Origin of the sequence: Actinomycetospora straminea (assembly GCF_028737255.1) — a bacterium.
Taxonomy (GTDB): Bacteria; Actinomycetota; Actinomycetes; order Mycobacteriales; family Pseudonocardiaceae; genus Actinomycetospora; species Actinomycetospora straminea.
The window spans coordinates 115,343-219,929 of sequence record NZ_JAQZAN010000009.1 but is presented as its reverse complement, the minus strand read 5'-3'; the positions used below and the strand labels follow the sequence as shown (position 1 = coordinate 219,929).

Here is a 104,587-nt window from a genome sequence, read left to right as displayed (position 1 = left end):
GGGATGCGCACCGCACCCGAGCGGGTCCGGCTGATCAAGGGTCTATCAGTGACCGCGAGCCTCGACGGCCCGCTCGGCGCCCTTCGGGCGGTGGAGGCGGCAAGCGCCTCCGCCCACCGCCCCGGGGCCCACCAGCCCCGACTTCTCCCGGTCGGAGGCCGCCATGACCGATCAGCCCACCGAGGACCCGCGTACTGACGCCGAGCTGCTCGCGTATTACGTCGTCGGGGACGGCGACGCGCTCGCGGTTCTGGTGCACCGTCACCAGCGGCTGCTGCTGTGGATCGTGCGGAACCTGCCGTGGTTCGAGCCGGAGCCAGAGGTCGTGGTCCAGGAGGTGTGGCTTCGGGTCATGCGTGGTGCCGCGACGTTCTCCGGGCGCTCGAAGGTGCTGACCTGGCTGCACCGCATCACGGTCAACGAGGCCATCAGCGCGTCACGGCGTCGCCGAGCGAGCCACTCCACCCCGGCGGGCGAGATCTACGAGACCGAGCAGTGGGCCGACCCGGACGACGGCGTGACGAGGGTGGACGACCGAGAGCACGCGGCCGCCGCGCTGCCCGAGCTGCTCGCCCTGCTCCCGCGGGAGCAGCGACTGGCGCTCGAGGTCCTCCACCTTGACGGGCTGAGCATTACCGAGGCGGCCGAGCTGCTCGGGGTAGCCGAGGGCACGATCAAGTCCCGCGTGCACCGTGCGCAGACCACCATCCGACAGCACCTCGCGGCCCGCGACGGACGTCAGGAGTTCCTGGCGGCATGGCCTACGGCTCGACCGTGAGGTGTCGGAGCCGTTTCCGCCGCGATCCGGGGGGAACGGCTCCGCCGCGGGCTGCGTCAGACCACCGTGACGACAAAACATGCCGCCGACCGGCCAGACGACGAATCGAGAGTCAGCCTCGATGCGGTCGACCGGAACGAGGTCGCCCGCCTGTTCACCGCCGCCCTCGACGGAGATCACCGGGCCGAAGCGGCCTTGGTTCTGCTCGGCGGCTTCGACGCCGCTGCCCACCGCGCGTCAGTCGCCCTCGCGACAGCCGGCCACGACGTCAAGGAGCCGACCCCACCCGACGTCCTCGCCAGCGTAGAGCGCACCTTGGCGGCCCTCCGTGACCGCCACCGCTCATCCTGAGCCCTTAGAGCGCGGACGGAGCATGACCCTGTAGGTCGCGGCGTTGCGAGTCTTCCAACGCGACGGAGCAGGCGAGCACTTGAGCGTGAAGAGCGCTGCTCCTGCGGCTACGGGTTCAGCGGCCTCCCGACCTGCATGATCACTGTCTGACAGCGTCCGTCGTTGTCTGCCACTGCGTTGGGCGTCTTGTACCCAGCCTGTTCCCGGAGTCCATCGGGCCACATTTGCGGTGGGGTGAGACTGCTAGCCGGCGCCCAGCCACTCCTCAACCCGCCGCTGAAGATCACGAACCTCCGGACACCGATTTGTCACCCGCGCGTAGTTGCGGGCGGCCTCCCGGCCCAGCTCCCGTCGGCCGCCACCGAGCCGGGTCGCAGTGCCGGCAGACTTTGCATGAGGATGAAAGTAGTTCTCCTTCACGTGTGCTTCGGCACGCACGTCCGTCCAGGTCCAGCCGCGCGGAAGCGGGTTCAGTGCTGCGAGTCCCCAAGTTTCGATCTCTTGCCAGGCTTCCTGGGCGAGGAGGCATGTGCCGGGACGCAGATGCTCGATGAGCTCCGCTTCCCGGGCGTCGAGTGCTGCACGGCGATTGGCATTGCCGTCTCGGTCGACGAGTAAGAGGAATAGGTCAACGAGGGGGTTGCGATCCACGATCTCAATGAGACGGTCAAGACGTAGCGCTTGATCTATTCCACCAAGAAGCGGGTCGGTTAGTTCGCGAACCTTTGCCTGAGGTCGGCCGGCTTCTCTCATGAGTGCGTTGATCAATGGGACCGTGATATGCCGATCATGTCGGAAATCTTCAAGAATAACGAGAACATTGCAGCTCACTACGAGACCGCAGATTTCGAGGAGTTCTCTAGTCCGAGCTCCGCAAAGTCGACCGTGTCTTCGAACCATCCAGAGGCCATGAGGCGGGCTGGGTCGTGCTCGGTCAGGACCTTCTGGGCGCCGGGAAGCTCCATGATCGGAACAATCGAAGAGTCTCCTTCTGAGTTGCGGAAACAAAGCAGGGCTTGCTGGCGTTGCATTACGCTCATCTGTGGAAGCAGATAAGGCGAATGGGTGGTAGCCGCCACTTGCGTACCTGCCGACGCGACGCTGCGTTCCATCAATTCAAGTAGCAGATGAAGCCGGCTGGGGTGGATGCCATTCTCAATCTCCTCGAAGAAAGAGAAGCGGGCAGGCTCCGGTCCGAGTAGAGCGGAAATTGTAGCAAGGAATCGGACTGTGCCGTCAGAAGCGGTAGTTAGTGGAGTTCGTCGCCCATTCGCTTCGACGAGGATAGCCAGAACTCGGCCACTTGAGTCTGACTCGAACTCGAAGTCACGCGCGTCTAGCGGAGTTAGCTCGCCAACCCAGGCGGCCAACTCCTCCTTCATCCCCTCATTGCTCGTGATGGCCTGAAGGACTGATGATAGATTCTCGCCGCGATCTCCTAGAGTGGTCAGGCCAGCTAGGGAAGGCTGTCGTGCGGCATCGGGTGACAGATCTAGGAATCGCATGCTCCCAAGTACTGTCATCGCTGCTGTCGCGTTCCTTCCGGCCCATTCAAGAACCGCTGGGTTGTTCGGGAGCTGGGAGAGAATCGGTTGTGTATTAAGGAATTGGATCGAGCGAGGTGCGCCTTGACTCTTCCGTCGGACGCGCGCCGATATGTGTAGTTGGTCCGAGCCGAGCCCATATCCGTCGGGATGGCTGTCGAAGACGTACTGATCGGGGCCCTTCAGAATTAGACGCTCAAGAGTCACCTTTGGGATTCGATCGCCAGGGTCGATATCGACTTCGATCGAGTATCGAGCATCCTTAGATCGGTTGCCGTCGAGATAGGTGAATTCGAGGGTTAGTCGGAAGCTTCTTGCCCCTTCGCGGACGATTTGTCGGGAACCCCCTCGGACGCCTCTCCACTGAAGAACGCCCCCCTCAATCCATTTCTCGCCAATGACCTCAGCGAGCGAGTAACCACGAGACACCCCGTGGAGGAAGCGCAGTGCGTCTCGAGCGTTACTTTTTCCCGACGCGTTTACACCAAGCAGGGCAGTGAAATCGCCGAACTTCATTGTCGCCGATTCAAAGCTCTTGAAGCGCGACATGTGAAGTTGCTTGAGCATGGGTTGATGCTACTCCTGTTGGTGGGCATGCAGCGACTACCTATGTGGGGACGCTTCGGGTCGGCGAATTCGCTGGCCGAGGCTAAGCCATCCCGTCGACCTGGCGTAGCCCGATCACGCCGCCGGTGGGCGGCAACCCTCGAATCTCTCGCAACAGCCACTTGCCCGGCTCGCCGCCCGCCGGCGGCGTGATAGCCCTTCCGGGAGGTCGTCGGGAGGGCGCCTGGCAACCACCCACGCACCGGCCCCGCACTTCCGCTCGTCCCCGCCATCCCGGAGACCTGGCCGTCCGGCGAGGACATCTCTTGGTCTGTCCGGTTACTTCGGGTGGGCGGGCGTGCCTGCGCGGCGCCCGCCGGGCCGGAGGCAGGAGGCGGGGCGCCAGCGCGAGGCCGCCCGTCGCGGCCCGTCAGGTCCGCACTTGATCCTGTAGCGATAGATTTCACTGCCCGCCGATGCCTCATCACGTGGACCTCGCGCCGGAAGCACTTCGAACCACTGCTCGTCTACCACGCGACACGCTCACCAGACCGTCTGCCTTGAGTGAGGCGAGGGCGCGGTGGGCGGTGCCGACGGCGACGGTGTTGGCGACGGCGATCTCGGCGACCGTGGGGAGCTCGGCTCCGGGCTGAAGGGCACCGCAGCGGATCTGCTCCCGCAGCGCTTCAGCGATGTCCTCGTATGGGCTGCGTCGTACTGATGCCTGCGGGACTGGACGGGGCAGGACGGTGGCCATGGTGGTGGCTGCTCGCCGATCCGCTTCGTCCACCCAGGCGGCGTAGACCTTGAGGGTGGTTGCTCCGCCGCTTCCGTGGCCGAGGCGGCCCGCGACGGTGCGGATGTCGACGCCGGCCGCGACGAGCTCGGTGGCCGAGTAGTGGCGGAGCGAGTGCAGGCGCGTGCTGCGCAGCTTCAGCCGAAGCGCGAGGCGGCGGTAGCGCTGGCTGATGGCCCGCGGGAGGTAGGGCGCCGCGCCGTCGGGGACGGGGGAGAAGACGAAGGCGTCGAGGCTCAACGGCACCCCGAGCTGCTCGCAGCGCTCGCGCCAACGTTCACGGTGCGCCCGCAAGAGCTCGATGGTGTGCTCATCCAGGGCGACCTTGCGGCGCTGGTTCGTCTTGGTGCTCTTCTCCTTGAGCCCGGCCTTCGTCTGCGCGTTGGCCTGGTGCACCCAGAGCAGCCCGCGCTCGAAGTCGATGTGGCGCCAGCGCAGCGCTGAGACCTCGCCACGACGCGGACCGGTGAGCATCGTCAGCCACAGCAGCAGGCCCCACTCCGGGTCGCTCCACGCGGCGTTGAGCAGCCGGGCCGCCTCGTCGGCGCTGGGTGGGTCCGGCTCGGTGCGCCGCGGAGCCGGCGCCTCGGCCATCGCTGCCTTGTTCACCCCGAGGTGCCGCCAGCGCACGGCACGGTCGAGCGCACCGCGGATGATGTAGTGCACCTTCCGCGTGGTGCTCGTGCTCAGCGGGCGGCAGACGTGGCCGCCACGCGCCTTGCCGTTGCACGAGAGGACGCGGCAACGGTGGAGGCGCGCGTAGAAGCGCTCGAGGAGTTCGGCGTCCAACCGTCCTGCCGAAAGGTCGCCGAAGGTCGGCAGCACGTAGAGGCGGATGAGGTCGTCGTAACGCTCGCGGGTGGTGTCCTCGAGTTCGACGACCTCGAGCCACTGCTCCACGGCACGGCGCACCGTGATCTCGGATTTGGGGTGCTGGTCCTCGTCCACCTGGCGCTGCAGCCGCGTCAGGGCCTTCTCGGCCTCGGCGTAGGTGCCCACCGTCTCGCGCAGCCGCCGCGGGCGGCCCGTGAGCGGGTCGGTGCCGGCGTAGACCCACGCGCGGTGCGAGCCGCTCGGCAGCTGCTCGATCCAGCCGCGGCGACGGCGTGTGCGAGGTGGCATGGGGCGAGAGTAGGAAGCGTTCGTCCCACGACTCGTCCCACGCGGACTCGGACCGATAACGGCCCGACGACGTTTCCGCTGGTCAGCGGGTGGTGCCCCCGGCAGGATTCGAACCTGCGCTCCCGCCTCCGGAGGGCGGTGCTCTATCCCCTGAGCTACGGGGGCGAACCGTGGATCAGCCTAGCGCACGGGCGGAGGAGCACCCACGCTCGGGTGATGGCACACGCAGAGATCCACCAGGACCGCACCGTCGACGCCGCGGACCTCGCCGCGCTGTCCGGACGCACGATCGCCGTGCTCGGGTTCGGCAACCAGGGGGCGGCGCAGGCGGCGAACCTGCGCGACTCGGGGCACACGCCGCTGGTCGGCAACCGGGAGGACTCCTACGTCGCGGGCGCGCGCGAGGAGGGCTTCGACGTGCGCTCGATCGCCGACGCGGCCGCGGCGGCGGACATCGCGCTGCTGCTCGTGCCCGACGAGGTGCAGCCGGGCCTCGTGCGCGACGAGGTGGCGCCGGGGCTGCGGGCGGGGGACACGCTCGTCGTGGCCAGCGGCTACAACTGGCACTTCGGGCTGCTGGAGGTGCCCGACGGCGTCGACGTCGTCATGGTCGCGCCGCGGATGATCGGCGCGGCGGTGCGCGACCGCTACGTGGACCGGCACGGCTTCCCGTGCTTCGTGTCGGTGGAGCGCGACGCGACGGGGCACGCCTGGGACACGACGCTCGCGGTGGCGCGGGCGATCGGCGGGACGCTGGGCGGGGCGATCGTCTCCAGCGCGCGGGAGGAGGCGGCGCTCGACCTGTTCAGCGAGCAGGCGGTGTGGCCGGCGATCCTCGACGTCGTGCGCACCGCCCACCGCGTCGCCGTCGAGGCCGGGTTCAGCGAGGAGGCCGTGCTCAACGAGCTCTACCTGTCCGCCGAGCCCGCCGAGGTGTTCGCGCACGTCGCCCGCGAGGGGCTCTTCGGGCAGCTCGGGCTGCACTCGCGGACGTCGCAGTACGGGCAGCTGCGCTCGCTCGCGGCGCTCGACGAGCAGGGCGAGCTGGCGGCGCGCTTCGCCCGCGTGATGCACGACGACATCCTGTCCGGGGCGTTCGCACGCGACTGGAGCCGACCGGAGGCCGGCGAGCGGCTCGAGGCCCTGCACCGCGAGGCCGCCGCCAGCCCGATCGCGACCGCCGAGGCGGAGGTGCGGGCGCGGCTGGGGTCCTGACGCCGAGATCAGGAGGCGGAAATGCACCTCCGAGCACCCCGCGGAGGTGCGTTTCGCACTCCTGATCTCGGTCCGCAGATCGAGGCGCGGGCTCGGCGTGGCGAGCCGGTGGCTTTTCTGACGTCCAGTGACAGCGTGAACGCCACGCTGACACGGGCGCGGGTCGTTCAGCCGCCGCCGTGCATCCCGTGCATGCCGGCGTGGGGGTCGGTGGGCGCGGGGAGGGGGGCGGCGCCGCGCTCGGCGAGCATCTGCGTCATCGTCGCCGACTCGGCGGTCTGGGACGCGACCATGCTCTGCGCGAGCGCCCGGACCGCGGGCACCGAGGCGTCGGCCGCCCCGGCCTGCATCATCGGCAGCCCGCCCTGGTGGTGGCGCAGCATGAGCTGCAGGAACACGACGTCGAGCTCGCGCCCGGTCGCGGCGCGGAGCCGCGCGAGGTCCTCCGGCGAGGCCATCCCCGGCATCGACGCGGTCGGCATCCCCATCCACGCCATGTACTGCCCGGGCGGCGGGGACAGCGCCTGGCCCCAGAGCGTCAGCCACCCCTCCATGCGCCCGACCTGCGCGGTCTGCGTCGACTCGATGTCGAAGGCGAGCTGGCGCACCTGCGGGTCGGCGGTGTTGGTGCGCGCCCACACGGCCATCTCGACCGCCTGGCCGTGGTGCACCGTCATGTCCTGCAGGAACCCGACGTCGATCGAGCCCTCGGCGGGCCCGTACGACTCGGCGGTCGAACGGCCCAGCGCGATCCCGCCGATGACGCCGACGAGCACGAGCAGCAGCGCGAGGCCGCCGGCCACGACGGCCTTGGCCCACGTCGGGCTCGCCGACCACCACCCGCCGCCGGAGCCGCCGTCGTCGTCCCCGTCGTCGTCCACGGGCGGCGGCGGGTCGGTGCGGTCGGTGTCGCTCACCGGGCTGTCGGCGGGCGCACTCATCCGCCGTTGCCCGCCGCGGCGCCGCGACCGTCCATCGTCACCGCGTCCGGCGGGGGCGGGGAGGCGTCGAAGGGCGGCGGGTTGCCCGGGTCGAAGTAGCCCGGCCCGAGGGCGTCGCAGCTGGCCCCGACCTCGGGGAACGTGTACTGGTTCTGGCGCAGCGACGAGATGAACTGGTCGATCCGCGGGTCGTTCGCGTCGGCGAGCTTGAGCTCGTGACCCCACGACTGCAGCGAGATCGGCTGGTCGAGCCCCGGGTAGGGCGACATCATCGTGTAGTCCTGGCCCTGCACCTTCGCCGCGAGCGTCTGCAGCGCCGGCCCGCTGACCTGGTCGGGGTTGTAGGCGATCCACACCGCGCCGTGCTCGAGCGAGTGCACCATGTTCTCGGTGCGCACCGGGGTCGGGTAGACGACGCCGTTGCACGCGGCCCAGTAGGCGTCGTGCGGGCCGCCGAAGGGCGGCGAGCGGTCGTAGGCGACGCGCTGCTCGGCGGTGACGTGCTGCTGACCGGCGTACTGACCGGTGATGACGCCCGGGATCGCGAGCGAGGGGTCGCGGTTGTCGTCGCTCGGGCGCCAGGCGCTGACCTCGCTCTCGCGGGACAGCGCGAAGCCGATGACGACCGCGGCGAGCGCGACCACCACCGCGACGGCGCCGATCACGAGCCACGGCACCTGCCGGCGGGTGCCGGGCGCCGGCCGCTTGCCGCGGGTGACCGGGTTCGGGCCGCGCTTCTGCCCGGGGCGCTGGGCCGTGCGCTGACCGCTGCCCTGACCGCTGCCCTGACCGCCGCCCCGCTGCCCCCCGGACCGCTGCCCGGTGCCCGGCCGCTGGCCGCCCTGCGACCGTCCGTCACGCCCGGAGCGCGAGGGTCCCGACGACCCCGAGCTCGACCCGGTCCGCCGGCCGGACCCACCACTCGCCATGACCCCGATGCTACGGAGGACGTCGTGGCGCCCCGGTGACGGGTGCGGCACCCCCCGTGGTCGACGCCGGGTGGGTGACGCCGGAGCGAGGTCACCCCGGGTGCGGTCCCTAGAATCCACGGGGTGACCCCCGCTGCCCTGGCCGACCTCCTGCACGCCGTCGCCGTGGACGTGCTCACCGAGCGCGGCCTCGACACGACGGTGCTGCCCGAGACGGTCACGGTGGAGCGCCCGCGCAACCCCGAGCACGGCGACTACGCGACCAACATCGCGCTGCGCTCGGCGAAGAAGGCGGGCGTCGCGCCGGCGGAGCTCGCGGGCTGGCTCGCCAGCCGACTCGAGAGCACCGACGGCATCCGGACCGCCGAGGTCGCGGGCCCCGGCTTCCTCAACCTGCGCCTCGCCGCGGACGCCCAGGCCGGCATCGTCGCCGCCGTGCTCGCGGCGGGCGAGGGCTACGGGCACGCGGACACGCTGACCGGGCAGGCGATCAACCTCGAGTTCGTCTCCGCGAACCCCACCGGCCCGATCCACCTCGGCGGCGCCCGCTGGGCCGCGGTCGGCGACGCGCTGGGCCGCGTGCTCGCCGCGCAGGGCGCCGCCGTCACCCGCGAGTACTACGTCAACGACGCGGGCGCGCAGATCGACCGGTTCGCCGAGTCGCTCATCGCCGCCGCCGAGGGCCGCCCGGTGCCGGAGAACGGCTACGGCGGGGCCTACGTCGCCGAGGTGGCGGCGAAGGTCGTCGAGACCGAGCAGGGCGTGCTCGACCAGCCCGACGACCAGAAGCTGGCCGCGTTCAAGCGTCTCGGCGTCGAGGTGATGCTCGACGAGATGCGCGCGAGCCTCGAGGCGTTCGGCACGCACTTCGACGTCTGGTCCTCCGAGCTCGCCCTGCACACCTCGGGCGCGGTGGAGAAGGCCGTCCAGGACCTCAAGGACGGCGACGCCCTCTACTTCGCCGACGGCGCGTGGTGGATGCGCTCCACCGACCAGGGCGACGACAAGGACCGGGTCGTCATCAAGTCCGACGGCCAGCCCGCCTACATCGCCGGCGACATCGCCTACTACCGCGACAAGCGGGCCCGCGGCGCCGAGCTGGCCATCTACATGCTCGGCGCGGACCACCACGGCTACATCCACCGGCTCAAGGCGGTGGCGGCGGCGTTCGGCGACGACCCGGCGCGGGTCGAGGTGCTCATCGGGCAGCTGGTCAACCTGGTGCGCGGCGGCGAGCCGGTGAAGATGTCCAAGCGCGCGGGCACGATCATCACGCTGGAGGACCTCGTCGACGCGGTCGGCGTGGACGCCGCGCGCTACTCGCTCGCGCGCAGCTCGGTCGACCAGGTGCTCGAGATCGACCTGGACCTCATCTCCAGCCGCACCAACGAGAACCCCGTGTTCTACGTGCAGTACGCCCACGCGCGGCTCTCCTCGCTGGCCCGCAACGCCGCGGACCTCGGGGTGAGCGCCGAGGACCCCGACCTCGCGCTGCTCGTGCACCCGCGCGAGGGCGACCTCATCCGCACGCTCGGGGAGTTCCCGCGCGTGCTGGCGTCGGCCGCGGGCCTGCGCGAGCCGCACCGGGTGGCCCGCTACCTCGAGGAGCTCGCGGGCGCCTACCACCGCTTCTACGACACCTGCCGCGTCCTGCCGCAGGGCGACGAGGAGCCCGCGGGAATCCACACGGCGCGCCTCGCGCTGTGCACCGCGGCCCGCCAGGTGCTCGCCAACGGCCTGGGCCTGCTCGGCGTGAGCGCGCCCGAGCGCATGTGACCCCTCAGGAGAACCCTGCATGACCCGCGCCCACCCCGCCGGGCCCCGTCACGCCGACGTCATCCCGCAGCACGAGGACGGCGCCGGCCCGCCGGACGCCGCGGCCCTCGACGTCCTGCCCGCCGCGGTCTGGCCCCGCCACGCGACCCGGGGTGAGGACGGCGTCGTCCGCCTCGCCGGCGTCGACGTCACCACCCTCGCCCGCGAGCACGGGACCCCGCTGTTCGTCGTCGACGAGGCCGACTTCCGCGCCCGCTGCGCCGAGCACGCCGCCGCGTACGGCGACCCCGCGCTCGTGCACTACGCGGCCAAGGCGTTCCTGTGCACCGAGGTCGCCCGGTGGGTCGCCGACGAGGGCCTGGGCCTCGACGTCTGCACCGAGGGCGAGCTCGCGATCGCGCTGCGCGCCGGCTTCCCGGCCGAGCGGATCACCGTGCACGGAAACAACAAGAGCCGCCGGGAGCTCGCCGCGGCGCTCGAGGCAGGGGTCGGGGCGATCGTGCTCGACTCCTACGTCGAGATCGCCCGGCTCGACGAGATCGCCCGCGAGCGCGACGTCCGCGCGCAGGTCATGGTGCGCGTGACCGTCGGGGTCGAGGCGCACACCCACGAGTTCATCGCCACCGCTCACGAGGACCAGAAGTTCGGGTTCTCGCTGGCCGCGGGCGACGCCGCCGAGGCGGTCCGCCGCGTGCTGAAGTCGCCGGGCCTGCACCTCGTCGGCCTGCACAGCCACATCGGCTCCCAGATCTTCGACGCCGACGGCTTCGAGCTCGCCGCCCGCCGGGTGATCGGCCTGCTCGCCGAGCTGCGCGACGAGCACTCCGACGCCGTCGCCGACGCCCTCGGGACCGTCGACCTCGGGGGCGGCATGGGCATCGCCTACACCGTCGCCGACCACCCCCGCTCGCCCGCGTGGATGGCCGGCGAGCTGCGCGCGATCGTCGAGCGCGAGTCCGCGCGGGTGGGTCTCGCGGCGCCGCGGATCGCCGTCGAGCCGGGCCGCGCCATCGCCGGACCGGGCACGGTGACGCTCTACGAGGTCGGCACGGTCAAGGACGTCGAGCTCGGCGGGGGCGCGCGGCGCCGCTACGTCAGCGTCGACGGCGGCATGAGCGACAACATCCGCACCGCGCTCTACGACGCCCACTACGACTGCCGGCTGGTGTCGCGGTCCGCGTCCGGCGCGCCGCCGGTGCGCTGCCGCGTCGTCGGCAAGCACTGCGAGTCCGGCGACGTCGTCGTCCGCGACTGCTGGCTGCCCGCGGACCTGGCCCCGGGTGATCTCGTGGCGGTCGCCGCGACGGGGGCCTACTGCTACGCGATGGCGAGCGCGTACAACAAGGTCCCGCGCCCCGCGGTCGTCGCCGTGGCGGACGGCACGTCGCGCCCGCTGCTCCGGCGCGAGACCCTCGACGACCTGGCACGGCTGGAGGTGGGGTAGGGCATGACCGGGAACGGCGGGCGCGAGATCTCGGTCGCGCTCCTCGGGTGCGGTGTCGTCGGCTCCCAGGTGGTGCGGCTGCTCACCGAGCAGGCCGACGAGCTGGCCGCGCGGATCGGGGCGCGGCTGCGGCTCGCCGGCGTGGCGGTGCGTCGCCCGCAGCGGCACCCGGACGTGCCCGGCGACCTGCTGACCACCGACGCCGCCGGGCTGGTGACGCGCGACGACGTCGACGTCGTCGTCGAGCTCGTCGGCGGCATCGAGCCGGTCCGCGGGCTGCTGCTGACGGCGCTGAAGAACGGCAAGTCGGTGGTGTCGGCGAACAAGGCGCTGCTCGCCGAGGACGGCGCGGCGCTCGCCGCGGCCGCCGACGAGTCCGGCGCCGACCTCTACTACGAGGCCTCGGTCGCCGGCGCGATCCCGCTGCTGCGCCCCATCCAGCAGTCGCTCGCGGGCGACCGCATCGTGCGCGTCGCCGGCATCGTCAACGGCACCACGAACTTCATCCTCTCGGCCATGGCGTCCTCCGGGGCCAACTACGCCGAGGCGCTTGAGGAGGCCGGCCGGCTGGGCTACGCCGAGGCCGACCCCACCGCCGACGTCGACGGCTACGACGCCGCCTCGAAGGCCGCGATCCTCGCGAGCCTCGCCTTCCACACCCGCGTCACCGCCGACGACGTGTACCGCGAGGGCATCCGCGACGTCACCGCCGCCGACATCGCCGCGGCGAAGGCCCTGGGCTGCACGGTGAAGCTGCTGGCGATCTGCGAGCAGACCGACGGCGCGGTCAGCGCCCGCGTGCACCCGGCGATGATCCCGCGCTCGCACCCGCTCGCCTCGGTGTCGGGCGCATACAACGCGGTGTTCATCGAGGCGGCCGCGGCCGGACAGCTGATGTTCTACGGCCAGGGCGCCGGCGGGCCGCAGACGGCGAGCGCGGTGCTCGGCGACCTCGTCGCCGCCGCCCGCAACCGCGTCATCGGCGGCCGCGGCCCCCGCGACACCGCGCACGCGGCGCTGCCGGTGCTGGCGATGGGGGAGACCCTCACCCGCTACCACGTCGCCCTCGACGTCACCGACCGCGCGGGCGTGCTCGCGCAGGTCGCGGGGGTGTTCGCCGAGCACGGGGTCAGCATCGCGACGGTGCGCCAGGAGGGACGGGGTGAGGCCGGGCGTGACGCGGACGATGGCGCGCCGGGCCCCAAGGACGCCACACTGGTGATCGTGACGCACTCCGCCTCCGACGCCGCGCTCGCGGCCACGGTGGAGGCGCTCACCGGGCTCGACGCCGTCCAGGGCGTTGCCGGGGTGCTGCGCGTCGAGGGCCTGGGCCGTCCCGTGACCGAGCTCGGAGGGACGTCGTGACCGGTGTGGTCCCCGGGGCGCGCGTGGAGTGGCCCGGCATCATCAACGCCTACCGCGACCGCATGCCGCGCGTGCAGCCCGGCTGGGAGGTCGTGACCCTGCGCGAGGGCGGCACCCCGCTGCTGTCCGCGCCGCACCTGTCGGAGCTGACCGGCTGCGAGGTCCACCTCAAGATCGAGGGCGCGAACCCCACCGGCTCGTTCAAGGACCGGGGCATGACCGTGGCGATGACCGAGGCGCTCGCGGGCGGCGCGCAGGCGGTCATCTGCGCGTCCACCGGCAACACCTCGGCCTCCGCGGCGGCCTACGCGACGCGCGCCGGCATGACCTGCGCGGTCCTCGTGCCCCAGGGCAAGATCGCGCTCGGGAAGCTCGCGCAGGCCACGGTGCACGGCGCGCGCATCCTGCAGCTCGAGGGCAACTTCGACGCCTGCCTCGAGCTCGCCCGCCGGGCCGCCGAGCAGTACCCGATCGCGCTGGTCAATTCGGTGAACCCGGCGCGCATCGAGGGCCAGAAGACGGCGTCGTTCGAGATCTGCGACCAGCTCGGCCGCGCGCCCGACGTCCACGCCCTGCCCGTCGGCAACGCCGGCAACATCACGGCCTACTGGCGCGGCTACACCGAGTACGCCGGCGACGGCGTCGTGGCCGGCACGCCGCGCATGCTCGGGGTACAGGCCGCGGGCGCCGCGCCGCTCGTGCACGGGGCGCCGGTGAGCGACCCGGAGACCCTCGCGACCGCCATCCGCATCGGGTCACCGGCGTCCTGGGACGGGGCGATCACCGCCCGCGACGAGTCCGCCGGCGAGATCACCGCGGTGGACGACGACGCGATCCTCGAGGCCTACCGGCTGCTCGCCGCCCGCGAGGGCGTGTTCGTCGAGCCGGCGTCGGCGGCGTCGGTAGCCGGGCTGCTCGCGAAGGCGCGCGCCGGCCGCTTGGACACCGGGCAGCTGATCGTCTGCACCGTCACCGGCCACGGGCTCAAGGACCCGGCCACGGCGCTCGCGGACGCGCCCGACCCCGTCGTGCTCCCGCCGCACGTCGACGCCGTCGCCGACGCCCTGGGCCTGCGCTGAGCGCCGGGGCGGAGGTGGCGTCGGAGGTGTCCCCTCCGGCGGGCACCGTGGTCCGCGTCCGCGTGCCGGCCACCTCGGCGAACCTCGGGCCGGGGTTCGACACCCTCGGCCTGGCGCTGGGGATGTGGGACGAGGTCGAGCTCTCGGTCGGCGACGGCGGTCGCTGCGTCGTCGACGTCGAGGGGGAGGGCGCCGGCCGGGTCCCGCGCGACGAGCGCCATCTGGTCCTGCGCGCCGCCCACGCGACGTTCGCCCGGGCCGGGGCGCCGCGGGTCCCGCTGCGGCTGCGGTGCCGCAACGTCATCCCGCACAGCCGGGGCCTCGGGTCGTCGGCGGCGGCCGCGGTCGCCGGCATCGTCGCCGCGCGGGCGCTGATCGCGTCGACCCACCCGCTCGACGAGGACGCGGTGCTGGACCTCGCGGCGGGCTTCGACGGGCACGCCGACAACGTCGCGGCCTGCCTCTACGGCGGGCTGGTCGTCAGCTGGGGGCACGAAGGGGCATGGCACGCCGCGCACCTCACGCCGCACCCGGCACTGCGCCCGATCGCGCTGATCGCGGACCGGTCGAGCTCCACCGAGGCCACCCGCGGGCTGCTCCCCGACCGCGTCCCGCATGCGGACGCCGCCTACAACGCGGCTCGCTCGGCGCTGCTCGTGCACGCCCTGACCAGCGAGCCCGAGCTGCTGCTCGCGGCCACCGAGGACCGCCTGCACCAGCCCTACCGCCGCCCCGCCTACCCCGAGACCGCGGCCGCCGTCGACCACCTGCGCGGCGCCGGCGTGCCCGCGGTCGTCTCCGGCGCCGGCCCGACGGTGCTGGCGCTGACCCTCGACGGCCACCTGCCCCACGGGCTCGACACCACGGGCTTCACCGTCGCCCCGCTCGCCGTCGACACCGACGGCGCGCGCGTCGAGGTCGTCTGACCAGGTCCCGCTGCGGCACGCGGGGGGTGGTTGTTGCCGCTGACAGGGGCGAGGTCTACCCTCGTCACCACAGCGACCACGCGTGTGGCGCGTCGGTGCCCTGGCCCCGCTTCGCCCGGGTCCACCCTCTTCCCCAGCCGCCGGGTCGTCCCGGCGGACGGACACTCATGATCGCTGTACGAGAATTCCGCGGGCCCTCCCACCCGGATTCGACGGCTGTCGACCCCCCGGGCCGGAGCGGTCCCGCGATCAGCCCCGCCGTGTGCGGGGCGGACACATCCGCTGGTCCGGGTGGTCCCCGGGCCGGTCAGGAAGGACCTGCGTGACCGAAACCGACGTCATCTCCACCGACGGCGCCGACGGCGCCGCGACCCCCGCGTCGGGCGGCTCCGCGCCCGAGCGGCGCCGGCGGGGAGGTGTCTCCGGCATGGTGCTCGCCGAGCTCCGCGACCTCGCGACGTCGCTCGGCGTCTCCGACACCACGGGGATGCGGCGCAACGACCTCATCGCCGAGATCAAGAAGCGTCAGTCCGGGGGCGGTGACCAGCTCCCGCTCGCCGACGACGCCGGCACCGCCGCCCCGAGCGCGCCCGCCGAGTCGTCCGTCGCGGCGCCCGGCGACGCCCCGGCCGAGCCGGCCGACGGGGCCCCGTCCCGCCGCCGCGGCGGCCGTCGCCGCGCCACCGCGGCCTCCGGCCCGCCGCCCGAGGCGGGCGAGCCGACCGCGTCCGCCGCCGCCCCGGCCGAGGCGCCCGGCGGCGTGACCAGCGACGACGCTCCCGCCGCCGCCGAGGCGAGCGCGGTCACCGCCGCGTCCGACGCCGTCCCCGGCGCCGACGCCGCGGCCGCGAGCGCCACCGAGGCACCCGCGAGCAGCGAGACCCCCACCTCGTCGCGCCGCGGTCGTCGTGGCGCCCGGCGCGACGCCGGCCCGGGCGTCGAGAGCCCGTCCGACACCGCCGGCCCCGGCGGCGACACCACCAGCAACGGCGCCGCCGCGCCGGCCCCCGCCGCGGCCGCCGAGGCGGAGGGCGCGACCGGCACCACCGACGCCGCGCCCACCACCGAGCGCCCCGACACCCGCCCAGAGACCCGCCCAGAGACCCGCCCCGACACCCGCCCCGACACCGAGGGCGACGGTGACGGCGACGGCGGTCAGGGCCGGTCCCGCCGCCAGCGCGAGCGCGACCGCCAGCAGGGCGACCGCCAGCAGGGCGACCGTCAGCAGGGCGGCCGGCCGGACCAGAACGGGCAGGGCGGCCGCCAGCAGGACCGCCAGCAGGACCGTCAGCAGCAGGACCGTCAGCAGCAGGACCGTCAGCAGCAGGACCGTCAGCAGCAGGGCGGCCAGCAGCAGACCAACCAGCGCGACGACGAGGACGACGACGAGGACGGCGGCGGCCGGCGCCGCGGTCGGCGCTTCCGCGACCGTCGCCGCAACCGCAACGAGCGCGGGGAGCGCAGCGAGCGCGGCGAGCGCCAGGGCGGCGGTGAGCCGGAGGTCCGCGACGACGACGTGCTCATCCCGGTCGCCGGCATCCTCGACGTCCTCGACAACTACGCGTTCGTGCGCACCTCGGGCTACGCCTCGGGGCCGAACGACGTCTACGTCTCGATGTCGCTGGTCCGCAAGCACGGCCTGCGCCGCGGCGACGCGGTCACCGGCCAGGTGCGCCAGCAGCGCGAGGGCGAGCAGAACCGCCAGAAGTTCAACCCGCTCGTCCGCATCGACTCGATCAACGGGCTCGACCCGGAGGCCGCGAAGCGCCGCCCGGAGTTCACCAAGCTCACGCCGCTCTACCCCAACGAGCGGCTGCGCCTCGAGACCGAGCCGCACCTGCTGACCACGCGCGTCATCGACCTGGTCATGCCGGTCGGCAAGGGCCAGCGCGCGCTGATCGTCTCGCCGCCGAAGGCCGGCAAGACGATGGTGCTGCAGGCGATCGCCAACGCGATCACCACGAACAACCCCGAGGTCCACCTCATGGTCGTGCTCGTCGACGAGCGGCCGGAGGAGGTCACCGACATGCAGCGCTCGGTGAAGGGCGAGGTCATCGCCTCGACCTTCGACCGGCCGCCGTCGGACCACACCTCGCTCTCGGAGCTGGCCATCGAGCGGGCGAAGCGCCTGGTCGAGATGGGTCACGACGTCGTGGTGCTGCTCGACTCGATCACCCGCCTCGGCCGCGCCTACAACCTGGCGGCCCCGGCGTCCGGGCGCATCCTGTCCGGTGGTGTCGACTCCACCGCTCTCTACCCGCCGAAGCGCTTCCTCGGCGCCGCGCGGAACATCGAGGACGGCGGCTCGCTCACCATCTTCGCGACGGCCCTGGTCGAGACCGGGTCGACGATGGACACGGTGATCTTCGAGGAGTTCAAGGGCACCGGCAACGCCGAGCTCAAGCTCGACCGCAAGCTCGCCGACAAGCGCATCTTCCCCGCGATCGACCCCGACCCGTCGGGCACGCGCAAGGAGGAGCTGCTGCTCTCGCCGGACGAGATGGCGGTGACCCACCGCCTGCGCCGCGTGCTGGCCGCGCTGGACTCGCAGCAGGCCATCGAGCTCGTCCTCGACCGCCTCCGCAAGAGCCGGACGAACATCGAGTTCCTCATGCAGGTCGCGAAGACGACGCCCGGCAAGGACGACGACTAGGACCTCGCGCGCGCCTGGAGGCAACGAACGCGCTGTTCGCTGCCTCTAGGCGCGCGAAGTCCCCGTTCGTGCGGACCGTGCGACGGCGCGGCGTCGAGCGAACGCGCCGTTCCTGCGCCTAGAAGCACCGAACAGCGCGTTCGCTGCGACCGGGGTTGAGTAGTTCCACGCCTGCCCGCGCGCGGGGGCGCGCACGAGGCTCGGGGGCATGACAGCCCCGCTCGGCGCCCCCGACCTCCCCCGCCCGTGGTCGGCGATCCTGGACGAGGCGCGCCGCTACCCCTCGCCGCACAACTCCCAGCCGATCACCGTGCGGGTGCACGACGACCGGCGTGCGGACCTCTGCTACGACCTCGACCGCGGCCTGCCCGCCGAGAGCTTCGGCATCCCGTTCGCGCACGTCTGCGCCGGGGTGTTCCTCGAGTCCCTGGCGACGGTGGCCGCGGCGCACGGCTGGGCGGTCCGCGAGGACCTGCACCTGGCCCCGATGGACTTCGCGGCCGAGGAGCGCCAGCACCTGCTCGGGCACCTGGAGCTCACGCCGGTCCCGGTCACGGCGGCGGCGCGCGAGCAGTGGGCGGCGTTCCGCCGGCGCCGGACCTCGCGCCGCCCCTACGACCGCCGGCCCGTCGACCCCCGGATCACCGAGGAGGTCGCGGCGATCGCCGTCGGGATGGGCCAGGAGTTCGGGCGCACCGGGGAGCAGGACCTCGTCGACGACCTCATCCGCATCAACCAGGAGACGCTCTTCGACGACCTGCGCGACGACGCGGTCCACGCCGAGATCCTCGCCTGGCTCCGCACGTCAAAGCGGCAGGCGGCCGCCACGCGCGACGGCCTGTCGGCCGAGACCATGCTGATCCCCGGCCCGCTGCTGCGGATCGCGATGCGCCACCGGTGGCTGTGGGACCTGCCCGTCGTCGGGGGCCTCTTCCGGCGCGTGTACCTGAACACGATGCGCGGGGTGCGCGAGCTCGGCTGGCTCACCGGCCCGTTCGTCGGCCCGGCCGACCACGTCGAGGCGGGCCGCTGCTTCCTGCGCGTCTGGCTGGCGTTCACCCGCCACGGCGTGCACCTGCACCCGTTCGGCACGGTGATCACCAACCCGCGCTCGCACGCCGCCTTCGTCGAGCGCACCGGCATCGAGGAGTCGGGCGGCCGGATGGCGTGGATGCTCTTCCGCTACGGCACCGGCGAGGCGCCGCCGCGGTCCTGGCGGCGCGGCCTCGAAGCGATGCTGCTGGACCGGGACGCGACGGCGGTGGCCCGGTGAGGATCCTCTGGTGGCTCCAGGAGCTCCTGGTCGACCTGCTCGGGCGCTCCCCGCGCACCCACGCCCTGCTGCTCGCCCCCGGGTTCGAGCGGCTGCGCTGGTGGCTCGGCCGCCGGCGGGCCCAGCGCACCGTCGCCCGCACCGTGCGCCGCGTCCCCGCCTACCGGTCCTTCCTGGCCGAGCAGGGGGTGTCGACGACGGCGTTCGCCGACCTGCCCGAGACCGACAAGCGCTCCTACATCGCCCGCTGGCCGATCCCGGAGCGGTGCGTGGGCGGGCGGCTGCCGCGCCGCGGGGTCGTCGTCGACGAGTCGTCGGGCTCGACCGGCACCCCGACCAGCTGGGTCCGCGGACCCGTCGAGCGGCGCGCCTCCCGCGAGGTGCTGCGCGTCGGCTTCCTGCGGCACGCGACGCCGGACCGCCCGGTGTTCGTCATCAACGCCTTCTCGCTCGGCGCGTGGGCCACCGGCATGAACGTCACCGCGGCGCTCACCCGGGTCTCGACGATCAAGTCCACCGGCCCGGACCGCGACAAGATCATCAACACGATGCGCGAGTTCGGCCCCGGCTACACCTACGTGATCACGAGCTACCCGCCGTTCCTCAAGGGGCTGCTCGAGGACGACCGGCTGGACTGGGCGGCCTACGACGTGGTCTGCGCCTTCGGCGGCGAGGGGATCAGCGAGGGGATGCGCGACCACGTCCTGCGCCGCGCGCGGAAGGTCATCGGCGCGTACGGGGCCAGCGACCTCGAGATCAGCATCGCCGTCGAGACCGAGTTCACCATCGCCCTGCGCCGCGCGATCGCCGCCGACCCGGCCCTCGCGCGGGCCCTGACCAGGCAGGACCAGTACGGCGTGCTGCCCGACATCTTCCAGTTCAACCCCTACGCCTACCTCATCGAGGAGAACGACGACGGCGAGCTGGTCGTCACCATCACGCGCCCGCAGAACGTCGACCCCCGCATCCGCTACAACATCCACGACCGCGGGCACGTGCTGCGGATGCGCGACGTGCTGCCCGTCCTGCGCCGCTCCGGCCTGCAGACCGTGCTCGACGAGCGGGTCCTCGACCTGCCCCTGCTGCTCCAGTACGGGCGCAGCGACCACGCCGTCGACCACAACGGCGCGGTGGTCCCGCCCGACGGGGTCCGCGACGCCGTCGCCGCCGACCCGGAGCTGGTGGCCGCCGTCGAGAACCACCGGCTCGTCTCGTACGAGGACCGCGCGGGCGACCGGCAGCTGCACCTGGCCCTGCAGCTCGCCGAGGGGCGCACGCTCGCCGACCCCGCCGCGGCCGCCCACCGGCTGCTCGCCGCGATGCGCCGGGCCAACCGCGACCTCGACCACGCCATCGCCACCGGCGCGCCGGGCACCGCACCGACGGTCGGCGTCTACCCCTTCCGCACCGGCGTCTTCGCCGACGACGGCGGCCGGCTCAAGAACGAGTACGTGTGGATCCTCGACGCCGACGGGGCGGAGGCGGCCGGCCTGGACCCGCAGGTCGTCGCGCCCCGGCCCTGCGTGGCCTGACGCCCGGGAACAACGACGACCCGGAGGCGGTTGTGCACCACAGCGGGCGGTCCTGGAAGAATGGCCCGCACATCCGGTTCCGGTTCACCCCAGCCACGACGGCGAGACGCCGAGGGGACCCGGCGACCACGACGCGAGAGGACCACGATCCGTGAAGAGCGGCATCCACCCCGAGTACCACGAGACCCAGGTGCTGTGCGGCTGCGGCAACTCGTTCACCACCCGGAGCACCAAGCCGGGCGGCAACATCACCGTCGAGATCTGCTCCGCCTGCCACCCGTTCTACACGGGCAAGCAGCGGATCATGGACACCGGCGGTCGCGTGGCCCGCTTCGAGGCCCGCTACGGGAAGCGCACCCCCACCAAGAAGTAGTTCCCGCGACGCCCGTCGCCCCTGCGCCTCGCGCGCGGGGCGGCGGGCGTTCTGCGTGTCGGGGCAGGTCAGGAGAGGGTCCGGGGAGGAAGGGAGGCCGACCGTGGCCCAGGACAGCATGACGTCGTCGCCCGGCGTCACCGCGCTGCTCGAGGAGCACGCGGGCCTGGAGGCGCGCCTCGCCGATCCCGACGTGCACGCCGACGCCGCCCTCGCCCGCTCGCTGGGACGGCGCTACGCGGCGCTGTCGCCGACCGTGGCCACGGTCGGCGAGCTCAGCGCCGCCGAGGCCGACCTCGCCGACGCCCGCGAGCTCGCCCGCGAGGACCCGGCGTTCGCCGCCGAGGCCGGCGAGATCGAGGGTCGCGTCGAGACGCTGCGTGCGCGCCTGGCCGAGCAGCTCGTGCCCCGCGACCCCGCGGACGCGAACGACGTCGTCGTCGAGGTGAAGTCGGGGGAGGGCGGCGAGGAGTCGGCGCTGTTCGCCGGTGACCTCCTGCGCATGTACTCCCGCTACGCCGAGCGGCGCGGCTGGAAGGTCGAGGTCCTGTCGGCGACGGAGTCCGACCTCGGCGGCTACAAGGACGTCACCGTGACGATCACCGCGCCCGGCAACGACCCCGAGGGCGTCTGGGCCTGGTTCAAGTACGAGGGCGGGGTCCACCGCGTCCAGCGCGTGCCGGTCACCGAGTCGCAGGGCCGCATCCACACCTCGGCGGCCGGGGTCCTCGTCTACCCCGAGGCCGAGGAGGCCGCGGCGATCGAGATCGACGAGAAGGACCTGCGGGTCGACGTCTTCCGCTCCTCCGGTAAGGGCGGGCAGGGCGTCAACACCACCGACTCCGCGGTCCGGATCACCCACCTGCCGACCGGTGTGGTCGTGAGCTGCCAGAACGAGCGCTCCCAGCTGCAGAACAAGGCGCGCGCCCTCGAGGTGCTGCGCAGCCGTCTGCAGGCGATGGCCGACGAGGCCGAGCAGGCGCAGGCGTCGGCGGACCGGCGCAGCCAGGTCCGCACGGTCGACCGCTCCGAGCGCGTGCGCACCTACAACTTCCCGGAGAACCGGATCTCCGACCACCGCATCGGTTACAAGTCGCACGACCTCGACCGGGTCCTCGACGGCGACCTCGACGGCGTGCTCGAGGCCCTGCGCGCCGCCGACCGCCGCGAGCGGATGGCCCGCGCCGCCGACGAGGCCTCCTCCTGAGCGTGCGCGACCTGGTCGTCGCGGCCACCGCCCGGCTGGCCGGCGCCGGAATCGCGTCGCCCCGGGTCGACGCGGAGCTGCTGGTCGCGCACGTCCTGGGCGTCCCGCGCGGGCGCCTGCTGCTCGCCGACCCGCCCGACGCGGCCCAGCGCGAGGCCCTCGACGCCCTCGTCGCGCGCCGCGCCGCCCGCGAGCCGCTGCAGCACCTGCTCGGGTCCGCGGTGCTCGGCCCGGTCGAGGTGGCCGTCGGCCCCGGGGTGTTCGTGCCGCGGCCCGAGACCGAGACGCTGCTGGCCTGGGCGCTCGCGCAGCCCGCGGGCGTGGTCGTCGACCTGTGCACGGGCACCGGCGCGCTCGCCCTGGCGATCGCCCACGAGCGCCCGGACGCCGCCGTGCACGCCGTCGAGGTCGACCCCGCGGCGCTGACCTGGGCGGACAGGAATCTCGCCGGCTCGGGCGTCGTGCTGCACGCCGCCGACGTCACCGCCCCCGGCGTCCTCGCCGAGCTCGACGGCACCGTCGACCTCGTCGTCGCCAACCCGCCCTACGTGCCGACCGGGGTGGCCGTGCCGCCCGAGGTCGACGCCGACCCCGCCGGCGCGGTGTTCGCCGGGCCCGACGGGCTCGCGGTCATCCGTCCCCTCGCCGCGCTGGCCCACCGGCTGCTGCGGCCCGGGGGAGCGGTCGGGGTCGAGCACGACGACGCGCACCCGGCCGCGGTCCGCGAGGTGCTCGACGGCGCCGGGTTCGCCGAGGTCAGGACCCTGGGCGATCTCGCGGGACGCCCGCGCGTGGCCGTCGGACGCCGGGCCTAGGCTCGGTGCCCGTGGCGACGGTGTACGACTGCGAGGACCCCGCGACGCGACCCACCGGGCTGGCGGCGGCCGCCGCGGCCGTGCGCGCGGGCCGGCTCGTGGTGATCCCGACCGACACGCTCTACGGCATCGGCGCGGACGCGTTCAACGCCCGCGCGGTCGCCGACCTGCTCGCGGCCAAGCACCGCGGCCCGGACATGCCGCTGGGCGTGCTCGTCGGCAGCTGGTCGACGATCGACGGGCTCGTCGGCTCCGTGCCGCCCGTCGCGCGCGACCTCGTCGAGGCGTTCTGGCCGGGCGGGCTCTCGATCGTCCTGCCGCACGCGCCGAGCCTCGCGTGGGACCTCGGGACGACGCGCGGCACCGTGATGCTGCGCATGCCCCTGCACCCGGTGGCCCTCGAGCTGCTGCGCGAGGTCGGGCCCATGGCGCAGAGCAGCGCGAACGTGTCCGGGCAGCCGCCCGCGACGACGGTGCAGGAGGCCCGCGACCAGCTCGGGGACTCCGTGGAGGTCTACCTCGACGGCGGGGTGTGCGCGTCCGGCGTGGGCTCGACGATCGTCGACCTGACCGGCGAGACGCCGCGGCTGCGCCGCGAGGGCGCGGTGAGCGCCGAGGACGTGTCCCGCGTCGTCGGCGTCCCGGTCACGCTGTGAGCCGTGAGCTGTGAGGTAGCCACCACGGGGCAGCCGGGCCCGGTGAAGGGCCGGTAACGTGGGTCGACATGGCTGACTCGCAGCACTTCTGGGGCCCGGACTACGACGCCCTCCAGGCCGTCGACCCCGAGATCGCCCAGGTCGTCGACGACGAGCTCACCCGGCTGCGCGGCGGACTCCAGCTGATCGCCAGCGAGAACCTCACCAGCCCCGCCGTGCTCGCCGCGCTCGGGTCGACGCTGTCGAACAAGTACGCCGAGGGCTACCCCGGCCGGCGCTACTACGGCGGCTGCGAGGTCGTCGACCGCGCCGAGGAGATCGCGATCGACCGCGCCAAGACGCTGTTCGGCGCCGAGCACGCCAACCTCCAGCCGCACTCCGGCGCCAACGCCAACCTCGCGGTCTACGCGGCGTTCTGCCAGCCGGGCGACAAGGTGCTGGCCATGAGCCTGCCCCACGGCGGCCACCTCACCCACGGCGCCAAGGTCAGCTTCTCGGGCAAGTGGTTCGAGCCCGTGCCCTACACCGTGCGCGAGGACGACGGGCTCATCGACTACGACCAGGTGCGCGACCTGGCCCTCGAGCACCGCCCGAAGATGATCGTCGCGGGCGCCACCGCCTACCCGCGCCTCATCGACTTCGAGAAGTTCCGCGCCATCGCCGACGAGGCCGGCGCGATCCTCTGGGTCGACGCCGCCCACTTCATCGGCCTCGTCGCCGGCAAGGCGATCCCCAGCCCCGTCCCGTACGCCGACGTCGTCACCTTCACGACGCACAAGGTCCTGCGCGGGCCGCGCGGCGGCATGCTCGTCTCGAAGGCCGAGCACGCGAAGGCGCTGGACAAGGCCGTGTTCCCGTTCCTGCAGGGCGGCCCGCTCATGCACGCCGTGGCGGGCAAGGCCGTCGCGCTCGCCGAGGCCGCGACCGAGGACTACCAGCGCTACGCGCGCCAGGTCATCGCCAACGCGCAGGCGCTCACCTCCGCGCTCGAGACCCAGGGCATGCGCGCGATCTCCGGCGGCACCGACACCCACCTGGCGCTGCTCGACCTGCAGCCGCTCGGGGTGACCGGCAAGGAGGCGGAGGCCCGCAGCGGCCTGGCCGGGATCACGCTGAACAAGAACGCGATCCCGTACGACCCGCAGCCGCCGATGACCGCCTCGGGCATCCGCGTCGGCTCGCCCTCGATCACCACCCAGGGCATGACGGAGAACGAGATGGGCGACGTCGCGCGCCTCATCGCCTCCGCGGTGACCGCGGACGAGACCTCGGAGTCGGGCAAGCAGACCCTCGCGGACGTCCGCGAGGAGGTCGGGAACCTCGTGTCGCGGTTCCCCGCGTACGCCCGGTAACAGCAGACACGGCCCGCCTCCGCTGCGCTCCGCGGGCGGCGCTGGGTCTACTCTCGGGGGCCGTGGGCCCGTCACCGGACTTCGCCCCGATGGGGCTGCCGATCCGGGAGTACCTCCTGGTCGGGCTGTCCGCCGCGGTCGTCACGTACCTGCTGACCGGCCTGGTCCGACGCTTCGCGCTGCGCGTCGGGGCGATCGCCGTCCCGCGCGGGCGCGACGTGCACACCATCCCGATCCCGCGCCTCGGCGGCGTCGCCATCTACCTCGGCGTCGCCGGGGGCGTGTTCGTCGCCTCGCAGCTGCCGGTGCTGCGCCGGGCCTTCGACTACTCGAACGAGACCCTCGCCGTGCTCGTCGCCGGCGGGGTGATCGTGGTGGTCGGGGCGCTCGACGACCGCTTCGGCCTCGACGCGCTGACCAAGCTCGCCGGTCAGGCGACCGCGGCCGGCGTCCTGGTCCTCATGGGCGTGCAGTGGACCGCGGTGTACCTGCCCTGGGGCGGCACCGGCGGCAGCACCGGCTCGGTGCTGCTGCTCGGGCAGGACCAGGGCGTGCTCATCACCGTGTTCCTGTGCGTGCTGCTGGTCAACGCGATGAACTTCGTCGACGGCCTCGACGGGCTCGCCGCGGGCATCGGCACGATCGCCGCCACCGCGACCTGCGCGTTCGCGCTCGGTCTGCTCGGGCAGGAGAACGGTGACGTCAACGCCTACCCGCCCGCGCTCATCGCCGCCGTCCTCGCCGGGGCCTGCGCGGGCTTCCTGCCCCACAACTTCCAGCCCGCGCGCCTGTTCATGGGTGACTCGGGCTCGATGTTCATCGGGCTGACGCTCGCCGCGGCCACCACCACCGCCTCGGGCCGCACCAACTACTCGACCACCGGCGCGACCGGCGCGCTCGCGCTGGTCACGCCCCTGATCGTCGTCGCCGCGGTGGTCTTCGTGCCGCTGCTCGACCTGCTGATGGCGGTCGTCCGCCGCACCCGCGCGGGCACCAGCCCGTTCGCGCCGGACAAGATGCACCTGCACCACCGGCTGCTCGAGATCGGCCACTCCCAGCGTCGCGCCGTGCTGCTCATCTACCTGTGGGCGGGCGTGCTGGCGTTCGGGGCGGTCGCCCTCGCGCTCGTCGACAACGCGTTCCTGGTGGTCTGGATGGTGACCGCCGGCGTGCTCGTCGCCGTGCTCGCCTCCGCGGTGCCGCGCCTGCGCGCCCGCGCCTGACCCCCCGCTCCCCGCGCCCCACCCGATCGAGGACCCGCCATGACCAGCCCTGAGGGCACCGACCGTCCCGAGCCGACCCCCTCGGGCACCCCCCACGCCACCCCGGCGACCACCGCCCAGGTCCTCGAGGCCAGCAGCGCGATGCTGCGCGGCGGCCTGTGGCCCGCGGTCGTCGTCGCCGTGCTCGCCGCGGTGGTGGCCGGCCTGCTCGCGGGCGTCACCGGCGTGGTCGCGGCCGTCGTCGGCGCGGTCATCGTCATCGGTGTCTGCTCGCTCGGGCCGCTCGTCATGCGCTGGACCGCGGCGGCCGACCCGATGGTGGTCATGGCCGCGGCGCTCGTGAGCATGATGGGCAAGCTCGGCCTGCTGCTCGTCGTCTTCCTGGTGCTGCAGGCGCTCGAGGTCGTCGACACCCGCATCGCGGCCCTCGCGCTGGGGCCGACGGCGATCGCCTTCATCGTCGGCGAGGTCATCGCGTACGCCCGGAAGCCGGGGCCCACCATCGCCGTGTGAGGGGTGCGGGGGTCCCCCGACCAGGGGTGTGGCCTCCGACGGCCCGTAGTGGACTGTGACGAACCTGCTGATATGGTGCGCCGCGATGGCGCAGGACAGCCTCCGCGGAGATGCGGGTCGTACCCCCGCGCAGGGGTCCGCCCACTCCCCGTCCGAGGCCTGGACGGTCCTCTCCCACCTGATCACCGGAATCCTGGTGTTCGGCGGGCTGGGATGGGTACTCGACGCCCTGCTGTCGACACGGTGGTTCCTCCTCATCGGCCTCCTGGCCGGTGGGGCTGCCTCCTTCGCGTTGATCTACATCCGATACCTTTACGTCCCCCCCGACCCCCCTCGCCCCGGTGGACCCGCCGGCCCGGAGGACCGGAAGGAGCAGCACGGGTGATCTCGTCGTTGTGGACGCAGGCTCCGGCGCCGCCGGTCCCGCCCGGCACCCCGGCCGAGGGCTTCAAGGCGCCCGGTGTCGAGGACTTCAACATCCCGCCGATCTTCGAGGGTGTCCCGGTCCTCGAGTGGTTCGACAAGCCCGCGATCCAGCTGATCCTCGCCGCGCTCATCGTCTACGGCTTCTTCGCCGTGGCGACGAAGGCGCCCTCGATCATCCCGGGCCGCATGCAGTTCCTCGCGGAGAAGTTCCAGGGCCTCGTGCGCGACCAGATCGCGCGCGACAACATCGGCCCGGACTTCCGCAAGTACGTGCCCTACCTCGTGGCGCTCTTCGCGTTCATCCTCGTGAACAACGTGTTCGGGATCTTCCCGTTCATCCAGTTCCCGACGTTCTCCCACCCGGGCATGGCGTACGCGCTCGCCGCCATCACCTGGTTGATCTACAACTACGTCGGCATCCGCAAGCAGGGGTTCGGCGGCTACATCAAGCTGCAGACCTGGCCCCCCGGGGTGCCCGCCTGGGTCCGCGTCATCCTGACCCCGATCGAGTTCCTCTCGAACTTCATCCTGCGTCCCGTCACTCTCTCGCTGCGGTTGTTCGGCAACATGCTGGCCGGCCACCTGCTGCTGCTGGTCTTCATCTTCGGCGGCGAGTACATGCTCACCGTCGCGGACGACCTCGTCCTCAACGTCCTGTCGCCGTTCGCGTTCCTCTTCGCGATCGTCATGACGTTCTTCGAGGCCTTCATCCAGGTGGTGCAGGCCTACATCTTCACGATCCTCACCGCGTCGTACATCGGTGCGTCGCTGGCCGACGAGCACTAGTCGCCGCAACCACCGGCGTCTCCCTCCCCGATCCCAGAACGAACACCGGAAAGGAACCCCTCATGGTTCAGGGCAGCCTCAACATGGTCGGCTACGGCCTCTCCGCCGTCGGCCCCGGTATCGGCGTCGGCATCGTCTTCGCGGCGTTCATCAACGGCGTGGCGCGCCAGCCCGAGGCCCGTGGCCAGCTGCAGACCATCGCGTTCATCGGCTTCGCCCTCTCCGAGGCGCTCGCCATCATCGGTCTGGTCCTCGCGTTCGCCATCTGATTCCCCCTGACCGGTCGACACCGCACGGGCGGGAGGTGAACCGATGAGCCTGACCCAGCTGCTGGCCGAGGAACAGCCGGCGGGCAAGCCCTACGCGACGCTGCCGCACACCGCCGAGATCATCGTCGGCCTGGTGGCGTTCGCGCTGCTCATCTACGTGCTCTACAGGTACGCGTGGCCGAACCTGGTCTCCTCGCACGAGGACACGAAGAAGCAGATCGAGTCGGGCATCGCGCGGGCCGAGGCCATGGAGGCCGACGCCAAGGCCGAGCTCGCCCGCAACCGCGAGCGGCTGGCCGGCGTCGACGACGAGACCGCGCGGATCCGGGACGACGCCCGGGCCGATGCCGAGCGCATCGGGCAGGACATGGACAACCGTGCGGCCGAGGAGGCGGAGCGGATCCGGGCCCAGGGCCGGCAGTCGCTCGAGGCCTCACGCTCGCGCGCCGTCGCGGAGCTGCGGGCCGAGACGGGACGCCAGTCGGTCGAGCTGTCGCGGCGGATCGTCGAGTCGGCGCTGTCCGACGACGCGAGCCGCGGCCAGAGCGTCGACCGGTTCCTCGACGAGCTCGAGGCCATGGGCGGGTCCGGCAACGGCACCGGCAGCGGCTCCGGCGACGGCTCGGGCAGCGGCTCCGGCACGCCCGGCACCTCGGCGGCGTTCGGGACCGCCGGCGCGGCCGGCCCGTCGACCACGCCCACCCAGGGGAACGGAGCGCAGTCGTGACGTCCTCGGCAGGCCTCCTGGCCGATTTCCACGCGGCGAGCCGCGACGCGCTGGAGGCCACGCGCCGCCGGCTCGGCGAGGCGACCGGGCAGGCGTCGGCGGGCGACCTCCAGACGGTGGCCGACCAGCTCGACGCGGTCGCCGACCTGCTGCGCCGCGAGGCCGTCCTGCGCCGCACGCTGGCCGACTCGTCGCGCTCCGCGGAGGACCGGGAGGGGCTCGCGTCCCGCCTGGTCGACCAGCAGGTCACCTCGGCGACCGCCGACGTCGTGCGCACCGCGGTGGCGCAGGCGTGGTCACGTCCCGACGACCTGGTCTCCGGTCTGCGGATCGTCGCCCGCGAGGCCCTGCTGGTCTCGGCCGAGCGGGACGGGCGGCTCGACGCCGTCGAGGACGAGCTGTTCCGGCTCGGCCGCATCGTCGCGGCGGAGCCCGCCCTCGAGCGCCTGCTGGCGGACCCGTCGGCGGACGCCGAGGGCAAGCAGCAGGTGCTGGACCGGCTCCTCGCCGACCGGACCGAGGCCACCACGCGCAAGCTCGCCGCGCAGCTCGTGGCCCACCCCACGGGCCGCGGGATCGCCCAGGGCCTCGAGCGCCTGGCCGAGCTCGCCGCCGAGCGCCGCGAGCGCTCCGTCGCGACCGTGCGGTCCCCGATCGCCCTGTCCGACCAGCAGCAACGACGACTGGCCGACGCCCTCACGCGCATCTACCGTCGGGACATCACCCTGCACCTCGAGGTCGACCCCGCCCTGGTCGGTGGTCTCGTGATCCAGGTGGGGGACGAGGTCATCGACGGCAGTGTGGCCGGACGGCTGGACGAACTCGGCCGGAGACTGGGCTGAGTGCCGGCTCGGCCGACCCGGCCGGGCCCACCGACACGTGACCCCTAACGACTAGCGAGAGCGGAAGCCATGGCCGAGTTGACCATCTCCTCCGACGAGGTCCGTAGCGCGATCGAGGACTACGTGTCCTCGTACTCCGCGGACTCGACCCGTCAGGAGGTCGGCATCGTCACCTCGACGGGTGACGGCATCGCGTACGTCGAGGGTCTGCCCTCGACGATGACGAACGAGCTCCTCGAGTTCCCCGGTGGGGTGCTGGGCCTGGCCCAGAACCTCGAGGAGCGCGAGATCGGCGTCGTCATCCTCGGTGAGTACGAGACCATCGAGGAGGGGCAGCAGGTCACGCGCACCGGTCGCGTCCTCTCCGTGCCGGTCGGCGACGGCTTCATGGGCCGCGTCGTCGACCCGCTCGGCCAGCCGCTCGACGGGCTCGGCGAGATCGAGTCCGAGGGCGAGCGCGAGATGGAGCTGCAGGCGGCGTCCGTCGTGCAGCGCCAAGGGGTCAAGCAGCCGCTGCAGACCGGGATCAAGGCGATCGACGCCATGACCCCGGTCGGCCGCGGCCAGCGCCAGCTGATCATCGGTGACCGCAAGACCGGCAAGACCGCGGTCTGCACGGACACGATCATCAACCAGCGCGAGGCCTGGGAGACCGGCGACCCGGAGCAGCAGGTCCGCTGCGTCTACGTCGCCGTCGGCCAGAAGGGCACCACGATCGCCGGGGTGCGCCAGGCGCTCGAGGACGCCGGCGCGATGGAGTACACGACCATCGTCGCCGCCCCCGCCTCCGACCCCGCGGGCTTCAAGTACATCGCCCCGTACGCCGGCTCCGCGATCGCGCAGCACTGGATGTACCAGGGCAAGCACTGCCTGATCGTCTTCGACGACCTGTCGAAGCAGGCCGAGGCCTACCGCGCGATCTCGCTGCTGCTGCGCCGCCCGCCGGGCCGCGAGGCCTACCCGGGCGACGTCTTCTACCTGCACTCGCGGCTGCTCGAGCGCTGCGCGAAGCTCTCCGACGACCTCGGCGCGGGCTCGCTCACCGGGCTGCCGATCGTCGAGACCAAGGGCGGCGACATCGCGGCCTACATCCCGACGAACGTCATCTCGATCACCGACGGCCAGTGCTTCCTCGAGGCCGACCTGTTCAACCAGGGCCAGCGGCCCGCGCTCAACGTCGGGAACTCGGTGTCCCGCGTCGGGGGCGACGCCCAGGTGAAGGCGATGAAGTCGGTCGCCGGCCGCCTGCGCGTCGACCTGGCCCAGTACCGCGAGCTCGAGTCGTTCGCGGCCTTCGGCTCGGACCTCGACCCCACCAGCCAGGCGCAGCTCGACCGCGGCGCCCGCCTCATGGAGCTGCTCAAGCAGGGCCAGGGCGAGCCGTACCCGGTCGAGGAGGAGGTCGTGTCGATCTTCCTCGGCACCCGTGGTCACCTCGACTCGGTGCCGGTCGAGGACGTCGCGCGCTTCGAGACGGAGTTCCTCGAGCACGTGCGCCGCGACGGCGGGGTGCTCTCGGAGATCCGCGACACCGGGCAGCTCTCCGACGAGAACGAGGAGCGGCTGACCAAGACCGTCTCGGAGTTCAAGGAGCAGTTCGCGACGGGCTCGGGCGAGGCCGTCGCCGACGACGGCGGCACCGGCGAGCTGTTCGGCGAGAGCGAGTCCGGCACCGACTCGGACGAGGGCCCGCAGGAGTCGTCGTCGGACGAGTCGACCGACGCGTCGTCGAACTCGTCCGAGCAGGCCGAGAAGAGCTCGGCCTCGCAGGGCTCCGCGCAGGGCTCCGGGAGCTAAGGCCCCATGCCCGCATCCCTCCGCGTCCTGCGACGGCGCATCCGGTCGACCAAGAACATCGCCCAGATCACCAAGGCGATGGAGATGGTCGCGGCCTCGCGCATCGCGAAGGCGCAGGCACGCGTCCAGGCGGCGCGGCCGTACTCCGACGAGTTCACCCACGTGCTGACGACGGCCGCGAAGGCCGGCGCCAATGACCACCCGCTGCTCGAGGCCCGCGAGGAGCCGAGCCGCGCGGGCGTCCTCGTCGTCACCAGTGACCGCGGCCTGTGCGGTGGCTACAACGCCAACGTGCTGCGTGAGGCCGAGCGGGTCATGCGCGAGCTGTCGGACGACGGCAAGGAGCCGTCGCTGTTCGTCATCGGCGGCAAGGGCGTGGCGTACTTCCGGTTCCGCAACCGTGAGATGTCCGGCCAGTGGACCGGCTTCTCCGAGGTGCCGGACTACGCCAACGCCGCCCACGCCGCCGACACGCTGACGGCCTGCTTCCTCACCGGCGGCGACGAGACGGTCCAGCGCCCGTCGGACGACGACGGGCAGGGCTCGGGCGGCTCGGGTGAGGGCTCCGGCGAGGGCTCCGAGGGCGGGTCCTCGCGGGCCGCGTCCTTCGTCCCCCCGGAGGACGCCGAGGGCCTGGACGGCGTCGACGAGCTGCACGTCGTGTTCACCGCGTTCACCTCGGTCGCGAGCCAGTCGGTCACCTCCCGGCAGATCGCCCCGCTGGTGCTCGAGGAGGAGGAGTCGGGAGACGAGGAGCAGTCCTCGTCCGACCCCGAGGAGCGCCAGGCCGAGTACGAGTTCGAGCCGGAGCCCGAGGTCCTCTTCGACCGGCTCATGCCCAAGTACCTCCGCGCGCGGGTGTTCGCGGCGCTGCTCGACGCCGCGGCGTCCGAGTCGGCGGCCCGGCAGCGCGCCATGAAGGCGGCCACCGACAACGCCAACGACCTGGTCGAGAACCTGACCCGCGAGGCGAACCAGGCACGCCAGGCCCAGATCACGCAGGAGATCAGCGAGATCGTTGGCGGCGCCAACGCCCTCGCCGAGTAGGGGAGCTGACGATGACCCAGTCCACCGCCGAGGCCGCGGGCACCGAGCAGAACGGCTCGCACGGTGCTTCCGGTCGCATCACCCGCATCCTCGGGCCCGTCGTCGACGTGGAGTTCCCGCGCGGCGAGGTGCCCGACCTCTTCACCGCGCTGACCATCGAGGTCACGCTCGGCGACAGCACCAAGACGCTGACGCTCGAGGTGGCCCAGCACCTCGGCGACGGCCAGGTGCGCACGATCTCCATGCAGCCCACCGACGGCGTGGTGCGCGGCCAGGACGTGCACAGCACCGGTGGCCCGATCTCGGTGCCCGTCGGCGACGTCGTCAAGGGTCACCTGTTCAACACCCTCGGCGACTGCCTCGACGAGCCGGGCTACGCGCAGGACGCCGAGCGCTGGGGCATCCACCGCGACCCGCCGCCGTTCGAGCAGCTCGAGGGCAAGACCGAGGTGCTCTGGACCGGCCTCAAGGTCGTCGACCTGCTCACCCCGTACGTGCAGGGCGGCAAGATCGGCCTGTTCGGCGGCGCGGGCGTCGGCAAGACGGTGCTCATCCAGGAGATGATCCAGCGCATCGCCCGCAACTTCGGTGGCACCTCGGTGTTCGCCGGCGTCGGCGAGCGCACCCGTGAGGGCAACGACCTCTGGGTCGAGCTCGGCGAGGCGGACGTCCTCAAGGACACCGCCCTCGTGTTCGGGCAGATGGACGAGCCGCCGGGCACCCGCATGCGCGTCGCGCTGTCCGCGCTGACGATGGCGGAGTACTTCCGCGACGTGCAGGAGCAGGACGTGCTCCTGTTCATCGACAACATCTTCCGGTTCACGCAGGCCGGCCAGGAGGTCTCGACGCTGCTGGGTCGCATGCCCTCGGCGGTGGGTTACCAGCCGACCCTGGCCGACGAGATGGGCGAGCTGCAGGAGCGCATCACCTCGACGCGCGGCCGCTCGATCACCTCGATGCAGGCGATCTATGTGCCCGCCGACGACTACACCGACCCGGCGCCGGCCACCACGTTCGCCCACCTCGACGCCACCACCGAGCTCTCGCGGTCGGTGTTCGCCAAGGGCATCTTCCCGGCCGTGGACCCGTTGACCTCGACCTCGACGATCCTCGACGCGCAGTACGTCGGCGAGGACCACTACCGGGTCGCGCGCGAGGTCATCCGCATCCTGCAGCGCTACAACGACCTGCAGGACATCATCGCCATCCTCGGCATCGACGAGCTCTCCGAGGAGGACCGCCTCACCGTCGCCCGCGCGCGCCGGATCGAGCGCTTCCTCGGGCAGAACATGTACGCCGCCGAGCAGTTCACCGGCGAGCCCGGCTCGTTCGTCGACGTCAAGGACACCGTCGAGGCGTTCGACAAGATCACCAAGGGCGAGTACGACAACGCGCCCGAGCAGGCGTTCGCCATGAGCGGTGGTCTCGACGACGTCGAGGCGAACATCAAGAAGTACTCGTCCTGATGGCCGAGATGGAGGTCGCCATCGTCGGCGTCGAGAAGCGGCTGTGGTCGGGCCAGGCGAACTTCGTCTCGGCCCGCACGGTCGAGGGCGACATCGGTCTGCTGCCCGGGCACCAGCCGATGATCGCCGCGCTCGACGAGGCCGGCGTGGTGCGCATCGACCCGACCGACGGCGAGCCGTTCCACGCCGCGGTGTTCGGCGGGTTCCTCTCGGTCACCGCGGAGTCGGTGACGGTCCTCGCCGAGCTCGCCGAGCTGGCGAACGAGATCGACGTGGCCGCGGCGCGCGACGAGCTGCAGCGCGCCGAGGGCGGCGGCGACGACCACGACGACACCGCGGCGGCCGCCGCGCGTGCGCGGGCCCGTCTCCGGGCCGCCGGCGAGAACCCGGACCGCTGAGGCAAGGCGAGCAGCACCGGTGAGCCCCGCGATGATCGCCGAGTTGGCGGCCATCGTGGTGCTCGCGGTGCTGCTCGTCGTCGGGGTCCTGCTGCTGCGCCGCATCCGCATCCTGCGCCGCGGCGGTGTCGACGTGGCCCTGCGCGAGGCGCGGGCGCTCGGCGACCTGGGCGGCTGGCGGTCCGGGCTCGCCCGCTACCGCGGCGACGAGTTCCGTTGGTACCGCATCAGCGGACTGCGCTCCGGGCCGAACGTGGTGCTCGACCGCACGCGGCTCGAGATCGTCGACCGCCGCGCGCCGCTGCCGGGCGAGATGCACCCGGCCAACAGCTCGGTCCTGTCCTGCCGCGACGGCGGGACGACCTGGGAGCTCGCGATCAGCGCCGACGCGCTGACCGGCTTCTCCTCGTGGCTGGAGTCCACGCCTCCCGGCCGCTCGACGGGGTACCGGCAGGCGAGCTAGTCGAACGGGCCGCGCTCGTTCGTCGCGTCGAACATCCGCACGTGGTCGGCGAGGATCGGCGTGCCGAGATCGGGCGCGTGCGCTGCGGCGCGCCACGCGTCGAGGTCCTCGCGGGAGCGCCACCGCTCGAGGTTGTGGATCCACCCCGGTTCGACGGGGTCGGCGGTGATGGCGACGTCGAGGCACCCCGGCGCCGCCCGCGCGCGGCGGACCAGGTCGGCGAGCGCCGCGACCGCGGCGTCCCGGTGCTCGGGCGCCACCTCGATGTGTCCGGCGATGATGAGCATGCGCATCACTCTAGCAACCGTATAGTCCTAGAAGTGAACCGCATGGCGCTCCGGTGGGCGAGGTTCGTGGTTCCCGGAGCGAGGGCGTCCCTCGCTGCCTGGCAGGCAGCGAGGGTGACCCTCGCTCGACCCCAGCTGGTCCCGCGTCGTGGCGCGAGGGCGTCCCTCGCTGCGTGCGACGCAGCCGAGGTGACCCTCGCTGCCCTCGAGCTCAGGTCCAGAACCCGTCACGCTCGTAGAGCCGGCGGAGCTCGACGAGGTGGTCGCGCATGGCCGCCTCGGCGTCGTCGGCGCGGCCCTCGGCGACGTGCTCGGCGATCTCGCGGTGGCAGGCGTCGACCTTGTCCCACTCGTGCGCCTCGACGCCCTCGCGGCGCAGGCGGGTGCGCAGCACGTCGTTCACCGGCTGGCCCATGAGCGTGAGCATGAGGTTGCCGGTGGCCATGAGCAGCGTGGTGTGGAAGTCGAGGTGGCCGACGAAGCCGCTGGGGTCGCGGGCGTCGCGGTGGGCGGCGGCGGCGCTGCGCACCGCCTCGACCGTCTCGGCGTCGGCGCGCTGGGCGGCGAGGCGGGCGGCGGCCGGCTCGAGGAGGAGCCGCGCCTCGAGCAGGTCGCTGACGTGCAGCTGCGGGGTCATGACGAGCACGCCGAGCGCGCTGCCGACGTCCTCGACGACGCGCGCCGGGTCGGGCTCGCTGACGAAGGTGCCGCCCTGCACGCCACGGTGGGTCTCGACGAGGTGCTGGCTCGACAGCACCCGCAGCGCCTCGCGCGCCGTGCTGCGGCTGACCCCGAACGCGCGCCCGAGCTCGCCCTCGTTGGGCAGCCGCGTGCCCGCGGGCAGCGTGCCGGCGAGGATCTGGGTGCGCAGCTCGTCGGCGACCTGCCGGTACGCGGGCCGCACGCGCTGCACCCGCAGGTGGGCGACGGGCGCCGTCCCCGGGGTCGCGGCGGGCGGCTGCGGTGGCACGGCGTCAGCGTAGACGGTCTCCCGGTGCTTGTGGCGCGATACGTCAGACCTTTAGCGTCGGGGTATGGCCGTCGTCGCGGGCTGGCAGGGCCGCTTCTTCGAGGACTTCACCGTCGGGGACGTCTACCAGCACCCGCTGGGCCGGACGATCACCGAGACGGACAACACGTGGTTCACGCTGCTGACGATGAACACGAACCAGGCGCACTTCAACGCGCAGGTCGGCGCGGACTCGGAGTTCGGCCGGATGATCGTCGCGTCGCCGCTGACGATCTCGATCGTGCTCGGGCAGTCGGTGTCGGACACCAGCCAGAACGCGTTCGCGAACCTCGGCATCGACGAGCTGCGCCTGACGAGCCCGGTGTTCGCGGGCGACACGCTCTGGTCGGAGTCGCTGGTGCTGGAGACGCGCGCGTCGTCGAGCCGCCCGGAGGCCGGCATCGTGCGCGTGCGCAGCCGCGGGCTCAACCAGGACGGCGTCGAGGTGCTGACCTTCAAGCGCGCCTTCTACGTGCACCGCCGCGACGCCCCGCGGGCGGCGTCGCACTTCCCGCAGGCCGCGGTGCCGCTCTCGCTGGAGAACGAGTCGCAGGAGAACGAGCAGTGAGGCCGCTCGAGGACGTCCGCATCGTCTCGCTCGAGCAGTACGGCGCGGGCCCGTTCGGCTCGATGCACCTCGCCGAGCTGGGCGCGGAGATCATCAAGATCGAGGACCCGACGTCGGGCGGCGACGTGGGGCGCTACGTCCCGCCGTACGCGCAGGACGGGGACTCGCTGTTCTTCGAGTCGTTCAACAAGGACAAGTCGTCGGTGCTGCTCGACATCCGCACCCCGGCCGGGCGCGAGGTGTTCCACGACCTCGTGCGCAGCGCCGACGCCGTGTACTCGAACCTGCGCGGCGACGTGCCGGCGAAGCTCGGCATCCGCTACGACGACCTCAAGGACGTCAACCCGCGCATCGTCTGCTGCTCGCTGACCGGCTTCGGGATGACCGGACCCCGCGCGGCCGAGCCCGGCTACGACTACGTGCTGCAGGCCCTCGGCGGCTGGATGTCGCTGACGGGGGAGCCGGGCGGGGCGCCGCAGAAGGCGGGCCTGTCGCTCGTGGACTACAGCGGCGGGTTCGTCGCGGCGATCGCGCTGCTCGCCGGCATCCACGCCGCGCGGCGCGACGGCGTCGGCACCGACTGCGACCTGTCGCTCTACGACACCGCGGTCAGCCTGCTGACCTACCCGGCGACGTGGCACCTGACCGAGGGCTACACGCCGGCGCGCACGCACCACTCCGCGCACCCCTCGCTCGTGCCGTTCCAGGCGTTCGAGGCTGCGGACGGGTGGCTGGTCGTCGGGTGCGCCAAGGAGAAGTTCTGGCAGCGGCTCACGGTCGTGCTCGCGCAGCCGGACCTCGCGACCGACCCCCGGTTCGCCACCTTCCGCGACCGCGACCGGCACCGCGACGTGCTGGTCCCGCTGCTCGAGGAGCTGTTCCGCGCCCGGGACGTCGCCACCTGGATCGCGGCGATGACGGCCGCGGGCATCCCGTGCGCGCCGATCCACGACGTCGGCGAGGCCCTGACCGACGAGCACACCGTCGCCCGCGGCCTCGTCGCCGAGACCGAGCACGCGCACTGGGGCACGGTGCGGTCACTGCGCTCGCCGGTCCGCGTCGGCCCGCCCGGCGACGACACCCCGGCCGTGCGCGGGGGACCGGCGATGGGCGAGCACACCGCGTCCGTGCTGCGCGGGATCGGCTACGACGACGAGCGCCTGGCCGCCCTGCGCGCGGCGGGCGCGTTCGGCACCGACCCGGACACCACCGAGGGGACACCCTGATGGACTTCCGCCTCAGCGACGAGCAGCGGCTCTTCCGCGACACCCTGCGGTCGTTCGTGGACCGCGAGATCGTGCCGGTCGCCCGCGACTGGGAGCACGAGGGCCGCTACCCGACCGAGATCGTCGAGGGCATGAAGAAGCTGGGCCTGTTCGGCCTGGCCGTGCCCGAGGAGTGGGGCGGGCTCGAGGCGGACACCGTCTCGTTCGCCCTGACGTTCGAGGAGATCAGCCGCGGCTGGATGGGCATCGCCGGCATCCTCGGCAGCCACTCGGTGTCGTGCTGGATGATCGCCCGCCACGGCACCGAGGAGCAGAAGCGGCGGTACCTGCCCGAGCTCGCGACGGGGGAGCGGCGCACGGCGATCGCGCTCACCGAGCCGGGCGCGGGCACCGACCTGCAGAGCATCACGACGACGGCCACGCGGGACGGCCCCGGGTCCGACGCCGACTACGTCGTCCGCGGCACCAAGATGTGGATCACGAACGCGCGGCACGCCGACCCGCTGCCGGTGCTGGTCAAGACCGACCCGACCGCGACGCCGCCGCACCGCGGCATGAGCATGCTGCTCGTCGAGGCCGGCGCGCCCGGGCTCGAGATCACCAAGGACATGGGCAAGCTCGGCTACAAGGGCACCGAGTCGTGCGAGGTGGTGCTCGACGACGTGCGGGTGCCGGCCTCCCAGCTGCTCGGCGGGGTCGAGGGGCGCGGGCTGCAGCAGGCTCTGTCCTCGCTCGAGACGGGGCGGGTCAACATCGCGGCGCGCTCGGTCGGCATCGCCCAGCGGGCCTACGAGGAGGCGCTGTCCTACGCCCGCGAGCGCACCGCGTTCGGGCAGCCGATCGGCGACTTCCAGGCCGTCCAGCTGCGGCTCTCGGCGATCGCCGTGAAGCTGCAGGCCGCGCGGCTCATGACCTACTGGGCGGCCTCGCGGATGGACGAGGGCGTGCGGATGGACACCGAGTCGGGCATGGCGAAGATCTTCGCGTCGGACGCGGCGCTGGAGTGCGCCACCGACGCCATGCGCATCCACGGCGGCTACGGCTACTCGACGGAGTTCGAGGTCGAGCGGCTCTACCGCGACGCCCCGCTGATGTCGATCGGCGAGGGCACCAACGACATGCTCGGCACCGTCGTCGCGCGGTCCCTGCTCGCGGGGAAGGCGACCATCGGATGAGGGGGATCGGGTGAGCGTCCCCCCGCCCGAGGAGCTCGCCGCGCTCGCCGCGCGCCTCGGCTACTCGGTCGACGAGGACACGGTGGCGGCGCTGCACGCGGCGGTGGTGGGCGCCGAGACCGCGGTCGCCCGGCTGCGCGCCCGCCCGCTGCCCGCGGACGGCGCCGCCGACCCGGCGCACGGCGACGCCTGGGTACGGCCGTGACCCCGGCCGTGACCCCCGGCGTCACCCCGGCCGGGCCCCCGGACGTCACCGACCTCCTCGGCGCCTACGCCGCCGGCGACACGACGCCGGTCGAGGCCGTCGACGAGGCCCTGCGCGCCCTGGAGAAGGCCCACGCGGCCTACAACTGCACGATCCGCCTCCTCGACGAGCGCGCCCGCGCGGCCGCCGCCGCGTCCGCCCGGCGCTGGGCCGACGGCACCGCGCGCCCGCTCGAGGGCGTGCCGTTCGGGGTCAAGGACGTCATCGACGTGGCGGGCGTCCCCACGACGCACGGCTCCTGGAACCACGGCCGGGACGGCGACGCCCCCGCCGCGGCCTCCGCGACCGTCGTGCGCCGGCTCGAGGAGGCCGGGGCGATCCCGGTCAGCAAGGACGCCACGACCGAGTTCGCCGTCGGCGGGCCGCACCCGCCGCGCTTCGGTCCCGTGCGCAACCCCTGGGATCCCGCGCGCTGGGCCGGCGGCTCGTCGACCGGCTCGGCGGCCGCCGTCGCCGCCCGCGCCGTGCCGTGCGCGCTCGGGACCGACGTCGGCGGGTCGGTGCGCCTGCCGTCGGCGTGGTGCGGGCTCACCGGGCTCAAGCCGACCGCCGGCGCGATCCCGCGCACCGGCGTCTTCCCGCTGTCGTGGACCACCGAGACCGTCGGCCCGATCGCGCGCAGCGCCCGCGACGCCGAACGCCTCTTCGCCGTCCTGCGCGGCCCCGACGGTGCCGACCCCCGCAGCACCCCGTTGGCCCCGCTCGAGGTGCCGGCGCGCCCCGACCTCGCGGGCCTGCGCATCGCCGTGCCCGGCGGCGCGTTCACCGAGCTCTGCGACGGCGCGGTGCGCGCGGGCGTCGCGCACCTCGTCGACGAGCTGGTCGCGGCCGGCGCCGAGGTCGTGCCCGGCGAGGTGCCCTCGGCCGGCGACGCCCTGCCGATCGGCTACCAGGTCGTGTTCACGGAGGCCGCCACCCTGCACCGCGTCGACGCCGACCGCTGGGACAGCTACGACCCGGTCGTCGTGCGGCGCATCAGCCAGGGCATCGTCACCCCGGCCGTCGACTACCTGCGGGCGCTGCAGTTCCGGGTCGAGCTGCAGCGGGAGCTGGACGCGGTGTTCGCCGCCGCGGACCTCATGGTCGTGCCCACGTGCCCGTCGACGGCGCCCCGGCTGCCCCACGGGACGGTCGTCGTCGACGGCGAGGAGTTCCCGCTCTACGCCGCCCAGTCGCGCTCGACGATGCTCGGCAACCTCACCGGGGCGCCCGGGCTGGCGGTGCCGACGGGGCTCGCGCCCGACGGCTGCCCGGTGTCCGCGCAGCTCATCGCCCCGCCGCACCGGGAAGGCACCGCGCTGTGGGCGGCGCGCGTGTTCCAGGAGCGCACCGAGCACCACCGGCAGGCACCCCCTTCCGCGACCTAAACGTCTGACGTATGGTGCTGTGAGGCCGGTCACCGATCGAGAGGGTGCGTTCGTGTCGCTGGAGAGCCCCACCCGCACGACCGCCGCGGGCCGGGTCGCGGAGTTCGCCGCGGCGCTCGACCCCGGGGACGTGCCGGACGAGGTCCTCGAGCGGGCGCGCCACCTCGTGCTCGACGCCGTGGGGCTGGCCTTCGCCTCCACCGCCTACCCCTTCGCCGGCGTCGCCCGGGACGCGCTGGCGACCTTCGGGACCGGGGCCCACCCGGTGCTCGGCATGCCCGACCGGCTCGCCCCGCGCGACGCCGCGGTGCTGGGCGGCGTGCTCGTGCACGGCATGGACTTCGACGACACCCACATCCCGGCCGTCACCCACGTGTCCGCGGCTGCGCTGCCGGCGGCGATCTCGGCCGCCACGGTGGCGGGGGCCAGCACCCGCGACCTGCTCGCGGCGTACGTGCTCGGCGTCGAGGTCTCGGCGCGCGTCGGGATCGGCGGGGCCGGCGGGTTCCACGACGTCGGCTTCCACCCCACGGCCGTCGCCGGGGCGTTCGGCGCCGCGGTGGCCGCCGGGAAGCTCACGGGGCTGGACGCCACCGGGCTCGCGGCCGCGCAGGGCGTCGTCGGCTCGATGGCGGCGGGGCTGCTGGAGTTCCTCGAGGACGGGTCGTGGACCAAGCGCCTGCACCCGGGCTGGGCGGCGATGTCGGGGCTCACGGCGGCGGCGTTCGCCCGCGCGGGCTGGACCGGACCGGCGGCGGTGTACGAGGGTCGCTTCGGGCTCTACGCCACGCACCTGGCCGGCCGCGAGACCCACCCGGAGGCGGTGACCGAGGGCCTCGGCGAGCGGTGGGAGCTGCTGCGGACCGCGGTGAAGCCGTACCCCATCTGCCACTTCAACCACGCCTTCGCCGACGCGGCGCTCCTGCTGCGCAGCGAGCACGGCGTGCGCGCGCAGGACGTGCGGGCGATCCGCTGCGCGATCCACCCGGTGCCCGGCAAGGTCGTCTGCCAGCCGCCGGAGAACAAGTGGGCGCCGCGCGACGAGTACGACGCCAAGTTCAGCCTGCCCTACACCGTGGCCGCGGCCCTGGTGCGTGGGCGGTTCACGCTGGCCGAGCTCTCCGACGACGCCCTCGCCGACCGGGAGATCCTGGCCCTGGCCCGGCGCGTCGAGGTCGTCGACGACCACGAGGGCCTGTTCCCCGCCGCCTACTCCGGGCGCGTGGAGATCGAGCTCGCCGACGGGCGGGTGGTCGCCCACCGCGAGCAGGTCAACCGCGGGCACGAGGAGCGCCCGCTGACCAACGCCGAGATCGTCGCCAAGTACACCGACACCATCGGCCGGGTCGCCGACGCCGCCACCGCCGAGCGGGTGCGGGACGCTGTGCTGTCGCTGGGCGACGACCGGCCGGCCGCGGAGTTCGCGGAGGCGTGCCGTGACCAGCGCTGACGGGGTGCGGGCGGGCGTCTTCCTCACCCACCAGCAGCCGCCCGGCCGCGACCCGCTCGTCGCCCTCGACGAGCAGCTCTCCCTGGTGCGCACGGCCCGCGACGCCGGCCTGGACTCCGTCTTCGCCGGGCAGCACCACCTCGCCGAGTCGATGGCGCACATCCAGCCGCTGCCCTGGCTGGCGCGGCTCGCGGCCGACGCCGGCGACATGACCGTCGGCACCGGGATCCACCTGCTCGCCCTGCACAACCCCGTCGACACCGCCGAGGCCTACGCCGGGCTCGACGTCGTCGCCGGCGGGCGCTCGGTGTTCGGGGTGGGCCTGGGCTACCGGCAGGTCGAGTACGACGCGTTCGGGGTGCCGCCGGACCAGAAGGTCCACCGGTTCACCGAGAACCTGCGGATCGTCGAGGCGCTGTGGCGCGGGGAGGCCGTCACCGCCGACCTGCCCTGGACCCGCCTCGACGACGTCCGCACCACGTTCCTCCCCGCGGCCCGGCCCGACGGAAGGACACGACCCCCGATCTGGATGGCGGCGAACTCCGACGGCGCGGTGCGGCGGGCGGCGCGGCTCGCCGACACGTGGATGATCAACCCGCACGCCACGCGGGCCACCGTCGCGCGGCAGCTCGACCTGTTCCGGGCCGAGCGCGAGGCGGCCGGGCGCCCGCCCGTGACCGAGCTCCCGGTCATCCGCGAGGTGTTCTGCGCCCCGACGCGCGAGCAGGCCCTCGAGCTGGCCATGCCGCACCTGGCCCGCAAGTACGAGGTCTACGCCGACTGGGGCCAGGACCGTGTCATGCCCGGGACGGAGTCGTTCCGGGTCGGTTACGACGACCTCGCCCACGACCGGTTCGTGGTGGGGTCTCCGGAGGACTGCACCGCGGCACTCCTCCCGTGGCGCGACGAGCTCGGCGTCGACCACTTCGTGTTCCGCACCGACTGGGCCGGCATGCCGGTGTCGGCGGCGCGGACGTCTCTCGACCTCCTCGCCCGCGAGGTGGTCCCGGCGCTGCGCGCGCTCCCTCTCCCCGTCTCCTGACCCCGCAGGAAGGTGGTCCCGAAGTGGACTTCGGCGTCTTCATCCCGATCGGCAACAACGGCTGGCTCATCTCCGAGAACTCGCCGCAGTACATGCCGACCTGGGACCTCAACCGCAACGTCGTGCAGGAGGCCGAGCGCCAGGGCTTCGCGTTCGCGCTGTCGATGATCAAGCTGCGGGGCTTCGGCGGGAAGACCGAGTTCTGGGACCACAACCTCGAGTCGTTCACGCTGATGGCGGGCCTGGCCGCGGTCACCGACCGGATCAAGCTCTACGCGTCGACGGCCGTCCTCACGCTGCCGCCCGCCCTCGTCGCGCGGATGGCGACGACGATCGACCAGATCGCGCCCGGGCGCTTCGGCGTCAACATCGTCTCGGGCTGGGCGAAGAACGAGTACGAGCAGATGGGCCTGTGGCCGGGCGACGAGTACTTCGGCTACCGCTACGACTACTCCACCGAGTACGTGAAGGTCCTGCGCGACCTGTGGGAGACCGGCCGCTGCGACCTCGACGGCCAGTACTTCCAGATGAACGACTGCGTGCTCTCCCCGCGGCCGCAGGGCAAGGTCGACGTGGTGTGCGCCGGGCAGTCCGAGCGCGGCATGCGGTTCTGCGCCGAGTACGGCGACTACAACTTCATCCTCTCGCCGGGCGTCAACGACCCGGAGGTCTACCGCCAGCCCACCGAGAAGCTCGCCTCGTTCGCCAAGGAGACCGGCCGCGACGTGCGCTCGCTGCCGCTGTTCATGGCGATCATGGCCGAGACCGACGAGGAGGCCCAGGCGAAGTGGCGCTCCTACAACGAGGGCGCCGACGCGGCCGCGCTGGGCTACATGTCCGACGAGGGCAGCCAGGACAAGACCGCGGACGGCTCGGGCACGGCGCGGACGATCAACCTCCCCGAGGGCGCGGTCAACTTCAACATGGCGACGCTCGTCGGGTCGTACGAGACGGTCGCGCGGCAGGTCGACGAGGTCGCGAAGATGCCCGGCGTCGCGGGGATGATGTTCACGTTCGACGACTTCGAGCAGGGCGTGCACGACTTCGGCACGAAGGTGAAGCCGCTGCTCGGCTAGGTCTCCCGGTGGCGGACCCCGTGCCCCTCGCGGGGTCCGCCGCCGGGGGTCACGCGTCCGCGCGGGCCCGCTCGACGGCCGCCGCGAGCGCCGTGCGGAACGTCGCGGCCTCCGGGGCGTTGCCGGTCGGGATGTGCCGGGTCGCGCGCCGGGGCGGCCCACCGACCGGCCGGCTCGCGAGCGAGAGCACCCCGTGGGCGTGGGCGCCCAGCGTCCGCGCGCGCTTCTCGACGGGCGCGTCGACGAGCTCGAGCTGGTCGAGCCGGTGGAAGCTCACGCGCGCGGCGGGGTCGACGCGGTCGTAGCGGTCGTCGTGCCCCTGGCGGTAGGCGATGACCAGCAGCGTCGGGCTGAGCAGCATCTCGGTGGTGTGGTGCTCGACGCGGGGCCCGGAGCTGAGCCGCTCGTGGGTGTCCTCGTCGGTGCGCAGGCCGTGTGTCACGCCGTCGAGCGGGTCGCCGTCGAGCCCGCGCTTCGCGCCCTGCGCCCGGATGAACGCGGCGGTCGCGGCGGGCAGGTCGTCGACCGTGATCGCCCCGGTCAGCAGGTTGCGCGTCACCGTTCCACCGTGGTGCAGCGCGGCGACCGGCGTCAACGCTCAGGCGCTGCGGCGGGTCCGCTCGACGGCGTCACGCAGCGCCTGGCGGAAGCGCGCGACGTCGGGGCCGGTGCCGATCGGGACCATGCGGCTGCCGCGGTGCGTGCTGCCGACGGGCGTGCTGGTCAGGGGCATGAGGCCGTCGGGCACGGCGACCCTGGCGTGGCCGGCCCGCTCGAGCAGCTCGGAGGGCAGCGGGGCGAACTCGAGCTGCCCGAGGCGGTGGAAGCTGACCTGGGCGGCCGGGTCGGGGCGGGCGTCACCGTCGCTGCCGTCGCGGTAGGAGACGATCAGCAGGTCCGGGGTCAGCAGCATCTCGACGGTGCGCACGGAGGTCCGCGCGCCGCCGAACAGGCGCTTCCTCGTCGTCACCTCGTCGGTGCGCAGCGCGTGGGTCACCTCGGGCAGCGGGTCGCGGAAGAGCCCCCGCACCGCCCCCTGCTCGCTGATGAACGCGGCCGTCGCCGGCGGCAGCTGGCGGACCGTGACGGCCCGGGACGTGGTCGAGCGCTCGGCCATGGGCGCGGAGAGTAGCGGAGATCGGGAGCGAGTCGGTAGACGTCACCTGTTCGCCGAGCGGACGACGACGCTGAGTGTCTGCAGGAGGTGCGCGACAGATCTGCCGGTTCGCGAGGGGCACGGTGCGCATGATCGAGAGGCGAGCGGGCCGGCCGGCGGTGCCCCTCGCCGCTAGGAGACCGGCCCGAGGACGTGCTCGAGGTACGGGTCGGTGAACAGCCCGCCGGGGTCGACCTCGCGGCGCACGCGGCGGACGTCGTCGAACCTCGGGTAGCGCTGCGCCAGGGCCGCGGCGTCGAGGTGGTGCTCCTTGCCCCAGTGCGGGCGCCCGCCGGCCGCGGCCGCCACCGCGCCGAACGCCGCGAAGTACTCCGCGCGGGGCGCGCCGACGTACTGGTGGATCGCGACGTAGGCGGTGTCGCGGCCGTGGGCGGTGGACAGCCAGACGTCGTCGGCCGCGGCCACGCGCACCTCGACGGGGAAGAGCACCGGGTGCTCGAGACGCGGGACGAGCCGGCGCAGGTCGTCGAGCACCTCCGCGAGCCGCTCCCGGGGCACCGCCCACTCGGACTCGACGAAGCGCACGCGCCGGGTGGTGGCGAACACGCGGTGGGAGCGGTCGCCGTACTCGCGCGCCGACAGCACGCCCGCCGCGACCCGGCCGAGCGGGACCGCGGCGCGGGGCAGCGCCCGGCCCACCCGGCACAGCGTCCCGAACGCGGCGTTCTCGAGCACGTCGTACTCGAGGAACCGCCGGGCGGCCGACAGCGGCGCCGGCGCCTCGCCCACCGGCACCCGGCGGTTCCGCTTCACCAGGGCCTGCGCGCCGTACGGGAACCAGTAGAACTCGACGTGGTCCTCGCCGGTCAGGAGGCCGTCGAGGTCGGCGAGGACGTCGTCGAGCGGCTCGGGGCGCTCGACCGCGTGCAGCGCGAACGCCGGCACGCACTGCAGGGTGAGGTGGGTGACGACGCCGAGCGCGCCCAGCCCCACGCGGGCCGCCTCGAAGAGGTCGTCGCCCGCCGAGCACGCGACGCGGGTGCCGTCGGCGAGGACGAGGTCGAGCGCGACGACCTGGGTCGCGAGGCCGCCGAGGCGCGCGCCGGTGCCGTGGGTGCCGGTGGCGACGGCGCCGGCGACGGTCTGGGCGTCGATGTCGCCGAGGTTCGCCAGCGCCAGGCCGTGGGCGTCGAGCACCGCGTTGAGCGCGCGCAGCGTCGTGCCCGCGCGCACCCGCACCCGCGCGGTGGTCGTGTCGAGCGACTCGATCCCCGTCCATCCCCGCAGGTCGAGCGCGTGGCCGTCGGTCGCGGCGAGCGGGGTGAACGAGTGCCCGCTGCCGCGGGGCCGGAGCGTCGCGCCCGCGGCGGACGCGGCCCGCACCGCCGCGACGACGTCGTCGACGCCGCGCGGGAGGTGCACGCGGGCGGGCCGGGCGGCCACGGTGCCGGCCCAGTTGTGCCAGGTGCCGCCGCCCATCCCGGCACCGTAGCGTCCGGGCGGTGATCCGCCGCCGTGGTCGCGTCCCGCCGGCCGCCGTCGCCGCCACCGCCCGCTGGGACCGGGCGACCGCCGACCTCGACCCGCCGTTCGCCGTCGTCGACCTCGCCGCGTTCGACGCCAACCTCGACGATCTGCTGGCCCGCGCCGACGGGCTCCCGATCCGGGTGGCGACGAAGTCGCTGCGCTGCCGCGCGCTGGTCGAGCGCGCGCTCGCCCGGCCCGAGGTCACCGGGCTGATGGCCTTCACGCTGCCCGAGGCCCGGTGGCTGGTCGCGGAGGGTGGGCACGACGACGTCCTCGTCGCCTACCCGACCGTGCACCGCGCCGCGCTGCGCGCGCTGGCCGCCGACGAGCGCGCCCGCGCCGCGATCACGATCATGGTCGACAGCGTCGAGCACCTCGACCTCGTCGACGCCGTCCTCGGCCCCGACCACCCCGAGCTGCGCGTGTGCCTGGAGCTCGACGCCGCGTGGCGCCCGCTGCCCGGCGTGCACGTCGGGGCCCGGCGCTCGCCGGTGCGCACCGCCCGCGAGGCCGGGCGGCTCGCGCTGGCGATCACGGCGCGGCCGGGGTACCGGCTGGTCGGCGTGATGGCCTACGAGGGCCAGATCGCCGGGGTGCCCGACGCGACCGGGGCGCGGGTGCGCGACGCGGTGGTGGGCTGGATGCAGCGGCGGTCGGCGCGCGAGCTGGCCGCCCGTCGGGGCGCGGCGGTGCGGGCGGTGCGCGCGGAGGCGGACCTCGCGTTCGTCAACGGCGGGGGCAGCGGCAGCGTGGAGTCGACGCGCGCCGACCCGTCGGTCACCGAGATCGCCGCCGGCTCGGCCCTCGTCGGCGCGACCCTCTTCGACGGCTACACCCGCCTGCACCCCCGGGCCGCGCTCGCGTACGCGCTGCCGGTGGTGCGCCGACCCGACCGGCGCACCGCGACCCTGGCCGGCGGCGGCTGGGTGGCCTCCGGGCCCGCCGCGGCGTCCCGGCTGCCCGCCCCGGTGCGCGACGACCTCGCGCTCACCGGCACCGAGGGCGCGGGCGAGGTGCAGACGCCGGTGCGGGGCCCGCGCGTCCCGGCGCTCGGCGAGCGCGTGTGGATGCGCCACGCGAAGGCCGGCGAGCTCGCCGAGCACGTCGCCGCCTACCACCTCGTCGACGGCGACCGCGTCGTCGCGACCGTCCCGACCTACCGCGGCGAGGGGACGGCCGACGGCTGATGCAGCACCCGGCGCACCACGAGCTCCGGCACGTCGTCGGGGTCGTGCGCGGAGTGCGCCGGGAAGTCGAACACCGCGATCATCAGCTGCATCGGGTAGTCCGGCGCTTGGTAGAGCGTGCGGGTCGGGACGCCGTCGATCGACAGCTCGACGCCCCCGGGGCCGCGGTGCGCGGCGTAGGTGTGCCAGGTGCTGACGTCGAGGTCGCGGGGCTCGGCGACGAAGTCGTCGACGAGGTGCGGGTCGCGGAAGGCCTTGATGCCCGAGCCGACGGCGGCGTGCGCGCCGGTCACGGTGTCGCCGAAGACCTCGACCAGGCAGATCTCGCCGCAGCGCTCGGGGGCGTCCTCGAGGCCGATGAGCCACGCCGAGAACATCGCCGAGGGCCCGATCCGCGCGCGGCACTCGACGGCCAGGGTGCCGTCGCCCGGGGTGATCCCGAGGACGGTCGGCTGCTCCTCGCGCACGGTCTGGCCGGGGCGGAACGGCTGCTGGCCGTCGGTGCTGCCCACCGGCCCCGACCGGTTCGCCGACTGCACGCCCGAGACGCGCAGCGGCGGGTCGTGGTCCCCCGCGCACCACAGCGGCTGCTCGGGCGGGATCGTGAGGTGCAGCCCCTCGTGGTCGACCGACCACGTCGCGGCGGCCGCGGCGCGCGAGCTCCACGCCGGGAGGTAGGACGGCGTCCAGACCGCGGGGTCGAGCCCGGCGGCGAAGCGCTCGTCGACCACCCCCGGCGCCACCGGGTCAGTCCCGCTGCTCCTCCGGGCCGCCGGGGACCCAGAGGACGTCGCCGCCCGGGTTCGCGACCCGGCCGAGGATGAAGAGCAGGTCCGAGAGCCGGTTCAGGTAGTGCGCCGGGAGGCGGCTGGTGCGGTCGGGGTCGGCCGCGACGACCGCCCAGGTGCTGCGCTCGGCGCGGCGCGTCACGGTGCGCGCGACGTGGAGGTACGCGGCGGCCGGGGTCCCGCCGGGCAGGATGAACGAGTCGAGCTTGGGCAGGTCGGCGTTGAACTCGTCGCACCAGCCCTCGAGGCGCTCGATCTGGCGCTCGGTGACGCGCAGCGGCGGGTACTCCGGATTCTCGACGATCGGTGTCGCGAGGTCCGCGCCGACGTCGAAGAGGTCGTTCTGGATCTGGCGCAGCGGCGCGACGATCGCCTCCGGCGGCCCGCCCACCGAGAGCGCGACGCCGATCGCGGCGTTCGCCTCCTCGGAGTCGGCGTAGGCCGAGAGCCGCGGGTCGGTCTTGGGCACGCGCGAGAAGTCCGAGAGACCGGTGGTCCCGTCGTCGCCGGTGCGCGTGTAGATCCGGGTGAGGTGAACAGCCACGGCGCCAGTCTAGGGAGGATCGGGCGCCGCGAGGTGGTCCGCGGCGGCGAGGACCGCGGCGGCCTGGACGGCGACGAGGTCGCGGATCGGGACGGTGTCGGCGGGCGTGCGCCCGGCCGCCTCGGCGCACCAGGCGGCGAAGTGCTCGGCGAGCCCGGTCCGGGCGCTGCGCACCGCCGGGCGCACGTTGCCCAGCGCGATCTCGGCGTCGAGGGCGCGCAGCAGCATGCCGGCGTAGCGCAGCCGGGACATGTCGGTGATCTCGGCCAGCGAGGCCACCTCGGCGACGGTGGCGGGACGGTCGGGTTCTGCGGCGGCGCGGCGGGCGAGGTCGTCGGCGCTGCCGGCGAGGAACGGCGCGAAGAAGCGGGTCGCGCGCACGAACGGCGACTCGTGCACCGCGCCGCCGACGGCGTCGAGGGTCGCGCGCAGGACCGTGGCGAGCTCGCGCACCGCCGCGCCGGCCGCGGCGAGCAGCGCCGAGCGCCCGTGCCCGCTCTCCGACCCGTCGCCCAGGCGGTCGTCGCGCCAGTAGGGCACCTCGGTGACCAGCGTCAACGTCCCGTGGCGGGCGGCGTACGCGCCGGTGGAGTTGCCGCCGACGAGCGAGCCCTGCTCCCCGGTGACCTCGAGGTGGTCGTAGGCGTCGCGGATGTCGAGCGAGCGGTAGATGCCCTCGGCGAGCAGCGGGATCCACGGCGCCTCGGGCTCGCCGCGGTGCAGCGTGAGGCCTGCCTGCGCCGGGATCGCCTGCAGCAGCGGGTGCAGCGCGGGCTCGGGGCGCGAGAGGTAGTGGTAGACGCCGCCCACCTCCGCGTTGTGCAGCGAGGCCATGAGCACCGGGCGGTGGTCGTCCACCAGCCGCATCAGCGCGAGCGTCTCGGGCAGCACCGCGTCGAACCAGGCGTCCTTGTGCGCGAGCGGGAAGCTCCACTCGATCTGCTCGTGCCCCGCCTGCCGGTAGAGGTGGCGCGCGTAGTGCTCGCGCGTGAACGGCCCGGCGAGCCACCCCTCGTTGAGGCGCAGCCCGTCCGGGTCGATGCACGGCACGACGTGCCAGACGAGCCCGAGCCGCGCGCGCAGCGCGTCGTCCTGCGCGAGCCGCCGCGCCAGGTGCAGGGCGGTGAGCCCGCCGACCGGCTCGTTGGGGTGCGGCAGGCCGATGACCAGGGCCGAGGGACGAGCCGGGCCGTCCGCGGTGCTGCCCGCGCCGATCGTCAGCGCCGTCAGCGGCTCGCCCTGCCCGGAGGTGCCGACACGCCGGCGCGTGACGACCCGCGGGTGGTCGGCGGCGAGCCGCTCGACCCCGGCCGCGAGCTCGTCCGCCCCGGCGAGGGTGTCGCGGGGCGGGACCCCGGCCATCTCGGCGACGAGCCAGCCGGGGAGCGCACTCACGTCCGGAGATCCTGCCAGCGTCAGCGGGCGAGCGCCCCCGCGAAGAGGGGAGCGGCACGGTCGAGCGCCGCCGCGGTGCCGGGCACGGAGCCCGACGAGAACGCGTTGCTCGTCGTCCGGTCGTCGAGCACGACGAGGTGCCCCGCCTGCGCCGCGGGGGTGCGCGAGAGGACGGGGTCGGCGCGGATGGCGTCGGCGCTGCCGCCGATCGGGAAGACGACCGTGAGGTCGGAGGACAGCAGCCCGACCTGCTCGCCGGAGAGGTTGACGTAGAACGACCCGGCGGCCTGCGAGGAGAGCGCCTCGATCTGCGGCGGGGTCCGGAAGCCGAGGCCGTCCATGACGTCGACGCGGGCGTCGCCCGGGACGTAGGCGCCCCACTGGCCGCCGAAGAAGGCGCCGACGGCCGCCTGCCGGCCGGCGAACGAGGGGTTCGCGGCGGTGGTCGCGCGGAACTTCTCCTCCAGGCCCGCGATCTGGCGCGCGCCCTCCTCGGGCTTGCCCAGCGCGCGGGACACCATGTCCATCTGCTGGCGCCAGGTCGTGCCGTACGCGGCGGCGAGCCCGGGCGGCGGGCCGACGGTCGGCGCGATCCGCGAGAGGGTGTCGAAGCGCTGCCGGTCGCCCGAGGAGCGCGTGTCGAGGATGAGGTCGGGACGCAGGGCGGCGACGGCCTCGTAGTCGAGCTGCGTCGTCCCGAGGATCGTCGGCGGTGTCCGGTACGGCGGCGACCAGGGGCCGACGCCGGTGCCGCCGAAGCCCAGCCAGTCCGACGCGCCGACGGGCTGCACGCCCAGGACCAGCGCGGTCTCGGCGTCCGACCAGCCCAGGGCGACGATCCGCTGCGGCGGCTCCTCGACGGTGACCGGGCCGAACTGGGTGTCGATCGTGGCGGGGTAGGCGGTGCCGACGGCCGAGCCGGCCGGGGCGCCCCCACCACCGCCACCGCCACCGCCGGAGCCACCCCCGCAGGCGGTCACGAGGAGCAGGGCCGCTGCGATCGCGGCGAGGAGGAGGCGGCGCAACGGGACTCCTGGAGGTCGGACAAGTTGGGCAGCTCGTAGGGTAGGCAACCCTAACGGGTTAGGCTGCACGGGTGCTGACGGAGGAGCGGGCGCGGCCGTCACCCGTCGCGCGCACCGGCTCGGTCGCCCGGGCGGTGGGGCTGCTCGCCCTGGTCGGCATCGCGCTGCTCGTGCTGCTGGTCAGCATCGGCATCGGCTCCCGCGACATCGGGCTCGCGCAGTCCTGGTCGCTGCTGTGGGGCGGGACGGCCGGCGACACGTCGGGCACCGAGGCCGCCATCGTGCGCGACCTGCGCGTGCCCCGCGGCCTGCTCGCGCTGGCCGTCGGCGCGGCGCTGGGGGTCTCCGGCGCGATGATGCAGGGGCTGTCGCGCAACCCGCTGGCCGACCCGGGCCTGCTGGGGGTGAACGCCGGCGCGTCGGCGCTGGTCGTCGTGGCCATCGGCGTCTTCGGCGTCGGCACGATCACCGGCTACGTCTGGTTCGGGCTCGTCGGCGCGGCCCTGGCGATGCTCGTGGTGCACGTGCTCGGCGCCACCGGACGGTCCTCGGGCACGCCCGAGCGCCTGGTGCTCGCGGGCTCGGCGGTCACCGCGGTGCTCATCGCCCTGGTCAACGCCGCGCTGGTGCTCACGCCGAGCACGTTCGACGCCTTCCGGTTCTGGAACCTCGGCTCGCTGTCGGGGCGGCGCCTCGACGTCCTGCTGGCGGTCGCCCCGTTCCTCGCGATCGGGATCGTCGCCGCCGTCGCCATGGCCCGCGCGCTCGACACGCTCGCCCTCGGCGACCGCGCCGGCCAGGCACTGGGCCTCGACGTCGAGCGCACCCGGGCGCTCGCCGGCGCCGTCGTCACCGTCCTGGCGGGCGCCGCGACCGCCGCCGTCGGGCCGATCGCGTTCCTCGGCCTCGCCGTCCCGCACGTCGTGCGCGGCGTCGTCGGGCCCACCCACCGCTGGCTGCTGCCCTACACCGCGGTGCTGGGCGCGATCGTGCTGCTCGTCGCCGACGTCGTCGGGCGCGTCGTCGCCCCGCCCGGCGAGATCCAGGTGGGCGTCACGACCGCGGTGCTCGGCGTGCCGGTCTTCGTGGCGCTGTGTCGCCGGCGCCGGCTGGTGGGCGTGTGACCCCCGGGCGGGTGGGCAGCCCCCTCGTCTCCGGACGCCTCCTCCGCCTCGCCGGCGGGCGGGTGTCGGTGCGCGTCGGCCCCCGCTCGGTCGCGGTCGGGGCGGCCGCCGGAGCCGTGGTGCTCGTCGGCGCGGTGGTCGCGATGACCACCGGCGAGTTCCCGCTGACGATCGCCGAGGTGGGCGAGACGCTCGTCGGCCAGGGCAGCCGGGCCACCGAGTTCGTCGTGCTGACCCTGCGCCTGCCGCGCCTGCTGCTCGCGATCGGGGTGGGCGCGGCGCTGGCGGTCAGCGGCGCGGTGCTGCAGAGCCTCTCGCGCAACGTGCTCGGCAGCCCGGACGTCATCGGCTTCACCACCGGCGCGTCGACCGGCGCGCTCGTCGCGATCATCGTGCTCGGCGCGGGCACGCTGGGGACCTCGGTCGGCGCCCTGGTCGGCGGGCTGGTCACCGCGCTGCTCGTCGTCGCCCTCGCGGCGGGGCGCGGCACGCAGGGCCCGCGGATGGTGCTCATCGGCATCGGGATCGGCGCGGCCCTGCTCGCGGTGAACAGCTGGCTGATCACCACCGCGCAGCTGCAGACCGCCGTCGACGCCCAGACGTGGCTGCTCGGCGACCTCGGCAACCGCGGCTGGCCCCAGGTCGTCGCGCTCGGCGTGGTGCTCGTCCTGCTCCTGCCGGTGCTCTTCGGCGGGGCCCGGCGGCTCGCGCTGCTCGAGCTCGGCGACCGGCCCGCGGGCGCGCTCGGTGTCGACGTCGGGCGCACGCGCACGTTGCTGCTGCTGGGCGCGGTCGGGCTGGCCGCGGCCTCGGTGGCCGCCGCCGGGCCGATCCCGTTCCTCGCGCTCGCCGCACCCCAGGTCGCCCGGTCCCTGACCCGCGCGGCCACCCCGGTGCTCCTGCCGAGCGCGCTGGTCGGCGCCGCGCTGCTCGTCGTCAGCGACCTCGCCGTGACCCGCCTGTTCGCGCCCGTCCCGCTGCCGGTGGGCATCGCCACCGGCCTCGTCGGTGGGCTCTACCTCGTCGCGCTGCTCGTGCGCCTGTGGCGGCGGAGCCCGACGTGACCGTCCACCCGGCAGGAGCCGCATGACCCGCCTGCACGCCCAGGACGTGACGCTGGGCTACGAGGGCCGCACGGTGGCGCGCGACCTCTCGGTCGCGATCCCCGACGACTCGTTCACCGTGATCGTCGGACCCAACGCCTGCGGCAAGTCCACGCTGCTCGCGGCCCTGGCGCGCGTGCTCGCGCCGACCGCGGGCGCGGTGGTGCTCGACGGCGCGTCGATCGCGAGCTACCGCTCCAAGGAGGTCGCGCGGCGCCTCGGCCTGCTCCCGCAGACGGCGACCGCGCCCGGCGGCATCACCGTCGGCGACCTCGTCGCGCGCGGCCGCTACCCCCACCAGCAGCTGCTCAAGCAGTGGTCGGACGCCGACGAGGCCGCGGTCGCCGAGGCGATGACGCTGACGAACGTCGCCGACCTCGCGCCCCGCCTGGTCGACGAGCTCTCCGGCGGGCAGCGCCAGCGGGTCTGGCTCGCGATGGCGCTCGCGCAGGAGACCCCGATCCTGCTGCTCGACGAGCCGACGACGTACCTCGACATCGCCCACCAGGTCGACGTCCTCGAGCTCTGCGCGCGCCTGCACGGCGACCTCGGGCGCACGCTCGTCGCCGTCCTGCACGACCTCAACCAGGCCGCCCGCTACGCGACGCACCTCATCGCCCTGCGCCCGGGTGGCGTGGTGGCCGCGGAGGGGCCGCCGGCCGAGGTGCTCACCGAGGAGCTCGTCACCGACGTCTACGGCCTCGCCTGCCGCGTCGTGCCCGACCCCGAGACAGGGACGCCGATGGTCGTCCCGCGCCGCCCGCTGCGGTCGCGGGAGGCGTCCGCCGACGGGGTCGTGCGGGCCGACGGGTAGCGTCTCGCGGCGATGAACGAGCACTTCGTGGTGCGCGGCTCGGGCCGGCTGTCCGGGGCGGTCGACGTCGTCGGCGCCAAGAACAGCGTGCTCAAGCTGATGGCGGCGGCGCTGCTCGCCGAGGGCCGGACGGTCATCACCAACTGCCCCGAGATCCTCGACGTCCCGCTCATGGCGGACGTGCTGCGCAGCCTCGGCTGCGCGGTGTCGGTGGCGGGCGACACGGTGACCATCGACGTCCCCGCCGAGCTGACCCCGGAGGCCGACTACCGCTCGGTCTCGCGGCTGCGCGCCTCGGTGTGCGTGCTCGGGCCCCTGGTCGCCCGGTGCCGCCGCGCGGTGGTGCCGCTCCCCGGTGGCGACGCGATCGGCTCGCGTCCCCTCGACATGCACCAGGCGGGCCTGCGCCTGCTCGGGGCGTCGAGCGAGATCTCCCACGGCTGCGTGGTCGCGGGGGCGGAGACGCTGCGCGGCGCGCAGATCTGGCTGGACTTCCCGAGCGTCGGGGCCACCGAGAACATCCTCATGGCCGCCGTGTTCGCCGAGGGCACCACGGTGATCGACAACGCCGCGCGCGAGCCGGAGATCGTCGACCTCGTGACGATGCTCCAGCAGATGGGTGCCAAGATCGAGGGCGGCGGGACCTCGACGCTGACCGTGCACGGCGGCGGGCCGCTGACGCCGACCACGCACCGGGTCATCGGCGACCGCATCGTCGGGGCCACCTGGGGCTTCGCGACGGCGATGACCGGCGGCGACGTCACCGTGAACGGCGTCGACCCGCACCACCTCGACCTCGTGCTCGACCGCCTGGGCCAGGCCGGCGCCGAGGTCACCGCGCTCGACGGCGGGTTCCGGGTGGTCATGGCCGCCCGCCCGCGCTCGGTGGACTGGGTGACGCTGCCCTACCCGGGCTTCGCGACCGACCTGCAGCCGATGGCGATCGCGCTCTCGGCGGTGTCCGAGGGCACGTCGATGATCACCGAGAACGTCTTCGAGGGGCGCTTCCGGTTCGTCGAGGAGATGGTCCGCCTCGGCGCCGATGCGCGTACCGACGGCCACCACGCCGTGGTCCGCGGGGTGCGGCGGCTGTCCTCGGCGCCGGTGTGGGCGTCGGACATCCGCGCGGGCGCCGGGCTCGTGCTCGCCGGGCTGTGCGCCGACGGCGAGACCGAGGTGTGGGACGTCGCGCACATCGACCGCGGCTACCCGCTGTTCGTCGAGAACCTCGCGGCCCTCGGCGGCGACATCCAGCGCATCGCGGCCCCGCCCCAGCGCTGAGGTACGTGCGTGATCTTCTGAGCTATAGCTCAGAAGATCACGCACATCGAGGTCAGCGCGGCGACGTCCGGAAGCGCACGCGGAAGGGGCTGACGACGCCCGGGACGCGGTCGGGGTCGAGGGACGCCGGGTGCTCGAGGGCGTGGTCGTGGTGCTCGAGCAGCGTGGCCAGGAAGGTGCTGGTGGTCAGCAGCACGAGGTTCTGGCCGGGGCAGACGCCCGGGCCCTCGCTGAACGGGACGAGCGGCCAGTCGGTCGCGGCGTCCCCGGCGGTGCCGTCGTGTCCCTCGCCGGTCCACAGCTCCGGGGTGAAGCGGTGGGCGACCGCCAGGGCCTCGTCGTCGCGGTGGAAGAACGGTGCGTAGACCAGCACGGCGGTGTCCGCGGCCAGGCGCCCGGTGGGCCAGGCGACGTCGCGGGTGGTCTCCCGCAGGATCATCGGGGTGGTCGGCCACAGCCGCACCGACTCGAGCACCGCGGCGCGCAGGCGACGCAGCTCCTGCGGCGTGTCCAGGTCGGCCGGCATCTCCCCGCGGACCCGGGCGAGCTCGTCGGCGTCGGCGGCGAGCAGGGCCAGCGCCCGGATGCCCGCCATGCCGGCCGGGTCGAAGGCGAACAGCCACTGCGGTATCTGGTCGACCGGGTCCACGAGGGAGTCCCCGCCCACGGTCTGCGCGAGCAGGCCGGCGAGGCTCCCGGGCTCGGCGCGCTCGAGGTACTGCTCGAGCCGGCGGCGCACGCGGTCGCGGCGGGTGCGCGAGCGCGGCAGGAGGTACGACCAGTTCGCGCGGTAGCGCAGCGCGTCCAGGTCGCCCTGCAGGTCCTCGTCGTCGCGGGCGGCGTCGCCCAACACCACGCGGCGGAACGCGCGGCGCCAGCCGGTCGAGTACGTCGCCCAGTCCAGGTGCCCGGACCGCGCGGCCTCCTCCGCGACGCCCCGGGCCTCCTCACGCACCCGCGCCACGACGTCGCCGGCGAGCCGGTGCACCGGGTTCGGCGTGTCGAGCACGGACTCGTTCACCGCCCGCCGCTGCGCCCGCTCCCGCCCGTGCGAGACGAGCACGCCGTGCGGCTGGAACTGGCCCAGCGCGCCCTGCTTCTCCCGGTTGGCGAGGGCGAACGGCTCGGGCGACTCCCCGAGCACGCGGTGCACGTCGCGCGGCGAGAGCACGAACGCGAACCGCCGCACCGGCAGCGGGAGGCGCACCGGCCCGTCGCCGTAGCGGCGGTGCAGGTCCTGGACGGTCGCCACGGCCCGGGCGTCGAGGTCGAGCCGCTCGGCGAGCCCGACGACACGCGGGCGGCGCGCGATGGCGCCCTGCGCGACCGTCGGGGCCAGGACCCGGGCCGCGAGGCGGGCCGTGTCGGCGAGGCCGAGGCGCGGGACGGGGCCGGTGGGCCCGGACGCGGGGGACTCGGCGGACGGGGCGGACGGGGCGGACGCGGCGGACGCGGTGGACGCGGTGGACGCGGTGGACTCGGTGGACCGGTCGCGCGGTGCGGTGCCGGAGGGGGACGACACGGGGAGCCTCCCGGGAGCCGTGGGTGCGGGCGGCTGGGGCGTCAACCGTCCTGGTGCTACCCGTCGGTCCTGCGGGCTCACGCGTGCCGGCCCAGCTCGCGCCGGCCCGGCGCCCGCGTGTACCGGGCCCGCGACGCACGGCGCCCGGCGCACACCGCCCCGGGCACACGGCCCAGGGCCGGTGCGCGTCGTCGTGGGTCAGCCACCGCCCGGCGTGGCGTCCGGGTCGTCCGAGCGCATCTTCTCCTCGGCCTCGCGCGCCTGGCCGTGCAGGTCCGGGTTGACGTCGCGGCGGGCGCCCTCCTCGGGCTCGTCGGCGGTGGGGCGGGGGGCGTTCTCCCCGGGCTGGGTCATGGTCCGACCTCCTCGAAGGTGTCCTGGTCCCCGTGTTCCGTGTGGCGGGCCCGCCGGGTTCCCGGACGGCGCAGATCGACATGCCCGGCCCGCGTGGTCGGACGCGCGCAGCATCGACGGCGGGGTGGGCGGACCGAGGACGGCCCGCACGGCTCGGCCGTGGCCGCGGGCGGCGCCACCCCGGTGGCCCGTCTCTCAGGACTGGCGCAGCACCACGCGGGCGTCGTCGGCGTCGGACGGGAAGGCGAGCAGGCGCCAGCCCTCCTCGCCGTGGCTGACCGTGACCCGCACCTTCTCCCGCGCGAGCTTCGCGACGAGCACGTCGGCGGCCTCGCGCGTGGGCACCACCGCGACGGTCTCGAGCAGGCCGAGGTCGCCGTGCTCGTCGGGCAGCGCGCCCTGGGGCCCGCGGCCGAAGGTGTAGCGCAGCAGGCCCACGAGGAGGATCACCATCGCGATGGCGGTGAGGATCTCGCCGATGGAGCCGACCATGCGCCCATCGTCCTCCTTCCGGACCGTTCGCGCCCGTCCTTCCTGACCGATCCTGTGGGCCACGGCATCCCGCACGCGATTCCGTCGCCCGGACCCGTCGGTAACATCAGCGGGTCATCGCCAGGTGACGAAGCGCAGCGGAGGTACCGACGTGCCCTACCCCAGCGACGACGCCCGCGACCGGCCCTGGGTCATGCGGACCTACGCCGGCCACTCGTCGGCGCGCGCGTCGAACGAGCTCTACCGGCGCAACCTGGAGAAGGGCCAGACCGGCCTCTCGGTGGCCTTCGACCTGCCCACGCAGACCGGCTACGACCCCGACCACGAGCTCGCGAAGGGCGAGGTCGGCAAGGTCGGCGTGCCGGTGTCGCACGTCGGGGACATGCGGGCGCTGTTCGACGGGATCCCCCTCAACGAGGCCAACACCTCGATGACGATCAACGCGACGGCGATGTGGATGCTCGCGCTCTACGTCACCGTCGCCGATGAGCACGGCGCCGACCGCGCGTCGCTCGCGGGCACGACGCAGAACGACATCGTCAAGGAGTACCTCTCGCGCGGGACCTACGCGTTCCCGCCCGCGCCGAGCGTCCGGCTGATCACCGACATGATCGCCTGGACCTACACGAACGTCCCCAAGTGGAACCCGATCAACATCTGCAGCTACCACCTGCAGGAGGCCGGGGCGACGCCGACGCAGGAGGTCGCGTACACGCTGTCGACGGCGATCGCCGTGCTCGACGCGGTGCGCGACTCGGGCCAGGTGCCGCCGGAGGACTTCGGGCAGGTCGTCGGGCGCATCTCGTTCTTCGTCAACGCGGGCCTGCACTTCATCGAGGAGATCGCGAAGCTGCGCGCGTTCTCGCAGCTCTGGGACGAGCTGTGCCGGGAGCGCTACGGCGTCGAGGACGCGAAGATGCGCCGGTTCCGCTACGGCGTGCAGGTCAACTCGCTCGGGCTCACCGAGGCCCAGCCCGAGAACAACGTGCAGCGCATCGTGCTCGAGATGCTCGCGGTGACGCTGTCGCGCGACGCCCGGGCGCGCGCGGTGCAGCTGCCGGCGTGGAACGAGGCGCTGGGCCTGCCGCGGCCGTGGGACCAGCAGTGGGCGCTGCGGATGCAGCAGGTGCTGGCCTACGAGACCGACCTGCTCGACCACGACGACATCTTCGCCGGGTCCCACGTGATGGAGGCCAAGACCGCGGCGATCGTCGAGGGCGCCCGGGCGGAGATGGCCAAGGTCGCCGAGATGGGCGGCGCGGTGCCGGCCGTCGACTCGGGCTACATGAAGTCGCAGCTCGTGTCGTCGCTCGCGCAGCGCCGGATGCGGCTCGAGTCCGGCGAGGACGTGGTCGTCGGGGTCAACAAGTTCACCTCGACCGAGCCCAGCCCCCTGCAGGCCGAGGGCGCCGAGGCGATCTTCACCGTCGAGAAGTCGGTGGAGGAGGAGGCAGCCCGCGCGGTGGCGGAGTGGCGCGCGGACCGCGACCAGGAGGCCGCCGACGCCGCGCTTGCCCGCCTGCGCGAGGCCGCCTCGACCGACGAGAACCTCATGGACGCCACGCTCGCGTGCGCCAAGGCCGGCGTGACGACGGGGGAGTGGGCGGCGGCGCTGCGCGACGTCTTCGGCTCCTACCGCGCGCCGACCGGGGTGTCCGCGGCGTCCTCGGGCTCGGGCGAGGCACCCGAGGAGCTCGCGGCGGTGCGGGCCCGCGTGCGGCAGACCGCCGAGGAGATGGGCACGTCGTCGCTGCGCATGCTCGTCGGCAAGCCGGGCCTCGACGGGCACTCGAACGGCGCCGAGCAGATCGCGGTGCGGGCGCGCGACGCCGGGTTCGAGGTCATCTACCAGGGCATCCGCCTCACGCCCGCCGAGATCGTCGCGGCGGCGGTGCAGGAGGGCGTGCACGTCGTGGGCCTGTCGGTGCTGTCGGGCTCGCACCTCGAGGTCGTGCCCGCGGTGCTCGACGGCCTGGCCCGCGCGGGTGCCGACGACATCCCGGTCGTCGTCGGCGGGATCATCCCGCCGAACGACGCCGAGCAGCTCCAGCGCCTCGGCGTGCACCGCGTCGTGACGCCGAAGACCTACTCGCTGACCGGGATCATGGGTGAGTTCGTCGACGTGGTCCGTGAGGCCAACGGCCTCGACAGCCCGTCGCCGGCACCCGTGGCGGGGGCCTGACTCACCCGGGGACCTTGTCGAGGAAGCCGTGGACGCGGGCCAGCCGCCCGTCGTCCGCGACCTCCGCGACGTCGAACCCGATCACGACGGGCTCGGCACCGGCCGGGCCGAGGTGCCAGGTGAAGCGCACGACGTCGTGGTGCGCGTCGAGCACGTCGCCGGGCGAGAACACCAGGCCCGCGAACTGCTCCTGCGCGCCGGCGATCAGCGCGTCGACGCCGTCGTGACCGCGGACGTCGGCGAGCGGGTCGACGTAGCGCGCGTCGGGGGTGAAGACCGCGGCGATCGCCTCGCGGCGCGCAGCCGGGTCGGTCGCGTTCCAGGCGGCGAGGTAGCGGTCGACGAGCGTGGTGGTGTCGGTGGCGGTCATGAGGTCCTCCTCGGGTCGGTGACGGGAGGAAGCCTGGGCGCCCCGCGGTAGGCGGGTCGATGACCTCGTGGGTCATGGACGATCAGACCTCCACGGCCGAGGCTCGTGGCGTGACCCCCGACGAGATCGTCGCCGCCATGCCCTTCGCCGCGGGCCTCGGCATCCGCCTGGAGACCGCCGGTCCCGACGAGACCGTCGCCGTGCTGCCCTGGTCCGACGCGCACACCACCGCGGGCGGGCTGCTGCACGGCGGTGCGCTGATGGCGCTCGCGGACACCGCCGGCGCCGTCTGTGCCTTCCTCGGCCTCCCGCCGGGCGCGCGGACCGCCACCACGGAGTCGGGCACCCACCTCTTCCGCGCCGTGGCGGGGTCGGCGGTCCGGGCGACCGCCCGGCCGGTGCACGCCGGGCGTACCCAGGTCGTCGTGCAGACCGACCTCACCGACGACCGCGGCCGCCTCGTGGCGCGGACGACCCAGACGCAGGCGGTCATCCCGGGCTGAGCGCGCTCCCGGTGGACGGAAGCCGACGACCCGGGGCGACGCCGGAGACGCCACGCTCAGCGCCGCGAGCACCCGGCGACCCCGGTCCGGGCGCCGTCGGCGACCCGGAGGCACCGATGCCCCAGACCACGGACCGTCAGCCCACCCTGCTCCTCGTCCACGGCGCCTGGCACGGCTCCTGGTTCTGGGACCCGCTGCGGGCCGAGCTCGACGGGTTCGACGTGCGCACCGTCGACCCGTCCAGCTGCCGCAACGACCCCGAGGCGCTGGGCGACCTGCACGCGGACGCCGAGACGGTGCGGGCCGCGCTGGAGGCGATCGACGGGCCGGTGGTCGTGGTCGCGCACTCCTACGGCGGCCAGCCGGTGAGCGAAGCCGCCGGGTCCACGGTGGTCCACATCGTCTACCTGTGCTCGTTCTTGCTCGACGCCGGCGAGTCGCTGCTCGGCGCGGTGGGCGGGACCCCGCCGCCGTGGTGGGAGGTCCACGAGACCCACATCGTCGCGCGGACGCCGGAGGAGGTCTTCTACAACGACCTCGACGAGGCGACCGCGACGGCGGCGGCCGGGCGCCTGGGGCTCCTGAGCCGGGCCGCCACCGAGCAGCCGCTGACCCGCGCCGCCTGGCACGACGTGCCGACCACCTACGTCGTGTGCGACCGGGACGCGGCCATCCCGCCGTTCGCCCAGGAGGCCATGGCCGGGCGCGCCGGCACCGTCGTGCACGTCGACGCCGGACACTCGGCGGCGGTGTCGCAGCCGGCCGAGGTCGCCGCCATCGTGCGCCGGGCCGCGGGTAGCTGACGCCGGCTGCTCGAGGCGGGTCAGCCCTCGAGCACCTCCTCGTCGTCCCCGCGCGATCCGCGGCGCTTGAGGAACGAGAAGCCCGGGATGCCGTCGATGGCCTGGCGCAGGTCCTTGGTGACGTCGAGGAGCTCGTGCAGGTCCGGTCCGACGCGGTCGAGGGTCGCGAGGATCGGCATGATGTCGGCGACCATGTGCTCGGTGAACTGCGGCATCTGGTCCACGAGCTTGATCGCCGCGTCGACCTCCTCCGGGCTGAGCTCGTCGATGAACTTCCCCGCGAGCGGCGCGCCCTGCTCGAGCATGGGGCGGTAGAGGTCGAGCAGCTCCTGCGCCGAGCGGCTGGTGGCGCCCGCGCCCTCGACGATGTCGCGGGCGCCCGAGGTGATCTCCCGGGCGTCGCCGACGACGCCCTCGGCGCCGCTGGTGATGCTGCGGGCGGAGTCGACGACCTCGCTGGCCCCGCTCGTGATCGAGCGCGCCGAGGTGACGACCTCGTCGGCGCCGGCGGTGATCGACCGCGCCGAGCCGACCACCTCGTCCGCGCCGCTGGTGATGCGCCGGGCGGACTCGACGACCTCGCTGGCCCCGCTCGTGATGCCGCGCGCCGAGCTGACCACCTCGTCGGCGCCCGTCGTGATCTTGCGGGCGGACCCGACGACCTCCTCGGCGCCCGCGGTGATCGAGCGCGCGGAGCCCACGACCTCCTCGGCGCCGCTGGTGATGCTGCGCGCCGACCCGACGACCTCGTTCGCGCCCTCGGTGATCCGCCGGGTCTCGCCGAGCACGCCGTCCACGCGCTCCATGACCCCGTCGACGCGCCCGACGATGACGTCCGCGCGGTCGACCAGGCCGTCGACGCGGTCGGCGAGCTGCCCGAGCACGCCGACCAGCCGCGTCACCTCGTCGAGCAGCGCGTCCACCCGCCCGGGCAGGCGGGCGCCGACGTCGACGACCTCCCCGACCCAGCCGACCACCTCGCCGGGCGTGGGCACCGAGAGCGGACCGAGCCGAACCAACGCCATGCCCCCACTGTGCCCGCCCGTCGGCGATCCACGCCCCGGGGACGGCGACTTACGGCGAGCGGAGGAGCAGCAGGGCGTAGGCGGCGAGCGTCTGGGCGTCGGTGATCTCGCCGCTGCGCACGCGGTCCTCGAACTCCGCGCGCGTGACCCACGCGAAGCGCATGTCCGCCTCGGTGTCCTCGCGGTCGGGCTCGCCGGCGGTGAGGTCGGTGGCGAGGAAGGCGCGCCCGCGCTGCGAGGAGACGCCGGGCGCGACGTCGAGCAGCCCGAGGTAGGTCCAGGTGGCCGCGGTCAGGCCGGTCTCCTCGGCGAGCTCGCGCTCGGCGAGCGCCCGGGCGGGCATCGCCGCGCGGTCGGGGGCGGTGCCCTGGACGAACTCCCAGCGCCGCAGCCCGATCGGGTAGCGGTACTGCTCGACCATGGCCAGGCGGTCCCCGTCGAGGGCCACGACCAGCGCGTAGTCCGGCTTGTCGATCACGCCGTACAGCCCGTCGGACCCGTCGGGACGGCGGAAGGTGTCCTCGCGCAGGACCATCCAGGGGTTGGCGTAGACCTCGCGGCTGCTGGTGGTCACGGGGTGCTCCACGGCGCCGCATCCTGCCCTCCTACGCTCGGCGCCGTGCGTCTCGTCATCGCCCGGTGCACCGTCGACTACGACGGCCGCCTGACCGCGCACCTGCCCAGCGCGCTGCGGCTGCTGCTGGTCAAGGCGGACGGGTCGGTCAGCGTCCACGCCGACGACCGGGCCTACAAGCCGCTGAACTGGATGAGCCCGCCGTGCTGGCTCACCGAGAGTCCGGGCATCTGGACGGTGAAGAACAAGGCCGACGAGACGCTGACGATCACCCTCGAGGAGATCCAGCACGACTCCAGCCACGAGCTCGGCGTCGACCCCGGGCTGGTCAAGGACGGCGTCGAGGCCCACCTCCAGGAACTGCTCGCCCAGCACGTCACGACGCTGGGGGAGGGCTGGACGCTCGTGCGCCGCGAGTACCCCACCGCGATCGGGCCGGTCGACCTGCTCTGCCGCGACGACCGCGGCGCGTCGGTGGCCGTGGAGATCAAGCGCCGCGGGGAGATCGACGGCGTCGAGCAGCTGACCCGCTACCTCGAGCTGCTCAACCGCGACCCGCTGCTCACGCCGGTGGCCGGGGTGTTCGCCGCGCAGCAGATCAAGCCGCAGGCCCGGACGCTCGCCACCGACCGCGGCATCCGCTGCGTCACGCTCGACTACGACGCCCTGCGCGGCGCCGAGGTCGACGAGTTCCGCCTGTTCTGATGCTCCCGCGTCTGCGGCGCGCCGTCGGCCGCCGGATGGGACGGGTGCGCCGGCACCTGCCCGCCGAGGTCGACGGTGAGTGCGTCTTCTGCCGGATCGTCGAGGGCCGGGGCGAGGCGAGCGTCGTCGCGACGTCCGACCGGGCGGTGGCGTTCCTCGACCTGCAGCCGCTGACGCGGGGCCACGTGCTGGTCGTGCCGCGCGCGCACGTGGCACACCTCGCCGAGGTCGACGACGCCGACGGGGCGGCGGTGTGGTCGCTGGCCCGGCGGGTGGCGGCGGGGCTGCGGGCCGCGGGGCTCGCCGACGGGGTGAACCTGCTGCTCGCCGACGGCGCGGTGGCCTGGCAGACGGTGTGGCACGTCCACCTGCACGTCATCCCGCGGCGCCGCGGCGACGGCCTGCGCCTGCTCGCGGCCTGGACCCGGCCGGACCGCGGGCGCCTCGACGCCACCGCCGAGCGGGTCCGCGCGGCCCTCGGGTGATCGAAGGACCGATACGGACACCGGGTGTCAGCGACGGCACGTCGCTGACACTTCTCGGCAGTCGCGCCTGACCGCTACTGACCCGTAGCCTCCACGCATGACGAGCACCCGCGACGCGGCCACGGTGCCCGCGACGAGCCAGGACGCCGGTCAGCAGGACACCTTCGACTCGCTCGACCCGCGCTCCGGCGAGGTCATCGCCTCCTACCCGCGGCACACGCCCGCGCAGGTCGAGGAGAAGGTCGCCCGCGCTCGGCGGGCCGCGCGGTGGTGGACCGACCTCGGGTTCCGCGGCCGCTCGCACAAGCTCGCCGCGTGGCGCCAGCTCATCGACCGCCGCCGCGACGAGCTCGCCGCCGTCGTCAGCCGCGAGACCGGCAAGCCGATGGACGACGCGCGCATCGAGGGCATCCTCGCGCTCGACCACCTGCACTGGGCCGCCACGCACGCCGAGAAGGTGCTCGGGCCGCGCAACGCCGCCGCCGGCCTGCTGATGATCAACCACAAGGCCACCGTCGAGTACCCGGCGCTGGGCGTCGTCGGCGTGCTCGGGCCCTGGAACTACCCGGTGTTCACGCCGATGGGCTCGATCGCCTACGCGCTCGCGGCCGGCAACACCGTCGTGTTCAAGCCCAGCGAGCTCACCCCCGGCGTCGGGCAGTGGCTGGTCGACAGCTTCGCCGAGGCGGTCGGTGAGGACGCCGTGTTCCAGCTGGTCACCGGCGAGGGCGAGACCGGCGCCGCCCTGTGCCGGGCGGGCGTCGACAAGGTCGCGTTCACCGGCTCGACGGCCACCGCCAAGAAGGTCATGGCGACCTGCGCGGAGACGCTGACCCCGGTGCTCGTCGAGTGCGGCGGCAAGGACGCGCTGCTCGTCGACGCCGACGCCGACCTCGACGACGCCGCGGCGGCCGTGGTGTGGGGCTCGATGTCCAACGCGGGCCAGACCTGCGTCGGCGTCGAGCGCGTGTACGTCGTGGAGGCGGTGGCCGAGGACCTGCTCGACCGGGTCGCGTCGCGCGCCGCGCAGGTGCGCCCGGGCGGCGCGCCGGACTCCCAGTACGGCCCGATCACCATGCCCTCGCAGCTCGGCGTCATCTCCGGGCAGATCGACGACGCGCTGACCCGCGGCGCCCGCGCGGTCGTCGGCGGGCGCGAGTCGGTCCGCGCCCCGTACGTCGACCCCGTGGTGCTCGCCGACGTCCCCGAGGACTCCTCGGCGGTCACCGACGAGACCTTCGGCCCGACGGTCGTCGTCAACCGGGTGCGCGACATCGACGAGGCCGTCGAGCGCGCCAACGCCTCGCGCTACGGGCTCGGCGCCTCGGTGTACGCGAAGGCCCGCGGGCACGAGATCGCCCGGCGGCTGCGCGTCGGGATGGTGTCGGTCAACGGCGTCATCGCCTTCGCCGGCATCCCGTCCCTGCCCTTCGGGGGCGTCGGCGACTCCGGGTTCGGGCGCATCCACGGCGTCGACGGGCTGCGCGAGTTCACGCGCCCGCTGGCGATCTCCGAGCGCCGCTTCCGCAGCGTCAACGTCATGACGTTCGACCGTCCCGGCTGGGTCGTGACGGTCCTCGCGCGCCTGGTCAGCGTGCTGTACGGGCGGCGCGGTTAGGAGCTGACGCTCCGCCGACGCACGGTCGGGCGACTCGATCTACCGGCGCACCACCGGCGTCGGGCAGGCTCGGCACGTGACCGAGATCCCCGCCGCGGCGACGGTCGACCGGCTGCACCGGCGCGACCGGTGAGCGCAGCCGGCGGGGACCCGAAGCGGTGGCTCGTGCTGGTCGCCATGACCGGCTCGCTGTCGATGATCATGCTCGACCAGACCGTCGTCTCGGTCGCGCTACCGACGATGGGGCGGGAGCTGTCGCTGGACCCCGCCGCCCAGCAGTGGGTGGTCAACGCCTACGTGCTCGCCCTCGCGGCGCTGGTCGCACTGGGCGGGAAGGCCGCCGACCTGCTCGGCCCCCGGCGGGCGTTCCGGTCCGGGGTGACCCTGTTCTTCCTCGCGTCCGTGGGCTGCGGGCTGGCGCCGGCGGGCCCCGCGGGCGAGGCGGTGATCATCGCCTGCCGAACGCTGCAGGGGGCGGGCGCGGCGCTCATGGTCCCGGTGTCCGGGTCGATCGTCATCGCGGCGTTCGGGCCGAGCGAGCGCGGCCGCGCCATGGCGATCTACGCCGGCATCAGCCAGGTGTTCGTGGCGCTCGGACCGCTCATCGGCGGGCTGCTCACCGAGTACGTGTCCTGGCGGGCGGTGTTCTTCCTCAACGTGCCGGTCGGGATCGCGACGCTGGTGCTCGTGGCGGTCGCCCCGGTCCCGGGCGAGCGCGTCCCCGGCACCACCGTCCGACCCCTCGACGTCGTGCTCGTGGTGGTGGGCCTGGCGGTGACGACGGTCGCGATCCAGGGCGCCGGGGCCCTGGGCCTCTCGACGCCGGTGCTGGCCCTGCTCGTGGTCGGCCTCGCGGCGACGGGGTGGTTCGTCGTGCGGCAGCTGCGCGCCCCGGACCCGCTCATCCACGTGCGCCTGTTCGCCGACCGGGCCTTCACCGGCGCCGCCGTCGTCATGGGCCTCGTCCAGTTCGGGCTGCTCGGTCTCGTGCTCTACAGCTCGATCTACCTGCAGGAACTGCTGGCGTTCGGCCCGATGAGCGCGGGGCTCGCGGTGCTGCCGCTGATCCTGCCGCTGACCCTCGCCGCGCAGGTCGGCGGGCGCTGGTACGACCGCGCCGGGGTCCGTGGTCCGGTGCTCACCGGGCTGGTCCTCTGCGCGGTGGGCACGGTCGCGTGGCTGCTCGCGCTCCCGGGCCTGGACTACGTGCTGCAGACGCCGGGGATGGCGCTGGTCGGCGTGGGTCTCGGGCTCACGCTGTCCCCGACGACCACCGACGCCCTCGCGCGGGTCGCCGCCACCGAGCGCACCCAGGCCTCCGGCGTCGTCCAGACCGTCCGCCAGCTCGGCGGCACGCTCGGCATCGCGGTGATCGGTGCCGTGGTCATCGCCGCCGACGACGACCTGCCGGGGCGCACGGCCGCGCCGTCCGGGATCGCCGCCGGCTACGGGGTCGCGGCGGGCGCGTTCGTCCTCGCGGCGCTGGTCGGGGCCCTGCTCCTGGCCCGTCGGGCGCCCGGACCTACCGGAACGGTCAAGTTACCCGCTGGTACGAACCCCTCTGCCGGACCCGGGTGAGACGCCGCCACGCATGGCAGGATCGCGCCGGACAACCGTCGTCGGCAGGAAGGGCACGACGTGGCGCGCGAATTCGCCCGGGTCGGAGTGGTCGGTCTCGGCACGATGGGGGCCGGGATCGTCGAGGTGTTCGCCCGGGGCGGCATCGAGGTCGTCGCGGTGGAGGTCGACGAGGCGTCGGCCGCCCACGGGCGCGAGACCCTCGAGGCGTCGACCCAGCGCGCCGTCGACCGCTCGAAGATGGCCGCCGACGACCGCGAGGCCCTGCTCGGCCGGGTGCAGGTGACGACGAACCTCGACGACGTCGCCGACGTGGACCTCGTCGTCGAGGCCGTGCCCGAGCGCCTCGAGCTCAAGGCCGAGGTGTTCGCGGCGCTGAGCAAGGTGTGCGGCCCGGAGACGATCTTCGCGTCCAACACCTCGTCGCTGTCGATCACCGAGCTGTCGGTGCGCACCGAGCGCCCGCACCAGGTCGTCGGCATGCACTTCTTCAACCCCGCGCCGGTGCAGAAGCTCGTCGAGGTCGTGCGCACCGTGGTCACCGACCCCGAGGTGCTCGCCGACGTCACGAACCTCGCGGTGACGCTCGGCAAGAGCCCGGTGGTGTGCGGCGACCGCGCCGGCTTCATCGCCAACAACCTGCTCTTCACCTACCTCAACCAGGCCGTCGGGATGTTCGAGTCCCACTACGCCGGGCGCGAGGACCTCGACGCCGCCATGCGCTACGGCTGCGGCTACCCCATGGGCCCGCTGGCGCTGATGGACCTCATCGGCCTCGACACGGCCTACGAGATCCTCGACACGATGTACCGGCAGTCGCGCAACCAGCGGCACGCGCCGGCGCCGATCCTCAAGCAGATGATCACCGCCGGGCTGCTGGGTCGGAAGTCCGGGCGCGGCTTCTACACCTACGCCGCCCCCGGCTCGCCCGAGGTCGTCGCCGACAACCTGACCCCGCCGCCCCCGGGCGAGGAGGGCGACGGGCAGCGCCCGGTGCAGACCGTCGGCGTCGTCGGCACGGGCACGATGGCCACGGGCATCGCCGAGGTCTTCGCGAAGTCCGGCTACGACGTCGTCGTCCGCGCGCGCACCGAGGCCAAGGGCGAGGGCGTGGTCGCCGGCATCCGGAAGTCGCTGGAGAAGGCCGTCGTCAAGGGCAAGCTGTCCGAGGAGGCGCGCGACCAGACGCTGGCGCGGGTCCGCCCGACCACGAGCTTCGACGACCTCGCCGGCTGCGACCTCGTCGTCGAGGCCGTCGCCGAGGACCTCGAGGTCAAGCAGGCCGTGTTCGGCGCGCTCGACGACGTCGTCAAGCCCGGCGCGATCCTCGCGACGACCACCTCGTCGCTGCCGGTCGTGGAGTGCGCGGCGGCCACCCAGCGCCCCGACGACGTCGTCGGCATGCACTTCTTCAACCCGGCGTCGGTGATGAAGCTCGTCGAGATCGTCAGCCCGATCACCACGGCGCCCGACGTCACCGCCACGGTGCGGGCGGTCACCGCGAAGATCGGCAAGCACCCGGTGCTCTGCGGGGACCGCGCGGGCTTCATCGTCAACGCGCTGCTCTTCCCGTACCTCAACGACGCGACGGCGATGCTCGAGGCCAACTACGCCACGGCCGACGACATCGACTCGGCGATGAAGAACGGCTGCGGGCTGCCCATGGGCCCGTTCGCGCTGCTCGACGTCGTGGGCCTGGACGTGTCGCTCGCCATCGAGCGCTCGCTCTACCAGGAGTTCCGCGTCCCGGGCTTCGCGCCGGCGCCCCTGCTCGAGCACCTGGTGACCGCGGGACGTCTCGGCCGCAAGACCGGCCAGGGCTTCCGGGACTACCAGAAGAAGTAGGCGTGCCCCGCCGCTCCCGGCGTCCTCCGCGCTCCGCCCGCCCCGCACCGGCGTCCCCGCCGCTGCGGGGCGGCTGGGTGCGCGACGAGGACGGCTGGACCGTGCGCTCGGTCAGCGGGACGGCGGCGACGAAGACCTACGTCTGCCCGGGCTGCCACCAGGACATCCCGCCCGGCACGCCGCACGTCGTGGCCTGGCCCGCCGACGAGCCGGAGGGCACCGTCGAGCGGCGGCACTGGCACACGGGGTGCTGGCGCCGGGCCCGCCGCTCGTGACGGGCCGCTCCTAGCGCGTGGGGGCGGCGCTGCGCTGCTCGGGCGCGGCCGCGCCGCCGAGGCCGCCGGTGGAACCGGTGGTCCCGCCGGCCCCGCCCGACCCGCCGGCCCCGTGGCTGCCGTTCCCGTTGCCGCCGGTGCCCCCGCCGACGCGCTCGGCGTCCTGGGGACCCGCGGGCCGGGGCCCGGTCGCGGGTGCGCCCGCGGCGGGCGGCTCGGGGAGGACGGGTCGGCCGTCGGGGCCGCCGGTGCCGCTGCCCTCGTCGGGGAACGCGTCCATCGCGGGCAGCGCGCCCAGCGCCGCCCGCAGGGTGGCGAGCTGCTGGCCGACGCGGTCGCGCAGGCGCCGCAGCTCGGCGACCTCGGCGTCGGCCTCGCGCAGGCGACGGCGGGCCTCCTCGGCCGCGTCGTGGACGTGCTTCTCGGCGCGCTCCTTCGAGGCGTGCTCCTCGGCCTCGAGCTGGCGCATGGCCTCGCGCCGACGCGCCGCCATCGCGACCGCGAAGTCGTGCTCGACCTGCTCACGGGTCGCGCGGCCCTCGGCGTCGAGCCGGTCGCGCTCGCGCTCGGACTCCTGGCGCAGGCGGGCGGCCTCGGCGCGCGCCCCCTCCATCACGCCCCGGTGCTCGTCCTCCATGTCGCGGCGCCGCTGCTCGTTGTCGGCGATCCCGCCGTCGTAGCGGGTGCGGGCCTCCGCGGCCTGGGCCTCGGCCTGCTCGTGGACCTCGCGGGCCTGGCGGTGGGCCTCGTCGAGCGTGGCGCGGGCCTGCTCCTCGGCCTGCTCGACCGTGCGGCGGGCGCGCTCCTCGGCGTCGGCGACCGTCGCGCGGGCGTGCTCGTCGGCCTGCTCGACGGTGCGGCGGCCGTACTCGTCGGCGCTGTGGCGGGTGCGGCGGGCGTACTCGTCGGCGTCCTCACGGACCCGGCGGGCCGCCTCCGCGGCCTCCTCGCGCATCGCGCGCGTCTCGTCCTGCGCCAGCCTCAGCATCCGCTGGAGGCGCTCGGAGAGCCCCTCCATGGTGTCCGGCGGCGCGGACAGCCGGTCGACCTGGGCGCGGAGGTCCTCGACGTGCGCCCGGTGGTGGTCGAGCGCCCGGGCGAGCTCGGTCGCCTGGTGCACGGCGGCGTCCCGGTCGGCCGTGAGGATGCGCAGGTCCGCCTCGACGCGGTCGAGGTGCTCCTCGACCTGACCGCGGTCGTAACCGCGGCGCACGACGTCGAAGCCGGTCCCCAGCGGCAACAGTTCGTGCTCGTCAGAGGGCATGCGGCTCACGGTACCGGCGGGACCGGGGGCCAACCACGGACGGGTGACCGACACGCGGCCACCCGTCCGTGCGACACGCCGGGGTCGCGGAGGGCGTCACTCACACCCCGCGGAAGCGGTTGATGCCGTCCAGGTGCTGCTCGCGCTTGGCCGTGTCCGTGACGCCGAGGCCCTCCTCGGGCGCGAGGCACAGGACGCCGACCTTGCCCTGGTGGCTGTTGTGGTGCACGTCGTTGGCGGCCTCGCCGGTCTCGTGCAGCGGGTAGACGCGCGACACGGTCGGGTGGATCTGGCCCTTCGCCACGAGGCGGTTGGCCAGGTAGGCCTCCTTGTAGTTGGCGAAGTGCGACCCGATGATCCGCTTGAGGTTCATCCACAGGTAGCGGTTGTCGTACTGGTGCATGAAGCCCGAGGTCGACGCGCAGGTGACGATCGTGCCGCCGCGCCTGGCGACGTAGACGCTCGCGCCGAAGGTCTCGCGGCCGGGGTGCTCGAAGACGATGTCCGGGTCGTCGCCGCCGGTCAGCTCACGGATGCGCTGGCCGAACCGCTTCCACTCGCGCGGGTCCTGCGTCTCGGGGTCGGACCAGAACTTGTAGCCCTCCTCCGAGCGGTCGATGATCAGGTCGGCGCCCATCTTCCGGCAGATCTCGGCCTTCTCGGGGCTGGAGACGACGCAGACCGGGGTCGCGCCGCCGTTGAGGGCGAACTGCGTGGCGTACGAGCCGAGGCCGCCCGAGGCGCCCCAGATGAGCACGACGTCGCCCTGGGTCATGTTCGCGCCGTGCGGGGAGACCAGCTGGCGGTAGGCCGTGGAGTTGACCAGCCCGGGGGAGGCGGCCTCCTCCCAGGTCAGGTGGTCCGGCTTGGGCATGAGCTGGTTGGTCTTGACCAGGGCCAGTTCGGCGAGGCCACCGAAGTTGGTCTCGAAGCCCCAGATGCGCTGCTCGGGGTCCATCATCGTGTCGTCGTGGCCCTCGGGGGCCTCGAGCTCCACTGACAGGCAGTGCGCGACGACCTTGTCGCCGGGCTTCCAGGCGTGCACGCCCTCGCCGGTCTTGAGCACGACGCCGGCGAGGTCGGAGCCGACCACGTGGTAGGGCAGGTCGTGGCGCTTGGCCAGCGGCGAGATCCTGCCGTAGCGCTTGAGGAAGCTGAACGTCGAGACCGGCTCGAAGATCGAGGTCCAGACGGTGTTGTAGTTGATGGCGCTGGCCATGACGGCCACCAGCGCCTCGCCCGGTGCCACCTCCGGGGTGGCGACGTCGTCGAGGTGCAGCGACTTGCGCGGGTCCTTCTCCCGCGAGGCCATCCCCTCGAACATGTCGGCCTCGTCGGCGTGCACGGTGATCCCCTTGTACGACTCGGGGACCGAGAGCCCGGCCAGGGCGGCGGTGTCGTCGGCGAGGATGGCGTCGCGGATGTCCTGCACTTCTTGCCTCCGGGTCTGGTGCGGTGGCGCGAGGCTACCGACCGGTAACGGCCGCGGGGACCGGGGTGTGACGGTGTCGACCGACTAGTGGGATTCGTGCTCCGTGGCGGGCTCGACGAGCTCGACGAGCACCCCACCGGCGTCCTTGGGGTGCACGAAGTTCACGCGCGACCCCGCGGTGCCCCGCCGCGGGGCGTCGTAGAGCAGCCGCAGGCCCTGGGCGCGCAGGGCCTCCGCGCTGGCCTCGACGTCGGTGACCCGGTAGGCCACCTGCTGCAGGCCGGGGCCGTTCCGGTCGATGAACTTCGCGATCGTCGACGACTCCGACAGCGGCGCCAGCAGCTGCACCGCGGGGCCGGCGTCGTCACCGGGCGCGTGCAGCATCGCCTCGCGCACGCCCTGCTCGTCGTTGGTCTCCTGGTGGGTGGCCACCAGGCCGAGGTTCTCGGCGTACCACGCAATCGCCGCGTCGAGGTCGGGCACCGCGATCCCCACGTGGTCGATGGTGGTGATGCCGCTGCCGGCCAGCCGGCCTGCCCCGTCGGATGCCATGGCGGGCAGGGTAACGGTCTGAATCGAAGTATTCGTCCCGTGACGCAGCGCACGCTTGGGATATCTTGCAGTCTCGGCCCGGCCGTGGGCCCACCGCTCGGTAACCTCGCACGCCGTGGACCTGGACCGGCTCGTCACCGACGCGCGGGAGGGCGTGCCGCGCGCGGTGGCCCGCCTGATCTCCCTGGTGGAGGACGGAGGGGTGGGCGGGGACGAGACACCGCTGCGCGAGCTCGCGGCCGCGCTCGCCCCGTACACCGGCCGGGCGCGGGTCGTCGGGCTCACCGGCTCGCCCGGGGTGGGGAAGTCGACGACGACGTCCGCCCTGGTCAGCGCGCTGCGGGCCGACGACCGGCGCGTCGGGGTGCTGGCCGTCGACCCCAGCTCGCCGTTCTCCGGCGGCGCGCTGCTCGGCGACCGGGTGCGCATGGGCGAGCACGCGACCGACCCGGGGGTGTTCATCCGGTCGATGGCGACCCGCGGGCACCTGGGCGGGCTCGCGGCGGCGACGCCGCAGGCACTGAGGGTGCTCGACGCCGCCGGGTGCGACGTGATCCTGGTCGAGACGGTGGGGGTGGGCCAGTCGGAGGTCGAGGTCGTGGCCCTGGCCGACACGACGGTCGTGCTCCTCGCCCCCGGGATGGGTGACGGTGTCCAGGCGGCCAAGGCGGGGATCCTCGAGGTCGCCGACGTGTTCGTGGTGAACAAGGCCGACCGCGACGGCGCGGACGCCACGGTGCGCGAGCTGCAGCACATGGTGTCGCTGAGCCGCCGCGAGGTGTCGGGCCCCTCGTGGCGCCCACCGGTGGTGCGCACCGTGGCCGCGGCGGGGCAGGGGATCGACGACCTCGTCGCCGCCCTCGACGACCACCGCGCCTGGATGGCCGACCACGACCGCCTCGCCGAGGGACCCCGGCGCCGGGCGCGCGCGGAGATCGAGGCGATCGCGCTGGCCGACCTGCGGGCGCGCATCCGCGAGCTCTCGGGCGACGCGGCGCTGGGCGGGCTGGCGGAGCGGGTCGTCGCCGGCGAGCTCGACCCCTACGCCGCCGCCGACGAGGTCGTGGCGTCGGTGCGCGGCTGAGCGTGGTGCGGGGTGGTGGGTGGTGGCTCGCGAGGTGTGGGAACGAAGGTCACCTCCGCTGCCTGGCAGGCAGCGGAGGTGACCTTCGCTGCGACCCGGCGACGGCGTGCGTCGAGCAGCGAAGGACGCCCTGGCTGCCTCGCAGGCAGCGGAGGTGACCCTCGCTGCGACCCGAGGCGACATCAGCGCAGGACGCCGGCGGCGGGCAGGGCCACCGAGAGCCAGGGGATGACGACGCCGACGGTCGGCACGACGACCACCGCGGCCGCCGCGAGGTAGGTCCCGGTCGCGAGGGCCCGGCCGCCGCAGCGGCGCGCCCGGACGCGCTCGAGGCGCGCGCCGACCTCGGTGTCGCCGGTGGCCAGGAACGCCTCCAGCGCGCCGGCCATCGCGGTGTCCGAGCAGCGGGCCCGGCCGGCGTCGTCGGCGAGCATCTCCAGCAGCAGCCCGACGGCGTCGCGGGCCTGGCGGCTGCGCACGAGCACCGGGAACGCCTGGTGGAGGGCGACGAAGCCCTCGCGGACGAGGTCGTGGCGGGCGTCGAGGTGGGCCTGCTCGTGGGCGAGGACGGCGCGGAGCTCGTCGTCGTCGAGCGTGTCGAGGGCGGCCTCGGTGACGACCACCCGCGGCGCCCGCCCGGGCACGCAGTAGGCGAAGGGCACCGCGCCGTCGAGCACGCGCAGCACCGTCTTCGCGCCCGCTCCGCCGACGAGCGCGCTGCGCTCGGCGCGGTCGAGCAGGTCGACCATGTCCCGGTGGCGCGCCCGCCGTCGCCGGGTGCGCACCGCGAGCAGCAGCAGCACGCCGAGCAGGCGTAGGACGATGAGCCCGGCGAGGACCGCGGCGACGGCGACGGCGACCACCATCGCCGTGCCGCGCCGCTGCTCGGGTCCGAGGGCGCGCAGGAGCTCCTCGGGCGCGGCGAGGGCGCTGCCGACGGCGGCGAGCACGGCGGCGAGCGCGATGGCCTGCCACAGGACGATGGCGGCCCGGGGCACGCGCTGGGGCCACCGGGCGCGCGCGAGCGCGGAGGGGACGGGGCCGGCCAGCGCGAGGGCCAGCACGGCCAGCCACACCGAGGCCATGGTTGCCCAGTCTGGGCCGGTGCGGGCTAGATCACGACTCGGGGCCGCGTTCTTCCCCGTCGGTGCGCGGCTGCGGCACCTCGGGGAGGCCCGTCGGGGCGGGTGCGGCCTGCAGCGCGGCGCGCAGCGCGGCCGCCTCCTCGGGGCCCACGCGGTCGACGAACGCGACCAGCGCGGCCGTCCGGTCCTCGCCGACGTCGCCGAGCGCGTCGAGCATGAGGGACGCCGCGAGCTGCTCGCGGGTCGAGGCCGCCACGTAGCGGTAGGCCTTCCCGTCGCGCTCCTGGCGGACCACGCCCTTCTTGGCGAGGCGTCCGAGGACCGTCATCACGGTGGTGTACGCGAGCTCGCGATCGAGCCGGTCGTGCACCTCACGGACGGTCAGCGGGCCGGGAGCGGCCCACAGCTGCGCCATCACCGCGCGCTCCAGCTCACCCAAGGCCACGTCACACATCCTAGACGGCGATCCCCTTGCCAACGCAACCCGTCGTACTACGCTTGGTCGTAGATACGACGCAGCGTCGTAGGTAGGAGGGTCGACGATGACCGCCCTGGAGCTGTCCCGACTGCAGTTCGCCGTCGTGACGGTGTACCACTACCTGTTCGTCCCGCTCTCGATCTCGCTCGCGACGCTGACGGCGCTGCTGCAGACCCAGGCCTACCGCCGGCCCGCCGACCCGCGCTGGCAGCGCCTCACGCTCGTCGCGGGCAAGCTGCTGATGATCACGTTCGCGGTCGGCATCGTCACCGGGCTGGTCCAGGAGTTCCAGTTCGGCCTGTCCTGGTCGGCCTTCGCCCGCTTCTACGGCGACGTCTTCGGGCCCACGCTCGCGATCGAGGGGATGCTCGCCTTCTTCCTCGAGGCGACGTTCCTGGGGCTGTGGTGGTTCGGCGCCGACCGGCTGCCGCGGCGGGTGCACCTGGCGACCATCTGGATCGTCGCGGTCGGCACCCTGATCTCGGCCTACGTCATCCTCGCGGCCAACGCGTTCATGCAGAACCCGGTGGCCTACACGCTCGACCCGGAGACCGGGCGGGCGCGGCTGGGCAGCTTCGCCGACCTGCTGACCAACCAGGTCGTCCTCGCCGCCTTCCCGCACACCATCGCCGGGGCCTTCGCCGGCGGCGGCGCCCTGCTGCTCGCGATCGGCGCCTGGCGGGCCCGTCGCGGCGACCCGGACGGCCGGTGGCGCCTGTTCACCCGTGTCGGGGCGTGGACGACGCTCGCCGGCGGCACGCTGGTCGCGCTCACCGGCGACCTGCTCGGCAAGGTCATGACCCAGGTCCAGCCCATGAAGATGGCGGCGGCCGAGGCCCTCTACGCCACCCAGGCCGGCGCGCCGTTCTCGCTGTTCGCCGTGGGCGCGCCCGGCGAGAAGGAGCCGTTCTTCTCGCTCGACGTCCCGTGGCTGCTCTCGTTCCTCGCCACCGGCGACCCGACGGCCACCGTGCAGGGCATCGACGACCTGCAGGCGCAGTACGTCGCGCAGTTCGGCCCCGGCGACTACGTCCCGGTCGTGCCGATGGCGTACTGGAGCTTCCGGTTCATGATCGGCTTCGGCGTGCTGGCGACGATGGTCGCGGCGTGGGTGCTGTGGCGGACGCGGCGTTCCCGGGACCTGGCGCCCGGGCCCGGCCTGGCCGGGCTCGCCGACCGGTGGCTGCTGCGCCTGCTCTGGACCGTGCCCGTGCTGCCCGCCCTCGCCGCGACCGCCGGCTGGCTGTTCACCGAGACCGCCCGCCAGCCGTGGCTCGTGTTCGGGCTCTTCCGGACCGCCGACGGCGTGTCGCCGGGCCTGACCGCCGGCGAGATCGCGGCCTCGCTGGCCGGGTTCGCGCTGGTCTACGGCGTGCTCGCCGTCGTCTGGGTCCGGCTGGTGCTGCGTGTGGCCCGGACCGCGGGTGACGACCCCGCCCCCGTGACCGAGGCCGACGACACCGCCGACCGCCCGCTCGTCCCCTCCTACTGACGGAGCCCGTCATGGACCTCCCGACCCTGTGGTTCGCCCTGGCGGTCACCTGCTGGGTGCTGTTCTTCGTCCTCGAGGGCTTCGACTTCGGCGTCGGCGTGCTCGCCCCGGTGCTCGGGCGCGACGACCACGAGCGCGGTGCCGGCGTCACGACGATCGGGCCCGTGTGGGACGGCAACGAGGTGTGGCTCGTCGCCGCGGTCGGCGTGACGTTCGCGGCGTTCCCCGACTGGTACGCGGCGCTCCTGAGCGGGCTCTACCTGCCGTTCGTGCTGGTCCTGCTCACGCTGGCCGCGCGCGGGGTGGCGCTGGAGTTCCGCGGCAAGGGCGGGACGGCGCGGTGGCGCGCCGCCTGCGACGCGGTGCTCGCGGTGTCGTCGCTGCTGACCGCGGCGCTGTGGGGCGCGCTGCTGGGCGTGCTCGCGACCGGGCTCGCGCTGGGTGCCGACGGCGAGGTCGTGGGCAGCGGGCTCGACCGCACGCTCGGTCCGCTGGTGTCGCCCCCGGCGCTGCTCGGGGCGGCGCTCGGGATCGGGGTGTCCCTGCTGCAGGGCGCGACGTTCCTGGGCCTGCGCACGACCGGCCCGCTGCGCGCCCGGTCGCGGACGGCGGCGCTGGGCACCCTGGTCCCGGTGGCCGTGCTCGTCGCGGTCGTGGCGCCGCCCGGGCTGGTGGCGGTGGCGGTCGTGGCGGCGCTCGTCGTGCTCCGGCGCGAGGTGCTGGCCTTTGCCGCGGCCTCGGTCGCGGTGGGGGTGGGCGTCGTCGCGGTCCTCGCCGCGCACCTGCCGGCCGTGCTGCCCAGCACCCTCGACCCCGCCTTCTCGCTGACCGTCGACGGCGCGGCGGCGAGCCCCGGCGCGCTGCAGCTGATCACCGTCGCCGCGGTGGTCGTGCTGCCCGGGGTGATCGCGTACCAGGCGTTCTCGTACTGGGTGTTCCGGCGGCGGGTGGCGAGCGAGCGGGTGGTGTCGTGAGCAGGGCTCGCGGGCCCGTCGATCCCCGCCTGCTGGCCCTGGCGCGCGGGGCGGCCGGCGGGGTCGCGGGGCTCGTCGCGGTCGGCGTGGCCCGGGCCGCGGGCACGGTGGCGGCGGCGCTGGCCGCGGCGAGCGTGGTGACGGCGCTGGTCACCGGCCCGGGCGTGGTCCCGCGGGGGGCGGTCGCGGTGCTCGCGGGCGTCGTCGTCGCCCGGGCGGTGCTGGCGTGGCTCGAGCCGTGGCTCGCGGCACGAACCGGCGAGGCGGTGGTCGAGCGGGAGCGCGAGCGGCTGCTCGAGCACCTCGGGCACGACGACGACCCGGCGATCGTCCCGCTGGCCGGGCACGGGGTGGACGCCCTGCGCGGCTGGTTCACCGGGACGCTGCCGGCGCTGGTGCTGGCGGTCGTGCTGCCGCCGGCGGTGCTCGTCGTCCTCGCGCTCGCCGACCCCACGTCGGCGCTGGTCGTGGCGGCGACGCTGCCGCTGGTGCCGGTGTTCGCGGTGCTGCTCGGGTGGGCGGCGCGCGCCCGCGCCCGCCGCGAGTGGGCGGCGGGCGAGCGGCTGGCGGGGCACTTCCTCGACACCGTCACCGGGCTCGCGACCCTGCGGCTGTTCGGGCGGTCCCGCCGGGCGGTCGACGCCGTGGCGGAACTCGGCGAGCGGCACCGCGTGGCCGCGACGCGCGTGCTGCGCGTGGCGTTCCTGTCGTCGACGGCGCTGGAACTGCTGGGGACGCTGTCGGTCGGGCTCGTGGCGGTCGGTGCCGGGGTGCGGCTGGTCGAGGGGACGATGGCGCTCTACCCGGCGCTCGTGGCGATCCTGCTCGCCGGCGAGGCCCACCGGCCGCTGCGCGAGGCGGGCGCCCGGTTCCACGAGGACGCGCGCGCCACGGCCGTGCTGGACGAGCGGGACGCGGTGCTGGCTCCGGCACGCCTGTCGTCCCTGGTGCGCTCCACGGCGGTGGGCCGGGCGCGGGTGCGCGTCCGTGGTCTGGAGGTCCGCCACCCCGGACGGCGGGCGGCGACGCCCTCGGTGCCGGCGCTCGACGCCGACGGGGGCTCGCTGGTGGTCGTCGCCGGACCCTCGGGCGCGGGCAAGACGACGCTGCTGCGCGCGCTCGCGGGGACGCTCGACGACGCGGCGGCCTCCGCGGGCACGGTCGAGGTGCGCGGGCACGTGGTCGTGCTCGGCCAGCACCCGCAGCTGCCGCACGCGGCGACGGTGCGCGAGGCGCTGGGGGCCGGGTCGGCGGACCTCCTGCGTCGCCTGGGCCTGGAGGTGGACCTCGACGTCCCGCTCGCCGAGGGCGGCCGCTCGCTCTCGTCCGGACAGCGGCGGCGCCTGGCCCTGGCGCGCGTGCTGGGCGAGGCGTCGGCGGACCCCGCGGGCACGGTGGCGCTGCTCGACGAGCCCACCGCCCACCTCGACGCCGACGCCGAGCGGGCGGTCGTCGCCGAGCTGCGCGCGCTGGCCCGGCGCGGGGCGCTCGTGCTCGCCGTCGCCCACCGCCCGGCCCTGCGCGACGCCGCCGACCGGGTCGTGGAGCTGGGCGCGCCGGGTGGTGGTGCGGGCTCGGAGGCAGCGAACGGGCGGTTCGCTGCTTCTAGGCGCACCAACGGCGCGTTCGCTGCGGCAGCCGCCGCGCCCGAGGTTCGAGCGAACGGGGACTTCGCGCGCGTAGAAGCCGCGAACAGCGCGTTCGCTCCCACACCCGCCCGCCCCGCCGACCGCCGGGGGCTCCCGCTCGCGATCCTGCTCGGGGTGGGCGCGGCGGTGGCGGGCGTGGCGCTGACGGCGTCGGCGGCGTGGCTGATCGCGCGCGCTGCGGCCCAGCCGCCGATCCTCACCCTCTCGATCGCCGTGGTCGCCGTGCGCGGGTTCGCGATCGCGCGGCCGGTGCTGCGCCACCTCGAGCAGGTCACCGCGCACGCCGACGGGCTGGCGCGGATGGTCCGGTGGCGCCGGCGGGTGGTGGCGGCGCTGGCCGAGCGCGTGCCCGGTGCGGTCGCCGGGCGCCGGGGCCACCTGCTCGCGCGGGTCACCGACGACGTCGACGTCCGCCTCGACGGCCTCGTGCGCGGGGTGCTGCCGCTGGCGGTGGCGGCGCTCGCGCTCCCGCTGCTCCTCGCCGCCGCGACCCTCGCCGGCGGGACCGTGGCCGCCGCCCTGCTCCCGGGCCTCGCCGTGGCGGCCCTCGGCGCGCCGCTGGTGGCGGCGCTCGCGGCCCGGCGCAACGCGCCGGCGCTCGAGCACGGCGTCGACGACCTGCGCGCCGCGGTCGTCGAGACCCACGCCGCCCGCGACGAGCTCGCCGCCCGCGGCCCCGAGGCGCTCCGGGACCGCCCGCGCACCGCCGCCGCCGCGCTCGCCCGGGCCCGGCGGCGCGAGGCCCGCGGCGGCGCGCTCGCGGGCGCGCTCGCCCAGCTCGGGCTCGGCGCGGCCTCCGTCGCCGCCGCCCTGGCCGCGCCGGCGAGCACGTCGCCCGAGCTCGCCGCGGTCGCCGTCCTCGCACCGCTCGCGCTCGGCGAGACGGTGCTCGCCCTCCCGGCCGCCGCGGCCGCCGTGGTCCGGGGCCGGCGCGCCCGCGCCCGCCTCGCCGCGCTCGAGGCGCCCGCCCCACCGGCCCGCGAGCCGGGGAACACCACGATCGCCCCCACCGGCGACCTGCGCCTGCGCGGCGTCACCGCCGGCTGGGGCGCCCGGCCCGCGCTGCGCGACCTCGACCTCGACCTGCCCGCCGGGCACCGCCTCGGCGTCACCGGGGCGTCGGGGTCGGGCAAGTCGACGCTGGCCGCGGTGCTGCTGCGCCTGCTCGACCCCTGCGCCGGCACCGTCACCCTCGGCGGCGTCGACGCGGCCGCCGTGCCCGGGGACCGCTGGCGGCGCCGCGTCGCCCTCGTCGGCGAGCACGACCACGTCTTCGCCACGACCCTGCGCGAGAACCTGCGCTTCGCCGCGCCCGAGGCCACCGACGCCGACCTCGTCGCCGTCCTGCACCGGGTCCGGCTCGGCGCCTGGTGCGCGGGACTCCCCGACGGCCTCGACACCTGGCTCGACGCCGGGTCGGTCTCCGGCGGCGAGCGCCGACGCCTCGCCGCGGCGCGGGCGCTGCTCGTCGACCCCGCCGTGCTGGTGCTCGACGAGCCGACCGAGGGCCTCGACCCCGCGACCGCCCGCGCCCTGGTCGCCGACCTCCTCGACGCGGGCACCGGGCGCACCGTCGTCCTGCTCGCCCACCGGGGCGAGGGGCTCGACCTCGTCGACGAGGTCCGCCACCTCGTGGACGGCGCGCTGACGGCGCCGCGGGCTCAGGCGAAGTCGCCCGCCGCGTGACGCACGCGGGCGAGCAGGCCCGTCAGCGCCTCGACCTCATCGTCGTCGAGGCCCACCAGCCCGAAGTCGATGGCGGTCACCGACGCCGTCGCCGCCGCGCACAGCTCCCGGCCGTCGTCGGTGATCTCCACCAGCGTCGTGCGGCCGTCGGTCGGGTGCGGCCGGCGGGCGACGAGGCCCGAGGACTGGAGGCGGTCGACGATGTTGGTGATCGAGGTCGGGTGCAGCTGCAGCCGCTCGCCCATGATCCGCATCGGCAGCGACCCGGCCCGCGAGAACCGCAGCAGCACCAGCGCCTCGTAGCGCGCGAACGTCAACCCGTGCGGGCGCAGCGCGCCGTCGACCGCGTGCTGGAGGATCTGCTGGACCCGCATCACGCTCGTCACCGCGGCCATCGCCCGCGGCTCGCCGATCCGCTCGCCCCACAGCGACGCGGCCCGGGCGATCGGGTCGAACGGCAGCGGCGTGGACGCGGTCATGACGTGGGCGAACCTAGCAGCGGGACCGTGGCAGAGTGGTGTCGTGATCGTCGCGTTCAGCGTGTCCCCGTCCGGTGTCGGCGTCGACGGGTCCGCCGGCGAGGACGGCTCGGTGTCCGAGGCCGTCGCCGCGGCCGTCCGGGTCGTCCGCGAGTCGGGGCTGCCCCACGAGACCTCGTCGATGTTCACCTCGGTCGAGGGCGAGTGGGACGAGGTGATGGACGTCGTGCGCCGCGCCACCGAGGCCGCCGGCCGCTACGGCTCGCGCGTCTCGCTCGTGCTCAAGGCCGACATCCGCCCGGGCCACACCGGCCAGATGCAGGCGAAGGTCGCGCGGGTCGAGGAGCGGCTGCAGGGCTGAGCAAGGCGCCTGCGGACAGTGGCAGACTTGGGTCCGTGGCACGTCCCGATTCCCGCCAGGCGGCGCAGGCCGCTGCTCTCTCCTCCGCGATGGCCGGGGCCGTCGACCTCTCCGGCCTGAAGGCCCGTGCCGAGGCCCGGCCCTCGTCGTCCGCCGCTCCCCAGCGCCCCGCCGGTCCGCCGGCCGAGGGCGCCGCGCCAGCCGCCGGCGCACCCGTCACCGTGATCGACGTCGACGAGGCGTCGTTCCAGGCCGAGGTCATCGAGCGCTCGATGACCGTGCCGGTTGTCGTCGACCTGTGGGCCGAGTGGTGCGGGCCGTGCAAGCAGCTCTCGCCGGTGCTCGAGAAGCTGGCCGCCGAGGGCCGCGGCGCGTGGGTGCTCGCGAAGATCGACGTCGACGCGAACCCGCGCATCTCGCAGGCGTTCCAGGTGCAGTCGATCCCGATGGTCGTCGTGGTCGCGGGCGGCCAGCCCGTCACGTCGTTCCAGGGTGCCCAGCCCGAGCCGCAGCTGCGGCAGTGGATCGCCCAGCTGCTCGACGCGCTGCGTGAGCAGATGCCTGGCATCGCCGAGGCCGAGGCGCGCGCCGACGGCGGTGCGGTCGAGCCGGCCGAGGAGCCCGAGGACCCGCGCTTCGTCGCCGCCGAGGACGCCCTCGAGGCGGGCGACTACGCGGCCGCCACGCAGGCCTACGAGCAGATCCTCGCCGGCGAGCCGGGCAACGCCGAGGCCCAGGCTGCGCTCGCGCAGGTGAAGTTCCTGCAGCGCGCCGAGTCGGCCGACCCGTCGGCGATCGCCCGCGCGGACGCCGCGCCCGACGACGTCGACGCGCAGATCGCCGCCGCCGACGCCCAGATCGCGGCGCAGGACGTCACCGGGGCGTTCGACCGCCTGGTGCAGATGGTGGCCCGCACGGCCGGCGACGAGCGCGACCGCGCCCGCACCCACCTCGTCGAGCTGTTCGAGCTCTTCGGCGTCGAGGACGAGCGCGTCACCACCGCCCGCCGGGCCCTGGCCCGCGCGCTCTACTAGGACGGGCCGCCGGCCCCGTGACCCTCTACTAGGACGGGCCGCCGGCCCCGTGACGTGCGGTTCTCCGGCGAGGATGCTGGATGGGCGGCCACGGGCTCGCCGCGCACGACGCCGCCGCGCGCCACCGCGCACCGCCGCCCCTCACGGGCGGACCCGGCCGCGGCGAGGAGCGTCCGATGCAGGAGAAGGCGACGGAGGTCCGGCTGGCGGAGGTCCTCGGGGCTCTGTCCCTGGGCATCGACCTCGGGTTCGGCCAGCCGATGGAGCACGTCCAGCGTCAGTGCCTGATCGCGATGCGGCTCGCGGACCGGCTCGGCCTCGACGAACGGGCTCGGGCATGCGTGTACTACACGGCGCTGCTGGTGAACATCGGCTGCCACTCCGATGCGCACGAACAGGCCAAGTGGTTCGGCGACGACATCGCGCTGCGGTCCGGCAAGTACGTCCACGGACTGCACGGCGTCCGCGCGGCCGCCTCCGGTGTGCGGCTCCTGGGGTCGGGGGCCGAGAACGTGGTGCACCGGTTGCGCATCGGGCTCGAGTTCGTCGTCTCGGGACACCGGGAGGTGGACGACATGATCGCCCACCACGCGGCGATGGCGCGCGTCCTCGCCGAGGAGCTGGGTCTGCCGGACGAGACCGGGGAGACGCTCCTCGCGTCGTACGAGCAGTGGGATGGCGGGGGATGGCCGGGGCACCTCGCCGGCGACGACGTCCCGATCGGTGCCCGCATCGTCGCCGTCGCCGAGTTCACGGAGGTCGCGCACCGCATGGGCGGCGTGGGGGCGGCGCGGGCGCTCGCGCGCCGGCAGAGCGGTCGCCAGTTCGACCCCGCCATCGCCGGCATCGTCCTCATCGACGCCGACCTGCTCTTCGCCGACCTCGACACGACGGACACCTGGGACGCGGTGATCGCCGCGGAGCCCGCGCACGCCGTGGTCCTGTCCGGGGAGCGCTTCGACGCGGCGCTCCTCGCGATCGCGGACTTCGTGGACCTCAAGTCGCCGTACACGCTGGGCCACGCGCGTGCGGTCGCCGACCTCGTCGCTCGGGCCGGTGCACAGCTCGGGCTGACCGCCGATGAGGTGCGCATCCTGCGCCGGGCGGGTCTCGTCCACGACCTCGGACGCCTCGGGATCTCGAACGCCATCCTCGACAAGGCGGGACCGCTCGGCGCCGGCGAGCGTGAGCGGGTGCGCATGACGCCCTACGTGACCGAGCGCATGCTCCGCCAGTCGGGCCCGCTGGCGCCGCTCGGGGTGATCGCCGCCCAGCACCGCGAGCGGCTCGACGGTTCGGGTCATCCCCACGGACTCGCCGGCGGTGCCATCTCCCGCGCGGGCCGCCTCCTCGGGGCGGCCGACGCGTACTGCGCGATGCGCGAACCGCGGCCCTACCGCGCGGCGCTGTCGGGCGAGGCCGCCGCGGCGGAGCTGCGGGACGACGTGATCCACGGCCGTCGCGACGCGGAGACCGTCGAGGCGGTCCTGCGGGCGGCCGGACACCGGGTCGCCGCCCGCCGCGACGGACCGGCCGGGCTGACGGGCCGCGAGGTCGAGGTCCTGCGCCTGCTCGCCCGTGGCATGACGAACAAGGACATCGCGGCGTCCCTGACGATCTCCGCGAAGACGGTCGGGAACCACGTCGAGCACATCTACGCCAAGATCGGGACCTCGACCCGTGCCGCCGCTGGGCTCTTCGCCACCAAGCACGGGCTGCTGGCCGACGGAGCCGTGGTGTGAGCGCCGGGCTCACGCCCCCTGCCGAGCCATGTTCCGCGTGATGACCTCGTTCACCCGGGCCACCTCCTCTGCCGGGCTGAACATGACCCATGACGTACCCGCCGCGACGCGGGGTGTGTGGCCCGGCGGGGTGTAGAACGCGTCGCCCCGACGGAAGATCTCGACGTGGTCCGCGAAGGTGAACGTCAGCTCTCCGTCGGTCACGTAGCCCCAGTGCGGGCAGGGGCAGCGATCACCGGGCAACCCCGTGAGGAGGGGCGCCAGGTCCGCGGCCTCTCGGACGTCGAGAAAGCTGATCTCGTACCCGTCCACCACATCCTCGTGCACCTCGCCGACGCCGATGTCCTCCACCGTCGCCGCGCTGTCCTTCGAGACCTTCGACATGGCCGCCTCCTGGTTGCTCGGGCCGTCCCTGGGAGGTTAGGGACGGGAGGGGCCCGGGAGCATGGGGTGTTCGCCCCATCTCTCGGCCTCAGCTCAGACGCCCCGCAGGCAGGCGTCCGAGCCGCCGGTGACCCCGGCGCGGAAGACGCGGATGCGCTCGTAGCCCGTGCCGGCGGAGGCGACGCCGTCGGTGCCGCGGGAGGGGAAGTCCTCGCGCAGCAGCAGCGTCACCGACTCGTCGAGGTCGCCGGGGGAGAGGGCGAAGGCGTTGTTCGTGGTGCCGACCGCCGCGCTGTAGGCCCCGGCCAGGCACAGCGCGGCGCGCCCGCCCTCGGCGCCGGTGGTGGGCCGGCCCAGGGCGGCGAGGGTCGCGGCGCCGTAGCGGGACGCGAGCAGGGTGCCGGTGGCGTAGTCGCCGATGCGGGCGTGGTCGCCGGGCAGCGCCCCGGTGGTGTCGATGTGCACCGACGACGGCCCGCCCGCGTCGCCCGCGCACCACGCCACGGGGCCCTGCACCGGCTCGTCGACACCCGGGCACTGGGCCTGGCCGCGCTCGGTGGTCGGTGCGGTCCACTGCCCGCCGCGGCGGCGGACCTCCTCGCCGAACCAGCGGTCGAGGTCGGGGACCATCGCCTCGATCAGCGGCGCGAGCCCGAGGTTGCCGCCCGAGCTCTCGTCGGCCTGTGACCGGAACGCCTGCTGGGTGAACACCCGGTCGGTGCCCATCGCCGCGCACACCGCCGGGTCGCCGTCGAACCCGTCCTGGAACGACGACACGCGGTCGAACGCGTTGCCGTGCGCCTGGGCGTTGCGCGGTGAGGTGCCCACCGGGTCGCGGAACCCGATGAGCGCGCCCATCGCGCCGTCGATGCCGCCCGCGCCGGTGCGCAGGTCGGGCAGCGCGCCGTCGCGCACGCGGCGCAGGAACACGCCCGCGTAGCAGTCGGCCTGCGCCTCGAGCAGGATCGTCGGCGCGCCCGGGAGCGCCCCGGTGCGGTCGAGGCGGCCCTGCACGGCGTGCCCGAACTCGTGGGAGAGCACGACGACCACGGCCGCGTCCCCGAAGTCGCGCCGCAGCTGCGGCAGCAGCTGGGTCCGGTCCCACGCGATGACGTCCGAGCGCGGGCAGTAGAACGCCGTGCCCTCGACCTCGCGCGGGCTCTGCAGGCACGGCACGGGGCCGGCGTTGCGGCCCGTCGGGTCGACCGAGTAGTAGCCCGCCAGCGGGCGGAACGGCTGGCCGCCCGCGAGCGGCGGGAACGCCTCGCCCCAGAAGCCCTCGAGGTCGCGCAGCGTCGCCGCGGCGAGCCGGTCCTCCTCGCCGCCGTTCGTCCCGCCGATGAACGACGGGTCGGTGCCCGCGGTGACCTCCGGCCCCGCGATCGCCCGCCCGTCGACGGGGAACGCGCACGCCGACGCGACGAGCACCGCCAGCACCGCACACGTCACGACCAGCGCCCGCCCCAGGCCTCCCCGCACGGGCGACATCATGCCCCGGACGTGTGCGGCGCGGGTACGGAACCGCGCGTCACGGACGGAGATCGTCACCCGAGCGCGAGCCAGAGCACACCCATGGCGGGGAGGGTGACCTCGGCCGACGCGGGGCGCCCGTGCCAGCTGCGCGACGAGGCGATGACCGCCCCGTAGTTGCCGACCCCGCGCCCCCCGTAGACCTCGGCGTCGGTGTTGACGACCTCGCGCCACCGCCCGGTCTGCGGCAGCCCCACGCGGTAGTTCGGGTGGTCGACGCCCGAGAAGTTGACGAGGCACGCCACGGCGTTGCCGTCACGGTCCTGGCGCAGGAACGACAGGACGTTGCCGCCCGCGTCGTTGGCGTCGATCCACGAGAAGCCGGCCGGGTCGGTGTCGAGCTCGTAGAGCGGGCGCAGCGACCGGTAGGCGGCGTTGAGGTCGCCGACGAGCCGGCGCAGCCCGCCGTGGCGCGGGTCGTCGAGCAGCTCCCAGTCCAGCGAGCGCTCCTCGGACCACTCGCGGACCTGACCGAACTCGCCGCCCATGAACACGAGCTGCTTGCCGGGGTGCGCCCACATGTAGCCGAACAGGGCCCGCACGCCCGCGGCCTTGCGGTCGTCGTCGCCCGGCTGGCGCGTCCACAGCGAGCCCTTGCCGTGCACCACCTCGTCGTGCGAGAGCGGCAGCACGTAGTTCTCGCTGTACGCGTAGGTCATCGAGAACGTCATCTGGTTGTGGTGGAACCCCCGGTGCACGGGGTCGCGCCCGACGTAGTCGAGCGTGTCGTGCATCCAGCCCATGTTCCACTTGAACCCGAAGCCGAGGCCCCCGAGGTGCGTGGGCCGCGTGACGCCCGGCCAGGCCGTCGACTCCTCGGCGATCGTCACCGCGCTCGGGTGGTTCTTGTAGACGGTGGCGTTGACCTCCTGGAGGAACGACACCGCCTCGAGGTTCTCCCGGCCGCCGTACCGGTTGGGCGTCCACTCGGTGCGCGAGTAGTCGAGGTAGAGCATCGAGGCGACGGCGTCGACCCGCAGGCCGTCGACGTGGAACTCGTCGAGCCAGTAGAGGGCGTTGGCGACGAGGAAGTTGCGGACCTGCGAGCGCCCGAAGTCGAACACGAGCGTGCCCCAGTCGAGCTGCTCGCCGCGGCGCGGGTCGCCGTGCTCGTAGCAGGGGGTGCCGTCGAAGCGGGCCAGCGCCCAGCTGTCCTTGGGGAAGTGCGCCGGCACCCAGTCGACGATGACGCCGATGCCCGCCTGGTGCAGGCGGTCGACGAAGTACCGGAAGTCGTCCGGGGTGCCGAAGCGCGAGGTCGGCGCGTAGTACGAGCTGACCTGGTAGCCCCACGAGCCGCCGAACGGGTGCTCGGCGACCGGCAGCAGCTCGACGTGGGTGAAGCCGGTCTCGGTGAGGTACGCGACGAGCTCCTCGGCGAGCTCGCGGTAGCCGAGGCCCTGGCGCCACGAGCCGAGGTGCAGCTCGTAGACGCTCATCGGCTCGGCGTGCGGGGACGACGCGGCGCGCCGGGTCATCCACTCCTGGTCGCTCCACTCGTGGCGCGAGGTGGTGACGACCGAGGCCGGCGTGGGCGGCAGGTCCGCCGCGAACGCCATCGGGTCGGCCTTGTCCAGCCAGTGCCCGTCCGGCGAGAGGATGTGGAAGCGGTAGCGGGACCCGGGCTCGACGCCGGGCAGGAAGATCTCCCAGACGCCCGAGCCGAGCGACCGCATCGGCGTCGCGACGCCCTCCCAGCTGCCGTGCTCGCGGTCCCAGTCGCCGACGACCCGCACGCCGCGCGCGTGCGGCGCCCAGACGGTGAACGAGGTGCCCTCGACCGCGCCGGACGGGGTCGGCCAGCTGCGGTGGTGGGCGCCCAGGGCGTCCCACAGGCGCTCGTGGCGACCCTCGCCGATGAGGTGCAGGTCGACGGGCCCGAGCACCGGCGAGAAGCGGTACGGGTCGTCGGCGATCACCTCGACGCTCTCACCGGTCGTCGCGTCGGTGTAGCGGGTCGCGAGCCGGTAGCGCGGCAGCGGCCCCGGGACGCCGGCGGCGAAGACGCCGGCGGCGTGCACCTCGACGAGCGGGTAGCGCCCGGCGGTCGGGCCGTCCTCGACGACGACGTCGACCTCGTCCGCACCGGGCCGCAGCGCGCGGACCACGACGGTGCCCGACGACTCGGGGTCGCGGTGGGGGCCCAGCACGCTGTGCGGGTCGCGGTGCGAGCCCTCCATGAGGAGGTGGACGTCCAGGTCCGAGGGAGCCGGCGAGGCCTGCCCGCGGACTCGGCCACCGGGGACGGACATGTGCACCACTCCTGCTGCTCCTGCTGACGAGACGGACCGGGCGGACGCCGACCGCGCCGAGGCCGGTCGACCGTACTCGGGCCGTCCCGGCCTCCGGTCAGGGTGGCCCGGGCGTGGCCCGGCGGCCGTGACGGTCGGCGTCACCGACACAGGTACCCACGATCGCCGAAGTGATCGCGGGCGGCGACGGGGCCTTTCGTGGCGGTCAGCGGGCGCCGCTCGGGGCGTCCCCCGTCAGCGCTCGCCCCGCCCCGCCGGGGTCAGGAGCCGCCGCATGGAACGCAGCGGGATCGACACCCAGCTCGGCCGGTTGCGGGTCTCGTAGAGCACCTCGTAGACGGCCTTGTCGAGCTCGTAGGCCCGCAGCAGCTCGGGGGCGTCGCGCGGGTCGGTGCCGCTGACCTCGGCGTAGCCGTCGCAGAACGCCGAGCGGTTGCGGTCGGCCCACTCCTGCGCGCGGCGCTCGAGCTGCGGGTCGGGGTCGTCCGCGGACTGCTCCCACTCCGCCAGCTGGTGGAACGCGGCGTAGTCGAACGAGCGGAGCATCGCCGCGACGTCGCGCATGGGCGAGTCGGGACGCACCCGGTCGGCCAGTGACTTGGACGGCTCGCCCTCGAAGTCGATGACGAGCCAGCCGGTGGGCGTGCGCAGCTCCTGGCCCAGGTGCAGGTCGCCGTGGATGCGCTGCAGCGTCGACGGCTCGGCCGCGGTGACGCCGCGCAGGACCTCGGCGATGGCGTCGCGCTGCTCGGCCACACCCGGGACGGCCGCCGCGGAGCGCTCGAGGCGGTCGAGCATCCAGGCCTCGACCTCCGACGCGGCGCGGGCGTCGAGCGGGTGGGTGCCCAGGGCGGCGGCGAGCTCGAGGTGCACGGCGGCGACGGTCTTGCCGATGCGGTGGGCCTCGCCGGCGAAGTCGCCGCCGACCTCGTCGGCGCGCAGGTCGGCCTCGGCGAGCAGGTCGCGGACGCTGGCCAGCGCCATCGACCAGCCGTCGGCGGAGTTCGACGCGTAGCCCTGGAGCATGGCGACGGTCATCGGCTCGCCGTCGAGCTCGCCCTCGACGGCCCCGAGCAGCGGGGCGACCTCACGGCTGCCCTGACGGCGCAGCGCCCGGTGCAGCTCGAGGTCGGGGTTGAGCCCGGCCGTCGCCCGCCGGAAGAGCTTCATGATGGCGCGCTCGCCGTAGATGACCGAGCTGTTCGACTGTTCGCCGATCAGCGGCCGCCCGGGTCCGACGATCGGCGCCTCGGTGTCGGGCTCGGCGACGAACCGCAGCGGCCCGCGCGTCTGGTTCTCGACGATCAGCGACAGCACCAGCCGGCTGATCCGCCCGTCGGCCAGGCCGTCGTAGACGACCTCGTCGCGGCCGTCGGGGCCCGGCCGGCGCCCGATGACGGCGTGCTCGACCTCCGCGGGCGGGCCCGACTGCGCGCCGAGGACCAGCTGGTAGCGCTCCTCGGCGCCGCCGCTCGTGTCGGCGAACGACACCCCGATCACCGCGTGCTCGACCCTCGGCGACTCCTCGGGCGTGGAGACCACGCTGTGGGCCACCGTGCGCAGGCCGACGACCTGACGTCCCTTGGCCGGGAACCAGCGCTGCGTGGGCAGCCAGGCCAGCAGGGCGTCGTGCAGGTCGGCGAGCGGGTCACCGGTGGCGGGTCCGTCGGGCGAGCTCGTGGCGGGCATCAGCGCTCCTCGGCCTCGTGGATCGCGAACCAGTAGAACCCGTGTCCTGGCAGCGTCAGCAAGTACGGCAGTTCCCCGATCGCCGGGAACGGCACACCCCCCGTGAGCTCCGTGGGCACGCAGCCCTTCCAGGCGATGAGGTCGAGCTCCACCGGCTGGGGGAACCGGGACATGTTGTTCACGCACAGCACCAGGTCGCGGTGACCCGCGGCGTCGATGTGCTCACGGACGTAGGCGAGCACGCTCGGGTTCGACCCGCCCAGCTCGTGGAAGTTCCCGAGGCCGAACGCCGGGTGCTGCTTGCGGATGTCGATCATCCGTCGGTTCCAGTGCAGCAGGCTCGCCGTCGAGTTCGACTGCGCCTCGACGTTCACGGCCTGGTAGCCGTAGACCGGGTCCATGATGATCGGCAGGTTCAGCCGGCCCGGGTCGCAGCTGGAGAAGCCGGCGTTGCGGTCGGGGGTCCACTGCATCGGGCTGCGCACGCCGTCGCGGTCGCCGAGCCAGATGTTGTCGCCCATCCCGATCTCGTCGCCGTAGTACAGGACGGGGCTGCCGGGCAGCGAGAGCAGCATCGCGGTGAACAGCTCGAGCTGGTTGCGGTCGTTGTCGAGCAGCGGGGCCAGCCGCCGACGGATGCCGATGTTGGCCTTCATCCGCGGGTCCTTGGCGTACTCCGCGTACATGTAGTCGCGCTCGTCGTCGGTGACCATCTCGAGCGTCAGCTCGTCGTGGTTGCGCAGGAAGATGCCCCACTGCGCGTTCGACGGGATCTCCGGGGTCTGCGCCAGGATCTCCGAGATCGGGAACCGCGACTCCCGCCGGACCGCCATGAAGATGCGCGGCATCAGCGGGAAGTGGAACGCCATGTGGCACTCGTCGCCGCCGACGTCCGGGTCGCCGAAGTACTCGACGACGTCGGCGGGCCACTGGTTGGCCTCGGCGAGCAGGACGCGGCCCGGGTACTCGTCGTCGACGACCTTGCGGCAGCGCTTGAGGAACGCGTGGGTCTCGGGGAGGTTCTCGCCGTTCGTGCCGTCCCGCTCGAACAGGTAGGGCACCGCGTCGAGCCGGAAGCCGTCGATCCCCAGGTCCAGCCAGAACCGCAGCGCGTCGAGCATCGCCTCGCACACGGCGGGGTTGTCGAAGTTCAGGTCGGGCTGGTGGGAGAAGAAGCGGTGCCAGTAGAACTGGCCGCGCAGCGGGTCGTAGGTCCAGTTCGACGACTCGGTGTCGACGAAGATGATCCGCGCCTCGGAGTAGCGCGTGTCGTCGTCGGACCACACGTAGAAGTCGCCGTAGGGCCCGTCGGGGTCGCGGCGCGACTCCTGGAACCAGTGGTGCTGGTCCGAGGTGTGGTTCATGACCAGGTCGGTGATCACGCGGATGCCCCGCGCGTGGGCCTGGTCGAGGAACTCGACGAAGTCCGCGACCGTCCCGAACTCGGGCAGCACCTTGCGGTAGTCGCGGATGTCGTAGCCGCCGTCGCGCAGCGGGGAGTCGTAGAACGGCGGCAGCCAGATGCAGTCGACGCCGAGCCACGCGAGGTAGTCGAGCTTGTCGGTGAGCCCGTTGAGGTCACCGAAGCCGTCGCGGTTGGAGTCGGCGAAGGCGCGGACCAGCACCTCGTAGAAGACCGCGCGCTTGTACCAGTCGTCCTCGACCGGGAGCGTGCGCGCATGTCGGAAGTCGTCCGCACTGGGCTCCTCGACGGCCGAGGCGCCGTGGTCCTCGGTGACGTCGCGGACGTGGTCGGAATCGCTCGGTGCGGAGGCGATGGCACTCGCGCTGACTGCCTCGTTCATCAGGCGTCACGCTAGTGGTCGGGCGCGGTGACGCGCCGCACCGGTCGGGCATCGACACACAGGTCCACTCAGGGGGTGTCCCGGCTGTCCCGGCTGTCGATGACCTCGCCCTCGATGACCTGCCCCTCGACGACCTGGCCCTCGACGACCGGACCGCGGTGCGACTGCGGCCCGAGCCGCTCCTGGCCGGGTCCGGGACGCGGACCCCAGCCGGGACCGCCGACGCCGACGACGGTGACCGCCGGGCCCATCCGCGCGCTGCCGGCCCGCACGGCCCGGTCGGCGGCGCGGCGGGCGAGGGCCCGGCGGACCGGCGGCACGAGCAGGACGAGCGCGGCGAGCGTCGAGAGCAGGCCGGGCACGACGAGCAGGACGCCCGCGAGCGCCAGGTACATGCCGTCGGCGACCTCGGCCTCGGCCGGACGCCCGCGCCGCGCGGCCTCGACCAGCGCGGTCATCGACCGCCGGCCCTCCCGCCTGATCGCCCAGGCGCCGACCACCGCCGACACCACGAGCACGGCGAGCAGGCCCCAGAAGCCGACGGCCTGGCCGACCAGGACCAGCACCGTGATCTCGACGGCCAGGTAGACCGCCAGGGCGACGAGGATGCGCATTCCGACCTCCCGAGGGGCTCTCGACCGGTCCAACGCGCACCGGGCCCGGATCGTGCCCGATCCGTCCGGTCCTCAGCGACCCCACAGGGTCTGTGCGGCGCCCTACCGGCGCACCACCGAGATGATGTGGCAGACGTCGCGCCACGGCTCGATGCGCACGTAGTTGGTCTCGCCCCACTCGAAGGTCTGCCCGCTGACCTCGTCGAACGCCCCGAAGCGGTCGTGCCACTCCAGGCCCAGCGCCGGCATGTCGAGGTGGACGTTGCCCTCCTCGACGCCGAACGGGTTGAGCGTGACGACGCAGAGCACGGTGTCGCCGGTCTGCGGGTCGGTCTTGGAGTAGGCCAGCAGGGCGTCGTTGTCGGTCTCGTGGAACCGCAGCGTCCGCAGCTGGCGCAGGGCCGGGTGGTCGCGGCGCAGCTGGTTGAGCCGCGTGATCCACGGCTCGAGGCTGCGGCCCTCGGCCAGCGCGCGGGCGAAGTCGCGGGGGCGCAGCTGGTACTTCTCGGAGTCCAGGTACTCCTCGCTGCCGGGCCGGACCGGCTGGTGCTCGAAGAGCTCGAAGCCGGAGTAGACGCCCCAGCTCGGGGAGAGCGTGGCCGCCAGCGCCGCCCGCAGCGCGAACATGCCCGGGCCGCCGACCTGCAGCGACTCGTGGAGGATGTCCGGGGTGTTGACGAAGCAGTTCGGTCGGCACTCGTCGAGCCGGTCGCGGTGCATCTCGAAGAACTCGCGCAGCTCGTCGCGCCCGGTGCGCCACGTGATGTACGTGTAGGACTGGCTGAACCCGGCCTTCGCCAGCCCGAACAGGCGGGCGGGACGCGTGAACGCCTCGGCCAGGAACACCACGCCCGGGTCGCGGCGGTGCACCTCGGCGATCAGCCAGTTCCAGAAGTCCGGCGGCTTGGTGTGCGGGTTGTCGACCCGGAACACGCGGACCCCGTGCTCCATCCAGTACAGGACGATCCGCAGGACCTCGGCGTAGATGCCGTCGGGGTCGGTGTCGAAGTTGACCGGGTAGATGTCCTGGTACTTCTTCGGCGGGTTCTCGGCGTACGCGATCGTCCCGTCGGGCCGGATCGTGAACCACTCCGGGTGCTCGGTGGCCCACGGGTGGTCCGGCGCGCACTGCAGAGCGAGGTCGAGCGCCACCTCGAGGCCCAGGTCGTGGGCGTGGGCGACGAAGGCGTCGAAGTCCTCGATCGTGCCGAGGTTCGGGTCGATGGCGTCGTGCCCGCCCGCGGCCGACCCGATCGCCCACGGGGAGCCGACGTCGTCGGGGCCCGGCGTCAGGGTGTTGTTCGGCCCCTTGCGGTTGACCGTGCCCACCGGGTGGATCGGCGGCAGGTACGCGACGTCGAAGCCCATCGCGGCGGCGCGGTCGAGCTCGCGGGTCGCGGTGGCGAAGGTGCCGTGCACCGCGTTGCCGTCCTCGTCCCAGCCGCCGGTCGAGCGCGGGAAGAACTCGTACCAGGAGCCGGCCAGCGCGAGCGAGCGCTCGACCTGGACGTGGTGGGTCTCGCCCCGGGTGACGAGCTCGCGGACCGGGTGCTCGGTCATCGTCCGGTGCACCGGCTCCGAGAGCGCGAGACCGAGGCGTTCGGGGAGGTCCTTGCCGGTGTCGCGCAGGATCTCCGCGGCCCGCGTCAGCGTGTGCGCGAGCTCCAGCGCCGGCGGCATCGCGATCCCGCCCGTGCGCTCGCTGACCGGGTCGTCGTCGAGCCGCGGGGTGTCGCGCAGGCGCTGCTGGATGCCGTCGGCGCCGCGGTCGAGGAGCCGGGCGCCGGTCTCGAGGTCGTTGGCGAGCTCGGAGGCGCCCTGCCCGGCGCGGGTCTTGACGTCGACGGCGTGCCGCCACGTCGCCCACGGGTCGCTCCACGCGTCGACGCGGAAGCTCCACAGGCCCTCGGCGTCCGGGACGACCTGGCCGGCGAACCGGTCGGTCAGCGGCCCCGTCGGGGCCATGCGCGTGCTGCGCGGGGCCTCGTCGCCGCAGGGGATCGTGGCGTCGGGGTGCTGGCCGTGGCTGGCGACGCCGCAGCGCTGCCAGACGACCGTGGCCGCCACCGCGTCGTGGCCCTCGCGCCACACCGACGCGCTGACCGGCACGACCTCGCCGACCACGGCCTTCGACGGGAACCGCCCGCCCGAGACCTCCGGCGTGACCTCGTCGATCCCGATCCGGCCCTGGGGGAGGTGGTGGCGGTCGATCGCCCCGGCGGTGTCCGCCGTGGGGGTGGGGGTGGTGGTGCTCGGGGTGGTGGTGCTCGGGGCGGTGGTGCTCGGGGCGGTGGTGTCGGCGGTGGTGTCGGTGGTGGTGTCGGCGGTGGTGCGGGTGCTCTCCGGCGGGGCCGTGGCCGGGGCCGCGGCAGCCGGGGCGACCGTGCTCGGGTCGGTGGACGGCGCGCCCGCCGGCTCCTCGGCCGGCACGTCGGCGCCGGTCGGGTCGGGGTCGGTGACGTCACCGGGGGCATCGCCGGGGTGCCCGCCCCCGCGGGCCGGGTCGCCCGGGGTGATCGACGCGTCCGACGCCGGGACCTCGTCGCGCGGGGTGTCGCCGGGGGTGCCGTCCGGGCTGGTCGGGCTGTCGGCCGGCGTGTCCTGCGGGGTGTCCGGGGCGAGGCTGTGGACATAGGCGTTCGGGTCGACCGAGACCGGCCCGACGCCGAGCGGGTCGTCGTCGGAGACGGTGCTGGTGGGGGTGCTGCTCGAGCTGCCCCCGGCGAGGCCGTCGTCCACACTGTCGGCACCGGTGGGCGGCGTCGACCCGTGTCCCGAGGACACGGCCGGCGTCCCGGAGCCGAGACCGGCGGCGGCGGACCCCGAGGAAGCGGGTCCCTCCTCGGACGCGAACGAGGCAGCGGACCCGTGTCCGGAGGACACGGCTCCCGCTCCCGACGACGACGAGGCGGCCGACCCGTGTCCCGAGGACACGGTTGCCGAGCTCGCAGGCCGGGTGTCGGCGTCGTCGCCGACGCCGGTGTCGTCACTGTCGCTCGTCCGGGCGGAGGTCCCCGAGGACGAGTCGCTGCGGGCGGCCGCGGCCGCACCGACGGCGCCGACCGCGCCCAGCGCGCCGAGTCCCGCGGCACCGGCGGCCGCGGTGCGCCACCCGTGAGCGGGGTCCGGGTCCTCACCGCGGTCCGTACCGCTGGCCGAGCTGGCCGTGCCGCCATCCGGGGCGTTGAGTGACGCCGCCGCCGGAGCGCCGGTCGAGGTCGAGATCGGACTCGCGGCCGGGGTGGCCGGGGAGGCCGGGGAGTCGAGCGGCGATTCCCGGCGGGCGTCGTCAAGGCGGGCGTCGTCCGGGCGGACGTCGTCAAGGCGGGCGTCGTCCGGGCGGGCGTCGTCCGGGCGACCGACGGGGTCGGGGTCGTCGCCGGTCGGGGTGCTCGGGCCGGGGGCGGCCGCCTCGCCGCCGAGGTCGCCGGCGACGACCGTGGTGCCGGCCGGCTCGTCGTCAGGGGCGACCGGGAGCGGGTCGTCGCTGTCGTCGTCCGGGCCGTCGGCCGAGCTCCCGGCGCGGGCCGCGCCGTCGGGGATCGGCGCGTACGGAGTGCGCGGGGTGAACCACGACGGGTCGGACGCCGGTGGCGCCGCGTCAGTCGCGTCAGCCGCGTCCGTCGGGTCGGAGGCGCCGGAGAGGCCGGAGACGGCCGGAGCGCCGGGGCCCTGGGGGCGGCTCGCCGCGGCGAGGCCGGGGTGGTCGGTGGTGTCGCTGCCCGACAGCCCGGAGACGCCGGACGTGCCGATGGCGTCCGCGTCGCCCGCGCCGGAGACGTCGGCGCGGTCGGTGCCGGACGGACCGGGGTCGCCGGACCGGTCGCCGCCGGGGACACCGGGCGCGCCGGTGGGGTGGTCGGCCCCGTCGGCGTCGGTGGCGTCGGTGGCCGACCGGTCGGTGCCGGCGGGACGGGAGGGCGCGGCCCCACCGGTCCCGAGACGCGGCCCGGAGCCGGGCGGTGCGGTCGGGGGGGCCGCGCGCCAGGACGCCTGGTCGGGGTCGCGGTCCGACGACGAGCTCATGTCGCGTCCGCTACCCGGAACCGGCGGAATCGATGCGGCGCCGCGCCGGGAGGTCGGCGCTCCGGCGGTGCCGGGGCGACCGGTGGCGATGCCCCACGGCGGGGTGGCGGGGCGGCGCCACGGCGGGAGGGACGGGGTGGGCCCGTGGGTGTCGAGGTCGGGCGCGTCGGCACCGACGGCGCGGAAGCCGGGCGGCGGGGTCATCGCGCCGGGGGAGGGGTGGTCGGCCGGGTCGGGCGAGGCGAACGGACCGGACGGGGCGACGGCGCCGGGCGCGGGGAAGCCGCCGGAGTGGTCGTGCGGGGTGCCGTGGCCCGGCGCCGGGAACGGTCCGGACACCGGACCGGTCGCGCGCTCGGACGGCGCGCCGGAGGACGGACGGCCGGGCACCGGGAACGGCCCGGAGGACGGGCCACCGCGACCGGGCGCGGGGAAGGAGCCGGAGGACGGGCCACCGCGACCGGGCGCGGGGAAGGAGCCGGAGGGCGGGCCACCGCGACCGGGCACGGGGAACGGGCCGGTCGTCGGGCCGTGCGGGCGCGCGTCCGGGGGCGGCGGCGGACCGACCTCGACGTCGTCGGCCGACCCCCAGCCGCGCCGGCGCCGGAACCAGCCCGACGGCGTGCCCGTCGTGACCTCGCCGCGCGGGGCCGGGCGGGGCTCGCGACGGTCGGCCGTGCGGGGGTCGTAGCGGGGCGGGTACTCCTCCTCGAACGCCGGCGCGCTGGCCCCGTCGGAGCCGACGACCGGCTGCTCACCGGTCCGGTCGCGGGGCGCCTCCGAGGGCTCGCCGGGAGCCGTCTCCGCCTCGTTCGCACGTCGTCCGCCCCGCCACCATCTCCCCAGCGCGCTCACGCGACGCAGCGTAGTCATGGGATCGATCCAGGGGAGGTGGGCGGCGCACGGCGCGTCGGGGGTCGCGCCGTAGGCTCCCCTCGCGTGAAGGCTCTGCGTCGCTTCTCCGTCCGCGCCCAGCTCCCGGCCGCCCTCGCGCCGCTGCAGGAGCTCGCCACGAACCTGCGCTGGACCTGGCACGGGCCCACGCAGGACCTCTTCGCCGGCGTCGACGAGGCGGCCTGGCGCGCCACCGGTGGCGACCCCGTCCGGCTGCTCGGCGAGGTGCGCCCGCAGCGCCTGGCCGAGCTCGCCGAGGACGCCGGGTTCGTCGGCCGCGTGCAGGAGCGCGCCGAGGAACTCCGCACCTACCTGCGCGAGCCCCGCTGGTACCAGGCGCGGGCCGACCAGGGCCTGCCGTCGGCCATCGGCTACTTCTCGATGGAGTTCGGGGTCAGCGAGGTCCTGCCGAACTACTCGGGCGGTCTCGGCATCCTCGCCGGCGACCACCTCAAGGCGGCGAGCGATCTCGGGGTGCCCCTGGTCGCCGTCGGCCTCCTGTATCGATCCGGATACTTCCGCCAGTCGCTGTCGCTCGACGGCTGGCAGCAGGAGAACTACCCCGCGCTCGACCCGCAGGGCCTGCCGCTGCACCTGCTCGCCGACGCGTCGGGCACGCCGGTGCTCGTCGGCGTCGCGATGCCCGGTGGGCGCACCCTGCGGGCGCGCGTCTGGCAGGCGTCGGTGGGCCGCGTGCCGCTGCTGCTCCTCGACGCCGACATCGAGGAGAACGACCCCGACCTGCGCCAGGTCACCGACCGCCTCTACGGCGGCGACGCCGAGCACCGCATCCGCCAGGAGATCCTCGTCGGCATCGGCGGGGTGCGGGCGGTCCGCGCGTTCTGCGGGCTCACCGGCCACCCGGCGCCCGAGGTCTTCCACACCAACGAGGGCCACGCCGGCTTCCTCGGCCTCGAGCGGATCCGCGAGCTCGTCGACGACGCCGGTCTCGACTTCGACCAGGCGCTCGCCACCGTCCGGGCCGGCACCGTCTTCACCACGCACACGCCGGTGCCCGCCGGCATCGACCGCTTCCCGGTCGGGCTCGTCGAGCACTACTTCACCGCGGACATGCTGCCCGGCATCGAGCCGGCGCGGGTCCTGTCGCTGGGCCGGGAGCCCGCCGGCGACATGTTCAACATGGCGCACATGGGCCTGCGGCTCGCCCAGCGCAGCAACGGCGTCTCGCAGCTCCACGGCGAGGTGTCGCGCGGGATGTTCCAGCAGCTCTGGGGCGGGTTCGACGCCCCGGAAGTGCCGATCGGCTCGGTGACCAACGGCGTCCACGGCCCGACCTGGACCGCCCGCGAGATCGCCGGCCTCACCGCGGGCGCCGAGGCGGCCGGGAGCCCGGAGCTGTTCGGGGTCTCGGACGCGTTGCTCTGGGAGATGCGTGGGACGCTGCGGCGCCGCCTGGTCGAGGAGGTCCGCCGCCGCGTGAAGGCGTCGTGGCTGCAGCGCGGCGCGTCGGAGCCCGAGCTCGCCTGGACCGAGCGCGTCTTCGACCCCGACGTCCTCACCATCGGCTTCGCCCGCCGCGTGCCGACCTACAAGCGCCTGACGCTGATGCTGCGCGACCAGGAGCGCCTGCGCTCCCTGCTCCTCGACCCCGAGCGGCCGGTGCAGCTGGTGATCGCCGGCAAGTCCCACCCCGCCGACGAGGCCGGCAAGCGCCTCATCCAGCAGATGGTCCGGTTCGCCGACGACCACGGCGTGCGCCACCGCATCGCCTTCCTGCCCGACTACGACATGTCCATGGCGCGCTACCTCTACTGGGGCTGCGACGTCTGGCTGAACAACCCGCTCCGTCCGCTCGAGGCGTGCGGGACCTCGGGGATGAAGTCGGCGCTCAACGGCGGGCTGAACCTGTCGGTGCGCGACGGCTGGTGGGACGAGCTCTACGACGGCCGCAACGGCTGGGCGATCCCGACCGCCGACGGTGTCGACGACCCCGAGCGGCGCGACGACATCGAGGCCAACGCCCTCTACGAGCTGCTGGGCAGCCAGGTCGCGCCGCTGTTCTACGACCGCGGCGCCGACGGCGTGCCCGACCGCTGGACCTCGCTGGTGCGCCACACGCTCGCGACGCTCTCGCCGAAGGTGCAGGCGACGCGGATGGTCACCGACTACGTCGAGCAGTGGTACGCCCCGGCGGCCCGCTCGGCGGCGCGCGTCGTGGCCGACGGCTTCGCCGGCGCCAAGGAGCTCGCCACCTACCGCGCCCGGCTCGACGCGGCGTGGTCGTCGGTGACGGTCGCCGAGGTCGACGCGTCCGGCGGCGCCGACACCCCGGTGCTGGGCGCGCCGATGACCGTCCGCGCCGAGGTGGAGCTCGGCGGGCTCGGCCCCGACGAGGTCCTGGTGCAGGCCGTCGTGGGCCGCGCCGACGACGCCGACGAGCTGAGCGAGTCGACGGTCCAGCCGATGGAGCCGATCGGCGCCGGGCACGAGGGCTCGCACCGATTCGAGGCCGTCGTGTCCCTGCCCCACGCCGGGGTCCTGGGCTACACGGTGCGCGTGCTGCCCCGCCACGACCTCCTCGCCGCGCCGGCCGAGCTCGGCCGCGTGGTGCTGCCGGCCTGAACCTCGTCCTCGGTGGCGAGACCCGCGCTCAGCGCGGGTCGCGCCACCGAGGACGCCCGGACGTGGAGCCGACGACCGGGTCGCTGCGTCGAACCGGACGTGAGCACCCCACAGCAGCTGGCCACCCTCCGTCGACGCATCCGCCACCAGCACGGCGTGGTGTCCCTCGAGCACGGCGTCGCCGCCGGGATCAGCGACGACGCCGTGCGGCGCCGGGTCGCCGCCCACGCGTGGTGGCCGCTGGGCCCGCGGGTCTTCCTGGTCGGCGAGCACGACGAGACGCCGGCCGCGCGCACGTGGGCGGCGATGCTGTCGCTGGGCGACGACGCGGTCCTCGTCGGCCGGTCGGCGGCGTGGTGGTGCGGCTTCCTCGACGTCGCGCCCGCATGGATCGAGGTGGCGGTCGGCCGCGACCACCAGCCGCGCCCCCGGCCCCGCGTGCAGATCCTCCGGCGTGACGTGGACCCAGTCGAGCGCACCCGGGTGCGCGGGCTGGTCGTGACGACGCCGCCGGCGACGGTGCTCGACGGCGCGGGTGTCCCTGGGGCTGGAGGAGGGCGCTCGCCTCGTCGACCGGGCGCTCGTCCGCCGGAAGGTCGACCTCCCGGCCCTGCGCACGGCCCACGCGCGCCGGGCCCGGTGCCACGGCGCCGCGCTCGCCGGGCGCCTGCTGCACCTCGCCGAGGGCGGGGCCCGGTCCCAGGCGGAGCGTCGTGCCCACCGCCTCGTGCGGCGGGCCGGCCTCCGCGGATGGCGTGCCGACGTGGAGATCGACCTGCCCGGCTACGGGCGCGCGGTCGGGGACATGGTGTTCGACGCCGAGCGGGTGATCGTCGAGGTGGACGGCTGGGCGTACCACCGCGACCTGCGCGCCTTCCTCGTCGACGGTCCTCGCCAGTCGGCCCTCGTGGCCGCCGGGTGGGTCGTGCTGCGCACCCACTGGTACGAGCTGCACGAGCAGCCCGACGCGTTCCTCCGGACTCTGCGTCGCATCCTGGCCTCGCGGACGCCGTCCCGGTGACGGAACCCGCGCCAGGCGCGGGTCCTGCCACCGAGGCGCGCCGCCTACCCCCGCGGCGTCGCGCGCAGGACCAGGGCGGTGTGGGCCGGGACGGCGAGGGTCGACCCGGCCGGCAGGGGCTCCGACGACGGCGGGGCTCCGTCGGGCGTGCCGGGGTCGAGCTCCGGCACCCAGGCGGTGTCCCCGAAGGCGTCGGGCAGCAGGACGTCGACGGGGCCGCGGCCGGCGTGCAGGACGAGCAGCAGCGCCCGGTCGCCGTCGACGCGCACGACCAGCGTGCTCCCGTGGTGGTGGAAGTCGGGCTCGGCGAGCTCGCGGCCGTCCGGGTGCAGCCAGGCGACGTCCGGGGCGACGCCGTCGGGGTCGGTGTCCGCGCGCCCGTAGAAGAACTCGGTGCGCCGCAGCGCGGGCGTGGCGCGGCGCAGGGCCAGCGCGCGGGACACGAAGTCCACCAGGTCCGGCGAGGACCACGAGCGCCACGACGTCTCGTCGTCCAGGGAGTAGACGTTGTTGTTGCCGTGCTGCGTGTGGCCCAGCTCGTCGCCGCCGAGCAGCATCGGGGTGCCCGCCGAGAGCAGCAGCGTCGTGAGCAGGTTGCGCGCCTGGCGGGCCCGCAGCCCCAGGATCGCCGGGTCGGACGTGGGGCCCTCGACGCCGTGGTTGGCCGAGCGGTTGTCGTCGGTGCCGTCGCGGCCCTGCTCGCCGTTGGCCTCGTTGTGCTTGCGCTCGTAGGCGACGAGGTCGGCGAGGGTGAAGCCGTCGTGCGCCGTGACGAAGTTGACCGACGCGGCCGGGGTGCGCGCCGGCCAGTACAGGTCCGAGGAGCCCGCGACGCGCGTGACGATCGCCGACAGGGGCCCGTGCCCGCGCCAGAAGTCGCGGACGTCGTCGCGGAAGCGCCCGTTCCACTCCGCCCAGCCGGGCCCGAAGCCGCCGACCCGGTAGCCCTCGCCGGTGGCGTCCCAGGGCTCGGCGATGAGCTTGACGTCGGCGAGCACGGGGTCGCCGACGATCTCGGTGAGCAGCGGTGCGGCGGCGTCGAAGGCGCCGCCGTGGGGCCGTCCGAGGGTCGAGGCGAGGTCGAAGCGGAAGCCGTCGACACCCATCGTCGTCACCCAGTACCGCAGCGAGTCCAGGACGAGCGCGCGCACGAGCGGCGAGGAGGGGTCGAGGGTGTTGCCGCAGCCGGTGAGGTCGACGTCGTGGCCGTGGGCGTCGAGGGCGTACCAGCCGGCGGCGTCGAGCCCCCGCCACGACAGCGACGGCCCGTCGGCGCCGCCCTCGCAGGTGTGGTTGAACACGACGTCGAGCACGACCTCGAGCCCCGCGGCGTGCAGCGTCGCCACCATCGCCCGGAACTCCTCGGCCTCGCGACCGGGCGCCGAGGCGTAGCGCGGGTCCGGGGCGAGGTAGGCCAGCGTCGAGTAGCCCCAGTGGTTCGCCCGGCCCCGCGCGAACAGCGACGGCTCGTCGGCGTGGGCGAACACGGGCAGCAGCTCGACGGTGGTGACGCCGAGCGCGACGAGGTGGTCGACGACGGCCGGGTGCGCGACGCCCGTGTAGGTCCCGCGGAGCTCGGCGGGGACGTCGGGGTGGCGCATCGTGAGGTCGCGGACGTGGGTCTCGTAGACGACCGTGTCCGCCCACGGCACCCGCGGCCGCGGCGCGGCGGCGTCGTCGAGCGGGGCCGCGACGACCCCGTGCGGCACGACGCCGGCGGAGTCGCGATCGTCACGTCGCGCACCGAACGGATCGGTGCCGGCGAACGGGCGCGGGACCTCCAGCGAGGTGACCTTCCCCTCCACGCGCCGGGCCCACGGGTCGACGAGCAGCTTCGCCGGGTTGGTGCGCACCCCCCGCGCGGGGTCCCAGGGACCGTGCACGCGCAGGCCGTAGGGCGTGCCGCTCGTCACGCCGTCGACCTCCCCGCGCCACCATCCGTCGCCCGCGTGGCGCAGCTCCACCCGCCGTTCGGCGCCGTCGCCGAGCAGGCAGAGCTCCACCGCCTCCGCGGTGGGCGTGGCCGGCACGGAGACGCGCAGCTGGTCGCCGTCGAGGTGGGCACCGGGGCGGGGAGCGGTGGGGGGCATCGGACGGGCATCGTGCCCGATCGACGGGCGGCCCGTCGCCCGTCGACCGGCCGGGA

Annotated in this window: 92 protein-coding genes, 1 tRNA gene and 1 pseudogene; 59 read left to right on the top strand and 35 right to left on the bottom strand. The window is 74.4% G+C overall.

What is annotated here, in order from left to right:
* Positions 1–163: 163 nt before the first annotated feature.
* Entirely contained in the window at positions 164–778 is a 615-nt protein-coding gene (locus PH190_RS14760) for a sigma-70 family RNA polymerase sigma factor (RefSeq protein ID WP_274232272.1), read from the top strand.
* Positions 779–844: 66 nt separating this feature from the next.
* The gene (locus PH190_RS14755; protein ID WP_274232271.1) at positions 845–1,129 is read left to right on the top strand and encodes a hypothetical protein; all 285 of its coding nucleotides are present in this window, start codon (positions 845–847) and stop codon (positions 1,127–1,129) included.
* A 243-nt stretch (positions 1,130–1,372) separates the two neighbouring features.
* Here the strand turns inward: PH190_RS14755 and PH190_RS14750 are convergent, their stop codons facing one another.
* The 4 genes from PH190_RS14750 to PH190_RS14735 form a co-directional block, all read right to left on the bottom strand.
* A complete protein-coding gene (locus tag PH190_RS14750; RefSeq protein ID WP_274232270.1) occupies positions 1,373–1,780 on the bottom strand; it encodes a hypothetical protein in 408 nt (135 codons plus the stop codon).
* Between the two features lie 179 nt (positions 1,781–1,959).
* Positions 1,960–3,240: an AAA family ATPase gene (locus PH190_RS14745; RefSeq protein WP_274232269.1), complete on the bottom strand. Its 1,281-nt coding sequence runs from the start codon at positions 3,238–3,240 to the stop codon at positions 1,960–1,962.
* A 463-nt stretch (positions 3,241–3,703) separates the two neighbouring features.
* Positions 3,704–5,014: a tyrosine-type recombinase/integrase gene (locus tag PH190_RS14740; RefSeq protein ID WP_274232268.1), complete on the bottom strand. Its 1,311-nt coding sequence runs from the start codon at positions 5,012–5,014 to the stop codon at positions 3,704–3,706.
* Between the two features lie 213 nt (positions 5,015–5,227).
* A tRNA-Arg gene (locus PH190_RS14735) sits at positions 5,228–5,302 on the bottom strand.
* Between the two features lie 51 nt (positions 5,303–5,353).
* Between PH190_RS14735 and PH190_RS14730 the strand changes: the two genes are divergently transcribed.
* Positions 5,354–6,352: an NAD(P)-binding domain-containing protein gene (locus PH190_RS14730; RefSeq protein ID WP_274232267.1), complete on the top strand. Its 999-nt coding sequence runs from the start codon at positions 5,354–5,356 to the stop codon at positions 6,350–6,352.
* 167 nt (positions 6,353–6,519) lie between these two features.
* Here the strand turns inward: PH190_RS14730 and PH190_RS14725 are convergent, their stop codons facing one another.
* The gene (locus tag PH190_RS14725; protein ID WP_274232266.1) at positions 6,520–7,269 is read right to left on the bottom strand and encodes a DUF305 domain-containing protein; all 750 of its coding nucleotides are present in this window, start codon (positions 7,267–7,269) and stop codon (positions 6,520–6,522) included.
* A 20-nt stretch (positions 7,270–7,289) separates the two neighbouring features.
* The gene (locus PH190_RS14720; RefSeq protein ID WP_337993814.1) at positions 7,290–8,222 is read right to left on the bottom strand and encodes a DUF3105 domain-containing protein; all 933 of its coding nucleotides are present in this window, start codon (positions 8,220–8,222) and stop codon (positions 7,290–7,292) included.
* Between the two features lie 123 nt (positions 8,223–8,345).
* Here PH190_RS14720 and argS point away from each other — a divergent pair, with 123 nt between their 5' ends.
* From argS to PH190_RS14600, 25 genes and pseudogenes are all read left to right on the top strand, one after another.
* Positions 8,346–9,998 carry an arginine--tRNA ligase gene (gene argS / locus PH190_RS14715; protein WP_274232265.1) on the top strand — a complete coding sequence of 551 codons (1,653 nt, stop codon included), beginning with the start codon at positions 8,346–8,348 and terminating at the stop codon, positions 9,996–9,998.
* A gap of 19 nt (positions 9,999–10,017) precedes the next feature.
* A complete protein-coding gene (gene lysA, locus PH190_RS14710; protein ID WP_274232264.1) occupies positions 10,018–11,442 on the top strand; it encodes a diaminopimelate decarboxylase in 1,425 nt (474 codons plus the stop codon).
* Between the two features lie 3 nt (positions 11,443–11,445).
* Complete coding sequence (locus PH190_RS14705; RefSeq protein ID WP_274232263.1) at positions 11,446–12,807, top strand: homoserine dehydrogenase; 1,362 nt, start codon at positions 11,446–11,448, stop codon at positions 12,805–12,807.
* 62 nt (positions 12,808–12,869) lie between these two features.
* Positions 12,870–13,886, top strand: coding sequence for a threonine synthase (gene thrC / locus PH190_RS14700; RefSeq protein ID WP_274232286.1), 1,017 nt, complete (start codon positions 12,870–12,872; stop codon positions 13,884–13,886).
* Between the two features lie 26 nt (positions 13,887–13,912).
* On the top strand, positions 13,913–14,812 hold the full coding sequence (gene thrB / locus PH190_RS14695) for a homoserine kinase (RefSeq protein ID WP_274232262.1): 900 nt from the start codon (positions 13,913–13,915) through the stop codon (positions 14,810–14,812).
* Positions 14,813–15,239: 427 nt separating this feature from the next.
* Positions 15,240–17,465: a transcription termination factor Rho gene (rho, locus tag PH190_RS14690; protein WP_274232285.1), complete on the top strand. Its 2,226-nt coding sequence runs from the start codon at positions 15,240–15,242 to the stop codon at positions 17,463–17,465.
* A 208-nt stretch (positions 17,466–17,673) separates the two neighbouring features.
* Complete coding sequence (locus PH190_RS14685; protein ID WP_274232261.1) at positions 17,674–18,738, top strand: nitroreductase family protein; 1,065 nt, start codon at positions 17,674–17,676, stop codon at positions 18,736–18,738.
* Positions 18,735–20,270 carry a phenylacetate--CoA ligase family protein gene (locus PH190_RS14680; protein ID WP_274232260.1) on the top strand — a complete coding sequence of 512 codons (1,536 nt, stop codon included), beginning with the start codon at positions 18,735–18,737 and terminating at the stop codon, positions 20,268–20,270. The genes PH190_RS14685 and PH190_RS14680 overlap by 4 nt, the downstream gene beginning before the upstream one ends.
* A 151-nt stretch (positions 20,271–20,421) precedes the next feature.
* Complete coding sequence (rpmE, locus tag PH190_RS14675; RefSeq protein WP_274232259.1) at positions 20,422–20,643, top strand: 50S ribosomal protein L31; 222 nt, start codon at positions 20,422–20,424, stop codon at positions 20,641–20,643.
* A gap of 118 nt (positions 20,644–20,761) precedes the next feature.
* On the top strand, positions 20,762–21,850 hold the full coding sequence (prfA, locus tag PH190_RS14670; RefSeq protein WP_274232284.1) for a peptide chain release factor 1: 1,089 nt from the start codon (positions 20,762–20,764) through the stop codon (positions 21,848–21,850).
* Between the two features lie 2 nt (positions 21,851–21,852).
* Complete coding sequence (prmC, locus tag PH190_RS14665) at positions 21,853–22,665, top strand: peptide chain release factor N(5)-glutamine methyltransferase (protein WP_274232258.1); 813 nt, start codon at positions 21,853–21,855, stop codon at positions 22,663–22,665.
* A gap of 11 nt (positions 22,666–22,676) precedes the next feature.
* A complete protein-coding gene (locus tag PH190_RS14660) occupies positions 22,677–23,321 on the top strand; it encodes an L-threonylcarbamoyladenylate synthase (protein ID WP_274232257.1) in 645 nt (214 codons plus the stop codon).
* Between the two features lie 68 nt (positions 23,322–23,389).
* Positions 23,390–24,673: a serine hydroxymethyltransferase gene (locus tag PH190_RS14655; protein WP_274232256.1), complete on the top strand. Its 1,284-nt coding sequence runs from the start codon at positions 23,390–23,392 to the stop codon at positions 24,671–24,673.
* A gap of 89 nt (positions 24,674–24,762) precedes the next feature.
* Entirely contained in the window at positions 24,763–25,896 is a 1,134-nt protein-coding gene (locus tag PH190_RS14650) for a glycosyltransferase family 4 protein (RefSeq protein ID WP_274232283.1), read from the top strand.
* 39 nt (positions 25,897–25,935) lie between these two features.
* The gene (locus tag PH190_RS14645) at positions 25,936–26,409 is read left to right on the top strand and encodes a Cg1360 family ATP-synthase-associated protein (RefSeq protein WP_274232255.1); all 474 of its coding nucleotides are present in this window, start codon (positions 25,936–25,938) and stop codon (positions 26,407–26,409) included.
* Positions 26,410–26,494: 85 nt separating this feature from the next.
* Positions 26,495–26,794 carry an AtpZ/AtpI family protein gene (locus tag PH190_RS30810; protein WP_420791656.1) on the top strand — a complete coding sequence of 100 codons (300 nt, stop codon included), beginning with the start codon at positions 26,495–26,497 and terminating at the stop codon, positions 26,792–26,794.
* Positions 26,791–27,621: a F0F1 ATP synthase subunit A gene (atpB, locus tag PH190_RS14640; RefSeq protein ID WP_274232254.1), complete on the top strand. Its 831-nt coding sequence runs from the start codon at positions 26,791–26,793 to the stop codon at positions 27,619–27,621. Before PH190_RS30810 ends, atpB begins: the two co-directional genes overlap by 4 nt.
* 62 nt (positions 27,622–27,683) lie before the next feature.
* Entirely contained in the window at positions 27,684–27,890 is a 207-nt protein-coding gene (gene atpE, locus PH190_RS14635; RefSeq protein ID WP_116706531.1) for an ATP synthase F0 subunit C, read from the top strand.
* Positions 27,891–27,933: 43 nt separating this feature from the next.
* Entirely contained in the window at positions 27,934–28,617 is a 684-nt protein-coding gene (gene atpF, locus PH190_RS14630) for a F0F1 ATP synthase subunit B (protein ID WP_274232253.1), read from the top strand.
* Positions 28,614–29,459 (top strand): F0F1 ATP synthase subunit delta, encoded by an 846-nt coding sequence (locus tag PH190_RS14625; RefSeq protein WP_274232252.1) that lies wholly within the window; start codon positions 28,614–28,616, stop codon positions 29,457–29,459. Before atpF ends, PH190_RS14625 begins: the two co-directional genes overlap by 4 nt.
* Positions 29,460–29,528: 69 nt before the next feature.
* Positions 29,529–31,139: pseudogene (gene atpA / locus PH190_RS14620) on the top strand (F0F1 ATP synthase subunit alpha); the annotation flags it as partial.
* A gap of 123 nt (positions 31,140–31,262) precedes the next feature.
* Positions 31,263–32,303, top strand: coding sequence for a F0F1 ATP synthase subunit gamma (locus PH190_RS14615; RefSeq protein ID WP_274232251.1), 1,041 nt, complete (start codon positions 31,263–31,265; stop codon positions 32,301–32,303).
* Positions 32,304–32,314: 11 nt separating this feature from the next.
* Entirely contained in the window at positions 32,315–33,769 is a 1,455-nt protein-coding gene (gene atpD, locus PH190_RS14610; protein WP_274232250.1) for a F0F1 ATP synthase subunit beta, read from the top strand.
* Positions 33,769–34,167, top strand: a complete 399-nt coding sequence (locus PH190_RS14605) for a F0F1 ATP synthase subunit epsilon (protein ID WP_274232249.1) — start codon at positions 33,769–33,771, stop codon at positions 34,165–34,167. Before atpD ends, PH190_RS14605 begins: the two co-directional genes overlap by 1 nt.
* A 31-nt stretch (positions 34,168–34,198) precedes the next feature.
* Entirely contained in the window at positions 34,199–34,630 is a 432-nt protein-coding gene (locus PH190_RS14600; protein WP_274232248.1) for a DUF2550 domain-containing protein, read from the top strand.
* Here the strand turns inward: PH190_RS14600 and PH190_RS14595 are convergent.
* Both PH190_RS14595 and PH190_RS14590 read right to left on the bottom strand, forming a co-directional pair.
* Entirely contained in the window at positions 34,627–34,923 is a 297-nt protein-coding gene (locus PH190_RS14595; RefSeq protein ID WP_274232282.1) for a putative quinol monooxygenase, read from the bottom strand. The two genes, PH190_RS14600 and PH190_RS14595, sit on opposite strands and share 4 nt — an antisense overlap.
* A gap of 205 nt (positions 34,924–35,128) precedes the next feature.
* Positions 35,129–35,887, bottom strand: coding sequence for a FadR/GntR family transcriptional regulator (locus PH190_RS14590; RefSeq protein WP_274232247.1), 759 nt, complete (start codon positions 35,885–35,887; stop codon positions 35,129–35,131).
* A 64-nt stretch (positions 35,888–35,951) separates the two neighbouring features.
* On the opposite strand from PH190_RS14590, the gene PH190_RS14585 reads away from it, so the two are divergent.
* From PH190_RS14585 to rutA, 8 genes are read left to right on the top strand one after another with little or no spacing between them, the layout of a single operon-like run.
* On the top strand, positions 35,952–36,494 hold the full coding sequence (locus PH190_RS14585; RefSeq protein WP_274232246.1) for a MaoC family dehydratase: 543 nt from the start codon (positions 35,952–35,954) through the stop codon (positions 36,492–36,494).
* The gene (locus PH190_RS14580) at positions 36,491–37,720 is read left to right on the top strand and encodes a CaiB/BaiF CoA transferase family protein (RefSeq protein WP_274232245.1); all 1,230 of its coding nucleotides are present in this window, start codon (positions 36,491–36,493) and stop codon (positions 37,718–37,720) included. The genes PH190_RS14585 and PH190_RS14580 overlap by 4 nt, the downstream gene beginning before the upstream one ends.
* Positions 37,720–38,895 (top strand): acyl-CoA dehydrogenase family protein, encoded by a 1,176-nt coding sequence (locus PH190_RS14575; protein ID WP_274232244.1) that lies wholly within the window; start codon positions 37,720–37,722, stop codon positions 38,893–38,895. Before PH190_RS14580 ends, PH190_RS14575 begins: the two co-directional genes overlap by 1 nt.
* 10 nt (positions 38,896–38,905) lie before the next feature.
* Positions 38,906–39,100 carry a hypothetical protein gene (locus PH190_RS14570; RefSeq protein ID WP_274232243.1) on the top strand — a complete coding sequence of 65 codons (195 nt, stop codon included), beginning with the start codon at positions 38,906–38,908 and terminating at the stop codon, positions 39,098–39,100.
* Positions 39,097–40,527, top strand: a complete 1,431-nt coding sequence (locus tag PH190_RS14565; protein ID WP_274232242.1) for an amidase — start codon at positions 39,097–39,099, stop codon at positions 40,525–40,527. The genes PH190_RS14570 and PH190_RS14565 overlap by 4 nt, the downstream gene beginning before the upstream one ends.
* A 52-nt stretch (positions 40,528–40,579) precedes the next feature.
* Positions 40,580–41,977: an MmgE/PrpD family protein gene (locus PH190_RS14560; RefSeq protein WP_274232241.1), complete on the top strand. Its 1,398-nt coding sequence runs from the start codon at positions 40,580–40,582 to the stop codon at positions 41,975–41,977.
* A complete protein-coding gene (locus PH190_RS14555; RefSeq protein ID WP_274232240.1) occupies positions 41,964–43,019 on the top strand; it encodes an LLM class flavin-dependent oxidoreductase in 1,056 nt (351 codons plus the stop codon). Before PH190_RS14560 ends, PH190_RS14555 begins: the two co-directional genes overlap by 14 nt.
* Positions 43,020–43,042: 23 nt before the next feature.
* A complete protein-coding gene (gene rutA / locus PH190_RS14550) occupies positions 43,043–44,095 on the top strand; it encodes a pyrimidine utilization protein A (RefSeq protein ID WP_274232239.1) in 1,053 nt (350 codons plus the stop codon).
* Positions 44,096–44,144: 49 nt separating this feature from the next.
* On the opposite strand, the gene PH190_RS14545 is transcribed toward rutA, so the two are convergent.
* From PH190_RS14545 to PH190_RS14535, 3 genes are all read right to left on the bottom strand, one after another.
* A complete protein-coding gene (locus PH190_RS14545) occupies positions 44,145–44,654 on the bottom strand; it encodes a hypothetical protein (RefSeq protein ID WP_274232238.1) in 510 nt (169 codons plus the stop codon).
* 39 nt (positions 44,655–44,693) lie between these two features.
* Complete coding sequence (locus PH190_RS14540; RefSeq protein WP_274232237.1) at positions 44,694–45,212, bottom strand: hypothetical protein; 519 nt, start codon at positions 45,210–45,212, stop codon at positions 44,694–44,696.
* A gap of 171 nt (positions 45,213–45,383) precedes the next feature.
* The gene (locus tag PH190_RS14535; RefSeq protein WP_274232236.1) at positions 45,384–46,691 is read right to left on the bottom strand and encodes a D-arabinono-1,4-lactone oxidase; all 1,308 of its coding nucleotides are present in this window, start codon (positions 46,689–46,691) and stop codon (positions 45,384–45,386) included.
* A gap of 23 nt (positions 46,692–46,714) precedes the next feature.
* Here PH190_RS14535 and PH190_RS14530 point away from each other — a divergent pair, with 23 nt between their 5' ends.
* Positions 46,715–47,926 (top strand): alanine racemase, encoded by a 1,212-nt coding sequence (locus PH190_RS14530; RefSeq protein ID WP_274232235.1) that lies wholly within the window; start codon positions 46,715–46,717, stop codon positions 47,924–47,926.
* Here PH190_RS14530 and PH190_RS14525 read toward each other — a convergent pair.
* From PH190_RS14525 to PH190_RS14510, 4 genes are read right to left on the bottom strand one after another with little or no spacing between them, the layout of a single operon-like run.
* Positions 47,896–48,669: a glycoside hydrolase family 16 protein gene (locus PH190_RS14525; RefSeq protein WP_274232234.1), complete on the bottom strand. Its 774-nt coding sequence runs from the start codon at positions 48,667–48,669 to the stop codon at positions 47,896–47,898. The genes PH190_RS14530 and PH190_RS14525 overlap by 31 nt on opposite strands.
* A 4-nt stretch (positions 48,670–48,673) precedes the next feature.
* On the bottom strand, positions 48,674–49,258 hold the full coding sequence (locus PH190_RS14520; RefSeq protein ID WP_274232233.1) for a cob(I)yrinic acid a,c-diamide adenosyltransferase: 585 nt from the start codon (positions 49,256–49,258) through the stop codon (positions 48,674–48,676).
* Positions 49,259–49,267: 9 nt separating this feature from the next.
* Positions 49,268–50,653: a M14 family zinc carboxypeptidase gene (locus PH190_RS14515; RefSeq protein ID WP_274232232.1), complete on the bottom strand. Its 1,386-nt coding sequence runs from the start codon at positions 50,651–50,653 to the stop codon at positions 49,268–49,270.
* Positions 50,654–50,673: 20 nt separating this feature from the next.
* On the bottom strand, positions 50,674–51,678 hold the full coding sequence (locus PH190_RS14510; RefSeq protein ID WP_274232231.1) for an iron-siderophore ABC transporter substrate-binding protein: 1,005 nt from the start codon (positions 51,676–51,678) through the stop codon (positions 50,674–50,676).
* Positions 51,679–51,749: 71 nt separating this feature from the next.
* Between PH190_RS14510 and PH190_RS14505 the strand changes: the two genes are divergently transcribed.
* Genes PH190_RS14505 through murA form a run of 4 tightly spaced genes read left to right on the top strand, consistent with a single transcriptional unit; the run spans position 51,750 to position 56,000 of the window.
* Positions 51,750–52,802: a FecCD family ABC transporter permease gene (locus tag PH190_RS14505; protein ID WP_274232230.1), complete on the top strand. Its 1,053-nt coding sequence runs from the start codon at positions 51,750–51,752 to the stop codon at positions 52,800–52,802.
* Positions 52,803–52,813: 11 nt separating this feature from the next.
* Positions 52,814–53,866 carry a FecCD family ABC transporter permease gene (locus PH190_RS14500; protein ID WP_274232229.1) on the top strand — a complete coding sequence of 351 codons (1,053 nt, stop codon included), beginning with the start codon at positions 52,814–52,816 and terminating at the stop codon, positions 53,864–53,866.
* 22 nt (positions 53,867–53,888) lie between these two features.
* A complete protein-coding gene (locus PH190_RS14495; RefSeq protein WP_274232228.1) occupies positions 53,889–54,719 on the top strand; it encodes an ABC transporter ATP-binding protein in 831 nt (276 codons plus the stop codon).
* Between the two features lie 12 nt (positions 54,720–54,731).
* Positions 54,732–56,000, top strand: coding sequence for a UDP-N-acetylglucosamine 1-carboxyvinyltransferase (gene murA / locus PH190_RS14490; RefSeq protein WP_274232227.1), 1,269 nt, complete (start codon positions 54,732–54,734; stop codon positions 55,998–56,000).
* 52 nt (positions 56,001–56,052) lie between these two features.
* Here the strand turns inward: murA and PH190_RS14485 are convergent, their stop codons facing one another.
* The 3 genes from PH190_RS14485 to PH190_RS14475 all read right to left on the bottom strand — a co-directional run bounded on the left by PH190_RS14485 (position 56,053) and on the right by PH190_RS14475 (position 58,368).
* Positions 56,053–57,522 (bottom strand): cytochrome P450, encoded by a 1,470-nt coding sequence (locus tag PH190_RS14485; protein ID WP_274232226.1) that lies wholly within the window; start codon positions 57,520–57,522, stop codon positions 56,053–56,055.
* A 198-nt stretch (positions 57,523–57,720) separates the two neighbouring features.
* Positions 57,721–57,876: a hypothetical protein gene (locus tag PH190_RS14480; protein WP_274232225.1), complete on the bottom strand. Its 156-nt coding sequence runs from the start codon at positions 57,874–57,876 to the stop codon at positions 57,721–57,723.
* Positions 57,877–58,071: 195 nt separating this feature from the next.
* Complete coding sequence (locus PH190_RS14475; RefSeq protein ID WP_274232224.1) at positions 58,072–58,368, bottom strand: hypothetical protein; 297 nt, start codon at positions 58,366–58,368, stop codon at positions 58,072–58,074.
* 151 nt (positions 58,369–58,519) lie between these two features.
* Here PH190_RS14475 and PH190_RS14470 point away from each other — a divergent pair, with 151 nt between their 5' ends.
* Positions 58,520–60,550 (top strand): protein meaA, encoded by a 2,031-nt coding sequence (locus tag PH190_RS14470; RefSeq protein ID WP_274232223.1) that lies wholly within the window; start codon positions 58,520–58,522, stop codon positions 60,548–60,550.
* Between the two features lies 1 nt (position 60,551).
* Here PH190_RS14470 and PH190_RS14465 read toward each other — a convergent pair whose 3' ends face one another.
* Entirely contained in the window at positions 60,552–60,920 is a 369-nt protein-coding gene (locus tag PH190_RS14465) for a nuclear transport factor 2 family protein (RefSeq protein ID WP_274232222.1), read from the bottom strand.
* Between the two features lie 110 nt (positions 60,921–61,030).
* Here PH190_RS14465 and PH190_RS14460 point away from each other — a divergent pair, with 110 nt between their 5' ends.
* Together PH190_RS14460 and PH190_RS14455 are read left to right on the top strand one after the other, a co-directional pair.
* Entirely contained in the window at positions 61,031–61,423 is a 393-nt protein-coding gene (locus PH190_RS14460; protein WP_274232221.1) for a PaaI family thioesterase, read from the top strand.
* A 116-nt stretch (positions 61,424–61,539) separates the two neighbouring features.
* Positions 61,540–62,226 carry an alpha/beta hydrolase gene (locus PH190_RS14455; RefSeq protein WP_274232220.1) on the top strand — a complete coding sequence of 229 codons (687 nt, stop codon included), beginning with the start codon at positions 61,540–61,542 and terminating at the stop codon, positions 62,224–62,226.
* A 20-nt stretch (positions 62,227–62,246) separates the two neighbouring features.
* Here PH190_RS14455 and PH190_RS14450 read toward each other — a convergent pair whose 3' ends face one another.
* Positions 62,247–63,251, bottom strand: coding sequence for a methyl-accepting chemotaxis protein (locus PH190_RS14450; RefSeq protein ID WP_274232219.1), 1,005 nt, complete (start codon positions 63,249–63,251; stop codon positions 62,247–62,249).
* Between the two features lie 49 nt (positions 63,252–63,300).
* On the bottom strand, positions 63,301–63,786 hold the full coding sequence (locus PH190_RS14445) for an NUDIX domain-containing protein (RefSeq protein ID WP_274232281.1): 486 nt from the start codon (positions 63,784–63,786) through the stop codon (positions 63,301–63,303).
* Positions 63,787–63,870: 84 nt separating this feature from the next.
* On the opposite strand from PH190_RS14445, the gene nucS reads away from it, so the two are divergent.
* The 6 genes from nucS to PH190_RS14415 all read left to right on the top strand — a co-directional run bounded on the left by nucS (position 63,871) and on the right by PH190_RS14415 (position 70,331).
* Entirely contained in the window at positions 63,871–64,530 is a 660-nt protein-coding gene (gene nucS / locus PH190_RS14440) for an endonuclease NucS (protein ID WP_274232218.1), read from the top strand.
* Positions 64,530–65,015 carry an HIT family protein gene (locus PH190_RS14435; protein WP_274232217.1) on the top strand — a complete coding sequence of 162 codons (486 nt, stop codon included), beginning with the start codon at positions 64,530–64,532 and terminating at the stop codon, positions 65,013–65,015. The genes nucS and PH190_RS14435 overlap by 1 nt, the downstream gene beginning before the upstream one ends.
* 97 nt (positions 65,016–65,112) lie before the next feature.
* Positions 65,113–66,633: an aldehyde dehydrogenase family protein gene (locus tag PH190_RS14430; protein ID WP_274232216.1), complete on the top strand. Its 1,521-nt coding sequence runs from the start codon at positions 65,113–65,115 to the stop codon at positions 66,631–66,633.
* 129 nt (positions 66,634–66,762) lie between these two features.
* Positions 66,763–68,211 (top strand): MFS transporter, encoded by a 1,449-nt coding sequence (locus PH190_RS14425; RefSeq protein ID WP_274232215.1) that lies wholly within the window; start codon positions 66,763–66,765, stop codon positions 68,209–68,211.
* A gap of 60 nt (positions 68,212–68,271) precedes the next feature.
* Positions 68,272–70,056: a 3-hydroxyacyl-CoA dehydrogenase family protein gene (locus PH190_RS14420; RefSeq protein WP_274232214.1), complete on the top strand. Its 1,785-nt coding sequence runs from the start codon at positions 68,272–68,274 to the stop codon at positions 70,054–70,056.
* A gap of 2 nt (positions 70,057–70,058) precedes the next feature.
* Positions 70,059–70,331, top strand: a complete 273-nt coding sequence (locus PH190_RS14415) for a hypothetical protein (RefSeq protein WP_274232213.1) — start codon at positions 70,059–70,061, stop codon at positions 70,329–70,331.
* A gap of 10 nt (positions 70,332–70,341) precedes the next feature.
* On the opposite strand, the gene PH190_RS14410 is transcribed toward PH190_RS14415, so the two are convergent.
* The 3 genes from PH190_RS14410 to mce all read right to left on the bottom strand — a co-directional run bounded on the left by PH190_RS14410 (position 70,342) and on the right by mce (position 73,579).
* Positions 70,342–71,595, bottom strand: coding sequence for a DivIVA domain-containing protein (locus PH190_RS14410; RefSeq protein ID WP_274232212.1), 1,254 nt, complete (start codon positions 71,593–71,595; stop codon positions 70,342–70,344).
* Positions 71,596–71,695: 100 nt separating this feature from the next.
* The gene (ccrA, locus tag PH190_RS14405) at positions 71,696–73,027 is read right to left on the bottom strand and encodes a crotonyl-CoA carboxylase/reductase (protein ID WP_274232211.1); all 1,332 of its coding nucleotides are present in this window, start codon (positions 73,025–73,027) and stop codon (positions 71,696–71,698) included.
* A gap of 84 nt (positions 73,028–73,111) precedes the next feature.
* The gene (mce, locus tag PH190_RS14400) at positions 73,112–73,579 is read right to left on the bottom strand and encodes a methylmalonyl-CoA epimerase (RefSeq protein WP_274232210.1); all 468 of its coding nucleotides are present in this window, start codon (positions 73,577–73,579) and stop codon (positions 73,112–73,114) included.
* A 115-nt stretch (positions 73,580–73,694) separates the two neighbouring features.
* Here mce and meaB point away from each other — a divergent pair, with 115 nt between their 5' ends.
* The gene (gene meaB / locus PH190_RS14395) at positions 73,695–74,663 is read left to right on the top strand and encodes a methylmalonyl Co-A mutase-associated GTPase MeaB (protein ID WP_274232209.1); all 969 of its coding nucleotides are present in this window, start codon (positions 73,695–73,697) and stop codon (positions 74,661–74,663) included.
* 182 nt (positions 74,664–74,845) lie between these two features.
* Here meaB and PH190_RS14390 read toward each other — a convergent pair whose 3' ends face one another.
* Positions 74,846–75,748, bottom strand: coding sequence for a M56 family metallopeptidase (locus PH190_RS14390; RefSeq protein WP_274232208.1), 903 nt, complete (start codon positions 75,746–75,748; stop codon positions 74,846–74,848).
* A 31-nt stretch (positions 75,749–75,779) separates the two neighbouring features.
* Positions 75,780–76,202, bottom strand: coding sequence for a BlaI/MecI/CopY family transcriptional regulator (locus PH190_RS14385; RefSeq protein WP_274232207.1), 423 nt, complete (start codon positions 76,200–76,202; stop codon positions 75,780–75,782).
* A gap of 88 nt (positions 76,203–76,290) precedes the next feature.
* Here PH190_RS14385 and PH190_RS14380 point away from each other — a divergent pair, with 88 nt between their 5' ends.
* From PH190_RS14380 to cydC, 3 genes are read left to right on the top strand one after another with little or no spacing between them, the layout of a single operon-like run.
* A complete protein-coding gene (locus PH190_RS14380) occupies positions 76,291–77,718 on the top strand; it encodes a cytochrome ubiquinol oxidase subunit I (protein ID WP_274232206.1) in 1,428 nt (475 codons plus the stop codon).
* Between the two features lie 11 nt (positions 77,719–77,729).
* The gene (gene cydB / locus PH190_RS14375) at positions 77,730–78,692 is read left to right on the top strand and encodes a cytochrome d ubiquinol oxidase subunit II (RefSeq protein ID WP_274232205.1); all 963 of its coding nucleotides are present in this window, start codon (positions 77,730–77,732) and stop codon (positions 78,690–78,692) included.
* Complete coding sequence (cydC, locus tag PH190_RS14370) at positions 78,689–82,027, top strand: thiol reductant ABC exporter subunit CydC (RefSeq protein WP_274232204.1); 3,339 nt, start codon at positions 78,689–78,691, stop codon at positions 82,025–82,027. The genes cydB and cydC overlap by 4 nt, the downstream gene beginning before the upstream one ends.
* Here cydC and PH190_RS14365 read toward each other — a convergent pair.
* On the bottom strand, positions 82,003–82,506 hold the full coding sequence (locus PH190_RS14365) for a MarR family winged helix-turn-helix transcriptional regulator (RefSeq protein ID WP_274232203.1): 504 nt from the start codon (positions 82,504–82,506) through the stop codon (positions 82,003–82,005). The two genes, cydC and PH190_RS14365, sit on opposite strands and share 25 nt — an antisense overlap.
* A gap of 43 nt (positions 82,507–82,549) precedes the next feature.
* Here PH190_RS14365 and PH190_RS14360 point away from each other — a divergent pair, with 43 nt between their 5' ends.
* The 3 genes from PH190_RS14360 (at position 82,550) to PH190_RS14350 (ending at position 85,643) form a co-directional block, all read left to right on the top strand.
* Positions 82,550–82,867, top strand: coding sequence for a thiamine-binding protein (locus tag PH190_RS14360; protein ID WP_274232202.1), 318 nt, complete (start codon positions 82,550–82,552; stop codon positions 82,865–82,867).
* Between the two features lie 89 nt (positions 82,868–82,956).
* The gene (locus PH190_RS14355) at positions 82,957–83,901 is read left to right on the top strand and encodes a tetratricopeptide repeat protein (RefSeq protein WP_274232280.1); all 945 of its coding nucleotides are present in this window, start codon (positions 82,957–82,959) and stop codon (positions 83,899–83,901) included.
* 80 nt (positions 83,902–83,981) lie between these two features.
* Entirely contained in the window at positions 83,982–85,643 is a 1,662-nt protein-coding gene (locus PH190_RS14350; protein WP_274232201.1) for an HD domain-containing phosphohydrolase, read from the top strand.
* 9 nt (positions 85,644–85,652) lie between these two features.
* Here PH190_RS14350 and PH190_RS14345 read toward each other — a convergent pair whose 3' ends face one another.
* The 7 genes from PH190_RS14345 to PH190_RS14315 form a co-directional block, all read right to left on the bottom strand.
* On the bottom strand, positions 85,653–86,027 hold the full coding sequence (locus PH190_RS14345; protein WP_274232200.1) for a cupin domain-containing protein: 375 nt from the start codon (positions 86,025–86,027) through the stop codon (positions 85,653–85,655).
* Positions 86,028–86,120: 93 nt separating this feature from the next.
* Positions 86,121–87,506 (bottom strand): neutral zinc metallopeptidase, encoded by a 1,386-nt coding sequence (locus PH190_RS14340; RefSeq protein WP_274232199.1) that lies wholly within the window; start codon positions 87,504–87,506, stop codon positions 86,121–86,123.
* A 65-nt stretch (positions 87,507–87,571) separates the two neighbouring features.
* Complete coding sequence (glgB, locus tag PH190_RS14335) at positions 87,572–89,809, bottom strand: 1,4-alpha-glucan branching protein GlgB (RefSeq protein ID WP_274232198.1); 2,238 nt, start codon at positions 89,807–89,809, stop codon at positions 87,572–87,574.
* Positions 89,810–90,043: 234 nt separating this feature from the next.
* Complete coding sequence (locus PH190_RS14330; RefSeq protein WP_274232197.1) at positions 90,044–91,498, bottom strand: maltokinase N-terminal cap-like domain-containing protein; 1,455 nt, start codon at positions 91,496–91,498, stop codon at positions 90,044–90,046.
* Complete coding sequence (gene treS, locus PH190_RS14325; RefSeq protein WP_274232196.1) at positions 91,498–93,303, bottom strand: maltose alpha-D-glucosyltransferase; 1,806 nt, start codon at positions 93,301–93,303, stop codon at positions 91,498–91,500. Before treS ends, PH190_RS14330 begins: the two co-directional genes overlap by 1 nt.
* Positions 93,304–93,371: 68 nt before the next feature.
* Positions 93,372–93,917 (bottom strand): FxsA family protein, encoded by a 546-nt coding sequence (locus PH190_RS14320; RefSeq protein ID WP_274232195.1) that lies wholly within the window; start codon positions 93,915–93,917, stop codon positions 93,372–93,374.
* 102 nt (positions 93,918–94,019) lie between these two features.
* Complete coding sequence (locus PH190_RS14315; RefSeq protein WP_274232279.1) at positions 94,020–96,128, bottom strand: maltotransferase domain-containing protein; 2,109 nt, start codon at positions 96,126–96,128, stop codon at positions 94,020–94,022.
* A 2,754-nt stretch (positions 96,129–98,882) separates the two neighbouring features.
* Here PH190_RS14315 and glgP point away from each other — a divergent pair.
* Both glgP and PH190_RS14305 read left to right on the top strand, forming a co-directional pair.
* The gene (glgP, locus tag PH190_RS14310) at positions 98,883–101,420 is read left to right on the top strand and encodes an alpha-glucan family phosphorylase (RefSeq protein WP_274232194.1); all 2,538 of its coding nucleotides are present in this window, start codon (positions 98,883–98,885) and stop codon (positions 101,418–101,420) included.
* Positions 101,421–101,955: 535 nt separating this feature from the next.
* The gene (locus tag PH190_RS14305) at positions 101,956–102,441 is read left to right on the top strand and encodes an endonuclease domain-containing protein (protein WP_274232193.1); all 486 of its coding nucleotides are present in this window, start codon (positions 101,956–101,958) and stop codon (positions 102,439–102,441) included.
* Between the two features lie 44 nt (positions 102,442–102,485).
* Here the strand turns inward: PH190_RS14305 and glgX are convergent, their stop codons facing one another.
* A complete protein-coding gene (glgX, locus tag PH190_RS14300) occupies positions 102,486–104,531 on the bottom strand; it encodes a glycogen debranching protein GlgX (protein ID WP_274232192.1) in 2,046 nt (681 codons plus the stop codon).
* Positions 104,532–104,587: the final 56 nt, after the last annotated feature.

What these genes read in the sequence shown, in the direction of transcription:
- PH190_RS14760 (WP_274232272.1), top strand. Translation starts at nt 164, where the DNA reads ATGACCGATCAGCCCACCGAGGACCCGCGTACTGACGCCGAGCTGCTC.
- PH190_RS14745 (WP_274232269.1), bottom strand. Translation starts at nt 3,240, where the DNA reads ATGCTCAAGCAACTTCACATGTCGCGCTTCAAGAGCTTTGAATCGGCG.
- PH190_RS14730 (WP_274232267.1), top strand. Translation starts at nt 5,354, where the DNA reads ATGGCACACGCAGAGATCCACCAGGACCGCACCGTCGACGCCGCGGAC.
- PH190_RS14720 (WP_337993814.1), bottom strand. Translation starts at nt 8,222, where the DNA reads ATGGCGAGTGGTGGGTCCGGCCGGCGGACCGGGTCGAGCTCGGGGTCG.
- lysA (WP_274232264.1), top strand. Translation starts at nt 10,018, where the DNA reads ATGACCCGCGCCCACCCCGCCGGGCCCCGTCACGCCGACGTCATCCCG.
- PH190_RS14705 (WP_274232263.1), top strand. Translation starts at nt 11,446, where the DNA reads ATGACCGGGAACGGCGGGCGCGAGATCTCGGTCGCGCTCCTCGGGTGC.
- thrC (WP_274232286.1), top strand. Translation starts at nt 12,870, where the DNA reads ATGCCGCGCGTGCAGCCCGGCTGGGAGGTCGTGACCCTGCGCGAGGGC.
- rho (WP_274232285.1), top strand. Translation starts at nt 15,240, where the DNA reads ATGGTGCTCGCCGAGCTCCGCGACCTCGCGACGTCGCTCGGCGTCTCC.
- PH190_RS14685 (WP_274232261.1), top strand. Translation starts at nt 17,674, where the DNA reads ATGACAGCCCCGCTCGGCGCCCCCGACCTCCCCCGCCCGTGGTCGGCG.
- prfA (WP_274232284.1), top strand. Translation starts at nt 20,762, where the DNA reads ATGACGTCGTCGCCCGGCGTCACCGCGCTGCTCGAGGAGCACGCGGGC.
- PH190_RS14655 (WP_274232256.1), top strand. Translation starts at nt 23,390, where the DNA reads ATGGCTGACTCGCAGCACTTCTGGGGCCCGGACTACGACGCCCTCCAG.
- PH190_RS14650 (WP_274232283.1), top strand. Translation starts at nt 24,763, where the DNA reads ATGGGGCTGCCGATCCGGGAGTACCTCCTGGTCGGGCTGTCCGCCGCG.
- PH190_RS14645 (WP_274232255.1), top strand. Translation starts at nt 25,936, where the DNA reads ATGACCAGCCCTGAGGGCACCGACCGTCCCGAGCCGACCCCCTCGGGC.
- PH190_RS30810 (WP_420791656.1), top strand. Translation starts at nt 26,495, where the DNA reads ATGGCGCAGGACAGCCTCCGCGGAGATGCGGGTCGTACCCCCGCGCAG.
- atpE (WP_116706531.1), top strand. Translation starts at nt 27,684, where the DNA reads ATGGTTCAGGGCAGCCTCAACATGGTCGGCTACGGCCTCTCCGCCGTC.
- atpF (WP_274232253.1), top strand. Translation starts at nt 27,934, where the DNA reads ATGAGCCTGACCCAGCTGCTGGCCGAGGAACAGCCGGCGGGCAAGCCC.
- PH190_RS14615 (WP_274232251.1), top strand. Translation starts at nt 31,263, where the DNA reads ATGCCCGCATCCCTCCGCGTCCTGCGACGGCGCATCCGGTCGACCAAG.
- atpD (WP_274232250.1), top strand. Translation starts at nt 32,315, where the DNA reads ATGACCCAGTCCACCGCCGAGGCCGCGGGCACCGAGCAGAACGGCTCG.
- PH190_RS14605 (WP_274232249.1), top strand. Translation starts at nt 33,769, where the DNA reads ATGGCCGAGATGGAGGTCGCCATCGTCGGCGTCGAGAAGCGGCTGTGG.
- PH190_RS14600 (WP_274232248.1), top strand. Translation starts at nt 34,199, where the DNA reads ATGATCGCCGAGTTGGCGGCCATCGTGGTGCTCGCGGTGCTGCTCGTC.
- PH190_RS14595 (WP_274232282.1), bottom strand. Translation starts at nt 34,923, where the DNA reads ATGCGCATGCTCATCATCGCCGGACACATCGAGGTGGCGCCCGAGCAC.
- PH190_RS14585 (WP_274232246.1), top strand. Translation starts at nt 35,952, where the DNA reads ATGGCCGTCGTCGCGGGCTGGCAGGGCCGCTTCTTCGAGGACTTCACC.
- PH190_RS14575 (WP_274232244.1), top strand. Translation starts at nt 37,720, where the DNA reads ATGGACTTCCGCCTCAGCGACGAGCAGCGGCTCTTCCGCGACACCCTG.
- PH190_RS14540 (WP_274232237.1), bottom strand. Translation starts at nt 45,212, where the DNA reads ATGGCCGAGCGCTCGACCACGTCCCGGGCCGTCACGGTCCGCCAGCTG.
- PH190_RS14535 (WP_274232236.1), bottom strand. Translation starts at nt 46,691, where the DNA reads ATGGGCGGCGGCACCTGGCACAACTGGGCCGGCACCGTGGCCGCCCGG.
- PH190_RS14495 (WP_274232228.1), top strand. Translation starts at nt 53,889, where the DNA reads ATGACCCGCCTGCACGCCCAGGACGTGACGCTGGGCTACGAGGGCCGC.
- murA (WP_274232227.1), top strand. Translation starts at nt 54,732, where the DNA reads ATGAACGAGCACTTCGTGGTGCGCGGCTCGGGCCGGCTGTCCGGGGCG.
- PH190_RS14480 (WP_274232225.1), bottom strand. Translation starts at nt 57,876, where the DNA reads ATGACCCAGCCCGGGGAGAACGCCCCCCGCCCCACCGCCGACGAGCCC.
- PH190_RS14475 (WP_274232224.1), bottom strand. Translation starts at nt 58,368, where the DNA reads ATGGTCGGCTCCATCGGCGAGATCCTCACCGCCATCGCGATGGTGATC.
- PH190_RS14465 (WP_274232222.1), bottom strand. Translation starts at nt 60,920, where the DNA reads ATGACCGCCACCGACACCACCACGCTCGTCGACCGCTACCTCGCCGCC.
- PH190_RS14455 (WP_274232220.1), top strand. Translation starts at nt 61,540, where the DNA reads ATGCCCCAGACCACGGACCGTCAGCCCACCCTGCTCCTCGTCCACGGC.
- PH190_RS14450 (WP_274232219.1), bottom strand. Translation starts at nt 63,251, where the DNA reads ATGGCGTTGGTTCGGCTCGGTCCGCTCTCGGTGCCCACGCCCGGCGAG.
- PH190_RS14445 (WP_274232281.1), bottom strand. Translation starts at nt 63,786, where the DNA reads ATGGTCCTGCGCGAGGACACCTTCCGCCGTCCCGACGGGTCCGACGGG.
- PH190_RS14435 (WP_274232217.1), top strand. Translation starts at nt 64,530, where the DNA reads ATGCTCCCGCGTCTGCGGCGCGCCGTCGGCCGCCGGATGGGACGGGTG.
- PH190_RS14430 (WP_274232216.1), top strand. Translation starts at nt 65,113, where the DNA reads ATGACGAGCACCCGCGACGCGGCCACGGTGCCCGCGACGAGCCAGGAC.
- PH190_RS14410 (WP_274232212.1), bottom strand. Translation starts at nt 71,595, where the DNA reads ATGCCCTCTGACGAGCACGAACTGTTGCCGCTGGGGACCGGCTTCGAC.
- mce (WP_274232210.1), bottom strand. Translation starts at nt 73,579, where the DNA reads ATGGCATCCGACGGGGCAGGCCGGCTGGCCGGCAGCGGCATCACCACC.
- PH190_RS14390 (WP_274232208.1), bottom strand. Translation starts at nt 75,748, where the DNA reads ATGGCCTCGGTGTGGCTGGCCGTGCTGGCCCTCGCGCTGGCCGGCCCC.
- PH190_RS14385 (WP_274232207.1), bottom strand. Translation starts at nt 76,202, where the DNA reads ATGTGTGACGTGGCCTTGGGTGAGCTGGAGCGCGCGGTGATGGCGCAG.
- PH190_RS14380 (WP_274232206.1), top strand. Translation starts at nt 76,291, where the DNA reads ATGACCGCCCTGGAGCTGTCCCGACTGCAGTTCGCCGTCGTGACGGTG.
- cydB (WP_274232205.1), top strand. Translation starts at nt 77,730, where the DNA reads ATGGACCTCCCGACCCTGTGGTTCGCCCTGGCGGTCACCTGCTGGGTG.
- PH190_RS14365 (WP_274232203.1), bottom strand. Translation starts at nt 82,506, where the DNA reads ATGACCGCGTCCACGCCGCTGCCGTTCGACCCGATCGCCCGGGCCGCG.
- PH190_RS14355 (WP_274232280.1), top strand. Translation starts at nt 82,957, where the DNA reads ATGGCCGGGGCCGTCGACCTCTCCGGCCTGAAGGCCCGTGCCGAGGCC.
- PH190_RS14350 (WP_274232201.1), top strand. Translation starts at nt 83,982, where the DNA reads ATGGGCGGCCACGGGCTCGCCGCGCACGACGCCGCCGCGCGCCACCGC.
- PH190_RS14345 (WP_274232200.1), bottom strand. Translation starts at nt 86,027, where the DNA reads ATGTCGAAGGTCTCGAAGGACAGCGCGGCGACGGTGGAGGACATCGGC.
- glgB (WP_274232198.1), bottom strand. Translation starts at nt 89,809, where the DNA reads ATGTCCGTCCCCGGTGGCCGAGTCCGCGGGCAGGCCTCGCCGGCTCCC.
- PH190_RS14330 (WP_274232197.1), bottom strand. Translation starts at nt 91,498, where the DNA reads ATGCCCGCCACGAGCTCGCCCGACGGACCCGCCACCGGTGACCCGCTC.
- treS (WP_274232196.1), bottom strand. Translation starts at nt 93,303, where the DNA reads ATGAACGAGGCAGTCAGCGCGAGTGCCATCGCCTCCGCACCGAGCGAT.
- PH190_RS14320 (WP_274232195.1), bottom strand. Translation starts at nt 93,917, where the DNA reads ATGCGCATCCTCGTCGCCCTGGCGGTCTACCTGGCCGTCGAGATCACG.
- glgX (WP_274232192.1), bottom strand. Translation starts at nt 104,531, where the DNA reads ATGCCCCCCACCGCTCCCCGCCCCGGTGCCCACCTCGACGGCGACCAG.